General features: G+C 62.2%; 103 protein-coding genes, 4 tRNA genes and 1 pseudogene (2 of these 108 running past the window's edge). 20 read left to right on the top strand and 88 right to left on the bottom strand.

All coding sequences use genetic code 11. The annotated features are described in order from the left end of the window. The 3 genes from maiA to ACP7DE_RS02840 form a co-directional block, all read right to left on the bottom strand. A protein-coding gene (maiA, locus tag ACP7DE_RS02830) for a maleylacetoacetate isomerase (RefSeq protein ID WP_426070642.1) crosses the window boundary here: on the bottom strand, positions 1–650 show its 5' portion. Its footprint begins 7 nt before the window's first position; the window shows 650 of its 657 coding nt (coding positions 1–650); the start codon lies at positions 648–650; its stop codon lies beyond the left edge, outside the window. A 14-nt stretch (positions 651–664) separates the two neighbouring features. After that, on the bottom strand, positions 665–1693 hold the full coding sequence (locus ACP7DE_RS02835; RefSeq protein WP_426070643.1) for a fumarylacetoacetate hydrolase family protein: 1029 nt from the start codon (positions 1691–1693) through the stop codon (positions 665–667). 62 nt (positions 1694–1755) lie between these two features. Then, positions 1756–2289, bottom strand: a complete 534-nt coding sequence (locus ACP7DE_RS02840) for a VOC family protein (protein ID WP_426070644.1) — start codon at positions 2287–2289, stop codon at positions 1756–1758. Positions 2290–2427: 138 nt separating this feature from the next. Here ACP7DE_RS02840 and ACP7DE_RS02845 point away from each other — a divergent pair, with 138 nt between their 5' ends. Together ACP7DE_RS02845 and ACP7DE_RS02850 are read left to right on the top strand one after the other, a co-directional pair. Further along, entirely contained in the window at positions 2428–3393 is a 966-nt protein-coding gene (locus tag ACP7DE_RS02845; protein ID WP_426070645.1) for a LysR substrate-binding domain-containing protein, read from the top strand. A 61-nt stretch (positions 3394–3454) separates the two neighbouring features. Next, on the top strand, positions 3455–4057 hold the full coding sequence (locus ACP7DE_RS02850) for a gamma-glutamylcyclotransferase (RefSeq protein ID WP_426070872.1): 603 nt from the start codon (positions 3455–3457) through the stop codon (positions 4055–4057). A 142-nt stretch (positions 4058–4199) separates the two neighbouring features. On the opposite strand, the gene ACP7DE_RS02855 is transcribed toward ACP7DE_RS02850, so the two are convergent. The 12 genes from ACP7DE_RS02855 to ACP7DE_RS02910 form a co-directional block, all read right to left on the bottom strand. Beyond that, complete coding sequence (locus tag ACP7DE_RS02855) at positions 4200–5390, bottom strand: PA0069 family radical SAM protein (protein ID WP_426070646.1); 1191 nt, start codon at positions 5388–5390, stop codon at positions 4200–4202. An 80-nt stretch (positions 5391–5470) separates the two neighbouring features. Then, positions 5471–6160 carry a tRNA-uridine aminocarboxypropyltransferase gene (locus ACP7DE_RS02860; protein ID WP_426070647.1) on the bottom strand — a complete coding sequence of 230 codons (690 nt, stop codon included), beginning with the start codon at positions 6158–6160 and terminating at the stop codon, positions 5471–5473. 95 nt (positions 6161–6255) lie between these two features. After that, entirely contained in the window at positions 6256–8010 is a 1755-nt protein-coding gene (locus tag ACP7DE_RS02865) for a methyl-accepting chemotaxis protein (protein ID WP_426070648.1), read from the bottom strand. 264 nt (positions 8011–8274) lie between these two features. Next, positions 8275–8787 carry a lipocalin family protein gene (locus ACP7DE_RS02870; RefSeq protein ID WP_426070649.1) on the bottom strand — a complete coding sequence of 171 codons (513 nt, stop codon included), beginning with the start codon at positions 8785–8787 and terminating at the stop codon, positions 8275–8277. Positions 8788–8821: 34 nt separating this feature from the next. Continuing rightward, entirely contained in the window at positions 8822–9616 is a 795-nt protein-coding gene (locus ACP7DE_RS02875) for a substrate-binding periplasmic protein (protein WP_426070650.1), read from the bottom strand. Between the two features lie 48 nt (positions 9617–9664). Continuing rightward, a complete protein-coding gene (tssA, locus tag ACP7DE_RS02880; RefSeq protein WP_426070651.1) occupies positions 9665–10696 on the bottom strand; it encodes a type VI secretion system protein TssA in 1032 nt (343 codons plus the stop codon). A 47-nt stretch (positions 10697–10743) separates the two neighbouring features. After that, positions 10744–13398: a type VI secretion system ATPase TssH gene (gene tssH / locus ACP7DE_RS02885; protein WP_426070652.1), complete on the bottom strand. Its 2655-nt coding sequence runs from the start codon at positions 13396–13398 to the stop codon at positions 10744–10746. Continuing rightward, positions 13395–13871 carry a type VI secretion system baseplate subunit TssE gene (gene tssE / locus ACP7DE_RS02890; protein ID WP_426070653.1) on the bottom strand — a complete coding sequence of 159 codons (477 nt, stop codon included), beginning with the start codon at positions 13869–13871 and terminating at the stop codon, positions 13395–13397. Before tssE ends, tssH begins: the two co-directional genes overlap by 4 nt. A 66-nt stretch (positions 13872–13937) precedes the next feature. Continuing rightward, a complete protein-coding gene (locus tag ACP7DE_RS02895; protein ID WP_034750126.1) occupies positions 13938–14429 on the bottom strand; it encodes an Hcp family type VI secretion system effector in 492 nt (163 codons plus the stop codon). Between the two features lie 35 nt (positions 14430–14464). Further along, positions 14465–15955 carry a type VI secretion system contractile sheath large subunit gene (tssC, locus tag ACP7DE_RS02900; RefSeq protein ID WP_426070654.1) on the bottom strand — a complete coding sequence of 497 codons (1491 nt, stop codon included), beginning with the start codon at positions 15953–15955 and terminating at the stop codon, positions 14465–14467. A gap of 1 nt (position 15956) precedes the next feature. Next, complete coding sequence (gene tssB, locus ACP7DE_RS02905) at positions 15957–16466, bottom strand: type VI secretion system contractile sheath small subunit (protein ID WP_426070655.1); 510 nt, start codon at positions 16464–16466, stop codon at positions 15957–15959. A 37-nt stretch (positions 16467–16503) separates the two neighbouring features. Continuing rightward, positions 16504–17100: a hypothetical protein gene (locus tag ACP7DE_RS02910; protein WP_426070656.1), complete on the bottom strand. Its 597-nt coding sequence runs from the start codon at positions 17098–17100 to the stop codon at positions 16504–16506. A gap of 278 nt (positions 17101–17378) precedes the next feature. On the opposite strand from ACP7DE_RS02910, the gene tssJ reads away from it, so the two are divergent. Genes tssJ through icmH form a run of 3 tightly spaced genes read left to right on the top strand, consistent with a single transcriptional unit; the run spans position 17379 to position 20174 of the window. Then, positions 17379–17978: a type VI secretion system lipoprotein TssJ gene (gene tssJ / locus ACP7DE_RS02915; protein WP_426070657.1), complete on the top strand. Its 600-nt coding sequence runs from the start codon at positions 17379–17381 to the stop codon at positions 17976–17978. 43 nt (positions 17979–18021) lie between these two features. Continuing rightward, positions 18022–19392, top strand: coding sequence for a type VI secretion system baseplate subunit TssK (gene tssK, locus ACP7DE_RS02920; protein ID WP_426070658.1), 1371 nt, complete (start codon positions 18022–18024; stop codon positions 19390–19392). After that, positions 19389–20174 (top strand): type IVB secretion system protein IcmH/DotU, encoded by a 786-nt coding sequence (icmH, locus tag ACP7DE_RS02925; RefSeq protein WP_426070659.1) that lies wholly within the window; start codon positions 19389–19391, stop codon positions 20172–20174. The genes tssK and icmH overlap by 4 nt, the downstream gene beginning before the upstream one ends. Before the next feature lie 14 nt (positions 20175–20188). Here the strand turns inward: icmH and ACP7DE_RS02930 are convergent, their stop codons facing one another. From ACP7DE_RS02930 to ACP7DE_RS02945, 4 genes are all read right to left on the bottom strand, one after another. Then, entirely contained in the window at positions 20189–20977 is a 789-nt protein-coding gene (locus tag ACP7DE_RS02930) for an OmpA family protein (protein WP_426070660.1), read from the bottom strand. A 9-nt stretch (positions 20978–20986) separates the two neighbouring features. Further along, the gene (tagF, locus tag ACP7DE_RS02935; RefSeq protein ID WP_426070661.1) at positions 20987–21967 is read right to left on the bottom strand and encodes a type VI secretion system-associated protein TagF; all 981 of its coding nucleotides are present in this window, start codon (positions 21965–21967) and stop codon (positions 20987–20989) included. Then, complete coding sequence (gene tssM / locus ACP7DE_RS02940; protein WP_426070662.1) at positions 21964–25797, bottom strand: type VI secretion system membrane subunit TssM; 3834 nt, start codon at positions 25795–25797, stop codon at positions 21964–21966. The genes tagF and tssM overlap by 4 nt, the downstream gene beginning before the upstream one ends. 216 nt (positions 25798–26013) lie before the next feature. Beyond that, positions 26014–26853, bottom strand: coding sequence for a M15 family metallopeptidase (locus tag ACP7DE_RS02945; protein WP_426070663.1), 840 nt, complete (start codon positions 26851–26853; stop codon positions 26014–26016). Between the two features lie 137 nt (positions 26854–26990). On the opposite strand from ACP7DE_RS02945, the gene ACP7DE_RS02950 reads away from it, so the two are divergent. Beyond that, positions 26991–27707 (top strand): hypothetical protein, encoded by a 717-nt coding sequence (locus ACP7DE_RS02950; protein ID WP_426070664.1) that lies wholly within the window; start codon positions 26991–26993, stop codon positions 27705–27707. A 30-nt stretch (positions 27708–27737) separates the two neighbouring features. Here ACP7DE_RS02950 and ACP7DE_RS02955 read toward each other — a convergent pair. Continuing rightward, positions 27738–27841, bottom strand: a pseudogene (locus ACP7DE_RS02955) (VOC family protein); the annotation flags it as partial. Positions 27842–27871: 30 nt separating this feature from the next. After that, on the bottom strand, positions 27872–28663 hold the full coding sequence (locus tag ACP7DE_RS02960) for an alpha/beta fold hydrolase (RefSeq protein ID WP_426070665.1): 792 nt from the start codon (positions 28661–28663) through the stop codon (positions 27872–27874). 337 nt (positions 28664–29000) lie between these two features. Between ACP7DE_RS02960 and ACP7DE_RS02965 the strand changes: the two genes are divergently transcribed. Further along, a complete protein-coding gene (locus ACP7DE_RS02965; protein WP_426070666.1) occupies positions 29001–29384 on the top strand; it encodes a hypothetical protein in 384 nt (127 codons plus the stop codon). A 153-nt stretch (positions 29385–29537) separates the two neighbouring features. Here ACP7DE_RS02965 and ACP7DE_RS02970 read toward each other — a convergent pair. Continuing rightward, positions 29538–29613 (bottom strand) — tRNA-Asn (locus tag ACP7DE_RS02970). 415 nt (positions 29614–30028) lie between these two features. On the opposite strand from ACP7DE_RS02970, the gene ACP7DE_RS02975 reads away from it, so the two are divergent. Further along, positions 30029–30736 carry a GntR family transcriptional regulator gene (locus ACP7DE_RS02975; RefSeq protein ID WP_426070667.1) on the top strand — a complete coding sequence of 236 codons (708 nt, stop codon included), beginning with the start codon at positions 30029–30031 and terminating at the stop codon, positions 30734–30736. Between the two features lie 82 nt (positions 30737–30818). Here ACP7DE_RS02975 and ACP7DE_RS02980 read toward each other — a convergent pair whose 3' ends face one another. The 5 genes from ACP7DE_RS02980 to ACP7DE_RS03000 all read right to left on the bottom strand — a co-directional run bounded on the left by ACP7DE_RS02980 (position 30819) and on the right by ACP7DE_RS03000 (position 36532). After that, positions 30819–32117 (bottom strand): NCS2 family permease, encoded by a 1299-nt coding sequence (locus ACP7DE_RS02980; RefSeq protein WP_426070668.1) that lies wholly within the window; start codon positions 32115–32117, stop codon positions 30819–30821. Positions 32118–32192: 75 nt separating this feature from the next. Beyond that, a complete protein-coding gene (locus ACP7DE_RS02985; RefSeq protein ID WP_426070669.1) occupies positions 32193–32600 on the bottom strand; it encodes a GtrA family protein in 408 nt (135 codons plus the stop codon). A gap of 151 nt (positions 32601–32751) precedes the next feature. After that, entirely contained in the window at positions 32752–34221 is a 1470-nt protein-coding gene (locus ACP7DE_RS02990) for a c-type cytochrome (RefSeq protein WP_426070670.1), read from the bottom strand. Then, positions 34218–35876 carry a GMC family oxidoreductase gene (locus ACP7DE_RS02995; protein WP_426070671.1) on the bottom strand — a complete coding sequence of 553 codons (1659 nt, stop codon included), beginning with the start codon at positions 35874–35876 and terminating at the stop codon, positions 34218–34220. Before ACP7DE_RS02995 ends, ACP7DE_RS02990 begins: the two co-directional genes overlap by 4 nt. Next, positions 35873–36532 (bottom strand): sugar dehydrogenase complex small subunit, encoded by a 660-nt coding sequence (locus tag ACP7DE_RS03000; protein ID WP_426070672.1) that lies wholly within the window; start codon positions 36530–36532, stop codon positions 35873–35875. Before ACP7DE_RS03000 ends, ACP7DE_RS02995 begins: the two co-directional genes overlap by 4 nt. 356 nt (positions 36533–36888) lie before the next feature. Between ACP7DE_RS03000 and ACP7DE_RS03005 the strand changes: the two genes are divergently transcribed. Both ACP7DE_RS03005 and ACP7DE_RS03010 read left to right on the top strand, forming a co-directional pair. After that, positions 36889–37143 (top strand): hypothetical protein, encoded by a 255-nt coding sequence (locus ACP7DE_RS03005; protein WP_426070673.1) that lies wholly within the window; start codon positions 36889–36891, stop codon positions 37141–37143. A gap of 87 nt (positions 37144–37230) precedes the next feature. After that, positions 37231–38202 (top strand): alpha/beta fold hydrolase, encoded by a 972-nt coding sequence (locus ACP7DE_RS03010; RefSeq protein WP_426070674.1) that lies wholly within the window; start codon positions 37231–37233, stop codon positions 38200–38202. A 113-nt stretch (positions 38203–38315) separates the two neighbouring features. Here ACP7DE_RS03010 and ACP7DE_RS03015 read toward each other — a convergent pair. The 5 genes from ACP7DE_RS03015 to ACP7DE_RS03035 form a co-directional block, all read right to left on the bottom strand. Further along, a tRNA-Asn gene (locus tag ACP7DE_RS03015) sits at positions 38316–38391 on the bottom strand. 90 nt (positions 38392–38481) lie between these two features. Next, positions 38482–38808, bottom strand: a complete 327-nt coding sequence (locus ACP7DE_RS03020) for a Dabb family protein (protein WP_426070675.1) — start codon at positions 38806–38808, stop codon at positions 38482–38484. A 123-nt stretch (positions 38809–38931) separates the two neighbouring features. Beyond that, positions 38932–39007, bottom strand: a tRNA-Asn gene (locus ACP7DE_RS03025). A gap of 132 nt (positions 39008–39139) precedes the next feature. After that, positions 39140–39215: transfer RNA gene (locus tag ACP7DE_RS03030), tRNA-Asn, on the bottom strand. Between the two features lie 131 nt (positions 39216–39346). Continuing rightward, positions 39347–40561, bottom strand: coding sequence for an aromatic amino acid transaminase (locus tag ACP7DE_RS03035; protein ID WP_426070676.1), 1215 nt, complete (start codon positions 40559–40561; stop codon positions 39347–39349). Positions 40562–40672: 111 nt separating this feature from the next. On the opposite strand from ACP7DE_RS03035, the gene uvrB reads away from it, so the two are divergent. Further along, positions 40673–42760 (top strand): excinuclease ABC subunit UvrB, encoded by a 2088-nt coding sequence (gene uvrB / locus ACP7DE_RS03040; protein WP_426070677.1) that lies wholly within the window; start codon positions 40673–40675, stop codon positions 42758–42760. 35 nt (positions 42761–42795) lie between these two features. On the opposite strand, the gene ACP7DE_RS03045 is transcribed toward uvrB, so the two are convergent. After that, positions 42796–43293: a DUF3224 domain-containing protein gene (locus ACP7DE_RS03045; RefSeq protein ID WP_426070678.1), complete on the bottom strand. Its 498-nt coding sequence runs from the start codon at positions 43291–43293 to the stop codon at positions 42796–42798. Positions 43294–43349: 56 nt separating this feature from the next. On the opposite strand from ACP7DE_RS03045, the gene ACP7DE_RS03050 reads away from it, so the two are divergent. After that, a complete protein-coding gene (locus ACP7DE_RS03050) occupies positions 43350–44192 on the top strand; it encodes an AraC family transcriptional regulator (protein WP_426070679.1) in 843 nt (280 codons plus the stop codon). Here ACP7DE_RS03050 and denD read toward each other — a convergent pair. From denD to ACP7DE_RS03080, 6 genes are read right to left on the bottom strand one after another with little or no spacing between them, the layout of a single operon-like run. Beyond that, positions 44189–45166, bottom strand: coding sequence for a D-erythronate dehydrogenase (gene denD, locus ACP7DE_RS03055; protein WP_426070680.1), 978 nt, complete (start codon positions 45164–45166; stop codon positions 44189–44191). The genes ACP7DE_RS03050 and denD overlap by 4 nt on opposite strands. Further along, positions 45163–45960, bottom strand: a complete 798-nt coding sequence (gene otnI, locus ACP7DE_RS03060) for a 2-oxo-tetronate isomerase (protein ID WP_426070681.1) — start codon at positions 45958–45960, stop codon at positions 45163–45165. Before otnI ends, denD begins: the two co-directional genes overlap by 4 nt. A gap of 18 nt (positions 45961–45978) precedes the next feature. Continuing rightward, entirely contained in the window at positions 45979–46644 is a 666-nt protein-coding gene (gene otnC / locus ACP7DE_RS03065; RefSeq protein WP_426070682.1) for a 3-oxo-tetronate 4-phosphate decarboxylase, read from the bottom strand. After that, complete coding sequence (gene otnK, locus ACP7DE_RS03070) at positions 46641–47942, bottom strand: 3-oxo-tetronate kinase (RefSeq protein ID WP_426070683.1); 1302 nt, start codon at positions 47940–47942, stop codon at positions 46641–46643. Before otnK ends, otnC begins: the two co-directional genes overlap by 4 nt. A 21-nt stretch (positions 47943–47963) precedes the next feature. Then, positions 47964–48863: an L-threonate dehydrogenase gene (gene ltnD / locus ACP7DE_RS03075; protein ID WP_426070684.1), complete on the bottom strand. Its 900-nt coding sequence runs from the start codon at positions 48861–48863 to the stop codon at positions 47964–47966. 12 nt (positions 48864–48875) lie between these two features. Further along, positions 48876–50204 carry an MFS transporter gene (locus ACP7DE_RS03080; RefSeq protein ID WP_426070685.1) on the bottom strand — a complete coding sequence of 443 codons (1329 nt, stop codon included), beginning with the start codon at positions 50202–50204 and terminating at the stop codon, positions 48876–48878. Between the two features lie 158 nt (positions 50205–50362). Between ACP7DE_RS03080 and ACP7DE_RS03085 the strand changes: the two genes are divergently transcribed. After that, the gene (locus ACP7DE_RS03085; RefSeq protein WP_426070686.1) at positions 50363–51205 is read left to right on the top strand and encodes a FadR/GntR family transcriptional regulator; all 843 of its coding nucleotides are present in this window, start codon (positions 50363–50365) and stop codon (positions 51203–51205) included. A gap of 11 nt (positions 51206–51216) precedes the next feature. Here ACP7DE_RS03085 and ACP7DE_RS03090 read toward each other — a convergent pair whose 3' ends face one another. Then, positions 51217–51843 carry a flavin reductase family protein gene (locus ACP7DE_RS03090; protein WP_426070687.1) on the bottom strand — a complete coding sequence of 209 codons (627 nt, stop codon included), beginning with the start codon at positions 51841–51843 and terminating at the stop codon, positions 51217–51219. Between the two features lie 217 nt (positions 51844–52060). On the opposite strand from ACP7DE_RS03090, the gene ACP7DE_RS03095 reads away from it, so the two are divergent. Then, entirely contained in the window at positions 52061–53122 is a 1062-nt protein-coding gene (locus ACP7DE_RS03095; protein WP_426070688.1) for an AI-2E family transporter, read from the top strand. Positions 53123–53139: 17 nt separating this feature from the next. On the opposite strand, the gene ACP7DE_RS03100 is transcribed toward ACP7DE_RS03095, so the two are convergent. From ACP7DE_RS03100 to ndk, 19 genes are all read right to left on the bottom strand, one after another. Then, positions 53140–53445 (bottom strand): NIPSNAP family protein, encoded by a 306-nt coding sequence (locus ACP7DE_RS03100; protein WP_426070689.1) that lies wholly within the window; start codon positions 53443–53445, stop codon positions 53140–53142. Beyond that, positions 53442–54368, bottom strand: a complete 927-nt coding sequence (locus ACP7DE_RS03105) for a WD40 repeat domain-containing protein (protein WP_426070690.1) — start codon at positions 54366–54368, stop codon at positions 53442–53444. The genes ACP7DE_RS03100 and ACP7DE_RS03105 overlap by 4 nt, the downstream gene beginning before the upstream one ends. Next, positions 54365–54874 (bottom strand): GNAT family N-acetyltransferase, encoded by a 510-nt coding sequence (locus ACP7DE_RS03110; protein WP_426070691.1) that lies wholly within the window; start codon positions 54872–54874, stop codon positions 54365–54367. The genes ACP7DE_RS03105 and ACP7DE_RS03110 overlap by 4 nt, the downstream gene beginning before the upstream one ends. A gap of 67 nt (positions 54875–54941) precedes the next feature. After that, a complete protein-coding gene (locus ACP7DE_RS03115; protein WP_034752020.1) occupies positions 54942–55487 on the bottom strand; it encodes a phosphoribosyltransferase in 546 nt (181 codons plus the stop codon). 66 nt (positions 55488–55553) lie between these two features. Beyond that, positions 55554–56867 carry an adenylosuccinate synthase gene (locus ACP7DE_RS03120; RefSeq protein ID WP_426070692.1) on the bottom strand — a complete coding sequence of 438 codons (1314 nt, stop codon included), beginning with the start codon at positions 56865–56867 and terminating at the stop codon, positions 55554–55556. 3 nt (positions 56868–56870) lie between these two features. Further along, positions 56871–58043, bottom strand: a complete 1173-nt coding sequence (locus tag ACP7DE_RS03125; RefSeq protein WP_282406441.1) for an ATP phosphoribosyltransferase regulatory subunit — start codon at positions 58041–58043, stop codon at positions 56871–56873. 271 nt (positions 58044–58314) lie between these two features. After that, positions 58315–59202, bottom strand: coding sequence for a protease modulator HflC (hflC, locus tag ACP7DE_RS03130; protein ID WP_426070693.1), 888 nt, complete (start codon positions 59200–59202; stop codon positions 58315–58317). Continuing rightward, positions 59202–60479 carry an FtsH protease activity modulator HflK gene (hflK, locus tag ACP7DE_RS03135; protein WP_426070694.1) on the bottom strand — a complete coding sequence of 426 codons (1278 nt, stop codon included), beginning with the start codon at positions 60477–60479 and terminating at the stop codon, positions 59202–59204. Before hflK ends, hflC begins: the two co-directional genes overlap by 1 nt. A 2-nt stretch (positions 60480–60481) precedes the next feature. Further along, on the bottom strand, positions 60482–61705 hold the full coding sequence (hflX, locus tag ACP7DE_RS03140) for a GTPase HflX (RefSeq protein ID WP_426070695.1): 1224 nt from the start codon (positions 61703–61705) through the stop codon (positions 60482–60484). 114 nt (positions 61706–61819) lie between these two features. Then, entirely contained in the window at positions 61820–62056 is a 237-nt protein-coding gene (gene hfq / locus ACP7DE_RS03145) for an RNA chaperone Hfq (protein ID WP_008450615.1), read from the bottom strand. Positions 62057–62294: 238 nt separating this feature from the next. Beyond that, positions 62295–63641 (bottom strand): ribosome biogenesis GTPase Der, encoded by a 1347-nt coding sequence (gene der, locus ACP7DE_RS03150; RefSeq protein ID WP_010399874.1) that lies wholly within the window; start codon positions 63639–63641, stop codon positions 62295–62297. Positions 63642–63645: 4 nt separating this feature from the next. Beyond that, positions 63646–64791 carry an outer membrane protein assembly factor BamB gene (gene bamB, locus ACP7DE_RS03155; protein WP_426070696.1) on the bottom strand — a complete coding sequence of 382 codons (1146 nt, stop codon included), beginning with the start codon at positions 64789–64791 and terminating at the stop codon, positions 63646–63648. An 85-nt stretch (positions 64792–64876) separates the two neighbouring features. Then, positions 64877–65545, bottom strand: coding sequence for a YfgM family protein (locus ACP7DE_RS03160; protein WP_426070697.1), 669 nt, complete (start codon positions 65543–65545; stop codon positions 64877–64879). Positions 65546–65599: 54 nt separating this feature from the next. After that, positions 65600–66961: a histidine--tRNA ligase gene (gene hisS / locus ACP7DE_RS03165; protein ID WP_426070698.1), complete on the bottom strand. Its 1362-nt coding sequence runs from the start codon at positions 66959–66961 to the stop codon at positions 65600–65602. Between the two features lie 32 nt (positions 66962–66993). Beyond that, entirely contained in the window at positions 66994–68262 is a 1269-nt protein-coding gene (ispG, locus tag ACP7DE_RS03170; RefSeq protein WP_426070699.1) for a flavodoxin-dependent (E)-4-hydroxy-3-methylbut-2-enyl-diphosphate synthase, read from the bottom strand. Between the two features lie 38 nt (positions 68263–68300). Next, positions 68301–69242 carry a helix-turn-helix domain-containing protein gene (locus ACP7DE_RS03175; protein ID WP_426070700.1) on the bottom strand — a complete coding sequence of 314 codons (942 nt, stop codon included), beginning with the start codon at positions 69240–69242 and terminating at the stop codon, positions 68301–68303. 13 nt (positions 69243–69255) lie between these two features. Then, the gene (gene pilW / locus ACP7DE_RS03180; protein WP_426070701.1) at positions 69256–70056 is read right to left on the bottom strand and encodes a type IV pilus biogenesis/stability protein PilW; all 801 of its coding nucleotides are present in this window, start codon (positions 70054–70056) and stop codon (positions 69256–69258) included. A gap of 11 nt (positions 70057–70067) precedes the next feature. Then, positions 70068–71243, bottom strand: a complete 1176-nt coding sequence (gene rlmN / locus ACP7DE_RS03185; RefSeq protein ID WP_034752035.1) for a 23S rRNA (adenine(2503)-C(2))-methyltransferase RlmN — start codon at positions 71241–71243, stop codon at positions 70068–70070. A gap of 127 nt (positions 71244–71370) precedes the next feature. Then, complete coding sequence (gene ndk / locus ACP7DE_RS03190; RefSeq protein ID WP_070223377.1) at positions 71371–71787, bottom strand: nucleoside-diphosphate kinase; 417 nt, start codon at positions 71785–71787, stop codon at positions 71371–71373. A gap of 221 nt (positions 71788–72008) precedes the next feature. Here ndk and ACP7DE_RS03195 point away from each other — a divergent pair, with 221 nt between their 5' ends. Further along, on the top strand, positions 72009–72695 hold the full coding sequence (locus ACP7DE_RS03195) for a Bax inhibitor-1/YccA family protein (protein WP_116745129.1): 687 nt from the start codon (positions 72009–72011) through the stop codon (positions 72693–72695). 113 nt (positions 72696–72808) lie between these two features. Here ACP7DE_RS03195 and ACP7DE_RS03200 read toward each other — a convergent pair whose 3' ends face one another. The 27 genes from ACP7DE_RS03200 to ACP7DE_RS03330 all read right to left on the bottom strand — a co-directional run bounded on the left by ACP7DE_RS03200 (position 72809) and on the right by ACP7DE_RS03330 (position 104367). Beyond that, positions 72809–73843 (bottom strand): cupin-like domain-containing protein, encoded by a 1035-nt coding sequence (locus ACP7DE_RS03200; protein ID WP_426070702.1) that lies wholly within the window; start codon positions 73841–73843, stop codon positions 72809–72811. 75 nt (positions 73844–73918) lie between these two features. After that, the gene (locus tag ACP7DE_RS03205; protein WP_426070703.1) at positions 73919–75859 is read right to left on the bottom strand and encodes a glycosyl hydrolase family 18 protein; all 1941 of its coding nucleotides are present in this window, start codon (positions 75857–75859) and stop codon (positions 73919–73921) included. Positions 75860–76258: 399 nt separating this feature from the next. Further along, a complete protein-coding gene (gene rlmD / locus ACP7DE_RS03210) occupies positions 76259–77602 on the bottom strand; it encodes a 23S rRNA (uracil(1939)-C(5))-methyltransferase RlmD (protein WP_426070704.1) in 1344 nt (447 codons plus the stop codon). A 130-nt stretch (positions 77603–77732) separates the two neighbouring features. Continuing rightward, on the bottom strand, positions 77733–78764 hold the full coding sequence (gene rpoS, locus ACP7DE_RS03215) for an RNA polymerase sigma factor RpoS (RefSeq protein WP_426070705.1): 1032 nt from the start codon (positions 78762–78764) through the stop codon (positions 77733–77735). Between the two features lie 8 nt (positions 78765–78772). Then, on the bottom strand, positions 78773–79690 hold the full coding sequence (locus ACP7DE_RS03220; RefSeq protein WP_426070873.1) for a peptidoglycan DD-metalloendopeptidase family protein: 918 nt from the start codon (positions 79688–79690) through the stop codon (positions 78773–78775). A 42-nt stretch (positions 79691–79732) separates the two neighbouring features. Then, positions 79733–80623 (bottom strand): protein-L-isoaspartate(D-aspartate) O-methyltransferase, encoded by an 891-nt coding sequence (locus ACP7DE_RS03225; protein WP_426070706.1) that lies wholly within the window; start codon positions 80621–80623, stop codon positions 79733–79735. A 9-nt stretch (positions 80624–80632) separates the two neighbouring features. Beyond that, positions 80633–81370: a 5'/3'-nucleotidase SurE gene (surE, locus tag ACP7DE_RS03230; RefSeq protein ID WP_426070707.1), complete on the bottom strand. Its 738-nt coding sequence runs from the start codon at positions 81368–81370 to the stop codon at positions 80633–80635. Between the two features lie 94 nt (positions 81371–81464). Further along, a complete protein-coding gene (locus ACP7DE_RS03235) occupies positions 81465–83945 on the bottom strand; it encodes a tetratricopeptide repeat protein (protein ID WP_426070708.1) in 2481 nt (826 codons plus the stop codon). A gap of 19 nt (positions 83946–83964) precedes the next feature. Further along, positions 83965–84570: a toll/interleukin-1 receptor domain-containing protein gene (locus ACP7DE_RS03240; protein WP_102121582.1), complete on the bottom strand. Its 606-nt coding sequence runs from the start codon at positions 84568–84570 to the stop codon at positions 83965–83967. Positions 84571–84844: 274 nt separating this feature from the next. After that, positions 84845–86899, bottom strand: a complete 2055-nt coding sequence (locus ACP7DE_RS03245) for an ATP-dependent DNA helicase (RefSeq protein ID WP_426070709.1) — start codon at positions 86897–86899, stop codon at positions 84845–84847. Positions 86900–86942: 43 nt separating this feature from the next. Next, positions 86943–87143 carry a YdcH family protein gene (locus ACP7DE_RS03250; RefSeq protein WP_010399897.1) on the bottom strand — a complete coding sequence of 67 codons (201 nt, stop codon included), beginning with the start codon at positions 87141–87143 and terminating at the stop codon, positions 86943–86945. A gap of 159 nt (positions 87144–87302) precedes the next feature. Beyond that, positions 87303–88013 (bottom strand): hypothetical protein, encoded by a 711-nt coding sequence (locus ACP7DE_RS03255; RefSeq protein ID WP_426070710.1) that lies wholly within the window; start codon positions 88011–88013, stop codon positions 87303–87305. A gap of 19 nt (positions 88014–88032) precedes the next feature. Then, the gene (gene zapE, locus ACP7DE_RS03260; protein WP_426070711.1) at positions 88033–89130 is read right to left on the bottom strand and encodes a cell division protein ZapE; all 1098 of its coding nucleotides are present in this window, start codon (positions 89128–89130) and stop codon (positions 88033–88035) included. A gap of 92 nt (positions 89131–89222) precedes the next feature. Then, positions 89223–90653 (bottom strand): dihydrolipoyl dehydrogenase, encoded by a 1431-nt coding sequence (gene lpdA / locus ACP7DE_RS03265; RefSeq protein ID WP_426070712.1) that lies wholly within the window; start codon positions 90651–90653, stop codon positions 89223–89225. Beyond that, complete coding sequence (locus ACP7DE_RS03270) at positions 90643–91026, bottom strand: PspC domain-containing protein (protein ID WP_426070713.1); 384 nt, start codon at positions 91024–91026, stop codon at positions 90643–90645. Before ACP7DE_RS03270 ends, lpdA begins: the two co-directional genes overlap by 11 nt. A gap of 94 nt (positions 91027–91120) precedes the next feature. Next, positions 91121–92377, bottom strand: coding sequence for a 2-oxoglutarate dehydrogenase complex dihydrolipoyllysine-residue succinyltransferase (gene odhB, locus ACP7DE_RS03275; RefSeq protein ID WP_426070714.1), 1257 nt, complete (start codon positions 92375–92377; stop codon positions 91121–91123). A 117-nt stretch (positions 92378–92494) separates the two neighbouring features. Next, entirely contained in the window at positions 92495–95347 is a 2853-nt protein-coding gene (locus ACP7DE_RS03280) for a 2-oxoglutarate dehydrogenase E1 component (protein ID WP_426070715.1), read from the bottom strand. Between the two features lie 257 nt (positions 95348–95604). Next, positions 95605–96579, bottom strand: a complete 975-nt coding sequence (locus tag ACP7DE_RS03285; RefSeq protein WP_426070716.1) for a LysR family transcriptional regulator — start codon at positions 96577–96579, stop codon at positions 95605–95607. 232 nt (positions 96580–96811) lie between these two features. Next, a complete protein-coding gene (locus tag ACP7DE_RS03290) occupies positions 96812–97351 on the bottom strand; it encodes an NAD(P)H-dependent oxidoreductase (protein WP_426070717.1) in 540 nt (179 codons plus the stop codon). Between the two features lie 228 nt (positions 97352–97579). Further along, positions 97580–97921, bottom strand: coding sequence for a winged helix-turn-helix transcriptional regulator (locus ACP7DE_RS03295; protein ID WP_426070718.1), 342 nt, complete (start codon positions 97919–97921; stop codon positions 97580–97582). A gap of 129 nt (positions 97922–98050) precedes the next feature. Beyond that, positions 98051–99352, bottom strand: coding sequence for a citrate synthase (gltA, locus tag ACP7DE_RS03300; RefSeq protein WP_099400296.1), 1302 nt, complete (start codon positions 99350–99352; stop codon positions 98051–98053). Positions 99353–99474: 122 nt separating this feature from the next. Then, complete coding sequence (locus ACP7DE_RS03305; RefSeq protein WP_034752073.1) at positions 99475–99756, bottom strand: succinate dehydrogenase assembly factor 2; 282 nt, start codon at positions 99754–99756, stop codon at positions 99475–99477. A 117-nt stretch (positions 99757–99873) separates the two neighbouring features. After that, positions 99874–100584: a succinate dehydrogenase iron-sulfur subunit gene (locus ACP7DE_RS03310; RefSeq protein ID WP_034752075.1), complete on the bottom strand. Its 711-nt coding sequence runs from the start codon at positions 100582–100584 to the stop codon at positions 99874–99876. Between the two features lie 9 nt (positions 100585–100593). Then, positions 100594–102375 carry a succinate dehydrogenase flavoprotein subunit gene (gene sdhA, locus ACP7DE_RS03315; RefSeq protein ID WP_426070719.1) on the bottom strand — a complete coding sequence of 594 codons (1782 nt, stop codon included), beginning with the start codon at positions 102373–102375 and terminating at the stop codon, positions 100594–100596. 2 nt (positions 102376–102377) lie between these two features. Then, positions 102378–102743: a succinate dehydrogenase, hydrophobic membrane anchor protein gene (gene sdhD, locus ACP7DE_RS03320; RefSeq protein WP_426070720.1), complete on the bottom strand. Its 366-nt coding sequence runs from the start codon at positions 102741–102743 to the stop codon at positions 102378–102380. Then, entirely contained in the window at positions 102743–103165 is a 423-nt protein-coding gene (gene sdhC / locus ACP7DE_RS03325; protein ID WP_101482191.1) for a succinate dehydrogenase, cytochrome b556 subunit, read from the bottom strand. The genes sdhD and sdhC overlap by 1 nt, the downstream gene beginning before the upstream one ends. A gap of 305 nt (positions 103166–103470) precedes the next feature. Continuing rightward, positions 103471–104367, bottom strand: coding sequence for a GntR family transcriptional regulator (locus tag ACP7DE_RS03330; RefSeq protein WP_426070721.1), 897 nt, complete (start codon positions 104365–104367; stop codon positions 103471–103473). A 303-nt stretch (positions 104368–104670) separates the two neighbouring features. Between ACP7DE_RS03330 and ACP7DE_RS03335 the strand changes: the two genes are divergently transcribed. From ACP7DE_RS03335 to ACP7DE_RS03355, 5 genes are all read left to right on the top strand, one after another. Next, positions 104671–105660 carry a malate dehydrogenase gene (locus tag ACP7DE_RS03335; RefSeq protein ID WP_426070722.1) on the top strand — a complete coding sequence of 330 codons (990 nt, stop codon included), beginning with the start codon at positions 104671–104673 and terminating at the stop codon, positions 105658–105660. 111 nt (positions 105661–105771) lie between these two features. Then, positions 105772–106770 (top strand): HpcH/HpaI aldolase/citrate lyase family protein, encoded by a 999-nt coding sequence (locus tag ACP7DE_RS03340; protein ID WP_426070723.1) that lies wholly within the window; start codon positions 105772–105774, stop codon positions 106768–106770. Positions 106771–106783: 13 nt separating this feature from the next. After that, positions 106784–107329: a hypothetical protein gene (locus tag ACP7DE_RS03345; protein WP_426070724.1), complete on the top strand. Its 546-nt coding sequence runs from the start codon at positions 106784–106786 to the stop codon at positions 107327–107329. Between the two features lie 88 nt (positions 107330–107417). Then, positions 107418–110138 (top strand): aconitate hydratase AcnA, encoded by a 2721-nt coding sequence (gene acnA, locus ACP7DE_RS03350; RefSeq protein WP_426070725.1) that lies wholly within the window; start codon positions 107418–107420, stop codon positions 110136–110138. Between the two features lie 213 nt (positions 110139–110351). Then, complete coding sequence (locus ACP7DE_RS03355) at positions 110352–111605, top strand: DUF2863 family protein (RefSeq protein ID WP_426070726.1); 1254 nt, start codon at positions 110352–110354, stop codon at positions 111603–111605. Between the two features lie 143 nt (positions 111606–111748). Here ACP7DE_RS03355 and ACP7DE_RS03360 read toward each other — a convergent pair whose 3' ends face one another. Next, the gene (locus tag ACP7DE_RS03360) at positions 111749–112213 is read right to left on the bottom strand and encodes a CYTH domain-containing protein (protein ID WP_426070727.1); all 465 of its coding nucleotides are present in this window, start codon (positions 112211–112213) and stop codon (positions 111749–111751) included. Between the two features lie 12 nt (positions 112214–112225). Next, positions 112226–113310 carry the 3' portion of a M14 family metallopeptidase gene (locus ACP7DE_RS03365; RefSeq protein WP_426070728.1) on the bottom strand. The gene runs 37 nt beyond the window's last position, so 1085 of the gene's 1122 nt are visible here — the last part of the coding sequence; its start codon lies off the right edge, out of view; it ends in the stop codon at positions 112226–112228.

Genomic DNA, 113310 nt, shown 5'->3' on the forward strand with positions numbered 1-113310 from the left:
TGTTCGGCGTCAGGCTGCTGCGACGGATGGGCGGCGGCAAAGGCCGGCAAGCTGGCGCAATGCGCATGGATGCGCGCCACGCGCGGATATGGCGCCAGGTCGATGGCAAAACGCTGCGCATTGAATACTTGCGGCACCAGGCAGCAGTCGGCCATGGTCGGGCTGTCGCCATGGCAGAACAGGCCCGTACCAAAAGGGTCGCCCTGCGCCAGCAGCGCTTCCACGGCAGCCAGTCCCTCGGCCATCCAGTGGCGGTACCACTCCTGCTTGGCCTCTTCCGACAGCCCCAGGGTGTTTTTCAGGTACTTCAAGACGCGCAGATTCGTCAGCGGATGGGCATCGCAGGCGATCGCCAGCGCCAGCGCGCGCACCTTGGCGCGTCCCAGCGCGTCCGGCGGCAGCAGCGGCACGTCTGGGCGCGTCTCGTCGAGGTATTCGAGCATCGCCAGTGACTGCGTCAGGATGGCGCCATCGTCGTCAAGCGCCGGCACCAGCGCCGCCGGGTTGACGGCGCGGTAGGCGGGCAGCAGTTGCTGGCCGCCATCCTGCAGCAAATGCACGGGAATGCTGTCGTAATCGATGCCCTTTACATTGAGGGCAATGCGCACGCGGTAAGCGGCCGAACTGCGAAAATAGGTGTACAGCTTCATGGGACGCCCTCCCCTCAGGCGCGTGTGGCGCCAGCGTACAGGGCCACGGTCTGCTCGATGCTGCCGAAGATGCTGGCGCCCGCCGCGTCGCGCATCTCGATGCGCACCGTGTCGCCGAACTGCAGGTAGGCCGTTTTTGGCGCGCCGTGCTCGATGGTTTCATACATGCGCACTTCCGCCAGGCAGCAGTAGCCAACGCCACCGTTCCCGATGCTGGAACCGAACAGGTTGCCCTGCTTGTTCGACACGGTGCCCGAGCCGACGATGCTGCCGGCGCCCAGTTCGCGCGTCTTCGCCGCATGGGCGACGAGTTGCGCAAAATTGAAGGTCATGTCTTCACCCGCGTTCGGCTTGCCAAACGGCTTGTCGTTCAGGTCGACCAGCAGCGGCAAATGCAGCTTGCTGTCAGCCCAGTCGGCACCCAGTTCATCGGGCGTGACGGCGACGGGCGAGAACGCGCTGGCCGCCTTCGACTGGAAGAAACCGAAGCCCTTGGCCAGTTCGCCCGGGATCAGGTTGCGCAGCGAAACATCGTTGACCAGCATCACCAGGCGGATGGATGCTGCCGCATCCGCCACGCTGGCGCCCATGGCCACGTCGCCCGTGATGACGGCCACCTCGGCCTCCAGGTCGATGCCCCACTCTTCGGACAGGGCGAAGATCGGGTCGCGCGGGCCGATGAAACTGTCCGAGCCACCCTGGTACATCAGCGGGTCCGTGTAGAACGAGGCCGGCACTTCCGCGTTGCGCGCCTTGCGCACCAGTTCCACGTGGTTGATGTAGGCAGAACCGTCGGCCCACTGGTAGGCGCGCGGCAGCGGCGAATGACACAGCGCCGCGTCAAACGGCTGCCCGTCCGGCGCCTGGCCCGCATTCAGATTTGCGTACGCCTGTTCCAGTTTCGGCGCGACGGCGTCCCAGTTGTCGAGTGCCGCCTGCAGGGTGGGCGCGATGGCGGCCACGCGCTGATATTGGCGCAGGTCGCGGCTGACGAGGATCAGGGCGCCGTCGCGGCTGCCGTTTTTCAGGGTTGCGAGTTTCATGGTGTTCCTTGTGTGGCGTAGTGGTCAGATGGGGTCAGTCTGCAGTGTTCAATCTGCGGCGGTCAGGCTTCGGCCGGCGCGTGCATCCAGGCGGCGTGCTTCGGTGCGCGGCGCGTCTGCGACCATTCTTCCAGCATTTCCCATTTGACGGCGTCCAGTTTGGCCATCATCTCGGGCGTGCCCACGTTGGCCGCCAGTTCCAGGCGATGGCCGTTCGGGTCGAAGAAGTAAATCGACTGGAAGATGGCGTGATTGACGGGGCCCAGCACCTCGATGCCGGCGGCCACCAGGCGCTCCTTGGCGGCCAGCAGTTCCTCCATGCTGCCCACTTCCAGCGCCAGGTGCTGCACCCAGGCCGGGGTATTGCGGTCGCGATCCATGGGCGGCTGCGTCGGCAATTCAAAGAAGGCCAGCACATTGCCCTGGCCCGCGTCGAGGAAGACATGCATGTATGGGTCCGGCGCCTTGGTCGACGGCACCAGGTCTTCGGCGATGGCGAGGACGAAATTCATGTTCAAATGCTTGACGTACCAATCGACGGTTTTCTTCGCGTCGATGCAGCGGTAGGCGACGTGGTGGATTTGCTTGATTTTCATGTGGTCATTCATGCGAATTGTCTCCAATGGATGCGCTCGGGGCGCGATGGCTGGCGTGTTTTTCAACTTTTCACCATTAGAATCGAGTTACAGCTATCATACAAACAATTTTTAACTATTGATTTATCGGATTATCTTATGAGTCCCAGCCTGCGACAGATGCGCGCCTTCGTGGCCCTGGCCAAGACCGGCAGCTTTACCCTGGCCGCCGAATACCTGCACGTGACGCAGTCCGCCTTGAGCGGCTTGATCAAGGAGCTGGAAAGCGTGCTGGGCGTGCGCGTGGTCGAGCGCAGCACGCGCAAGACGCAGCTGTCGGAAATCGGCCGCGAACTGTATCCGCTGTTTGAAAAGATGATCGAGGACCTCGATGGCGCCATGGCCGGCATCGCCCAGCGCAAGGCCCTGAAAACAGGCATGGTGCGCATCGCCGCGCCGCAGATGATGGCTTGCACCCTGCTGCCGGAAGTGATCGCCGCCTACCGCCAGGCGCACCCGGACGTGCAGCTGCGCCTGGTCGACTGCCCCGTAGAGAACGTCTCGGCGCGCGTCTTCAGCGGCGAAGTCGATTTCGGCATCGGCCCCGAGCGCGACCCGACGGCGGAAATCGCCGCGCAAGTGCTGTTCGAGATGCCCTTCGTGCTGGTCTTCCCCGAGCAGCACCCGCTGCAGTACAAGGAAAGAGTCACCTGGGCCGACGTGGGAGACTACCCGTTCATTTCGCTGCAGGGGCAATTTACAGAACGCCTGCTGCGCGACATGCACGGCGCGTTTCGCGAGCTGTCGCTCAATCCCTACAATGAAGTGACCTTCATGACGACGGCACTGGCCATGGTCAGCGCCAATCTGGGCATCACGGTCTGCCTGCCGTACGCCGAACCGATGGTCAAGCTGTACCAGTTGCAGATGCGCGCCCTGCACGAACCAGAACTGAGGCGGCGCTTTTTCGTCTACACGAAGACGGGCCGTTCGCTGTCGCCGGCGGCCGAAAGCTTCATGGCCTTCCTGTTCCAGTTCGTCGAGACGCACAAGTGGAACGTCGGCGGAAACAACGGCGCACGCGATGCCCTCCCGACCGGCGGCGCGGCGGGCGCCGCTTTATAATGGCGCATCGTCCCTAGCCTCTTACGCCATGACCCAGCCTGTCCAGAACCACCTGTCTTGCATCGACGCCGCCACCATCGCCCTCAACCAGCGCATGAACAAATTCGACGGCCACGCACAAGTCTGGCTGTTCGGCTATGGCTCGCTGATCTACAAGGCCGACTTTCCCTACATCGAGCGGCGCCCCGCCAGCATCGCCGGCTGGACGCGACGCTTCTGGCAAGGCTCGCACGATCATCGGGGCACGCCGATGGCGCCGGGCAGGGTCGCCACCATCGTGCCACAGGCGGGCGCCGTGTGCGACGGCATGGCCTATTTGATCACCCCCGAAGTCTTCGCCCACCTCGACCACCGCGAAAAAAATGGCTATTTGCGCCTGGCCACCGAGATCACCTTCGACGATGGCGGCAAGGTCGAAGGCCTGGTGTACATCGCCAACGAGGAAAACGCCGCCTTCCTGGGCGCCGCACCGGAGTTGGACATCGCGCGCCAGATTGCCCGATCAAACGGCCCCAGCGGCCCGAACAGCGAATACCTGCTGCACCTGGCCAGCGCCCTGCGCGAACTGGGCAAGAGCGACCCACACGTCTTTGCCATCGAGCAACATCTGGCACAGCTCCAGACACCTACCCAGGACGACGCCGCAACGCCCTCGGGAACCTGAGACAAGACCCTGCCTCGGGGTTCCCGGACGACGGCGCGCCCTTCCCCACGACCGGCTGCACTCCCCCAGCCCCAGGCAACCGTCGCCCGCATTCCAGCGCGTAAGCGCCACCCTGCAGCATCAGCGCAGACGATGGTTTAACTTAAAACAAATCCAGCTGCCCCGCATTGCCCCCTTGCTCCCTGCCCCCCAACGGCGGCACCACCAGCGGCCGGCGGAACTGCGTGCAATCGAGCTGCTTGAAGCGGCCGCCCTTGCCGTGCAGCCCCAGCCGGTGCACGGCTTTCTCGAAACGCTGGCGGATGAGGTCAGCCCACACGCCTTCGCCGCGCATGCGCGTGCCGAACGCGCTATCGTAATCCTTGCCACCGCGCATTTCGCGCACCCGGTTCATCACGCGCTGAGCCCGTTCCGGGAAGTGCGCTTCCAGCCATTGCTGGAACAATGGACTCACCTCCCACGGCAGGCGCAGCACGACGTAATGGGCGTGGATGGCGCCCGCGTCGCGCACGGCTTCGAGCAGCTGCTCGATTTCCGGTTCCGTGACAAATGGAATGATGGGCGCGATGCTCACGCCCACGGGAATGCCCGCCTCCGTCAGGGTGCGGATGGTGCGCAGCCGCCGCGCAGGGGCGGCCGCGCGCGGCTCCAGCGTGCGCGCGATGGCGGGATCGAGGGTGGTGACAGTGACGGCCACGGCCGCCAGGCGCTTGGCCGCCATGGGTGCCAAAATGTCGATATCGCGCTCGATCAGCGACGATTTCGTGATCAGCGCCACGGGATGCTCGCACTCGCGCAACACTTCCAGCACGCGCCGCGTCAGTTGCCGTTCGCGTTCGCACGGCTGATACGCATCGGTATTGACGCCAAGGGCGATCGGTTCGGGCACATACGACGGCTTGGCCAATTCCTGCCGCAACAGTTCGGGCGCGTTCACCTTGGCGTAGATGCGGCTTTCGAAGTCCAGGCCCGGGGACAGGCCCAGATAGCTGTGCGTGGGACGGGCAAAGCAATAGATGCAGCCATGTTCGCAGCCCCGGTACGGGTTCAGGGACACATTGAAGGGCAAATCGGGCGAGGCATTGCGCGTAAGGATGCTGCGTGCCTGCTCGTCGCTGACCTGCGTTTTCCAGCCCGGAGCAGCCTCCTCTCCGGCGGCGTCCTCCAGGCCGCCCGTGCTCCAGCCATCATCAAATCCGGCGCGCGCATGCGCCTCGTAGCGCCCTTGCAAGTTCGACACGGCACCGCGCCCCTTGTGGGCTTTCAGCGATTGCGGCGGCAACATGGCTTGCCCGGCGAAGCTGTCATCGTGCTCTGGAATGATTGCTTTCATGAACGGCCCCATTAACTGTATATACGTACAGTATACTATGCCGCTATGCGGGCAAGATCAAGGGTTCGCGTGATGCCGTTTCACGCTTTTTCAGCATGCGGCATGACATAACTCAACTGCTGCGCGACAAAGCCGTCAAATGCCGCGATCAAGGGAACGAAACGGGGCGCGTCCTGCTCCAACTGCATCAAGGCATAACACGTCGCTTCCAAAGTCGATAACTGGTCCGGCGCATGCGCTTTGCGGATCAGGTAATGGGAAGCGGGCGTATCGCGCAGGGGCAGGCGCGGCAGTTGTTGCAACGGGGGATTCAAATATAGCATCTTGCGGCTCTTGCGCCAGGTGGCGTCCAGCACCACCAGGCGCAAGCGGGCAGGATCGAGCAAGATGGCAGGGTCGAGCGCAGGCGGCGGCGCGATGCCCAGCGAACGGTCGCCAGGCGTATCCGGGTACAGCAGCACGTTGTGCTTGTCGGCCAGCAATTCGGCAAGGATGTCGGGTGCAAAATGCTCGCCTGTCAGCAGTTGGCTGTTGGACAGGCTCAGGTGCAACAAGCGGGCACTGCCCTTGGCGTTGTGGACTTCCAGCGGATGTTGCAAGAGCACTACCTCCACCGCGTGGGAAACGGGAGCGATCCAGCGGCAGATGCAACTGGTGGCGGCGCGCAGGCAGATCGGGCAGCGCTCGCGTTTGGGCGCTTCGGCGTGGGAGGGCAATGCAGAGGTCTGGCTGGAGGTGCTGGAGGTGCTGGAGGTGCGGCTGGTGGTCATGGCGGAGCGCGGGCGCGGGATTCTTCAAGCCGCGATTGTAGCGCCCGCGCCATGCCAGCGGGAATGGCCGAGTGAGGGGCAGCTTAAAACAACGCTTAAAACTCTTCCCACTCGTCGGCGCCGGAAGCGACCGCTGTCCGCGGCTTGCTGGTATGCACCGTGTTCAGTTTCGCTGCCTTGACGGGGCCGCTGGCGGAGCGGGCGACGACAGTGGGGGCGGAGGTGCGCGCAGCAGCGGTCACGGTGCGCCTTGCGGCAGGCTGACCTGCGGCGGGTCGGGCGGACACGCTTGCCGGGACATATTGCTGCGTGGCGTCAAGCTTGAATACCCCCACCACGTCGGCCAGCTTGGCTGCCTGTTCCTGCATGGATTCGGCTGCCGCAGCCGCCTCTTCCACCAAGGCCGCGTTTTGCTGCGTCACCTGGTCCATCTGGCCGATGGCCTGGTTGACTTGCTCGATGCCGGCGCGCTGCTCATCGCTGGCATCGGTGATCTGGTTCATGATCTGCGTCACGTGGCTGATGCTTTGCACGATCTCGTCCATGGTGCGACCCGCCTTGTCCACCAGTTGCGAACCGGCCTCGACCTTTTGCACGGAATCGTCGATCAAGCCCTTGATTTCCTTGGCCGCCGCGCTGGAGCGCTGCGCCAGGTTGCGCACCTCGGAGGCCACCACGGCAAAACCGCGACCCTGTTCGCCGGCCCTGGCCGCTTCCACGGCCGCGTTCAAGGCCAGGATATTCGTCTGGAAGGCGATGGCGTCGATGACGCTGATGATGTCGACAATCTTACGCGAGGAATCGTTGATCGAGCCCATGGTGCAGACCACTTCCGACACCACCACGCCGCCCTTGCTGGCGATCTGCGAGGCGTTGATGGCCAGTTGGTTGGCGCTGCGCGCATTCTCGGCATTGAGTTTCACGGTCGAGGTCAGCTCTTCCATGGAAGACGCCGTCTCTTCCAGCGAGCTGGCCTGCTCTTCCGTGCGCGACGACAAGTCCAGGTTACCGGCAGCAATTTCGCTCGACGCCGTGCTGATCGATTCGGTGCCGGTGCGCACCTGGCCCACAATACTGACCAGTTTATCGTTCATGTTTTTCAGCGCATGCATCAGCTGCCCCGTTTCATCGCGGCTTTCCACCACGATATGGCTGGTCAGGTCGCCAGCGGAAACGGCTTCCGCCACTTCGACGGCGCGCGTGATGGGACGCGTGATCGAACGCGTGATCCAGTATGCGCAGGCGATGCCCAGCAAAATGGCGACCGCGCCCAGCGAAATCAGCAGCAAACGGCCGTTTTCGTAACGCGACCGGATTTGCACAGCCGCTTCATCGAGCAATCTGGCTTCCAGCACTTCCAACTTCTTCAGCGCCGCCAGGTAAATGTCGCGCTTGGCTACCATGTCGCCTTCGTACAGGCGCTTGCCCAGTTCCAGGTCGCCCGCATTCTTGGCCTTGAACACATTTTTGCGCACTTCCGTGTAGGCCTTGCGCGTGCTCAGCACCTCCTGGTACAGCGCCTGTTCTTCAGCGTTCAGCTCGCTCTTGCCGATATCGTTCTGGATTTCCGTGGCGCGGGCGGACGAGACCGCCATTTCCTTTTCAAACTGTTTCTGGTGTTCCGGGTCGCTGACTTTCCAGGCGGCCGCCGTGCGCGCCGCATTCACCTCGATGACCTTGGTCCACTCGGCAATCAGGCGCTCATTGCGCACCTTGACGTTGACCAGTGTATCGGTTTCCTTGCTGGCGCTTTGCATCTGCACGATGCCCACCACGGTCAGGCTCGTCAACAGCAGCAAGACGGCGGCAAAAGCGCCACCGAGACGGACGCCGATTTTGAGGTTTTTCATTGCGTGATTCCTATCTGAAAAAAACAATGCACAGACGCCACGAAACCGACCTGCTGCTACGTACCAATATAGCAGGCATCTGCCGTGCGGCAATCACGAGCGGCGACGCGACACTACCCGCGTCACCAGAATAGCAGCACGCCGCAGCGCACCACTTTGGAGCAGATTGTGAGTGAATCAGGATGGTATTGCAAGAAATAACATGCAGAGAAGCAACAATTTGAAGGCGCGATGCCGCCACGAACAGGCGGCAGCCAAGCAAGGTCAGTTTTGCTTCACATAGATCAATTTTGACGTATCGAAACCCAGCCCCCGCGCTTTCTCGACCAGGCGCTGCTGCAAGGCAGGGTCCATGGTGGGCGTGCGCGACAGCAACCACAAGTATGACTTGTCGGGGCCGCTGATCATGGAGTAGCTGTAATCTTGCGGGTCCAAATCAAACACGATGTAGGAACCATAGAAGGGGCCAAAAAACGACACTTTCAGGTAGCCCACGTCTTTCTTGTCCACGAAATACGCCTTGCCTTCGGCTTCCTTCCACTTCGCGTCCGCGTCCTTGTAGCCGCGATTGAGCACTTTCAGGCCGCCATCCTGGCGCAGGCTATAGTCGGCCGTCACATGGCTGAGGCCCCGTTCGAAGGAATGGTCGAGGCGCGCGATCTCATACCACTTCCCAAGATAGCGGGTCGTGTCGAAGTTACTGACGGGATGAATATTCTCGGGCCGGCCAACACAGCCGGCCAGCACGAGCACACACAGGAACAACAGTTTTTTCATGCTCTTCTCCATAACTGAAATCAGGGTAGCAACGTCAGGGTAGCAATGCACGGTCGACGATGCGGCGGATCGCGCCACTATGCTGCATGCGCACGATGGCGGCATTGAATTGCTCGATAAAGTCATCGCGATAAGGGTAGGTGGCCGGCCGGCGCGCCGTAAAGCCCAGGTGACCCTGCTGGCTGGCCAGTTGCGCGGTTTCCTGTATCGCCTGGATCGCCTGCATCGGCGTGCCCGCCGGCCCTACACGCCGGATGCGCTGCAATTCCCACTGCGCCGACAGGCGGTCGCTGACATAGCAATCGATGCGCCCCCGCATCAGCTTGAGCAGATTCGTGCGCGTGCCCTTGGCCGGGTCGAGCACGATTTTTTCGGCGCGCAAGGACGCCGTCAGCGCCGCATCGCCAAGCAGGAAACCCGCGTTCACGCCGATGTGCAAACCACCGTAATCGGCGGGCCACTGCCGCAGCGCACGCCTGGCCAGCACGTCCTGGTTGCACAGCACCACCAACTGCTCCATCAGCAGCGGCACGGAATAGCGCACATGCGGCCGTTCGCTGCGCCACGAATACGGCGGATACAGGGCGAACGCCTCGCCCGTCTGCAGCATCAACAGCCCCCGCTTCCATGGCACGGGACGCAGCTGCACCGCATACTGCGGCATCGATTGCACGGCGACACGCACGATCTCCGTGTAAATGCCTTTCAGCTGGCCATGCTCGACGTAGGAGTACGGCGGATAATCGTCGTCGCCATAGATCACCAGCGGCGTCGCAGGCCCGGCCTGCGCGCTGGCAGCGATAAACAGGCATAGCGTGGCAGGCAACATGAGCATTCTAAGCATGCCCAAAGATTAGCATGGAAGCGCCAACAGCGATCACCCGTTCGCGCTGTTCGTCCCCAGCATCTCGTCGAGCTGCGCCAAGGTGCCCGAGTCCTTCACGACGGCGCGCAGCCACAGGTGCAACGGCAGCTCGCCCCAACTGGCGGCCTTGTCGGCCAGATACGCGACGGGGCTGTGCGGCTCGGTGCGACGGAAAAAATCGGCCACCTGGCGCAACTGGGCCAGTGCCTGCTGGCGCTGCACGATGGCGCCCCCGCCGTTGCTGGTGCCCTGGCCAGCGGCGGGCGGCGCGCCGGCAAAGTCCACGCCAGATGGCAGCGGCGCAATAAAATGAATGACGTTTTCCAGCGCTTCGCGCGCGGCGCGAAAACTCGGGCCATCGGCGCCGAAACGCGCATCGACGCTGCGTTCGAAGGCCAGCAGCGACTGCATGCAGTATTGTGCATCGGCCAGCAATGCGTCGGAAAAGGCGCGTGTATTCCTTTGCCGCGCCGCCTCCATCTGCGCCAGGGTCGCCCCTTCGTCGTGGCGCGCATCGCCCCAGCCCTGTTCCGCTGCACCCTGTGCCAGGCTGGCCGCCGCGCGCTGGCGCGCCGCATCGAAATCCTGCAGTGAAAACAGGCCATCGGCGCCATCGGTCAGCGGGATCTCGCGCAGCAGCTGCGGCGTGCGCGACAGCAGCCAGAAGACATTGCCGATGCGCTGTTCCTGGTCGCCCTCTTCCGCCGGCGGGTACAAACCATCCCAGTAACGTTCGCACAGGCCGGCCAGCAGCGCGTAGCCATCGCCCAGGCCACGCAAGTGGCGCGTTTTCGCGTGCGCCTCGGCCAGCCACACGGCCACGCGCAAATCCTTGCTGCACGCTGCGATCAGCTGTTCGCATCGCGTCGCCACGAAAGGCCAGTCGGCCTCCTTCAGCGCCGTTACCCACTCGCCCTGGTCCAGGCTGGGATCATCGTGCTGGCGCGCACGCGCGATGGCGTCGAGCTCCTGGCTGAAAGTGATGTCTTCGCCGCAGGGACTGACGGCGCTGACGGGGTGCAGCAACTGCTCCAGATTGAACATGGCAATCTCCGCGAGGTGACGTTACTTGATGACGTTACTTGATGAGGTTATTTGATGATGTACTTGAACTGCCCCTGCTTGCTGGCGCTGACGCGTATCGAGGCGATCGGCTCGCCCTCTGCCATGCGTGCCAGCACCGCTTCGGCGATCGCCGGCAGCAAGCTGCCGTTGAGGATCTGGTCGACATTGCGCGCGCCCGAGTCGACCTCGGTGCAGCGCGCCAGCACCGCCTCGACCAGGCCCGCGTCATGGCTGAACTGCGCCTGGTGGTTGCGCACGATGCGCGCACCGATGCGCGCCAGTTTCAGGACGATGATCTCGGCCAGCACCGCGTCGTTCAAAGGATAGAATGGCAGCACCTTCAGGCGTCCCAGCAAGGCCGGCTTGAAATGCGCCACCAGTTGCGGGCGCACCAGCTCTTCCAGCGCGGCAGGCGTCGGCAAGTCCTGCGCTGCCCGGTTCAGGCAGGCGGCCATCATCGCACCCGAACCCAGGTTCGAAGTGGCGATGATGATGGTGTTGCGAAAATCGACTTCGCGCCCTTCCGCATCATCGAGCACGCCCTTGTCGAAGACCTGGAAGAACAGTTCCAGCACGTCGGGATGAGCCTTTTCCGCCTCATCGAGCAGCACCACGCTGTAGGGCTGGCGCCGCACGGCTTCCGTCAGCACCCCGCCCTCGCCATAGCCGACATAGCCGGGCGGCGAGCCTTTTAGGCCGGCCACGCTGTGCGCCTCCTGGTATTCGCTCATGTTGATGGTAATGAGCTTGCGCTCGCCACCATACAACAGGTCGGCCAGCGCCAGCGCCGTTTCCGTCTTGCCCGTGCCGGACGGTCCTGTGAACAAAAACACGGCTTGCGGCTTGTTCGGGTCGTCCAGGCTGGCACGCGCCGTGCGCACGCGCTGCGCCACCGCTTCGATGACATGGTCCTGTCCCAGCACCCGTTCGCGCAGCGCCCCCTCCAGGGACAGCACCGTGCGAATCTCGTCATTGAGCATTTTCCCCAGCGGGATGCCGGTCCAGCCGGCGACGATGCCGGCCACCACCTGTGCGTCGACTTCCAGCGGCGACAGCGCAAACTCTCCCTGCAGCGCCGCCAGCTCCTCCTTCAGCGCCAGCAGGCGTGCCGCGCCGACTTCGCCAGGCCGCTCGCCGCGCAGTTGCCCACGCAAGTCGCCGATCTGCGCCACCAGCACCTTTTCACGCTCCCAGCGCTGCGCCAGCGCCGCGATCATCGCCTGTCCTTCCTCATGTTCGCGCCGCAGCTGCGCCAGGCGCGTGGCGCCGGCTTTATCGGCTGCTTCACCATCACTGGCCTCGCGGATCAGGGCGGCGATTTCCGCGCCGATGCGTTCCTGCCGCCGGTTCACGTTTTCCAGCTGCGCCGGCGTGGCGCGCTGGCCCAGCGCCACCTTGGCGCACGCCGTATCGAGCACGCTGATGGCCTTGTCGGGCAGCTGGCGCCCGCTGATGTAGCGGTGAGACAGGCGCACCGCCTCGACGATGGCGGCGTCGCGCACGCGAATGCCGAAATGGCGCTCCATCAGCGGCGCCATGGCGCGCAGCATGGCGCAGGCAATGTCTTCGCCCGGTTCTTCCACCTTCACTACCTGGAAGCGCCGCGCCAGCGCCGCATCCTTCTCGAAATATTTTTTGTACTCACTCCAGGTGGTGGCCGCGATCGTGCGCAGGGCGCCGCGCGCCAGCGCCGGTTTCAGCAAATTGGCCGCATCATTCTGCCCCGCCTGGCCACCGGCGCCGATCATGGTGTGCGCCTCGTCGATGAAGAGGATGATGGGGTGCGGGCTTTTCGTCACCTCGTCGATGACATTCTTCAGCCGGCTTTCAAACTCGCCCTTCACGCTGGCGCCGGCCTGCAGCAAGCCCATGTCGAGCGCGTGGATGTGCGCGCCCTGCAGCACCTCGGGCACGTCGCCGGCAGCGATGCGCAAGGCCAGGCCCTCCACCACGGCCGTCTTGCCCACGCCCGCCTCGCCCGTCAAGATCGGATTATTCTGGCGCCGGCGCAGCAGGATATCGACAGCCTGACGTATCTCGGTCTCGCGCCCAATCACGGGATCGAGCTTGCCGTCGCGCGCCAGTTGCGTCAGGTCGGTGGTGAACTGCTCCAGCGCCGGGGTCTTGCTGGCCAGGGTAGCAACAGGGTCGTCGCCTGTGTCGGAAAGCCGCGGCACTGCCGCGCTTTCCTCCTCGCCGGAGCCCGCCGTCAGTTTGTCCGGATGATGCTTCAATTGTTCGACGCTGAAACGGGCAAACAGCTTCGAGCCGCGGTACGCGAGCTGCGACAGTTCCGGCTCCGTCAACAGCGCCAGCAACAGATGGCGGCTGCGGATGGCGGCCGGCCGGGTGGCATCCGCCACCGTGCCCAGCGAGGCGATCAGCCAGGCATGTTCAAACAACAGCGGCAAGTGGGGAGAAAACACGGGCGTGCGCGCACTGCCTGTCCTGAAGCTGCCGATCTCACGGCGCAGGTCCGCCTCCAGCGCCGTCAGGCTGATTTCACTGCGCCGCGCGATGGTGACGAAATCGCTGCGCTCCTGCTCCAGTAGCGCCAGGAACAGGTGTTCGATATCGACTTCATATTGGCCCAGTCCCACGCAGATGCCGGCGGCGCGGGTGGCGGCCGTGCGCGCCGTGTCATTCAGTTTGGCGATCAGGGTTTTCAAATTATTGCTCATGCGGCGGCTCCCTTGCGGTTGATCGAATAGCGCAGCGACGACGGCTGCAGCACGGCGTCGAAATTGACCGTCTCGCCGCCGGACATCACGGCCAGGGTGGCGCTGATGACGAAGCCCACGCGGTTGATGCTGCCCGCTTCGCGCTCCAGGCGGGCGCGCACATTGCGCAGGCGCGGTTCATGGCGTTCGATGGCGGCCTTCAGCGCGGCGCAGATGCGGGCGCGGTCATCGCTACTGGAAAGGCACATGCCGGCGAAATCGATCAAGCCATAGTTGACGATGGACGCAGCGCATTCCGGATACGCGTCCAGCGCGCCGGGCGGCAGGGCCACGCGCGTGTTGAGCAGTTCTTCCAGGTCGCGCGCTACCGCATCCTTCAACTGATCGAGCGACAGGCGCACCGCCACGCCGCCCGCTGCCGCACCGCCGTCGCCCATCAGGCGGTCGAACAGGCCAGGTACATAACTGTCCATGCGCTCTCCTGAAAAGTCGGCGCGGCGCGCGAGCGCAGGTGGCCGCTACGCGCCGCGCACCATGGATCAAGCCACGCGGTTCGCGGCCAGGTCCCAGCCGCCCGAGGTATTGCCGCCGGCGCCGCCCGTCACTTTTTGCTGCGTGTATTTCCACTTCACTTTCGAGAACTTGAAGCCGACGTGTTCACCGAGGATGTCGCCCTCTTCCACGTTCGGCGTGACGGCGCCGATCAGCACATTCTCGATTTCGATTTCAAAGTACTTGACGCGCTCACCCTGGCCGTCGGCGCGCATGAATTCGAAGCGCGCCTTGGGAATGGTCTTGCCGGCCGAGCAGGTTTGCAGCAGCACCGGCGAGGCCAGGTCGGCCAGCTTGGAGATGACGATGTCCTTGTGCTCGCAGCGTTCAGCCGTGTGGCCGCCGCCCGTCGAGGCGGTGGCGGACTTCGGCTGCTCGACGCTCCAGCTGACCGATTTGCACTCGATCCAGTCCTTGTGCTTGTCATCGGTGGACTCGCCCTTGATGCCGTCTATCTGCAGATATACATCGATTGCCATGGTGTGCTCCTCTGGTTGAAAGATGATCGTATGGATCAGGAATTGGTCGACTTCGGCAACTCCGCGACCAGTCGGAGCGATACGGATAATTCATCGAGCTGGAAGTGCGGCCGCAGGAACGACACGGCGCGGTAAACGCCGGGTCGGCCCGGCACTTCATGCACCTGCACGGAAGCCTCGCGCAGGGGGAACTGCGCCTTCTGTTCCTGGCTGGCGTTATCGTCGAGCAGCACGTACTGCATCAGCCAGCGGTTCAAAAAGTCTTCCACGTTGGAGGCGGCGGCAAAGCTGCCGATCTTGTCGCGCATCATGGCCTTCATGTAGTGGGCGATGTGCGAAACGGCGAAGATGTACTGCAGCTGCGACGAAAGCACCGCGTTCGCGTTGGCCGCGTCGCTGTTGTACTTGCGGCTTTTCTGCGCCGACTGGGCGCCGAAAAACGCCGCATACGCCGTGTTCTTGCAGTGCACCAGCGAGATGAAGCCGAGGTCCGACAATTCCTTTTCGCGGCGGTCGGTGATCGCCACTTCGGCCGGGCATTTCAGGGCCACGTCGCCCTCGTCCGTCTTGAAGGTGTGAGTGGGCAGGTCGTCCACCAGGCCGCCGCCCTCCACGCCGCGGATGGCGGCGCACCAGCCGTAGTCGGCAAAGGCGCGCGTCAGCTTGCAGCCGAACGCATACGCGGCGTTACACCACAGGTATTTGTGATGGTCGCTGCCGTCGACTTCCTCGACAAAGTTGAAACCTTCCACCGTGGTGCCGTCGACGGGATTGAAGGGTAGCCGGCCCAGGAAGCGGGGCAAGGTCAAGCCCACGTAGCGCGCATCCTCGGATTCGCGGAAGGCTTTCCATTTCGCGTACTCGATGGTGTCGAACACCTTGGCCAGGTCGCGCGGCTTGCCCAGGTCGCCGTAGCTTTCCAGGCCAAACAACTCGGGCGCGGCCGAAGCGATGAACGGTGCATGGGCGGCGGCGGCGATGTGCGACATCTGCTCGACGAAATACATGTCTTCCGGCTGGCGCGAGATGGCGAAGTCGCCCAGCAACGCGGCGAATGGCGCGCCGCCGAAGGTGCCGAACTCCTCTTCGTATACCTTCTTGAACATGCTGCTCTGGTCGAACTCCAGCGCCGCCTGGAAATCCTTCACCAGTTCGCGCTTGGTGGCGTTGAACATGCGGATCTGCAGGCGCGTGCCCGTGTCGGAATTGCCGACCAGGTAGCGCAGCCCCGTCCAGCTTTGCTCGAGCTGCTGGAACGACGCCGCGTGCATGATTTCGCTGAGCTGCGCAGAAATCAGGCGGTCGATTTCCGCCACGCGCGCGTCCAGCGTGGCCGACAGGCTGCTCGACATCAGCACCGTGCCGTCGAGCACCTGCGCCACCAGTTCCGAGATCAGGTCGCGCGCGCGCGCATGTTCGGCGCCGGACTTGGCGACGCGGCTTTGCTCGACGATCTGGTCCAGCAAGTCGGTCGCGGCCGGCGCACCGGGGGGGGCTACTGCAAGGGCTTCTGCCTGGGCGCTCATCTCAATCCTCCTGCGCTGGAAACTGCGGTTTCAAACTGGCCAGGCTGTCCGTGTTGTTCAGCACTTCCGTCAGCAAGTCTTCCAGCTTGTCGTTACCGGCCAGCTTGTTACGCAAGTCGGCCAGCTTGGTGCGCGCCTCGAGCAGCTTGCGCAAGGGATCGACCTGGCGCACCACCGATTCCGGGCGAAAGTCATCCATCGAGCGGAAGTGCAGATCGACGGCGAACGTGCCGCCCGCCTCGCTGATGCGGTTCGGCACGGCGAAACGCGCCACCGGCTCCACGCCGGCCAGCACTTCGTCGAAGTTGTCACGGTCGATGGCGACGAACTTGCGGTCCTTCAGGCGTTTTTTCTCGCTGTCCGGATTGCCGCCAAAGTCGCCCAGCACGCCGACCACGAAGGGCAGCTCCTTGTTTTCAATCGCGTCGCCAATCTCGACGTCGTAGGTCATTTGCACGCGCGGCGCGCGTATCTTTTGCAGGCGTTTTTGCACGCTGTCGGACTTGGGCATGTCGTTTCCTTTGCAAAGGGGGGATGGGAACGCGGACTTATTTCAGGCCGCTGAACGGGTCGGCCGTGCTGCCTGGCGACGCTGCGCCCTTCGCCGCCGGCGTGCCGGAGCCGGATGTGGGAGCGCGCTTGCCGGCCGCAGGCGGGCGCTTGGCCGGCGGCACCAGCACGTCTTCGCCGATGCTCGCGCGCAGCAGCTTGGCCAGGTCCTGCGCTTCCGACCGCAGCGAGCCATTCAAATTGTTTTGCCGCGACAGGTCGGCCAGCGCCTTGCCGGACAGGCGCAAGCCGCTGACGGCGACGATGCTGTTGGCGACCTTGTCGTCCGGGTCGCGTTCCAGCGCTTCGAGCGCATGGCCGATGGCGTCGCCGTACTGGCCGCGGTCGAACTTCATCTGCGCCATTTGCAGCAACGGCGCCTTGTCGGCCGGGTAGCTGCTGCTGCCGCCCTTGAGCAGGGTCATGGCGCGCTCGTATTGGCCGGCGCGCGCGGCCGCATCGGCGTCGCTCATCACTTGCGCCAGGGTCGGCGCCGCAGGTTTCCTGGATGCCGGCTGCTCTGGCGTGGCGCAGGCAGCCAGCAGCAAGGCGCTGGCGAGGCAGGCAATACGGGGCAACATGGTGGCTGGCTTCATCGGGCATTCCTTCACGTGGAGGACGCTACCGCTGGGAAAGATGGGCGGCGCCTTGGTGGAGGCCATTATTGATCGCCAATTTTTTGGCCAGATTGAGATTAATCAGCAAAGAAGAAGTTCCATATCACAGCCGCGTGCGGCGACATGAATCCTGATTTGGCGCAGTAATTGTCTTGATCGCAGACGGACTTTGCGTCAACGCAAGCAGGCCGCCGGTGCATGCGTTTAAATGACTGCAACACTTTTATTTCCAGCCACTATTTTTGCAAAGATCACCCATGCCATCTGACGCCCTGTTCCGCCGCCTGACGCGCGCCACCCCGCTACTGCTGCTGGCCTTGCTGCAAGCCGGCTGTGCGGGCGGCGCCATCGGCACCCTGGCCAACGCGGCGCTGCAAATGGCGGGCGTGGCCAAACCGCCGCCCGAACTGCCCGACGCGCAAAAACCGCCGCGCAACGTCAGCATCCGCCTGCACGCGGCGCAGCGCCTCAACACCGATGCCGAAGGCCGGCCACTGGCGCTGGTGGCACGCATCTACAAGCTGCGCCAGAGCGCCGCCTTCGAGCAGGCGCCATACGACAGCTTCCTCGACACGCAGCGCGAAAAGGCCGCGCTGGGCGCCGACTTGATGGAAGTGAAGGAGGTGCTGCTGGTGCCGGGCCAGCGCTACGAAGTGCAGGAAAAAGTCAGCAAGGAAGCGTATTTCATCGGCGTGGTGGCCCTGTTCCGCGCGCCTGCGGCACAGCGCTGGCGCGCCACCTTTGCCGCCGCCGACGCGGAACGCGGCGGCATCACCGTCGGCCTGCACGCGTGTGCGCTCAGCGTGGCCAGCATGGGCAGCGGCATGGCACCGCTGGCGGCCCTGCGCTGCCAATAATGTAGCCGCAGACCGGCACGCCACACATTCAAGGAGAAACGAAATGGGCATGGCAGCGAAAGTCTTGTGGGGAGAGGGCCTGTTCCTGCGGCCGCAGCATTTCCAGCGCCAGGATCAGTATCACGAAGCGCGCCTGCATCACACGGCCAGCGCGCTGCATCCCTACCTGTGGGGCGTGGCGCATATGCAGTGGGACCTGGCGGCGCTGAAAACGGGCACCTTGCACCTGCAAGCCCTGTCGGCGATCTTCCGCGACGGCGAAGTGTTCGAGGCGCTGGGCGACGGCGCACCGGGCAGCGACACCCTGCCCCCGCCGGTGGACCTGGAAGCGCTGCCGCCGGCGGTGCAGGAAGTGACATATTATGCAGCGCTGCCCATCCTCAACCGCGAAGGTATGAATTACACGGCGCAGGCGTCAAAGGCAGGTACGCCTACAGCCACGCGCTTTGCGCACGCCATGCGCGCCACGCCCGACCTGTTTACGGAGTCCGCCGTGGCCGACGTGGCGTACCTGAAGAAGACCGTGCGCCTGATTCCCGACAGCGAGGCGCGCGGTTCCTACGACTGCCTGCCGCTGATTGCCCTGCGGCGCACGGTGTCGGGCGGCTTCGAGCCCGTGCCATCGTTCATGGCGCCCAGCCTGGCGATCGCCGGCGCGCCGCGCCTGCAGGGCCTACTGGAACACCTGCTCGATGCGCTGCAGGCGAAAGTGAGCGCGCTGCACGGGCACCACCGGGAGCCGAGCCGCAACGTGATCGAATTCCGCTCGGGCGACGTGTCCTCGTTCTGGCTGCTGCACACGGTCAGCACGGCCGCCGCCGCGCTGATGCACTATGTGCGCCATCCGGCCCTGCATCCGGAGCGCCTGTACGAGGCGCTGCTGGGCCTGGCGGGCGGCCTGCTCAGCTATTCCAAGCACTACACCTTGGCCAGCCTGCCCGCCTACGACCACGCGCAGCCGGGCATCTGCTTCGACGCCATCGATGGCATCATCCGCGAACTGCTCGACACTGTCATCTCGTCGAAGTATTTTTCCATCGCTCTGCTTGAAGACAAACCGTCGTACTACCTGGGCAAGCTCGATTCGGGCAAGATCGACCAGCACACCACCTTGTACCTGGCGATTCGCGCCGCCATGCCGGCCATCGAACTGGTGGACGTGGTGCCGCTGCGCGTCAAGGTGGGTGCGCCAGACGACGTGGAAAAATGCGTGCTGACGGCCATGCCCGGCCTGAAGCTGTCGCACGCGCCACAAGTGCCGGCAGCCATTCCCGTGCGGCCCGACACCTATTATTTTGCGATTGAAAACCGCGGCGTACCGTACGAACAGATGCTCAAGGCGCAGTCGATTTCCGTGTACGTGCCGGCCGGCATACGCGACCTGCAGTTGGAACTGATCGCGGTGACGGCATGAGCCAGCTCATCGAACGGCGCGCGGCGCCCTCCCTGCTGGGACCACGCGGTGCCGCCCCGGCAGGCAGCAGCCGGCATGCCGGCAGCGCCCTGCTGGACCTGATGCACGAAGGCTTTTATATGCTGTTCATGCTGAAGCACGGTTCGGCGCCCGGCGACGAACAAAGCTTCATGGACCGCATCACGGCCTTCCTCGACGACTTCGAACGGGAAGCGAAAAAGATCCGCGCCGATGGCGACGATATCGAAGCGGCCAAGTATGCGTTTTGCGCGGCGGTCGATGAAATCATCCTGGCCTCGCCCTTTGCCCTGCGCAAGCAGTGGGAGCGACGCCCGCTGCAACTGCTGATCTTTGGCGACCAGCTGGCCGGCGAACATTTTTTCGACCGCCTCGACGCCTTGCGCGGCAAGGGCGCCATGCGCGTGCAGGCGCTGCAAGTCTTCCACATGTGCCTGTTGCTGGGATTTCAGGGCAAGTATGCGATCGACGGCGGCGAAAAACTCAGCTACCTGACGGCGCGCCTGGGCGACGAGATCGCCCACATCAAGGGCAAGAGCCGCGGCTTCGCGCCGCGCGCGGAACGCCCCGACCAGGTGGTCAACAAACGCGGCAGCGACGTGCCGCTGTGGGCGCTGTCGAGCTTTTTCGCCCTGCTGGCCATCTGCGCCTACCTGGGTTTGAAAACGCATTTGACACGCGGCACGCAAACCACCCTGGCCGCGTATGCGGACCTGGTCAAGCTGGCGCCAAGCCCGGCGCACCTGACCATTACCCTGCCTTGATTATCATTCGCTGATCATTGCGCGATTCTGAACTCGATGCGCCGGTTTCTTGCCCGGCCATCGGCCGTGGCGTTGCTGGCCACGGGACGGTCCGGTCCCTGGCCCGACACCAGCACCGAATCGGCCACGATGCCCTTGCTGGCCAGATAGGCGCGCACGGCTTCGGCGCGCGCCTGGCTCAGGGCCACATTGCTGGCGCGCAGGCCCGTGTCGTCCGTATGGCCGATCACTTCCACCTTGCGTCCCTGCAGCTTGAGCATGACGGCCGCCATCTCGTCGAGGATGGCCAGGCCGGCCGGCGTCATGGAAGCCTTGCCGCTGTCAAATTCGATGATGCGCTTGTCGAGCGCCGCATCGAGCAAGCCCTGCTCGGCCTCGGCCGCCTTGACGCGCAAGCCATTGTTGACGACATACGTGGGATTGAGGCTGGTGGCGATGTCGCTGGCGATCTGCTGGCGCTGCGACTCATTCGCCACTTCGCCGCGTACGCTGACGTTGTTGCCGGCTATGCTGATCTGGCCCCGCGAAATGAGCTTCAGGTTCGGTGCAATCAGCTTTTGCACGTAGGCGTGCCAGTTGGCCGGCACGGCCACGTTACCGATGGCGATCTGGTCGACCACGCGCTCGGCGCCGTACAATTCGCGCAAGCGGGCCAGCACGGCCGCCTTGCCCGCCTCGTCGGCCAGGGTGCCCGTGACGAGGATCTGCCCCGGCATGGGCGTCTGGGGCGCCTGCGCTTGCGCCAGGACTCGGCAGGGAGCGGCAGCGGCAAGCAGCAGCAGGAAAATGACAGGAGATTTCATCGCAGTCCTTCAGACAAAGGTATCGGCAAACATGGCGCAGGCCGAGCGCAGAGACAGCTGCTCCTGCTGCAGGCAGGCGGAAAAATGGCGCAGCGCCGCATCGTGTCCCAGCTGCTCCTCAACCCAGTCCAGCTGGTCGAACACGATCAGCCGTTCGCTGCCGGCCTGCGGATCGATCAGCGCGCGCAAGCCATGCGGGTCGGCACCGCAAAAACCGATCACCAACACGGGCGCCTCGTCGAGGTGGGAAAAAAACAGCGCCAGTTCAAAATCGGCCTGGCGCAGGAAAGGCGCGATCAGGTGCAGCCAGAAGCTGGCCACCAGGTCGCGCAGCTGCGCTTCGCGCGGCAGCGGCAGCACCAGGCTTTTCTCCAGCCGCGGCAAGCCGCTGTGGCGCACCGGCTGCAGCAGCAGGCCCAGTCCCAGCAGCAGTTCGCGCACCGTCACCGGGAACGCGGGCGAGGCCAGCATCGCCTGCAGGCCATGCACCGTCTGCGCCTGTAAAAAAGCGGCCAGGCGCGCCGCATGGCACGGTGCGGCCGGTTCGACTTCCACCATGTTGCCAGCCAGCGCCAGCAGCGCCGGCCCCGGTTCGGCGCTCGCCAAAATGCCTTGCGACAGCTGCTCCACGCGCTGCCACAGCGGCGCCAGCACCAGCGGGCTGCAGCCGACAAAGAGCTCGGCATCATCGACTTCCAGCGCGCCCATGGCCATGAAGGGAAAGCGCCGCTGCGACTGGTCATTGCTCGCTTCCAGGCGCCCGGCGATGGCGCGCCGGCTGCGCGTGCCGACAAAGGCAAAGCGCAGCGGCGGCAAGGCGTCGTAATTGAGCTTCCAGCGCGGTTCCACCGTCAAGGCATTCATGACCTGCGCCAGCCAATCGTCGAGCAGCTGCACCAGCGCGTGATTGTCGCAGGCCTTGATGAAGTCGCCGCGCGTGGGGATCTTGCCAAAGTAACCGAGGCGCACCTGTTGCGGCGCGCGCATCATGGCGCCACCCCGGGCAACGCCGCGACAGCGATAGCCGGCGCGGGCGCGGCGGGAACGCCCGGCGTGCCGACGATGGTCTCGGGCAGCTGCATGCCGCGAAAGCCCTGCTCCTGCAACGCAGTGGCGGCACCGGCGCCCGTCGTTTCGGCGCTGCTGGTGATTTTCAGGTCGACCGCCACGGCCACCTCGCCGCGCGCCCAGCGCAGTTCGAACACGCCGCCATCCTTGCGTTTCTTGGTCGCCGCATCGATCATGCGCTTCAAGCCGAATTGCCCCGGCTCGTTGAACAGTTCCACCGTGCGCCCGTCGAAGGTGACGGCGGTGATGCGCGCGCCCTGGACGCCGGACGCGCCTTGCGGGCCGGGATGGAGCATATTCGTCCACTGCGCCGGCGTGTTGCGGTAGCGCAGCTGCTGGCCGTCGATCTCCACCGTGTATTCCAGGGTGCCAGGCGCGGGCGACGGCTGGATCTGGAACACGGTTTGCGCCGCCGAAGACGTGGCCGCCACGCCGCCCGCGCCCAGCGGCGCGATCCAGCCGGGAAAGCGCGCCACCACCTGCGGCGACAGGCTGATGCCCATGTCGGCCCAGGTGCGCGGCGCCAGCACGTCGCCGCGCCGCACCACCAGGGGACCCATGGAGGTGGTGACGAATTTCGCCACCAGGCCTTCCGGGCCGAAGAACTGGCCGATCTCCAGGCTGCTCGCCTCGATGCGCGCGTTTGGGGCAAACGGATATTTGTTCGCCAGCGATTTCTGGAACGGTTCGTACACCTGCGCCGCCCAGGTCTTGTTGATCTCCAGTTCCGCCGGCGCGACGATGACGGCAAAGGTCTGCATCAATGGCCGCACGAGGATGGGACGGATGGCCTGCTTTTGCGTGTCGCTCATCCCCGTGAGCATCTGCTCATCGACTAGTTTCAGGCTGTCGGCCAGCTCGGAACCGCTGCCCTCCAGCGTCTGCTGCATGAACTGGCGCGCGCCCGGCCCCGCGTCGCCCTGGTTCTTCAACTGGTTCAGGCGACTGCGCAGTTTCGACAGCGCCTCCAGATACGCGCGCATCAGCGACGCATTGTTATCGTTGGCCGCCACCAACTTGCCCACGCCGGCAAATTCGCGTCCCACAGGACCCATGGGTTTGTCCAGGCGCGCCGGGTCGATCTGCGCATTGATGCCCGGATTGGCCGTCAACTGCGATGGCGCGCGGCGCAGCACGGTTTCCTTGAACCAGGCGATGATGCCCCGCTCGGCCTTGCGCAATTGCGCATTCTGCAGCGCCGGGTTATCCCACGAGGTTTCTGCGTAGATGGTGGTCAGCAGTTTGGCGATCGGCGACGCTTGCGGATCGCCCAGGCGATTCATCGCCTGCACGGCGCCGTCAAAGCCTTTCAGGTCGGCGACAGCGACGCCCTGCACGAATTTTTGCCACTCGCGCGCATAGTCGGCCTTGTACATGGCCACCAGGTTTTTCTCGATCTGCTCCGGGCTGCCTTCCAGGGTCAGGTCGTCGGTGGAAGCGCTTTTCAGCACCCAGTCGGCGCTTTGCAGCTCGCGGTTGGCGGCATCGCGAAACGCGCCTTCGACAAACTTTTCCCACGCCTGGCGCGTAAAGGCGCCGGAGACGGCGTAACTGCCCGCCAGCAGCGCTTGATCCTGTTCGCCGACGATGCGCGCCACCGTCATGCCGGGAAAACGCGTCGAGGCGCGCGCGCGAATGTCGGCATACACGCGCTCGCGCGCCGGCATGCCGCGCACCACGCGGCGCAGGTTTTCGCGCGCCTGGTCGACCAGCGCCAGCTTCTGTTCGATGCGCGGCCAGGACGGGTCGCCGATCTGCGCCAGGTAAAACGTCAACAGCCGTTCGGCGCTGCGTATCATCTGCTCGCGCGGCATGGCACCCCGGTTGCCTTCCAGCCAGCCGCGCCAGAAGCGCGTCATCTGGTCGTTCAGGTGGCTGCTCTCGGCATGCGTCTTATCGGCCAGCATCAGATAGGTTTTCAGCGCATTGTAGGCATCCTCCACATTCGTCGCGCTGGCCGCCTGGTACTGCACGCTGCGCGGTGCGGCTGGCGCTGCAGTGGGCGATGCGGCGGCTGGCGTCTGCGGCGTGCGCGCCGTGGGCTGCAGCTGGTCGGCGCCGGCGTTCATCTCGAACAGCAAGGCTTCCAGCGCGCCCGCCACGGGGGCCAGCATGACCTGGCGCGCGCCGGCAAAATATTCCTCGCGCAGCTTGCGTTCAAGCAGCTCCCCCTGGTACAGGCCCAGGCGCAAGGACCAGGGCCGTTGCGTGCGGTACGCTTCCAGCTGCTCGATGCGGTCCTGCAAGATCTCGAGCGCTTCCAGGCGCGACTGCAAGTCCAGGCGCCGCTCCTGCAGTTTCACCACTTTATTTAAATCGGCCTCCACGTTGGCCACCAGTTGCCGGTTGCCCAGGTAGGACCAGCTCCAGCCGCCCAGGCAGGCGCCCAGCGACACCGTCGCGGCAAAGAACACGGCATATTTGAAGCGCAGCTTGGCGCGGTTGGCATAGTTGGCTACCAGGTGCTTGTCGGCAAAAATAACCTTGCGGAACAGCTCCAGCAGGAAATAGCCATGCTGGCGCGCACCGGACGTTACTGCGGCCGGGGCCGGCGCATAGGCCAGGTCGAAGCGGCGCGCCACCTGCTGCGAGGAGGCACTGACGGGCTCGCCCTCCTGCAGCGCGCTGGTGAAATAAAAGCCGCGGAACACGGGCTGGAACTGGAACGGGTTTTCCTCGAACAGGGTGGCGATGAAGGCGCGCAGGGCCGGCTTGACGGCGGCAAATTCCAACGGAAAGGTAAACACGCCGGGCGCCATCGTCTTGCGTTGCCGGTGCGCCATGTTGGCCAGACTCAGCTCCGTCAAGCCATCGTGCAATTCATCGAAACTCTGGTCGAAAAAGGCCAGCAGGTCGGCCGTGGGCAGCTTGCGCTGGTAAGGCATGGTGGCGCCCCAGACGCGCTCGCGCTCGCTGCGCTCGGCATCCGCAAAAAACTCCGTGAAGCCGGCGACCAGGTCCGCCTTGGTAAACACGATGTACAGGGGCGCGAACACTTCCAGGCGCTCGATGACGTCCTGCACGCGCTTGCGCAGGCTGCGCGCCAGTTGCATGCCGACATCGGGATCGCCTTTCAATTCGGCGATGCTGACGGCGACGAGGATGCCGTTGACGGGCGCCTTGCGCCGGTATTTTTTCAGCAGGTCGAGAAAGCCGAACCACTCGCCGCGGTGCTCGTCGACAACGCAATAACGTCCCGCCGTGTCGAGCACGATGCCGTCCGTGGTGAAAAACCAGTCGCAGTTGCGCGTGCCGCCCACGCCTTGCACGATCTTGCCGTCGGCGAAAGGAAACTGCAAGCCCGAATGCAGGATGGCGCTGCTCTTGCCGGCGGCCGGATTGCCGATGATCATGTACCACGGCAATTCGTACAAGGCGGCGGCGCCCGATTTGAGGCCCAGCTTGGACGTCTTGATGGTCTCGATGGCGGCCAGCATACCCGTGCGCACGGCGTCGAGTTCGCCTTGCTGGGTGCTGCTGGCCGTCGAGGCGGAGGCCGCTTGCGCAGCGGCGATCTCGGCCTCGTTGAGGATGGCCTGGCCCAGCGCCTGCGCATCGCGCCGTGCGCGGCGCCGGCGCCACAGCCACAGGCCCAGCCAGGTGAGAAAGGCCAGTAGCAGCAAGGCTAGCGCCCAGATCAGCGCCACTTCCAGCACCTCGGCGCCCAGGTACAGGAAAACGGCCAGCGCCACGAAGCCGAGGATGGTCAGATTGCGGCTGTCGGTCAGGAAATGCCAGATTCGTCGCAGCATGATGAGCCCAGGGTGAGGTCGCAAAGCAGATGGACGCCGCCGCGTAGCAAGGCGGATGCGGCCCATGCTGACAGCAATGCGGCGCGCCTTTGTTGACATATGACAAGTACCAGGCGCCAACGCGCGGCAGGCGCTGGTATGCCATTGACGCTGCGCAAGCAAGCTTGCAGCGATGAAAATCAGGCCGCGACGCGGCGCTAGAATGACTGGCGCGGCTTACTTGCCCAGCACGCGCGGTTGCGGCAATTCCGTGTGGCCAAAATCCATCATGGTCCAGCGCCCGCCCCAGCGCAGGCCCACCGATTCGGCCGTCACGCCATATAAACGGTAGCCGCGCATGGCCCAGGCATTTTTTTCAGAAATGATGAGTTTTCCTTCATGCATGAATGCGCAATCGGCGGCCAGGCCATACTGGTGATAGCTTTGAAACGCCCTGGCGTTCGTCACGTTCGGGCCGACCGCCGCCAGTTGATCCTGGCGCGCGGGACTGCGGTAGCCTTCCAGCAAGACCATGTCGTAACCATGCACGTCCTTCATGATTTTGAAGACCAGCAGCAGGCGCTGCGCGTAGTCGTGGTCGAGCAATTGCCAATTGCGGCTGGCGCCGCCCAGCAGCGGGCGCAACTGCGTCACTTCCGCCGTGGAAAACAGCAGTGGCGGCAAGGTTGGCGGCGGCACCAGCTGCTCGCCTTTCAGCAAGTCGCTGACCTGGTCATTGATGACGTGTTGCCGGTCGGCATAGCCGCGCAGGGCGATGCTGTCGCTGGACAGCCAGGCCAGCAGCGGCGGCACGATGACCAGCACGCTGCCGGCCAGGCTCAGCCAACGATGCCGCAACAACATCTGCCAAGCGCGCGCCACGCCCGAGCCCGTGTGTTGCCGCACCCGCTGCCACTGCGCGCCGCTGCCGCCCTTCAAGTACTGCGCACGCCGCTGCATGCGCCAGCCCAGGTTGACGAGGGTGTGCAGCACGACGGCGCGGCCGCCGGGAAACAGCAGCAACCAGCAGGCAAAACAGGCCAGCAGGAAATACATCAGGACCAAGGCGACGAACATGGGCGCTCCGTGACAGGGATAGTCTGGGCCGGACAGCAATTTCCCGGCGGTATCGCTAGATCGTAGGCGTGCACAGCCCGCATGAGCGCGGTTTACATCAAGGTCAGTCGAGTTTGATCCACTGCGGAGGTGATATTTTGTCTTTATTGAAAAACGGAGATGGCCAGGCGCGCGGCCCGAACCTGCTGAGCAAGGCCGGCGCGGCTGGCATGCCCATCGAAAGCAAGGGCATCCTGTCGCAGCTCGAACACGGCGCCGCCGCGCCCGTAGCCAGGCCGGCCCTGCGCTGGCGCCCTGGCTGGCGGCACTGGGCCGCTGGCGCGCTGTGCCTGGCGGTGCTGGCCGTGCTCGCTTATGACACGACCATCGTGCCTCGGCCCCTGCCGCCGGTGCCCACCACGGCCGTGGCCACGGCGCCGCCCGCACTGGCAATCGCTCCCGCGCCAGCAGTGCTCGCGCACGCGGCGCAAGCGGCCACCATCGTCAATACGCCAGCGCCGCCCTTGCCTGCGGCCGCAGCGACGACGGCAAGCGCGGGCATGCCGCGCAAGGCGCCGCCGCCTGTGCGCCAGGCCGCTGCGCGCCCGCAAGAGTCGAGGCCCGCTACCGCGCCCGGCGACAGCGACGTCGCCTTGCTGACGGCGATGGTGGCCCATGCGCACCGGCAAGAAGGCACGACGGCGCCCGTGCGCGACGTGGTGCTGCGCAAGCAGGACCAGGAACAGAAACAGGAACAGGGACAGGGAACGGCGGAACTCTTGCGGCGCTGCAAGCAGTTGGGCATGATCGAAGGCATGCTGTGCCGCTCGCGCATCTGTTCGGGCCGCTGGGACAGCGATCCCTCCTGCCATTGAATGCCTGGCGCCTGCGCGCCCAATGGGACATCAGGCGCGTTCGGACACTTCGATCAGGTTGCGGTCCGGGTCGCGCAGGTAGACGGAACGGATGGGCCGGTGGCATCCGTGCGGGCCACCGGCCCATCCTCGATGGCAATTCACAGCGCCGCCAGGTGCGGCCATCATGTGTTTCTCGGGTGAGTGGCCGCATCCATGCGGCCTTGCAAAAAACCTTCCATCAGCGCCAGCAAGGCCTGCGGCTGCTCCTGGTGCGGCGTATGGCCGCATTGCTCGACCATGGCGGGCACGGCGTTGAGCGCCTGCGCCACGATGGTGTCGACCTGGGCCGCGCTGCCGTACTGGTCCTCGCTGCCCTGCAGCACCAGCGCCGGGCATTCGACGGAAGGCAGCAGGTATTCGATGTTCCAGAACTGGAATCCATAGCTGAGCCAGGTATCCGTCCAGGCCTTGAAGATGGTTTCCGTCTTGTCACCATGGTATTTCGCCAGCGCGCGCAGCTTGCCCGCGCCAAACGCCGCGTCCGCCACACGGATGCCGTCGAGCGTGATGCCCTCGACAAACACGTGCGCCGCTTCGGTGATGATGCCGCGCAAACGCGGCGGCTGCTGCGCCGCATAGATCAAGGCGATGCTGCCGCCATCCGAGTGGCCGATGAGAAAATGGTCCTGCCCCGGCAGCAATGCGGCTAGCACTTGCGGCAACTCGCACAGTGCGTAGTCGTGCAAATAATGGAGTTGGCGGCGCGCCGCCAGCGGCGACGACTGCCCATAGCCGTGGCGGTCATACAGCAAGCCGCGGCACCCCGTCGCCTGGCATAGCTGCACGGGAAAATCTTTCCACATCGCACAACAGCCGAGCCCCTCGTGCAGGAATACCAGGCAGGGCTTGGCGGGGTCGCCTTCGATCAATTCGTAATAGATATCGATTTCGGCACTCAGGTTCAGTATCGGCATGGGCTAGGCTCGCAACGGGTTGCGCATCGACAGGTCGGCTGGGTCTATTGTGCCATCGTCCTGCGCGGCATGCGTGGCGCCCCATAAAAATAGCCTGCGGGAAAAGATCTTGGCACTTGCCTGCAAGGTGTTTGCGCCAGCACAAATGAGCGCTGTTTTTCCGGCGGCCCTGCGCACTTTTTTCCCGTGCGTTTGCCTAGAATGGCTTACTCCAACAGCATGGAGCAGGCGGCTACCTTATCAGCCAGGACGTGACACTGGCCGTCACGGCAACAGATAGGGCGTCTTGCCGCACGACGTTAGGCGCGGCGTCCAAACTATCGATCAGGAGTACATCATGGAAATGAAAGTAGAACATCGCACCGGTAGCAACCTGGCCCCGGAAACCACGGATCTGCCGATGGAACAGGAAGGCAAAAGCGCAAAAGGCGCTGCTGCACAAGACTTGAACCTGAGCGCCGCCGCCTTCACTACCTTTTACACGTGGACCGCCAATGGCGTGCATCCTTCGGTCAACTTCGCCAATGCCAACGTAAAAGCCAATTCGCGCGTGCTGCTCAACATCAGCGAATTTGGCGCGAATGCCCAGGACCGCTTCATTGGCGCCGCCCGCATGGCCGTGTACAACATCGCACCGTACAACGGCGGCTTCCGTGCCTGGGTGGATATCTCCTGGGGCAGCCCGCTGAAGGTCCGTTTCGACGTGTTTGTCGATCCCTGATCCGGGAAACAGTGCGCGTGCCCCTGCCACCAGCGGGCCGGCATCGCGCACATAGCTAAGGGCACTGAAGGGATGGCAAGCGTGAATGGGAAACCGTGCGCGCATGACAAAAGGGCCGCGTGTTGCCACGTGGCCCTTTGCTAGTGCTTGTTCTGGCTCCCCGACCTGGACTCGAACCAGGGACCTGCGGATTAACAGTCCGTCGCTCTACCAACTGAGCTATCAGGGAAAGGAGGCCGAATTATATACGTCAAAATTTCTCATGTCCAGTTGTTGCTGCATGACTGTTGCTGCATGGTCAGCAAAAACAGGCTGCCTGCCGCTACTTGCCTCGTTGGGATGCCACGGGGTGCCAAGGCACGGCAGGTGCTGCGGCGCGCCTTCGCCATGTGCACAGGCGCTGAATGGGCGCTGCAGTGACATGGCACGCATCGGCCGGACGGGGCGCTGACGCCAACCGGAGCAAGCCTGCGGGCAGCAGCCGCGTCCGTCTGCGCGGCGCCACGCAAGATAGTAGAATAGCCAAGCTTTCCCGATACGGAAGGCACACAACGGCATGCCGGCAGCGGGGCGTCAACCACGCCGCCGCGCGGGCATGCGCTTGCAAGGTTCGCCTTGCCCCTGGCTTACTGCTCTCGCCCGACATGACAGAATCAAGCGCACCCCTGGTGGACAAGCACGGCAGCGGCGACAGCTCGGCAGAAATTGCCGAGCATATGGCGGCAGCCATCGTGGCACGCCAATTGCCGCCCGGTACACGGCTGCGCGAAGAAGCGCTGTGCCGGCTGTATGGCGTCAGCCGCACCAAGATCCGCGCCGCCCTGCTGATCCTGTCCAAAGACAAACTCATACGCATGGTGCCCGACAAGGGCGCCTTCGTCAGCCAGCCGACCGAAGCGGAAGCGCGCGACATCTTCGCCGCGCGGCGCATCATCGAAGCGGCCCTGGCGCACGAATTCGTCGCGCGGGCCAAGCCCGCCGACTACAGGATGCTGGAGCGGCACCTGAAAGCGGAACGCCTGGCGCTGGCGCAAGCGACGCCGCTACGCTCGCAACTGCTGGGCGACTTCCACGTCTTACTGGCCGACATCGCCGGCAACGCCGTGCTGCGCGACATTGTGCGTGAACTGGTGGGCCGCAGCTCGCTGATCACCATGCTGTATCAGTCCGGCCATGCTGCCGCCTGCTCGTGCGACGAACACGGCCGCTTTCTTGAGGCGGCGCGCAGCGGCGACGCGAACCTGGCGGCGCGCCTGATGGTCGAGCACCTGGCGCATGTGGAAGCGGCCTTGCGCTTCGATGGCAGCGCCAGCGACGACAAGAAAGACCTGGTGGCGGCGCTGCTGATGTAAGCCGCGTCATCAAAAAAGGCCGCCCCTGCTGATGCCCGGGCGGCCTTGTCATTGCGACGGCAACTACTCGCCGCCGAATCGGCTATTCGCCCAGGTAGATAAACTTGAACAGGAAGATGGCGGCGATGATGTAGGCTACCACCGACACTTGCTTGCCCTTGCCCGTCAACAGTTTCAAGACCGCGTAAGTGATGAAGCCGAAAGCCACGCCGCTGGCCACCGAATACGTGAATGGCATCATCAGCGCCGTGATGGCGGCCGGAATGCTTTCCGTGCTGTCATCCCAGTCGATGTAGGTCAGTTCGCGCAGCATCAAACACGCCACGTACAGCAGCGCGGGCGCCGTCGCGTACGGCGGCACCGTGTGCGCCAGCGGGGCGAAGAACAGGCTGCCCAGGAACAGCAGCGCGACGGCCACGGCCGTCAAGCCCGTGCGGCCACCCGCTTGCACGCCGGCCGCGCTTTCGACGAAGGCCGTGGTGCTGGAGGTGCCCAGGCAAGCGCCGGCGGCAATCGCCGTGCTGTCGGCCAGCAAAGCCTTGTTCATGCGTTCCATCTTGCCGTCTTTCAACAAGCCGGCACGGTTAGCCACGCCCATCAGGGTGCCCGTCGCATCGAACAGCTCGACCAGGAAAAATACCAGCACCACATTGACGATGCCGATCGACAACGCGCCCATGATGTCGAGCTTGAACAGCGTCGGCTCGATGGCGGGCGGCGCCGAAACGATGCCGTTGAACTGGTTGCCGCCGAAGAAGAAGCTGGCAATGGTGATGGCGAGGATGCCGATCAGGATGGCGCCCGGCACTTTCAGGCGGTCCAGCGCGACGATGATGAAGAAACCGAGGATGGCCAGGATGGGCGCCGCCTGGTGCAAGTCGCCCAGCGCGATGATGGTAGCCGGATTCGACACCACTACGCCGGCGCTTTTCAAGGAAATGATCGCCAGGAACAGGCCGATACCAACAGTAATCGCCGTGCGCAGCGCGGGCGGGATGCTGTTGATGATCATCTCGCGCACCTTGAACAGGCTGACCAGGATGAACAGGCAGCCGGAAATGAAGACGGCGCCCAGCGCCACTTCCCAGCTCATGCCCATGCCCTTGACCACCGTGTACGAGAAATACGCATTCAAGCCCATGCCCGGCGCCAGCGCAATCGGGTAGTTCGCATACAAGCCCATGATCAAGGTGCCGATGGCGGCCGCCAGGCAGGTAGCAACAAAGACGGCGTCTTTCGGCATGCCCGCGTCGCCAAGGATGGAGGGGTTGACGAAGATGATGTAGGCCATCGTCAGGAATGTGGTCAGGCCGGCCAGCAGCTCCGTGCGCACATTGGTCCCGTTGTCCTTCAGTTTGAAATAGCGTTCCAGGAACTGCATGATTAACCCCTTGTTTTGGTAAAACCGCGCGCCTGGTCTTGGACTATGCGCATCTTTTTTTCTTGCAACAACTATTTACTTGCTTACTTGGTCCGCGCTGGCCGGCTTGAAGGCCCACCAGCGGCTGCCCGCGAAATTCCAGACCAACCCGATGCCGGTGGCCAACACCTGCGCCAGCCAGTAATACCAGCCCAGTTGGTGTACCAGCAGCCACATCAGGCCCGTATTGATGCACCAGCCTATACCCAGCAAGGTGAAATACTTGGAAGCCGCCTCGCCATGCCCCTTGTCGCTCTTAAACGTGAAAAAGTAATTGAGGAGGTAGTTGACGACGGAACCCAGGATGTAGCCGATGCCGGAAGCGGCGGCGGCACTGATGCCGGCCCATTCCACGCCGCCCCACAGCACGCTGTATTGCACGGCCGTACCGGAAGCGCCGACGGCGGCGAAACGTAAAAATTGGTGATGCAGGGAATGGGACATTGTCAATTTTCAAATGAGGCGAAAGCAATCGGCAGGATAGTGCCAGAATAAAAAATGGCTACGATTGCTCGTAACCATTTTTCAGCCTGCATTTTACTGCAAGTTGCGCCCAACGTTCATATTCTCCGCCGTTTCTCCACCGCTACGGCGCTCAGGTGTTGGATTGACGGCACCGGCGCCGGCGCAGCCACACGAACAACGCGATCAGCAGCAAGATGCCCACGATGCCGCCGGGCAGCATGAAGGGCTGCATGCGCGCCAGCACGGGCTTCTCGCCGCCGCTGCGCGCCTGCGCCACGTCGGCGGGGGTGACGGACACGTCCGGGTTGCCGTACTGCTTCAGCACGTAGTTGGCGATCGAGGCGATCTGCTCGTCCGTCAATGGCTGCACGTAGGAACGCTGGTCGAAACGGGGCATGAAGGCTTCGTGCTCCTCGCCTTCGATCTTGCGCTCGACGCCGAACAGGATGGCCGAGACCAGATTGGCCGGCGTGGCGCCGCCCGTCGCCGTATTGCGGAACAGGGCCGGATACGCCTGGCCTGTACTGCCGGCGCCGCTGGCCGAATGGCAGCTGGCGCAATAGCCGGAAAACAAGACGGCGCCGCTATTCAGAGAATGGTGCTCGGTGGAGCTGGCCATGCCGCGCAGCACCGGTTCTTCGCTGCCGGCACTGCCATGGCTGAACGCGGCCTTGGTCTGCCCCGGCGCGCGCACGGCCGGCACCGTGCGCAAGTATGCCACGATGGCGGCCACGTCGTCGTCGCGCAGGAATTGCAGGCTGTTCTGGATGGCTTCGGCCATGCCGCCCGCCGCCTGCCCCTTGCCTTCCACGTGACCGGTCTGCAGGTAGGCAGTGAGTTCCGCGTCCGTCCACGCGCCGATGCCGCTGACCTTGTCGGACGTGATGTTCGGCGCGTGCCAGGAACCGAGCGACGCGCCCGCCAGGGTCTGGCTGCCGATTTCCGCCATCAGCACATTGCGCGGCGTGTGACAGGCGCTGCAGTGCGCCAGGCCTTCGGCCAGGTAGGCACCGCGGTTGATCTGCGCGCTCTTTGCCGGGTCCGGCACGAAGCGTTTATTGTCGAGGAACAAGGTGTTCCAGCCCAGCATCGACAGGCGCATATTGAATGGGAATGGCAGGACCGTCTGGCGCGCCGGCTCATCGACAGGTTTGACGGCCTGCATGAAGTAATAATACAGGTCGCCCATGTCCGCATCCGTCAGCTGCGCATAGCTGGTGTAGGGCATGGCCGGGTACAGATGGCTGCCATCGGCACGCACACCTTCGCGCAGCGCGCGCGCAAAGTCGCTTTCCGTGTAGTGGCCGATGCCGCCTTTTTTCGATGGTGTGATATTCGTCGCGTAAATCGTACCCAGCGGCGAGTCGATGGCGTAGCCGCCCGCATACGGCTTGCCGCCGGCCGCCGTATGGCATGCCATGCAGTCGGCGGCGATGGCCAGGTAGCGGCCCCGCTCCAGGCGCGCATCAGGGCGGGCAGCCGCAGGCGCGGCCGGGCGGTCCGGTGTGAGGGTGACGGGCGGCGCAGAGGCGGGCACGGCTGCAACAGCGCTGCCAGTCAGCAACGCCAGGCTGAGAGCGAAGCACAGGCGGCGCATCATGCGGCCTCCCTTGCCAGGGTGCGGGCAATGTCGTCGGCAGCGCGCAAACCAAGCGCGGCCATGCTGAGGGTCGTGTTGACCACGCTGGCCGACGGCATGGCGCCGCCGCCCGGCAGCCACAAATTGGCATGGTCGTGGGCACGGCAATTGCCATCGACCACGGAATCGGCGCGGTTCGATCCCATGATGACGCCGCCCATGATGTGGTTATTCGCGTTCAGGCTGCTGGTGATATTGAATTCCACGGCGCCGAACAGCTTGCCGATGTGCTCGAGCTGTACATGCGCGGCCTTCGCGCCATTGCGCACGTAATCGCCCACGTCATAATAAATGTCGGGGCAGGCCAGACCCAGCGGGTCCTTGCGCGTCTTGCTCAAGGTCAAGCGGTTGTGCGCCTCGGGCAGCGGTTCCAGGCTGATCGACAGGTCCACGCCAAACGCGGCGCGGCGGCGGATTTCATCGTCCAGGTCCTTGCCCACCAGGCCCAGCTTGAGCGACTGCTGGGTAGCCGGTCCCACGCGGGTGATGTTGTTCAGGATCATCTTGTTGGCCGAATACTGCGCACGGAAGGCGCCGTCGCGCGGCCCCACCAGGCAGCTGCTCTGCGCCGGGCCACGGCCCGTCCAGATCGGCTCATTGGCGAGGAAAGTACAGTGAAAACCCGAGTGGTCCATCATATTGCGGCCCACCTGGTCGGAACTATTGGCGATGCCGTTCGGATTGTTCTGGTTCGCCGCCAGCAACAACAAACGGGGCGTCTCGATGCCGTTGCAGGCAATCACGAAGGCCTTGCCCGTCGCCATATGCGACTGTTTCTTGGCGTCATACCAATGCACGGCCGTCACGCGGTTGTTCTGGTCCGTGTCGATGCGGTAGACGACGGCCTCGGCCAGCACGCCCGCGCCTTTCAGCTCGGCCCGTTCCACATGGTGGATGCCGTTGTACATGGCGCCGATAGGGCAGATGGGCTGGCAATTATTATTGCCGCAGCAGGTGGGACGTCCCTGCCATGGACGCGTCGAGCGCCCTTGCGGAATAGGCACGGAGCGGTAGCCGTGCGGGTTGACGACTTCGGCGAAGCGCTGGTCGCCATAACCCCAGGGCACCATGTCCATCGGATACGGCGCGCTGCGCTCGCTGGGCGACTGCAAGGCGGGATCGTTGGGGCCGGCCACGCCCATTTCCTGCTCGGCGCGGCAATAGTACGGTTCCAGTTCATCGTAGGAAATGGCCCAGTCGCGCCCTACCCCGTAATTGCTTTTCATGCGCATGTCGGTCGGCAAATGACGCCAGCACGACGCGGCCCAGTGCCAGGTGGTGCCGCCCACCGTGCGCAGATAACCCTGCTGGAAACTGCTGCCGCTGGGGCCGGACAATTCCACATAGTTGTTTTTTGGAAAATACAGCGGTGCGGGCGCATTGTCCGCCTGCGGATACAGGCCCTGGAAGTCCGAGCCGACACGGTTCTCGAACGGCATGTTGCGCCAGTTTTCCACGGCTTGCCCCCGCTCGATGCGCAAGCCCGCTTCCAGCATGATCACGGCATGGCCTTGGGCAGCCAGCTGGTCGGCCATCATGGCGCCGACCACGCCGGTGCCAACGATGACAACATCGGCGACGACGTCGCCATTACTCTTGAATTGGGGTGATTTCATTTTGCTTGCTTGCCTTTCGGTTCGGGAGTGCCAGTGGTGGCCGGGGCCGGTACGGGTTTCGGCGCCACGGGCGCGGAAACGCGCACGACCGGCGGCGCCTTCAGCCACCACAGGGGGCCATAGTTGCAATACGTGGGCACGACCTGGCCATCGGCCACCGTGCGGTACATCAAGGCTTCCGCATAGGCGACGACGACGGACTCCGTGCCCTGCGCCGCGTTGCCGGCCACTGTGCCCGTGTACCAGGCGCCCACGATGGCCAGCGCCAGCTCGCGCAAGCTGGCGTCCGCGGCGGTAGCGGCCGCCAGCAGCGCCTTGGCTTCCTGGCCCGTGACGAGCAGCGCGCCCAGCCGTGACGACTGCTCGGCAAAGCCGGGCACATTCGTGCGCATGGCTTGCTCGATGCGCGCCGCCGTCGCGGCAGACAGATCGCGGTGGCCGGTGATGGTTTGCGACAAGGTGTAGAACAGCATGCTGGCCGGTGCCAGGCCGGTCGCCGGAGCGCTGGCCGGAGACTGCATGGCGGCCGAGAGCGGATTACTCCAGAAACCGGCCTGCGCCAGCAAGGCGGCAAGGCCGATCAGGGCGTGGCGGCGGCTGATGCGGGGAAGGGATGAAATGGATGTTGCAGATGGTTCGCTGCCTGGATGATTCATAAGACTCCCGCAAGACTTGTTATTTTGTTGATTTCGATGATTGCGCCACATCGCATTTGCGCATAAATGGAACCGGTTCCATCATTATCCTACAGAAATAAATTGTTTGCTAATGGTGTATTAATACGGGGGAATGAGTCTTAGATGGCTGCCTTGATTCTGCATCGATCCCGGCGTTTCGCGCAGGCTTCCTGGCGTAGCGGCATAAAGACTGAATGCCTGCGGCTTGCTTGAAATGATTGCAAGTACGCGGAAAACTTGGCAGCATGGCAAACACGTCTGCTTATTTGCAACCAACCGCCACCAACCTCCGCCATCCGCACAACTTACCGGAGCACCGATGCACGCCTTGCCGCTTGCCCGTCCCCTATCGCTTGCGCGTCCAGCGCGACGATGACGATGGCTTCGCCGCAGCGCTGTACAGCGCCACGCGCGGCGACTTGCGCCAGGTGCCGGCCGCCCACGCCGTCATCGGCTGGCGCTGCGTGCCGTCGTGCTCGCTGGCGCTGGAAGGGCTGCGGCTGCATGCCGGGCAAGGCCAATTTCTACGACACCAACTTTCTGACAAGGAGGCATATCGACGTACCCGCTGGAGGCCATGCGATAGATAGCTGTTCAACTGCGCCGCTCAATGCACGCGTGCAATGCGGCGCCCTTGCAAGCAACCTGAAACTGATCCTCAAACCATGATAAAAAAAATGACCTTGGCAGTACTCTTTACAGCCCTGTTTCCCTTCTATGGATGCCAAGCGCAAACCATGCCGGAAAAACAACCCGTCTCGACTGAAGTCACCACCACCCTGACGCCCGACATTGGCGGCATACAGCAGCTTGTGGAAATCAAGACAGACGACGCGAGCAAACCCGTCCTGCTGTTTTTATCCGGCGGCCCGGGAAGCTCCATGATCAAGGGCGCGGATGCCTTTACGAATAGCCTGAAAAGCAAATTTACGATTGTGCAATGGGACCAGCGGGACGCCGGAAAAACATTGAAACTAAATCCCTCCCCCACCCAGCCGTCCGTTGGGCAGATGGAGAAGGATACGTATGAAGTTATACAATTTGTGCGCAAAGAGTTAAAGCAGGAAAAAATATACTTGCTGGGCAGTTCCTGGGGCAACGTCCTGGGCTTTTATATCGTCAAGAATCACCCGGAACTACTGCATGCGTATTTCGCGTCCAATCCTGTCGTGAGCCAGCTGGACAGCGAAAAAGAATTGCTGAAAACCTTGAAAGTGCATTTCAAGGACAATGCCCTCGCCAGCCAGGAACTGGACAGCATCAGCTTCCCGTTTACTAGTGACGAAAGCATGTTTTATTTAAGGAAATGGCTTTTTTACAAGGATGGCAAGGAATTTGCAACGAGTGCGGATTTCAAGACGGGCTTTCTTCAATGGTCAAAGACCTGGTCGCCCGTATGGAACGAGGTCATGAAGATTGATCTGCCCAAGACCTTGCAAAGCGTTGACTGCCCGGTGTATTTCTTCGTCGGCAAAAACGATATCCAGACCTCGACCAGGATCACGCAAGCGTATTTTGAGACCTTGAAGGCGCCAAAGAAAGGGTCGTTCTTATTTGAGCATTCCGGGCATCAAATACACCAGGATGAACCGCTGAAATTTCAAGAAGCCATCATCAAGACGCTGGAGACAATTCAAGCGAGCAAATAAGCGCGCCTGACGCCGACAGACTGCCGTTTTGCGCACAACTAGACACGGAATTAGCTCGGAAACGCAAAAAGCCCAACCGCTAAAGGCTGGGCTTTTCGATACTGCTGATGTTCTGGCTCCCCGACCTGGACTCGAACCAGGGACCTGCGGATTAACAGTCCGTCGCTCTACCAACTGAGCTATCAGGGAAAAGAGGCCGCATTCTATAGGGTAAATTTTGCGATGTCCATATTTCCGCCTGAAAAAGGTGTATTTTTCCTGCCTCACCTTGCCCGACGGTCAGCCAGGCTGCTCTTGCGGATAGTAATCAAATACCAGCACGCGGCCCAGCCATGGTTTGAGTTGCTCGACAAAGGCCAGGTGGGCCGGGTGGGTCAGATACACGTCGCGCGCGACGGCATCGTCGAAGGTCAGGGTAAAGCAATCGGTAAAGCCATCATCGAGGCCTTCCGGACTGACATTCGGCCCCCATTCAAATTGCCGCACGCCGGGAATGTGGCGCTTGAGCTGGGAAAACTCATACACGAGTTCGGCATGCTTGGAGGAGGTGATGCCATCGAGAAAGTCGCACAGGACGATGTGGCGCAAGGCGGAGGTACAAGTCATGGGAAGGTGCTCCTGAAGTGATGCATTCAGGATAGCGCAAAACGCGATCACGCACAGGCAAGCCCTGCTGGCGGCGGCGTAAAACAAAAAAGGCCATGTTTTTCAACATGGCCTTCCGAATTCTGGCTCCCCGACCTGGACTCGAACCAGGGACCTGCGGATTAACAGTCCGTCGCTCTACCAACTGAGCTATCAGGGAAAAGAGGCCGTATTATATAGGGCAACTATTCAGATGTCCAGATTCCCATAGGGAAATTCTACTTTTGCCACCACTCGCGCCTGTGGTGAAAAACAAAAAAGGCCACGTTTTTCAACGTGGCCTTTCGAATTCTGGCTCCCCGACCTGGACTCGAACCAGGGACCTGCGGATTAACAGTCCGTCGCTCTACCAACTGAGCTATCAGGGAAAAGAGGCAATATTATATGTCGCTTGTTTCGTATTTGCAAGACGCATACTGCATCTCGACAAACACGACCATCGCCGACTTTCCACTGCCATCAGCGCCACACTTGCATGCAGCGCCGAAGAAGCAATATCTTAAAGCACTTTGGCGATCGCGTCAATAACGATGTCGATATTGCGCGAATTCAACGCTGCCACGCAGATACGACCCGTGTCGACGGCGTAGATCGATTGCTCGCGCAGGGTCGCCACTTGTTCCTTGCTCAGGCCCGAGTACGAGAACATGCCGATTTGCTGACGCACGAATTCGAAGTCGTGGCCTGGTGCCTTGGCCTTCAGTTTTTCCACGAAGGCATTGCGCATTTCACGGATGCGCACGCGCATGCCGGCCAGTTCCTCTTCCCACAACTGGCGCAGTTCCGGCGTGGCCAGCACGGTAGCGACCACTTTGCCGCCATGCGTAGGCGGGTTCGAGTAGTTGGTGCGCACGACGCGCTTTAGCTGCGACAGCAGACGGGCCGCCTCATCGGCGCTGGCAGCGACGACGCTCAGGGCGCCTACGCGCTCGCCGTACAGCGAGAACGATTTCGAGAACGAGTTCGATACCAGCAGCGGGCCGCCCGCGTCGGCAAAGCGGCGCACCACAGCGCCATCTTCGGTAATGCCGTTGGCAAAGCCCTGGTAAGCCATGTCCAGGAACGGCACCAGGCCGCGCGACGTGACCACGCTGATGATCTGATCCCACTGGGCCACGCTCAAGTCGGCGCCGGTCGGGTTGTGGCAGCAGGCGTGCAGCACGACGATGGAGCCGGCTGGCATGGCATTCAGGCTGGCCAGCATGCCGTCGAAGTTCACGCCATGGGTGGCAGCATCGTAGTACGTGTAGTTATTCACGACGAAACCGGCGTTCTCGAACAGCGCACGGTGGTTTTCCCAGCTCGGGTCGCTGATGTAGACTTGTGCGCCCGGCGCGAAGCGCTGCAGGAAGTCGGCACCGATCTTCAATGCGCCCGTGCCGCCGATGGCTTGCACGGTGATGGCGCGGCGCTCTTGAATAACGGCGCTATCGGCGCCAAATACGAGTTCTTGCACCGCCTTGTCGTAGGCAGCCAGGCCTTCGATCGGCAGATAGGTGCGTGGCGTGCCCTGTTCGATCAGGATGGCTTCTGCCTTGCGTACGCAAGCTAACAGAGGCACTTTACCGTTGTCGTCATAATAGACGCCAACGCCCAGATTGATTTTGGCGGGATTCTGGTCCGCGTTAAATGCTTCGGTGATGCCCAGGATCGGGTCGCGTGGGGCCATCTCGATGGCGCTAAACAGACTGGCAGAAACAGTTGGGTTCGTCATGATAAGATTGGATTCGATTGGAAGCAGGTTCACAGCGGAGTTGTAGACAGCGCCCCGAATACAACGCCAGGGCCGCCAGCAGAGCACTATTCTAACAAAGGTCTGATTCACATGCCCGAATTATCTACCGCCAGCGAGGCGGAAAGCGCAATTATCTCTTTCCCGGATTCCCCCTTCAAGCTGCACCAGCCCTTCTCTCCGGCCGGCGATCAGCCGGCGGCGATCGCCCAGTTGTCCGAGGGGATTGCCGACGGCCTGGCCTTCCAGACCCTGCTGGGCGTGACCGGTTCCGGCAAGACCTACACCATGGCCAACGTCATCGCGCGCATGGGCCGGCCGGCCATCGTCTTCGCGCCGAACAAGACCTTGGCGGCGCAGCTGTACAGCGAGTTCCGCGACTTTTTCCCGCAGAATGCCGTCGAATACTTCGTCAGCTACTACGATTACTACCAGCCCGAAGCCTACGTGCCGCAGCGCGACCTGTTCATCGAAAAGGACTCGTCGATCAATGAGCACATCGAGCAGATGCGTTTGTCGTGCACCAAGTCGCTGATGGAACGGCGCGATGTCATCATCGTCGCCACCGTCTCGGCCATCTACGGTATCGGTAACCCGAACGAATACCACCAGATGATTTTGACGTTGCGCGTAAAAGACAGGGTCAGCCAGCGCGACGTCATCGCGCGTCTGATCCAGATGCAGTACACGCGCAACGAGGTCGACTTCGGCCGCGGCACCTTCCGCGTGCGCGGCGATACCATCGACATCTTCCCCGCCGAGCATGCGGAACTGGCCGTGCGCCTGGAAATGTTCGACGACGAGATCGAATCGATCCAACTGTTCGACCCGCTGACGGGCCGCGTGCGGCAAAAAATCCCCCGCTTCACCGTGTACCCGGGTTCGCATTACGTGACGCCCCGCTCCACCGTGCTGCGCGCCGTGGAAACCATCAAGGACGAGCTGCGCGAGCGTCTGGAGTTCTTCCGCAAGGAAAACAAGCTGATCGAAGAGCAGCGTCTGGAACAGCGCACGCGCTTCGACCTGGAAATGATGGCGGAAATCGGTTTTACCAAGGGCATCGAGAACTATTCGCGCCACCTGTCCGGCGCGCTGCCGGGTGAACCGCCGCCGACCCTGGTCGACTATCTGCCGCCCGACGCCTTGATGTTCCTCGACGAGTCGCACGTGCTGACGGGCCAGTTGAGCGCCATGTACAACGGCGACCGCTCGCGCAAGACGAACCTGGTCGACTATGGCTTCCGCCTGCCGTCGGCGCTGGATAACCGGCCTTTGAAATTCGAGGAATTCGAGCAGAAGATGCGCCAGACCGTGTTCGTCTCGGCTACCCCGGGCGACTACGAAAAGACCCATTCGGACCAGGTGGTCGAACAGGTGGTCCGCCCCACGGGCCTGGTCGACCCGCAGATCATCGTGCGTCCCGCAAGCACGCAGGTGGACGACCTGATGTCGGAAATCGTCGAGCGCATCAAGAAGGACGAGCGCGTGCTCGTGACGACCCTGACCAAGCGCATGTCGGAGCAATTGACGGAATACCTGGGCGACCATGGCATCAAGGTGCGCTACCTGCACAGCGATATCGAAACGGTCGAACGCGTGGAAATCCTGCGCGACCTGCGCCTGGGCACCTTCGACGTGCTGGTGGGGATCAACCTGCTGCGCGAGGGCCTGGACTTGCCGGAAGTGTCGCTGGTCGCCATCCTCGACGCGGACAAGGAAGGCTTCTTGCGCTCCGAGCGCAGCCTGATCCAGACCATCGGTCGCGCCGCGCGTAACCTGAACGGCACGGCGATCCTGTACGGCGACCGCATCACGGATTCCATGCGCCGCGCCATCGACGAGACGGAACGCCGCCGCGCCAAGCAGATCGCCTTCAACACGGCCAATAACATCATTCCGGTCGGCGTGAAAAAATCGATCCGCGAAATGATCGACGGCGTCTACAGCCCGCAGGAAGCGCGCGAAACCTTGCAAGTGGCGCAGGATGCGGCAAAGTTCGAAGCCATGAGCGAAAAGCAGGTCAGCAAAGAAATCAAGCGCCTGGAAAAACTGATGGTCGACCACGCCAAGAACCTGGAGTTCGAAAAAGCGGCGCAAGTGCGCGACCAGCTGCACATCCTCAAGCAGCAGCTGTTCGGCGCGCCGGGCACGGACAATGTGGCGTCGATGCTGGGTAAATAAGCTGCCATCGGTGCCTGGGCCGTGCCTTGGCCCGCTTACGGCTCCGGCAGCGAATAGTCGATGTCGTAGAAATGCTGGCCATTTTCAATGCGTATGGTCAGGGTCCCGCTGATGCCCGTCAGTTGCCCCGTGCCGGAATGCGGCACGATGACGATGCTCAGCTCCTGCCTGCCGTCGGCCATCGTGCCCGCATGCTGCGCCACGAAGCTGCCCTCTTTTCCCTGCAGGACGCCCGTGATGGCTTCCATGGCGACATAGCCGGCCGCGCCTTGGGTGTCGGTGACGCCGTTGAGCATCTGCCCCGTGGCAGTGGCGACAAGGTCGCCCGCATACACCTTCTCGAGCAGCGCCCTTCCCAAGGTTGTGCGCCCCGCGCGTTGCGGCGCCGTGGCCGGCGTCATGGTGATGCTAAAACTTCCCGTAGCGTGCGCGTGCATGCGATGATCTCCCTCTGCAGACGAGGTGGCGCCGGCTGGCGCCACCGATAGACAACATGCGGCCAGCATCAGGCCAGACAAACTGTGTGATTTCATGATTCACTTTCGATCAATGCGAGAGAGCCAGCTTAAAGCCGCGCAGGAGACAAGTATTGGATAAAACCGACAACGCGGCCAATCTGCTCGACGCGCGCGGGCAAGCACCGAAAGGCATCGTCGATCCACAGGCGGCGGCGCGCCGGATACGCCTGGCGACCTATCCACCGGCTGCCGCGCTGGCACCGTTCATCGAGTATTACTGGGTGGTCGAATGGGACAGGCGGGGCTGCGCGCCGGAGACGCAACGCGTGCTGCCGTACCCGAACGCCCACCTGGTTTTCGACGCTGGCCGCACCGCCATCCATGGCGTGGTACGCGGCGCCTTTGACAGGCCTTTGAGAGGTGCGGGCAAAGTATTGGGCGTGCGTTTCGCGCCGGGCGGCCTGCGCCCGTTCATCGCGCAGCCACTGTCAACCTTCACCGACACGACCATCGCGGCAGATGCGCCGCTGGGCATGCCGGCAGCCCAAGCCGAGGCGCGGGTGTTAGGCGAGTCCGACGATCTGGCCATGGTGGCGCAGGCACAGGCACTGCTGCTGGCAAGGCTGCCGCAGATCGATGATGCTGCCCTGCTGGCCGCGCGCTTGACTGCCGCGGCAGCGGCCCACAACGGTCCGGCAAGTGTGGCGCAACTGTGCGAAAAAATGGCCATAGGCGAACGCAGGCTGCAGCGCCTGTTCGCCAACTACGTGGGCGTGCCGCCGAAATGGGTGATCCAGCGCTACCGTCTGCAGGAGGCGATCTGGCGCCTGGCGCAGCCCGATGCGCCCGACCTGGCCAGCCTGGCGCATGCACTGGGCTTTTTTGACCAGGCCCATTTCAGCCGCAGTTTTACGGAACTGGTGGGCAGCACGCCGCTCGACTATCGCCGCTCGCAGCTGCCCAAGTCAGTCTAAGCAGGCGCATTGACGTCGTCCATGTACGCACGGATGATGCTGGCGAAATCCGCATCGGCCGTCAAGCCCAGGGCTTCGGCGCGGGCCGTGTCCCAGGCACCGGGCCAGCTCTGGACGATGCGCTCGACAGCAGGATCGGGCGCATAGCTGATGCGGGCCACGACGTCCGCGCCAGCGACTTGCTCCAGCGCGGCGATCATCTCGCCGACGCTGACCGACAGGCCAGGCAAGTTCACCGTGCGGCTGGCACCAAACATCTCGCCCGCCAGTTCGTGGCCGGCGATCAGGGAGGCGATGGCGCCGCGCGGCGACAGCAGCCACAGACGCAAATCGGTGGCCACGGGGCAGACAGCCGCTTCGCCATTCAAGGGTTCGCGGATGATGCCGCTGGCGAAAGACGATGCCGCCTTGTTCGGCTTGCCCGGGCGCACGCTGATGGTCGGCAGGCGCAGCACGCGCCCGTCGACAAAGCCGCGGCGGCTGTAATCGTTGAGCAACAATTCGCCGATGGCCTTTTGCGCGCCGTACGATGACTGGGGATTCAAGGCCGTCGTATCTTGCACCACGTCCGGCAACTGGCCACCATACACGGCCACGGAGCTGGTAAACACAACCTTCGGCTTGTGCCCCAGTTCGCGGCAGATGTCGAGCAGCAGGCGCGAAGCGTCGAGGTTGATGCGCATGCCCAGCTCGAAATCGGCTTCCGCCTGGCCGCTGACGATGGCGGCAAGATGGAATATGGATGCCGTCTGCGCATCGATGGTGGCGCGCATCAGGATGCCGTCGGCGATGTCGCCGGTGACCACCTTGACGCGCGCATCATTGAAGTCATGCGCAGCCACCACGTCGACCAGTACCAGCTCGCTGATAGCCTGCAACTGCCCCTGGCTGTCCGTCAACCGACCTTGCGCCAGCAGCTGGCGCGCCAGGCGCTGTCCCAGGAAACCGGCGCCGCCGGTGATCAGTACTTTCATTTCAATTCTCCTTGCTTGTTGTTGTAGGCGGCGAGCCAGCCCAGGCCATCCTCGGTGCGTCCGCGCGGACGGTATTCGCAGCCGATCCAGCCCTGGTAGCCCAGCTCATCGAGCAGCCTAAATAAATACGGGTAATTGACTTCGCCATCGTCCGGTTCATGGCGCGTCGGGACGCTGGCGATCTGCACGTGGCCGATGCCATCGAAGTTGTTCCTGAACGTCATGGCGATATCGCCTTCGACGATCTGCGTGTGATAAAAATCCATCTGCACCTTGACGTTGGAAGCGCCAGACTCAAGGCGCAACGCATGGCCCTGCGCCTGCGTGACGAGGAAGTAGCCAGGCATGTCGCGTCCGTTGATCGGTTCGATCAAGAGTTCAATGCCATGCTCGCCCACGGCCTGCGCCGCGTACTTCAAATTGACCAGGTAGGTGGCGCGGTGCAATTCGATATCGGCGCCCACGGGCAGCAGGCCCGCCATCATGTGCACGCGCGGCGTGCCCAGCGCCAGCGCATACTCGATGCCACGCGCCACGCCCGCGCGGAACTCCGCTTCGCGGCCCGGCAGCGAGGCGATGCCCCGCTCACCTGCAGCCCAGTCGCCCGGCGGCAGGTTGAACAGCACATTCTGCAAGCCGTGCTCGCGCAGCCAGCCGGCTACCTCCTGCGGCGCGTGGTCATACGGAAAAAGGAATTCGACGCCCTGGAAGCCCGCTTGCGCGGCGGCGGCAAAGCGCTGCGGGAAAGGCACTTCGTTAAACATCATGGTCAGATTGGCGGCAAAACGGGGCATGCGTATCTCCTGGATTTCTTATATGTCAAGTTTGAATGTGTGCTTCAAGTCCGCGATCTGCGCCGCGTCGAGCGGGCGCGTGGGTACGTCGCGCAGCAGCAGGAACAGCTTGGCCGTCTCTTCCAGTTCCTCGGCCGCATACACGGCCGCTTCCAGGCTGGTGCCAGAGACCACGGGACCGTGGTTGGCCAGCAGCACGGCCGAATGCTTGCGCGCCATGGCGCCAATCGCCCCCGCCAGCGCCGGGTCGCCCGGACGGTGATATGGCACCAGCGGCAAACGCCCCACCTTCATCACAAAGTATGGCGTGAGCGGCGGGATGCAATCGTCATGATTCAGGCCGCACATGCACGACACGGCCGCCGAATGTGTCGAGTGCAAATGCACGATGGCACCGGCGCTGCCCCGTTCCTGGTACATGGCGCGGTGCAGAAATGCCTCTTTTGACGGCGGCGCACCGCTGAGCAAGTTGCCGTCCCAGTCCAGCTTAGACAATTGCGCGGGATCGAGCCGCCCCAGGCTGGCATTCGTCGGCGTCAGCAGCCAGCCATCGAACAGGCGCACGCTCAAGTTGCCGCTGCTGCCGGCAGTCAAGCCCCGTTGGAACAGCGATTTGCCGAAGTCGACGATCTGCTCGCGCTGGCGCATCTCTTCTGAAGAAGTGTGAATCGCAGCGGTATTCATGCCAGCACCTGCCAGGCCTTGCTGAAGAAATCCACCGTGCCGAAATTGCCGGACTTGAGGGCCAGCACCAAAGGCGCCCTGCCATCGTCGCCCGGCGCAGGCAAGGCTTGCGTCCAGGGTACGCCAGGATCGATCTCGGGACCAATGCGCAAGCCAGCCACACCCAACGCCTTGACGACAGCGCCCGAAGTTTCGCCGCCAGCGACGATCAGCTGGCCCACGCCCAGGCGCACCAACCCTTGTGCGATGGAGGCCAGGGTTTCCTCGACGAGGGCGCCGGCCCGCTCCACGCCCAGCTGCGCCTGCACGGCACGCACGGCGTCCGGCGTGGCCGTGGCATAAATCAGGACAGGGCCTTGCGCCAGGTGCGCGCCAGCCCATTCCAGTGCCTGCTCCACCACGGCGTCCACCACCTCGCCGCCCGCGGCAAGTTGTAGTGGATCGACGTGGAATGACGGCGCCAGTTCGCGCAGGTGCGCCACCTGCTGCTGCGTGGCCACCGAGCAGCTACCCGAGATCACGGCACGGAAACCGGACGCCGGCGGCAAGCGCCCGGCCTGCCCTGCAGGCGACGGCGCCAGCTGGCCCCGCTGGCGGAAATTGTGCGGCAGTCCCAGTGCGATGCCGGAGCCTCCCGTAATCAGTTTCAAGTCGGCGCAGGCCGCGCCGATGGCTTCCAGGTCGCGGTTCGAGACGGCATCGACGACGGCGAAATGGCAGCCCTGCCCGCGCAGGTCGGTGAAGCGCTGGGCGATGGCGGTGGCGCCCTTCTCCACCACGGAAAAATCGGCCAGGCCCACCTTGGCTTGCACCTGCTGCTGCAGCACGCGCACCAGGTTGGAATCCGTCATCGGTGTCAAAGGGTGATCGCGCATGCTTGATTCGGCCAGCGGCACGTCGCCGACGAACAGGTTGCCCTTGTAGACGGTGCGTCCGTTGGCGGGGAACGCGGGGCAGACAATCGTGAAGTCCGTGTCGAGCGCCCGCATCAACGCCTCCGCCACGGGACCGATATTACCGCGCGGCGTGGAGTCGAACGTGGAGCAGTACTTGAAGTAGAACTGGCGGCATCCCGCCTGCTGCAGCCAGGCCAGCGCGGCCAGCGACTCGGCCACCGCGTCCTCAGGTGCATTCGTGCGCGACTTGAGGGCGATGACGACGGCATCGACGTCGCCAGGTGGCGGCCCTTGCGGCACACCGATCAATTGCACCGTGCGCATGCCGGCCTTGACCAGCATGCCGGCCAGGTCGGTGCCACCCGTGAAATCGTCGGCGATACATCCCAGTAATACAGTCATGATGGTTCCTTCTTGATTCAGTTACGCTTTCGCCGGCAATGTAATTCCAGGGAAAAGCTTGATGACGGCGGAGTCGTCCTCGCCGCCAAAACCGGCGGCCGACGCCTGCATGAACATCTGGTGCGCCGTGGCCGACAGAGGTAATGGGAACACGCTTTTCTTCGCGTAATCGAGCACGATGCCCAAATCCTTGACGAAGATATTCACGGCCGACAACGGCGTATAGTCGCCCTTCAGGATATGCGGCACGCGATTCTGGAACATCCAGGAACTGCCGGCGCTGTTCGAAATGACTTCGTACAGGGCGTCCGGATCGCAGCCGGCACGCAAGCCCAGCGCCATCGCTTCGGCGGCGGCGGCGATGTGCACGCCGGCCAGCAGCTGGTTGATCATCTTGACCTTGGAGCCTTGCCCCGGCTGTTTGCCCAGCCGGTACAGCCTGGCGCAGATGGCATCGAAAATGCCGGCACAGGCGTCAAAAGCATCGGGCGCGCCGGCCGCCATCACCGACATCTCGCCGGCAGCCGCCTTGGCCGCGCCACCGGAAATGGGCGCGTCGATGAAGCGCAGCCCCATGGCTGCCAAGCGTGTGCCTAGGGCCTCGGCAAACTCGGGCGCCACGGTGGCGCAGGCGATCACCACGCTGCCCGGCGCCAGAGCGCTGGCGGCGCCCTGCTCGCCAAACAGCACGCTCTCCGTCTGCTGCGCATTGACGACGACGATCAGCAAGGCTTGCACCTGCGCCGCCAGCGCGGCAGGCGACGCGGCAGCCCGGGCGCCCAGCTCCACCAGCTTTTGCACGGTGTCAGGGCGCACGTCGCAGGCATGCACTTCGAAGCCAGCGCGCAGCAACGATTGCGCGATGCCCATGCCCATGGCGCCCAGGCCGATCACGCCCACTTTTTCGATTGTTGCGGTCATTTTTTGCTCCACTTATTTGTTTACCAGCTTGGCCGGCACGCGCATGATGATGAAGGCGCCAAACACTAGGATGCCGGCCAGCAGGTAGATGGCGATGTCGGTCGATTGCGTCAGGTCCTTGATGGAACCGATCATGTACGGCGCCGCAAAGCCGGCCAGATTGCCCACCGAGTTGATGGCGGCGATGCCGGCAGCCGCCGAGACACCACCGAGGAAAGCCGTCGGCAGGCTCCAGAACATGGGCGAAGCGGCGAGGATGCCGCCGGCGGCGATCGTCAGGAAGAAGATGGCCCAGCCCGTGTTGTGGGCGCCGGCCAGCGCGCTGCAGACGATGGCGGCGGCGCCGACCACCAGCGGGATGGCCATGTGCCAGCGGCGTTCGCGGTATTTGTCCGAGCTGCGGCCCAGCAGGATCATCGACGCCACGGCAAACGAATACGGAATGGCCGTGAACAGACCGATATTCAGCACGCCCGTCACGCCAGCCGCCTTGATCAGGCTGGGCAGCCAGAAGGTCAGCGAATACTGCCCCATCACGCAGCAGAAATAGATCAGGGCCATGACCCAGATGCGCGGGTCGGCGAACATGGCGCGGATAGACGGATGCGACACCTTGCCCTGCGCTTCCGTGGCGATGCGCTGCTCAAGGATGACTTTTTCATCTTCCGTCAGCCACTTCGCGGCGCGGATGCTGTTATCGAGGTACAGCAGCACGGCCACGCCCATCAGGGCGGCGGGAATCGCTTCGAGCACGAACATCCACTGCCAGCCCGCATAACCGTGCCAGCCGGCGAAGGTTTCCATGATCCAGCCAGACAGGGGACCGCCGATCAGGCCTGCCACGGGAATGGCGGCCATGAAGGTGCACACCATGCGCGCGCGGCGCTCGGACGGATACCAGTAGGTCAGATAAAGAATGATGCCGGGGAAGAAACCCGCCTCGGCGATGCCGAGCAGGAAACGCATGACGTAGAACTGGGTCGGCGTGGTGACGAACATGAAGGCGCCCGAGATGATGGCCCAGGTGATCATGATGCGGGCGATCCACACACGCGCGCCGATCTTGTGCAGCATGACATTGCTGGGTACTTCGAACAGGAAGTAGCCGAGGAAGAACACACCGGCTCCCAGGCCGTACACGGTTTCGGAAAACTGCAGGTCGGCCAGCATTTGCAGCTTGGCGAAGCCCACATTCACACGGTCGAGATAAGCGACGATGTAGCACAGCATGAGGAAGGGAATGATGCGCCAGGTCACCTTGCGGTAGACGGCGTCGTCGATGGTTTTCTGGCTTGCGGCCGCGCCTGCCGACTGGCCCGGCATTGCTTGTGACACTTCCATGCTTGTCTCCTGATCGCTGGGGGATCGACCGTGCCGGGTTTTTATAGTCCACCGGTGGTGGCTGGCAACTTGTCTAAAATTTGTATGGATGTATATTATGTGTGTGTTTTGTGTGTGTCAAGCTGTATATTCCATATAATGGCAAGCAGGCAAGCCCCATGAGAACCGCTAGCACAAGGATGCACCCGATGGACCGCACGTTCAGCTTTACCCTTCCCGCGCCGGAGCCCGCCGCGGGCAGTTTCACCACCGGCACCCTGGGCGCGCGGGTGGCGGCGCGGCTGCGCCAGCAGCTCCACCACGATGGCCTGGCCGGCGGCACGCGCCTGCCCTCGGAGCAAGCCATGGCCAGTCACTTCGGCGTCAGCCGCACAGTGCTGCGCGAAGCCATCGCCCTGCTGCAGGCAGACGGCATCGTCGCCACACGCAAGGGCAGTGGCACCTTCGTGTGCGCGCAAGATGGCGCGAAGAGCGGTGAACGGGGCGACGCGCTGACGGAGCAGTCGGTGCAATCGCTATTGAACCTGATCGAGGTGCGGCAGGGACTGGAAGCGGAAATCGCCGCGCTGGCAGCCGTGCGGCGCACGCCGGGCCAGCTGGCCGATATCGAACATGCGCTACGGCGCATCGAGGAAGCGGTGGCGGCCGGTGTCGATGGCGTGGAAGAAGACGTGCGCCTGCACCTGTGCATCGCCGAGGCGACGGGCAATCCTTACTGGCCGAAGTTCGTCGCCATGTTCGCCGACCCGATCCGCTCGGCCGTCAAGGTGACGCGCGCGAATGAAGCGCGGCGCACGGACTTTTCCATCGAAGTGCGACGCGAACATGAAAAGATCGTGCAGGCGATCGCCGACGGCGACCCGCAGCGGGCGCGCCAGGCGGCCATGGAACACATGCAGCACGCGGCCGAGCGCGTACGCCTGGCCGACCGCGAATTCTGGCGCGGCGACGGCGGCGCACTGGCACGCACCCTCGGGCGCGACCCCATCATGCAGAAATAGCCTGCTCCCGTTCAGGGGTAGCTTGGGCGGCGCATCTGGAACAGGCTGTCCGGACCGATTTCAAAATAATCGGCCGGTCCGCCGCCGCGCAGGATGGCGGCGGCGGCGGCCGTGTCGTACACACCATCCACGAGCAGATGGCGCGCGATATGCACGCCCACCACTTCGCCCAGCACCAGCCAGCTGCCGACGCCTTCACCGTTGAGCCCTTGCAGCTCGATGATCTGGGTGCGCCGGCATTCGAAGGACACGGGGCTTTCGGCCACGCGCGGCACCTTGACGATGCGCGAGGCGTCCGGCGTCAGGCCGGCCAGCGCGAATTCGTCGACCTCGGGCGGCGCCGGCGCGCAGCTGGCATTCATGGCCTCGGCCAGCGGACGCGTCGCCAGGTTCCACACGAATTCGCCCGTCTGCTCGATATTGCGCAAGGTATCCTTGCGGCCGATGCTGGAAAAACCGATCAGCGGCGGCGTGTAATTGAAGGCATTGAAAAAACTGTAGGGGGCCAGATTGAGCACGCCATCGCCGCTGCGCGTGGCGATCCAGCCGATCGGACGCGGCCCCACGATGGCGTTGAAGGGATCGTGCGGCAAGCCGTGGCCCTGCGCAGGTTCATAAAAGTGAATGTGATCGGTCACGCGCGTTCCTGAAGTCAAAAGAAGTCAAAAGAAGTCAAAGGCGCCCAGGATGGAGCGCCTGGAACGACAGCTTACTGGAATTGCCGCCACCACGTAGCCGGCCCGCCGGCGCCAGGTGCGCTCGCGCACAGACTACCAAGGCGACAATTGTATGGCGCGCCGCACCACGCCTCGCTTATGATGGCACAACTCAACCTTTATCATTGTGCTACCCCCCATGCATACACTCACGCTGCACCAGAAAGTGTTCTTGCTCCTCTTGAGCATCGTCACCATCGGCTTCGGCTGGATACTGGCGCCGTATGCGGGCGCCATCTTCTGGGGCGTCGTCCTGGCGATCCTGTTCGCGCCCGTGTACCGCTGGCTGCTGCTAAAAACCAGGGGCCGCGCCGGCCTGGCGTCGCTGCTGACCTTGCTGCTCATCGTCGTCATCGTGATCCTGCCGCTGTCGCTCATTTCCGTGTCGCTGGTGAACCAGGCGGCCAGCGTAGTGGAGATGGTACGTTCGGGCGAAATCACGGTCGCCATGTTCTTCAATAAAATCATGGCGGTACTGCCGCAATGGTTGATCAATTTGCTCGAGCGCTTCAACCTGACCAGCCTGGCCAGCCTGCAAGACAAGCTGGCCGAGGGCGCCACGCAGGTGAGCCAGGTGGTGGCGGTGAAAGCCATCAATGTGGGCCTGTACACCTTCGAATTCCTCACCAGCCTGTGCATCATGCTGTACCTGCTGTTTTTCCTCATGCGCGATGGCTCCACCCTGTCGGCCCGCATCAAGGGCGCCGTGCCGCTGAGCCGCAAGTACAAGCAGCGCCTGTTCACCAATTTCACCACGGTGATCCGCGCCACCGTGAAGGGCAACATCCTCGTGGCGATCGCCCAGGGCGCCCTCGGCGGCCTGGCGTTCTGGTTTCTGGATGTGCCCGCACCCTTGCTGTGGGCAGTGTTGATGGCTTTCCTGTCGCTGCTGCCGGCCGTCGGCGCCGCCCTCGTATGGGCGCCCGTGGCCGTCTACTTCCTGGCCACGGGCGCGATCTGGCAAGGCGCCGGCCTGGCCGCCTTCGGCGTCTTCGTCATCGGCCTGGTCGACAACGTGCTGCGTCCCATCCTGGTGGGCAAGGATACCAAGATGCCCGACTACGTGGTGCTGCTGTCGACCGTCGGCGGCATGGCCCTGTTTGGCCTGAACGGCTTCGTCATCGGCCCCGTGGTGGCGGCCCTGTTCATCGCGTCGTGGGATTTGTTCGTCTCGGCCAGCGAATTCCAGGCCGAGGATTGAGGCGTGGCGAAGCGCCGTCAGGCAAACACGGGACGGAAAAAACTGCGCTCATAGCTGACGATGCAGCGCGTCTCTTCGGCGTAGCGGAAGGCGGCCTGGCACTCGGCATCCAGCATCGAGTCCCTGCGGTACTGCTCGTACAGGGCCAGGCTGGGAAACGAGAACATGGCCAGCGCGACGTTGCTGGCGCCTTCGGACGGCAGGAAGTAGCCGTGGTGCTGGCCGCCGAAGCGTTCCACCAGCGGTATCCACAGCTTGCCGTAGGCTTCGAATTCCCGCAGTTTGTACGGGTCGATGATGTAGCGCAAATAACAGGTGATCATGCGATTTCCTTGTATATGTTCAAATCCATCAACATGCCAGATTCCCAGGAGCCGATGGCGGCCAGTGGCGAACCAGGCAAAAAGTCCAGCGCGCAGGGATACGTAAAATCTTCTTGTGCCAGGACATCGAGCCCCGGCCAGCCATAAAACAGCAGTTTGCCCTTGCCAAGGCGTCCCAGCACGCTGCCGTCGGGCAGCCAGCGCAAGGCGTTGCCCGTGCCGCCGCCCGCTTCCACGGGCACCGTGGCCAGACAGCTGCCATCGGCCAGCGCATGCACGGACAAATACTCTTTGCCACCGGCATGGTGCAGCGCGGCCAGACGCTCGCCGTCCGGCGATGGCGCGCACGACATCAGGCCAGGCAGCGACAGCACCACGCGCCCGCCTCCCGCCTGCAAGGGCCAGTCCCACACGCTGCAGTAGTCGGGCGGCTGCAGCAGCCCCTCGTCCACCGATTTGACGCCATGCTGGACCAGCAAACGCCGCCCGCCATCGATGGCGTAGACACCGCGCAGCATCTCGCCAGGATGCACCTGCGTGAAGAGCACCTCACCCGTCTGCGCCTCGCGCATCCGCAGACGGCCATCCCAGCCGCCGTCGGCCAGATACCGGCCGCACGGCGACCACGCGGGACCGCAGCCTTCGCCATCCCTTTTGTTCTGGAAGTTCAGCAGCAACTGACCCGCCTGGGCATCCACCACGGCCATCTGGCCCGTCGTGCTCTTGATGGCCAGCCGGCCGCCGTCAGGCGAGAACGCCATGCCCGACATGTGCGCGATGAATTTGCCGCGCCACAGCTTGGTCCGCGCCGCCACGTCCCACAGGATCAGATCGCGCCCCAGCACGGCCAGGCGCATGCCATCGGGCGAAAACCGCACGCCATAGCTGCAGCCCAGCTTCAGAGGCTTCGACACTGCCGTCATGGGCGCGCCAGGCGGTACACCACGCTATCGAGGTCGTAATGGCGTTCCATGCCCACGTATTGCATGCCCAGGCGCGTCATGACCTTGATCGAGGCGGCGTTGTCGGGATGGGCCACGGCCACCACCTCGGGCGCGCCGACGACGTCGAAGGCATGCGCGACGATGGCTTGCGCCGCTTCGCTGGCATAGCCCATCCCCCAGCCAGCCCGCGCCAGGCGCCAGCCGATTTCGTGCGGCTTCGCCTTGTCGCCGCCGATATGCTGCAAGCAGGCCAGCCCCACCAGCACCGCATCTTCGGTACGGATCAAGGCCCACCACGAATAGCCCCATTCCACCCAGCGCCCCATGATGCGGGCAACGGCGGCGCGCGTGTGCTCTTCCGTCTCCGGCTGGCCCGCATTCAGGTAGGTCATCACTTCGGTATCCGAGTTCATGGCATGCATGGCGTGGTAATGCCTGTCGGTGACGGGTTCGAGGCGCAGCCGCGCCGTGTGCAGAATGGTCATGCCAGATTCCTTCAGATGAAAAAAAAGACGATACATGATCGTCTTTTTTTTGCAAGAGCGCACGCAATTACTTGCCTGCTTCGCCCTTCTTGATCCACGCCGCCAACTGGTGCGGACGCAGGCCGTCGTAGTCTTCGAACGGCTGATGGATCCACGGGTTGTGCGGCAGCTCGTCGAGGAAGTAGTCAGGACGCACGACGGAGCAGCCTTTCAGCCAGATCACGGCCGATTTGACTTCGGTCACGTCAGGGAAATTTTCTTTCAGGTGACGCGTGACCTTGTCCAGGGTGACGCCCGAATCGGCCAAGTCGTCAACCAGCAGGATGCGGCCAGCCAGCGGGCCCTTGGTCATGGTCATGTACTTGGCGATATCGAGGTCGCCGCGCACCGTGCCCGCGTCTTCGCGGTAGGAGCTGGTCGACAGGATGGCCAACGGCAAATCAAAAATGCGCGAGAACACGTCGCCAGGACGCACGCCGCCGCGCGCCAGGCACAATACCTGGTCAAATTTCCAGCCCGATTCGTAGACCTTGAGCGCCAGGCGCTCGATCAGGCGGTGGTACTCTTCCCAGTTGACCCAGAGATGTTGATCGTTCGATTGTGGGGTAGTCATGATAGTGAAATCTTATTATTAGCGTGATTAAAAAAATCCGCCTTGCGGCGGATTGTGTCCAGCAGCTTACTCGAATGGGTGGCGCAGCACGATCGTTTCTTCACGATCCGGACCGGTCGAAACCATGTCCACCGGCACGCCGACCAGTTCTTCAATGCGCTTGATGTAAGCGCGCGCTGTTGCTGGCAGGGCAGCCAGCGATTTCGCGCCGACCGTGCTTTCCGACCAGCCTGGCATCTCTTCGTACACAGGTACGCAACGGGCGGCTTCTTCAGCGCCCGATGGGAAGATGTCCGTGGCCACGCCGTCGATGGTGTAGCCGGTGCACAGTTTCAGCGTTTCGATACCGTCCAGCACGTCCAGCTTGGTCAGGCACATGCCCGTCACGCCGTTGATCTGCACGGAACGGCGCAACAAGGCGGCGTCAAACCAGCCGCAGCGGCGGGCACGGCCCGTCACGGTGCCGAATTCATGGCCGACTTGCGCCAGGTGGTGGCCGACGCCTGCATCCGTTGGCAGTTCCGAAGGGAACGGGCCGGAACCGACGCGCGTCGTATAAGCCTTGGTGATGCCCAGGATGTAGTGCAGCATGCCGGGACCGACGCCCGAACCGGCAGCGGCATTGCCGGCCACGCAGTTCGACGAGGTGACGAACGGATAGGTGCCGTGATCGACGTCGAGCAGGGAACCCTGCGCGCCTTCGAACAACAGGTTGGCGCCGGCCTTGTGCGCCTTGTACAGCGCGCTCGACACGTCGGTGACCATCGGACGCAGACGCGGCACATAAGCCAGCGCGTCGTCGAGGGTCTTCTGGTAATCGATGCGCGGAGCTTTCAGGTAGTGCTCCAGCACGAAGTTGTGGTAGTCGAGGTTTTCCGCCAGTTTTTCAGCGAAACGGCTCTCGTTCAGCAGGTCGGCGACGCGGATGGCGCGGCGCGCTACCTTGTCTTCGTAGGCCGGGCCGATGCCCTTGCCGGTGGTGCCGATCTTGGCCGCGCCGCGCGCAGCTTCACGGGCCAGGTCGAGTGCCGAGTGGTAAGGCAGGATCACCGGTGCGGCGTCCGACACTTTCAGGCGCGAGGCGACTTCGACGCCGACGGCTTCGAGCTTGTCGATTTCGCGCAGCACGTCCGGCACGGAAACGACCACGCCGTTACCGATGTAGCAGGCGACGCCTGGACGCATGATGCCCGACGGGATCAGCTGCAGCGCAGTCTTGACGCCGCCGATGACCAGCGTGTGGCCTGCATTGTGGCCGCCCTGGAAGCGCACCACACCTTGAGCGTGATCGGTCAACCAATCGACGATCTTGCCTTTACCTTCATCGCCCCATTGGGTGCCGATGACAACAACGTTCTTTGCCATAATTTTCTTTGACATCACTCAACCTAAGTTTTTAAGAATCCAGCTACTACCATTATCGGCAAGTACCAGCACGCGATCGCACTCGAACTCGTCTTGTTCATTACTGTGACCCGGCATACTCTGGATCACGACCTCGCCCGCCTTGCGCAACTCGGCGATTTTTTCCTTCAATTCTGGCGCGCTGCCCCACGGCGCGCGGATCGAATGCTTCCGTTCCGCGGTCGGCAACAAGCGCGCCAGTTCGCGCAAATCGAGCGAGAAGCCGGTCGCGGGACGTGCCCGGCCGAACGCTTCGCCGACGTGGTCATAACGGCCGCCGCGCGCAACCGCGTTCGGCAAGCCAGGTACATACAGCGCAAACATCGCGCCACTTTCATATTGGTAGCCGCGCAGGTCGGCCAGGTCGATCGCCACTTCGGCGCGGCCCAAAGCCTTAGTTTCCACAGTCGCGGCCAGCGCGGCCAGTTCGGCCAGCGCTTTCAGCACGCCCGGCAGCGGCGGCAGCACTTCGCGCGCACGCGCCAGCACGTCGATGTCGCCGTACAGGTTCGGCAAGGCCAGCAGCGCATCGCGCGTGACGGGATCGTAGGCAGCGGTCAGCGCACGCAGGCCAGGCGCATCTTTCGCGCGCAGCAAGGTGTACAGCGCAGCCTCGTCGCGCACGGCAGCGGCATCTTGCGCAATGATAGCGCGCAACAGGCCAACGTGCGACAAATCCAGGCGCACACTATCGAAACCGGCCAGTGCCAGCGAAGCGAGCGCCAGTTCCTGGATCTCGGCGTCCGCTTCCAGGCCCGCGTGGCCATAGATTTCGGCGCCGATCTGCAGCGGTTCGCGGGTGGCGTGCAGACCCGAAGGACGGGTATGCAGCACGCTGCCGGCGTAGCACAGACGGGTTACGGTGGCACGGTTGAGCAGGTGCGCGTCGATGCGCGCCACTTGCGTCGTCATGTCGGCACGCAGGCCGAGCATGCGGCCCGACAGCTGGTCGACCAGTTTGAACGTGCGCAGGTCGGTATCCTTGCCAGCGCCAGTCATCAGCGATTCCAGATACTCGAGCAGCGGCGGCATGACCAATTCATATCCGTACAGACGGAAATTATCCAGCATGAGGCGGCGCAGCTCTTCGATCTTGCGCGCTTCCGACGGCAGAACATCGGCAATATTTTCGGGCAAAAGCCAATTCGGCATGAGGGAGCGAGATACGGAAGAAAGTTGAAAAAATGCATCATGCGAGGCAGCGGCGGGCGCGCCAGGCAAGAGGCCGAACCTGATATTTTACGCGAAAACACGGGCCTTTAGGGATAAGTTGTCCGAATCGCTGCCGCACAGTCCTAAAAACACCGCATTTTACGCCTTCCCGCCACAGCCTGGGCACACCAAAAAAACGGGGCCGGCATTGACGCCGGCCCCGCTGCTGCTGCCACCCGCCCTTGCGGCCAGGTGCAGTCTGGATGCTGCCTTACTTCTTGGCCGAACCGGCTGCACCGCCGCCCTTGAAGTACTTGAAGAATTCCGAACTCGGATCGACCACCATCACGTCGCCCTTGTCCCTGAAGGTGGCGCGGTAGGCTTCCAGGCTACGGTAGAACTTGTAGAACTCCGGATTCCGGCCAAACGCTTCCGCATAGATCTGCGATGCCTTGGCATCGCCCTCGCCGCGGATCTTCTCGGCTTCACGATATGCTTCGGCCAGGATCACCGTGCGCTGCTTGTCGGCGTCGGCGCGGATTTTCTCGGAGTCGGCCGAACCGGTCGACCGCAGCTCATTGGCCACGCGCACGCGCTCGGACTTCATGCGCTCGTACACGGAGTTGTTGATCTGCTCGACGTAGTCGACACGCTTCAGGCGCACGTCGACGATTTCCACGCCGATGGCCTTGGCTTCCGCCGACACCTTGGCCAGAATCGCTTCCATCACCTTGCCGCGCTGGCCCGAGATCACTTCGCGCACGGTGCGCTTGGTGATTTCATCGTTCAGCGCTGCCTTGACGATTTGCGACATGCGGTTGCGGGCCGGCTTTTCATCGCCGCCAAAGCTGCGGAAATACAGCCGTGGGTCGGCGATGCGCCATTTCACATAAGCGTCGACGAGGATGTTCTTCTTCTCGGCCGTGATGAAGCGTTCCGGTTCCGGCGTATCCAGGGTCAGGATGCGCTTGTCCAGGTACAGCACGTTCTGGAACGGCGGCGGCAGTTTGAAATACAGGCCCGGCGTGCTGATGACTTCCTTGACTTCACCGAGGGCGAAGACGACCGCATACTTACGCTGGTCGACCACGAACACGGTCGAGGACAAGAGCATGATCGCGATAAAGCCCGCGATCAGGGCGGCTACGATACGGTTCATTAGCGACTCTCCCGTTCACGCGAAGAGCGGCGCGTATTGACTTCTACTGTCGGCATGGCTTCCTGTGGCAAAACGGTGTTGGCTGCGGGTGTCGCGCCAGCACGGGCGGCAGCGGCATCGGTGGCAGCCGTCTGGGCGATCAGCTTGTCGAGCGGCAGATACAGCAGATTGCTGCCCGTCTTCGCGTCAACCATAACCTTGCTGGCACTGCTGAACACTTGCTGCATCGTTTCCAGGTACATGCGGTCGCGCGTGACGACCGGTGCCTTCTGGTACTCGACCAGCACCTGCTTGAAGCGCGAAGCATTACCTGCGGCGTTCTCGGTCACCATCGCGCTGTACGCGGCGGCTTCCTCCATCAGGCGGAAAGCGGCGCCGCGGGCTTTTGGAATGACGTCGTTGGCGTAAGCCTGGCCTTCATTCTTCTGGCGTTCGCGGTCCTGGCCGGCCTTGACGGCATCGTCGAAGGCGGCTTGCACCTGCTCCGGCGGCTGCACGGCCTGCATCGTCACGTTGGTGATAGCGACACCTACCTTGTAGCGGTCGAGAATTTGCTGCATCAGTTGCTGCGTATCGTAAGCGACCTTTTCGCGGCCTTCATACAGCACGAAGTCCATCTTGCTGCGGCCCACCACTTCGCGGATCGCCGTTTCGGCGACCTGGCGCAGGGTATCTTCCTGGTCGCGCGTGTTGAACAGCCACGCCACAGGGTCTTTCAGCGTGTATTGCACCGCGAACTGGATGTCGATGATGTTTTCATCGTCCGTCAGCATCAGCGACTCGCTGGCCTGCTTGTTGCGCAGCGACTGGCGGTAACCGACTTCCACCGTGCGCACCTGCGACACGTTGACGGTTTCGTCAGTCTGGAACGGGTACGGCCAGCGCCAGTTGAAACCGGCCGGCGTGGTGTGGCTGTACTTGCCGAACGTGAGCACGACGCCGCTCTGGCCCTCTTGCACGATGAAGGCGCCGCTGGCGAGCCAGATGAAGACGGCGATCACGCCGACCACGCCAGCGGTGATGCCGGCGCCCTTCATGTCGGGACGCGGACCACCGCCACCGCCGTTGTTATTGCCGCCGTTGTCGGGACGGTTCTTCTGTCCGAAAAAGGCGTTCAGGCGCTGATTGAAATCGCGCCATAACTGATCGAGGTCCGGCGGACCTTCGCCGGGCTTTTTGCCTTCTTGGGCTTTCTTGCCGTCGTCCTTGCGATTGCCCCAGCGGGGATCGTTCAGGGACAACTTCAAGCCTGTTTTTTTGAGTAGGGAGACAAGCATAACTATCGTGTTCCGACTTGGGAGTGGGTGGAAATCCTATCGTCCTCGCCAGGCTCTTCGTCCTGGTCCGGGGCGGCGCCATCGTGCTGGTCGTACTGACCGTCCAACTGATCTTCCTGCGGTGCTGCGTCGTTCTGATACAGGTGCGCCGAACCGGGCGCCTTCCTGGCCATCTCGACAATCGCATCGCGCAGCAGGTCGAGACCGCTACCCTTCTGCGCACTGACGAAGACGCGACTGATCGTAGCATATTCATCGCGCTCCACCGATGGCTCCAGCCCGGCCGCATCGATCTTGTTCCACACGAGGATTTGCGGAATATGATCGGCGCCGATCTCTTTCAAGACCAGGTTGACCTGCTCGATCTGCTCCATGCGCACCGGCGACGCAGCGTCGACGACGTGCAGCAGCAAATCGGCATGGATGGTTTCTTCGAGCGTGGCGCGGAAAGCGGCCACCAGTTGATGCGGCAATTCGCGCACGAAACCGACCGTGTCGGAGATCACCACATTGCCCACTTCCTGGCCCAGGTAAACCCGGCGCGAGGTGGTGTCCAGGGTGGCGAACAACTGGTCGGCAACATACACGCCAGCCTTGGTCACGGCATTGAACAGGGTCGACTTGCCGGCATTGGTATAGCCGACCAGGGACACCGAAAATGTGTGATTGCGGCCGCGCGCGCGGCGCTGCGTTTCGCGCTGCTTGTGCAGCTTTTCCAAGCGGGCGCGCAAGGCCTTGACACGGTCGCCGATCAGCCGACGGTCGGTCTCGAGCTGCGTCTCGCCGGGACCGCGTAAGCCGATCCCGCCCTTTTGCCGCTCAAGGTGGGTCCAGCCGCGGATCAGGCGCGTGGCCAGATGCTGCAACTGGGCCAGCTCGACTTGCAACTTGCCCTCGTGGCTCTTGGCGCGCTGCGCGAAGATGTCGAGGATCAAGCTGGTGCGGTCGAGCACCCGCACATTCAGGCGCTTTTCCAGATTGCGCTGTTGGGCAGGTGACAGGGCATGGTTAAAAATGACGATTTCCAGGCCGTCATTGACGACGACGTCGCCAATTTCATCGGCCTTGCCACTGCCGACGAAATAGGCGGAATCGGGACTGGAACGTTTGGCCGTGATGGTGGAAATCGGGTCTACGCCAGCCGAGCGCGACAACAGCATGAGTTCCTCCATGCTGGCGGCGAAGTCGCTGTGACCGAAGTCAACCCCGACTAGTGCCGCGCGCATGATGGCATCAGATAAGTGGCGGCGCACGCCGACGCCGATGCAAACGCATCAGCGCCGCTGGCGCGGACGGGGGCGACGGAGGGTGAAAGGCGCTGGGCCGTCAAGCTCAACGCTTTACTCCGCTTCAGATTCAATATTGAGATTGACGGCACGGGCCGGCACCACTGTCGAGATGGCATGCTTGTACACCATCTGTGTCACCGTATTGCGCAGCAATACGACATATTGATCGAACGATTCGATATGGCCCTGCAATTTAATGCCATTGACCAGGTAGATCGAGACAGGAACATGCTCTTTGCGTAATGCATTGAGGAATGGGTCTTGTAACAGTTGCCCTTTGTTGCTCATAACAGCTCCGTTGTTTATGTTGTTGTGTAAGAATTGGAGGCGACTCGCTTGATTTCAAGTGCTCTCACACCTTTCAAAGAAAGAAAGATGCGTCATAGCTACTGTAACCTGTTTTCACGATCGCTGTCGCGCATGGCGCATTAACACTTTCATTTCGTGCAAGAGCCATTGAATTGGCTGTCGGCGCCGCATTATCTCTGCGGCGCCTTAATATGCACTTAATCCAGCGGTTAAATCATTACTTGCTCGGCGTGCGCGCAAACGGGTTTTTACCCGTGCGCAGTTCGATGCGCAGTGGCGTACCGACCAGGGCAAACGTATCGCGGAAATGTTTTTCCAGATAGCGCTTGTAGGGATCGCCAACGGCGTCGAGCGCATTGCCGTGAATAACGATCACAGGCGGGTTCATGCCACCCTGGTGAGCATAGCGCAGCTTCGGACGGATCGAGCCCTTGCGGCGTGGCTCCTGCTTCTCCACCGCCTCGATCAGGGCGCGCGTCAGTTTCGGCGTCGACAGATCGCACATGGCGGCCGCATACGCGGCGTTGAGCGACTTCATCAGTGGAGCGATGTTGGTGCCCTTCAGCGCCGAAATGAAATGCATCTGCGCGAACGACAGGAAATCGAGCTTGCGGTCGATATCGATCTTGATCTCGTCGCGTTCGTGCGATTGCAAACCATCCCATTTATTCACGGCCACCACCAGCGCGCGGCCCGATTCAAGGATGAAGCCGGCGATATGCGCGTCTTGCTCTGAAATATCCTGCTGCGCGTCGAGCATCAGCACCACCACGTTGGCTTCGGAAATCGATTGCAGGGTTTTCACCACCGAGAATTTCTCGATCGCTTCAAATACCTTGCCGCGGCGGCGGATACCGGCCGTGTCGATCAGCGTGTATTGCTGGCCATCGCGCTCGAACGGAATCTCGATCGAGTCGCGCGTCGTGCCCGGCATGTCGAAGGCGATCACGCGCTCTTCGCCCAGCAGGGTGTTGATGAGGGTCGACTTGCCCACGTTTGGACGACCGACGAGGGCAATCTTGATGCCGCGGTCGGTCTTTTCCAGCTCTTCAGGCTCATCCGGACGCTGCGCGAAGGCCAGGTCCAGCATCACTTCGACGAGGTCGTTGACGCCGTCGCCGTGCGCCGACGAGATCGCATACGGATCGCCCATGCCCAATTCATAGAATTCGGACACGACGGCCGTATAGCGCATGCCCTCGCTTTTGTTGACCACCAGCAAGACCGGGCGGCCGCTCTTGCGCAGGAAGTCAACGATCGTCTTGTCATGCGGGGTCAGGCCTTGGCGGCCGTCCACGATGAACACCACCACGTCGGCCTCGGCCACGGCCTGCTTGGTCTGCAGTGCCATCTGGTGCATGATGCCTTCCTTGGCGACGGGTTCGAAACCACCCGTATCGATGACCAGGAAGGGACGTTCGCCGACACGGCCTTCGCCATAGTGACGATCGCGCGTCAACCCAGGCAAATCCGCCACCAGCGCATCGCGCGAGCGGGTCAGACGATTGAATAAAGTCGATTTCCCAACATTGGGTCGACCTACTAGTGCAATTACCGGCTTCATTGTATTACTCGACCGCGAGAGCGGTCACTGTCCCTGATTGGGTTTGAAAAATCAAATTCGAACCTGCCACAACGGGAGCCGAAACAATCGGACTACCGTCGGTGCTGACACGACCTATTAATGCGCCATCTTCCCGTGACAGGAAGTGGATGTAACCTTGATAGTCACCGACGGCGACGCTGCGGCCAAAAGAAGCCGGCGTCGACAAGCGGCGGCGCGCCAGCGCCTCATTCTTCCAGGCGCCCTGGCCGCCTTCGCGGCTGAACGCCACCACGGCGCCCTGGGCGTCGGCGGCAAACACGAAACGCTGGTCGACGGCCACGCCCACATCGGACGAGATCGGCTTGGTCCAGCGCGGCACGCCCGTGGCGGCATCGAAGCAGCCCGCCTTGCCCTGGTACGTGACGGCGCACACTTCGCCTTCGAACACCACCGGCGTGCCGGCGATATCGGAGACGCGCTCCAGTTCGGTGGCGCCGCGCGGTTCGCTGACGACGATCTCCCAGCGTACCACACCGGTGGCGGCCGTCAGTGCCAGCAACTTGCCGCCCGGCTGGGCCACATAGACATTCGCGCCACCCAGTACCATGCCAGGCGCATTGCGCAGGGTCAGTGCCGGCGTGGCGCGCTGCACCGTCCACTTGCGCTCGCCCGTCTTGGCATCGAAGCCGACGATGCGGTTGTCCACGCTGCGCACCACGACCACGCCCTGTCCCACGACAGGCGGGGTCAGCACTTCGCTGGACGCCTGTGCCTTCCACAGCTGCTTGCCATCGGCATCGAAGGCCAGCACGGCGCCCTTGGCGGCGCCCACGGCCACCAGCGTGCCATCGCTACCGGCACTGGAGGTGATGTCGCTGCCGGCCTTGATGCGCCACGTTTCCCGGCCGCTGGCCGCATCCAGGCGCGCCAGCGCGCCATCGGCATTGACCACGTACAGGCTGTTGCCGGCCAGCGCAGGCGTAAACGCGTACACGCCGGCCTTGCCGATCGAATACTTCCAGGCGTCGCGTACGGCAATGCTCGATTTTAACTCGACCAGCTTGGCCGGTTCGACTTTCGGGTCTTTCGAGGCAAACGGGTTCCAGGACGAGCAACCGGCCATCAGGGCCAACAGACTTGCAGCTACCAGCTTTTCAGTGACACGCATAAGTGTTATCCAACCTTTTTCTTGTACTTGTAAGGGCATGGCAGGCGGCGCAAAGCGCCGCATGGCCGAACCATCAGTGTTCCTGTCAGGCGGCGGCCTTGTCAGCCTTGGCCTTGTCTTCCGGTACCGTACCGCCAATCGCCTCCAGTTTGACCTGAATCAATTGACGACCTGGATTATTCTTGTCCGTTGCTGCCAGCGCGGCCAGGTAGGCCGTGCGTGCATCGGCCAGCTTGTTTTGCGCCACCAGGATATCGCCCTTGCGGTCGGCCACGGCACCGGCAAATTGCGCCACGCTGGCCGTCGCCAGCACTTTCAATGCTTCATCGTAGGCTTTTTCGTCCAGCAGGACACCCGCCAGGCGCAGCTTGGCGATGACCTTGTACTCTTCCGTGCCGTGCTCGGCCACCCATTGCAGCTGGGTCTTGGCCATTTTCAAGTCATTCGCGTCAAACGCCACCTTGGCCGCGGCCAGGGCGCTCATCTGCGCATACGCCGTGCCGCTGAAACGCGATTGCATGTCGCCGGCCGCGCGCATCACCTTGGCGGTGTCCTTGGCGGCGATGGCGTTTTGCAGTTCGTCATACAGCTGGCCCGCTTGCGCAGCTTGCGTGCGCTGGTAGTACTGCCAGCCAGCCCAGCCGCTGTAGCCCGCCAGCGCCACGATCAAGACCCAGGAGGTCAGATTGCCATTGCGCTGCCACCAGGCCTTGAGGGTTGCCAGTTGTTCTTGTTCTTCGTGATCGTATGCCATGGGTCGTCAGTTTTAATGAGTAGTTGATCGAGGGTAGTACGGTCTTGCTTCAAATCAATGGTGGTGATGCACGTGCCCGCCAGGACCGTGGTCGTGGCCGCAATCGTGGTCGCCGATGATCTGGTCCACCACGTAATCGACGACATCGTCGAACGGCACCGTGTTTTGCTGCGCGCCAGCATCGGCTTCGCGCATGGCTTTCACCGTGGCCACATTGTTGGCGATTTCATCGTCGCCCATGATCACGGCAAACGCCGCGCCGCTGGCATCGGCCTTTTTCATTTGCGTCTTGAAGCTGCCGCCACCGTTGCTCGCTGCGCAATGTAGCACAACGTCGAGGCCCGCATCGCGAATCCGTTCGGCCAGCACGAATGCCTGCAGGCCCGCCTGCTCACCCTGGTGCACCAGGTACACGTCGCACTGGGCCGGCGCTTCCGGCTCAGCCGCGTCCTTCATCAGCAGCACCAGACGTTCAACGCCCATGCCGAAACCGACGGCTGGCGTCGATTTGCCACCGAACATTTCCACCATGCCGTCATAGCGGCCACCGGCGCACACCGTGCCTTGCGCGCCCAGCTTGTCGCTGACCCACTCGAACACCGTGCGATTGTAGTAATCGAGGCCGCGCACCAGGCGTGGATTGATGGTGAATGGAATATTGTTGTGGTTCAAGATCTTCTGCACGCCGTGGAAGTGCGCCAGCGATTCCTCTCCCAGGTAGTCCAGCAGCTTCGGCGCGCCATTGACCAGGTCTTGCATGGCAGGGTTCTTGGTATCGAGGATGCGCAGCGGATTGCTGTGCAGACGGCGCTTGGCTTCTTCGTCGAGCAGCTCGCTGTGGCTTTCCAGGTAGGCGATCAGGTCGGCGCGGTGGCGCAGGCGCTCGTCCGCGTCGCCGATCGAGTTCAGCTCCAGGCGGATGCCTTCCAGGCCCAGGTCATCCCACAGGCGACGCGACAGCATGATGATCTCGGCGTCGATATCCGGGCCCGTGAAACCGATGGCTTCCACGCCGAACTGATGGAACTGGCGATAGCGGCCTTTTTGCGGGCGCTCATGGCGGAACATCTGGCCCTTGTACCACAGGCGTTTCGGGCCTTCGTAGACGAGGTTGTGCTCGACCACGGCGCGCACCACGCCAGCCGTGCCTTCAGGGCGCAAGGTCAGGTTGTCGCCGTTCATCGAATCGGTGAACGAATACATTTCCTTTTCCACGATATCGGTCACGGCGCCGATGGCGCGCGCGAACAATTTCGTTTCTTCCACGATCGGCGTGCGGATTTGCTGGAAGCCGTAGCTTTGCAGCACGGATTGCGCCGTATTCTCAAACAATTCCCACAGCGGGGCGTCGGCGGGCAGCACGTCGTTCATGCCTTTCACGCCTGTAATTTTCTCTGCTTTTTTATTTTCGGACATAGTGTTCTTCTTTGCTTTTTATCGGGTCAGGCTCAGACGGCAACCGTATTTCCGTAGTGACTCTGTACATACTTCAAGACGATGTCCTGGAATTCCTCGACGATACGCTCGCCGCGCAGCGTGACGACTTTTTCACCGTCGACAAACACGGGCGCGGCCGGCGATTCACCCGTGCCGGGCAGGCTGATGCCGATGTTCGCATGCTTCGATTCGCCGGGACCATTGACGATGCAGCCCATGACGGCCACGTTCATCGCTTCCACGCCCGGATATGCTTTCTTCCATTCCGGCATCTGCTCGCGCAGATACGTCTGGATGTTGTCGGCCAGTTCCTGGAAGGTGGTCGACGTCGTGCGGCCGCAGCCCGGGCAGGCGATCACCATGGGCGCGAACTTGCGCAAGCCCATGGTTTGCAAAATTTCCTGGCCGACGATGACTTCGCGCGTGCGGTCGCCGCCCGGCTCGGGCGTAAGCGAGATGCGGATGGTGTCGCCGATGCCCTCTTGCAGCAGCACGGACAGGGCCGCGGTGGACGCCACGATGCCCTTGCTGCCCATGCCCGCTTCCGTCAAGCCCAGGTGCAGCGGATAGTCGCAGCGCTGGGCCAGTTCGCGGTACACGGCGATCAGGTCCTGCACGCCAGACACCTTGCACGACAGGATGATCTTGTCGCGCCCCAGGCCCAGCTCTTCGGCACGCACGGCGTTTTCAATCGCCGACGTCACCAGCGCTTCATACATGACGGCTTGCGCCGGCCACGGGTTGCTGCGGCCCGCGTTTTCATCCATGATGCGCGCCAGCAAGGCTTGATCCAGGCTGCCCCAGTTCACGCCGATGCGCACCGGCTTGTCGTACTTGCACGCCGCTTCGATCATTTGCGCAAATTGCGTGTCGCGCTTGGCGCCCTTGCCCACGTTGCCAGGATTGATCCGGTACTTCGACAGCGCGCGCGCGCAATCGGGGTAATCGTTGAGCAGGGTATGGCCGTTGTAATGGAAGTCGCCCACCAGCGGCACGTCGATCTCCATCTTGTCGAGCTGTTCGCGGATGTAGGGCACGGCCGCAGCCGCCTCGGGACGGTCCACCGTCAGGCGCACCAGTTCCGAACCGGCACGCGCCAGTTCCTTGATCTGGATCGCCGTGCCGATGGCATCGGCCGTGTCCGTGTTCGTCATCGACTGCACCACCACGGGGGCGTCGCCGCCCACCCAGATCTGGCGCTGGCCGTGCGCGATCAGCACCTTGCGGCTGTCGCGCCGGCCGGAAGGACCGGAGCCGATCGCTGTTTTCGAGGTAGCCATAATAGTGTCTTGTGAGTTATAGAATACTTGCTTGATACTTATTTGATACTGATGCGCGAGATCGTGCCGCCCGCCACAGTCGGCAAGTCCAGCTTGGCGCCGCGCAAGGTTGCCTGCACGGCAGCCGGCTTGCCCACCACCAGGGTGGCCGGGCCGGCGATATCAAATGTTTCCGTGCTGCCAGCCTTGACCATGCGCGAAATCAGCGGCGCGGCGCCAGGACGGCGAATCTCGACCCAGGAATCCTGCTCCACCTTCAACACCAGCGTGTTCGAGACCACGGCCGCTACCGGCGGCGTAACGACCGCCGCCGCTGGCGCCGCGACTGGCGCGGCTGCCGGCACGGACGCGGCTGGCGCTCCCGTCTGCGTGTCGTTGCCCGCAGGCGGCGGCACGGAGATCAGCGGCACGGACGGCGTCTGCACGGGCGACAAATCCTGCCCCGACTTGACCAGGGTCGTTTCCACGGGGCCCACCACGTTCGGATGCACGGCTTCCTTGTCGGCTTGCGCCAGCAGGCTGGCCGGCACATAGCCCAGCTTGTACGCACCAAAAGCGGCAGCCACGACCACGGCAACGGCACCGGCGATCCAGAGCGGAGTCTGGTTCGACGAACGCTGCGTCATCGACGGGAAGCGCGATTCGGAAAACGTGGCGGAAATCTCGCGCCGCACGGGCGCGACAGCCGGGTCTTGCGCCGGCGCCGGGTGGACTTCGATCATGGCGACCAGCGGCGCCGCGTCGAGCTTGACCACCTTGGCATAGGCGCGCACGAAACCGCGCACCACGGCCACGTTCGGCAAGGCCGCCATATCACCCGCTTCCAGCGCGATCACCTGGCGCGTCGCCAGCTTGAGCTGGTCGGCCACCTGTTCCACCGGCCAGCCCAGCGCTTCGCGCTGTGCCTTCAACTGTGCGCCTGCCAACGCCAGATTGCCCTGGGGCTGCTGCTGAGGCGTTTCTGCCCACTCTGAATTCATTGGTATCCCTGTCTCACTCATCAAACGCCCCATTCTGATAAGCAGCATATTCGGAGGAGCCGGAATGGTGGTTGCGCAAATGCGCCCCCAGGCCAGCTTCCGCACCCGCATCCCCGAGCTTATGCTGCACCTTGATCCCGAGCCACAGCACATCGGCCGCCTGGCTCTCCATTGTTGCTACCTTACCGAGCCGCTGCAAATAATGAGCCGCTTGCCGGTAGTCTTGCTGTTGGTAATACACGCGCACCAGGCCGGCATTCGTTACTGCCACATCCGGTGCGATCCGTACCGCGCGCATCAAATACGCGCCGGCACGCGGGTAATCATTTAGGGCCAGGCTGCAAGCACCCCCATTGTTGAGCGCTTTTTCCGGCGACACATACGCCGCGTCCGCCAGAGCCGCATCGAAATACGCCAGCGCTTGCGCGGCGCGTCCCGTCTGACACAAAAACAGGCCGTAATTATTGCTCAACTCAGGATTGTGGGGCGCAAGGCGCAAAGCGTAAAGGAAATCTTTCTCGGCAGGCACAGTTTGCCGCCGTGCCGACAGGATCAGGGCACGCACACCATAGGCTTGCGCATCGTTTGGCGCCAGCTGCACGGCTTGCTCCGCTTCCGCCAGGGCCACGTCGAGCTGGCCTTGCGCATAATACGCGCTGGCCAGCTGCAGGCGCAGCGCGGCGCGCTCATCGGCGCTCGCCTGTTTGTCCTGGCCAGCGGCCGTGGCGCGGCTTGCGGAAGGAGCAGAAGCACAGCCGACCAGCAGCACAGCCAGGCAGACAGCGGCCACAGCGAGCGAGCGTTGGTAAGCCATGCCTTCCCTCATCAGGAGCGGATCTCCACGATCTTGCCGAAATTGGCGCCAAATTTTTGTTGATACTCAGTCATCTTCTCCATGCGCTCCTGTACCCGCGTACGGTCCTTGACTTCGCCCGCCAACTGGCCGCAAGCCGCATCGATATCGTCGCCGCGCGTCTTGCGCACGGTGGTGATGATGCCGCCGTCCATGAGTACCTGGGCAAATGCCTTGATGCGCGGGTTTTTCGAGCGGAACAGACCCGACTCGGGGAAGGGGTTGAATGGAATCAGGTTGAACTTGCAGTTCACGCCGAACTCGCGGTCTTGCACCAGCGCCAGCAGTTCGCGCGCGTGCTCGTCGCTGTCATTGACGCCATCGAGCATGCAGTACTCGAAGGTAATGAAATCGCGGGGCGCAAATTCCAGATAGCGCTTGCAGGCGGCCATCAATTCCTTCAACGGGTATTTCTTGTTCAGAGGAATCAAACCGTCGCGCAGCGCATCGTTCGAAGCATGCAGCGAGACGGCCAGGGCCACCGGCACTTCCTGCGACAACTTGTCCATCATCGGAACGACGCCCGAGGTCGACAGGGTCACGCGGCGGCGCGACAGGCCGTAGGCATTGTCGTCGAGCATCAACTTCAGGGCCGTGACGGTCGGCTCAAAGTTCAGCAGGGGCTCGCCCATGCCCATCATCACCACGTTGGTGATCTGGCGCTCGCCTTTCGGACCCGGCTCGATGCCTTTGGTGCGGCGCAATTCAAATTCAGCCATCCACAGCTGACCGATGATCTCGCCCACGGACAAATTGCGGTTGAAGCCTTGCTTGCCCGTCGAGCAGAAACGGCAGTTCACGGCGCAACCGGCCTGGGTCGAGATGCACAGCGTACCGCGGTTTTCTTCCGGAATGAACACGGTTTCCACGGCATTACCATTGCCGACGTCGACCAGCCACTTGCGCGTGCCATCCGTCGACGTGTGGTCGCTGATGATGGCCGGGGCGCGCACTTCGGCGCGCGTGGCCAGCTTGTCGCGCAGCGACTTGGCCAAGTCCGTCATGGCGTCGAAGTCGGAAGCGCCGAACTGATGTATCCAACGTTGCAATTGTTTCGCACGAAACGGTTTCTCTCCCAACTCGGCGCAATAGGCGATGAGTTGCGCGGGATCAAGGTCCAGCAAGTTGGTGAGGGTCGTCGTATTCATGATCATGTCTATTCTAAAAATCCGTCCCCGCGCGCATCAGGAGGTCAAAGCCACCACAGCGCAGCGGGAACAGGGGGTGATAAGTTATTTCACAGATAACGCCAGGAAATAACGTTATCTAAGGCAATTAAGCCTTCAGTTCTGGGAAAAAGTAAGCGATTTCCACTTTAGCAGCTTCGACAGCGTCGGAACCGTGTACGGCATTAGCGTCGATCGAATCGGCGAAATCGGCGCGGATCGTGCCTTTTTCTGCTTTCTTCGGATCGGTCGCGCCCATCAGGTCACGGTGGGCCAGAACGGCGTTTTCGCCTTCCAGGGCTTGGATCATGACTGGACCGGAAACCATGAAGTCGACCAGATCCTTGAAGAAGCCGCGTTCTTTGTGCGCTGCGTAGAAGCCTTCAGCTTGTTCGCGCGACAGTTGGGTCATGCGTGCTGCAACGATTTTCAGGCCAGCGTTTTCAAAACGGGTGTAGATTTGACCGATTACGTTTTTTGCAACTGCGTCTGGTTTGATGATCGACAGGGTGCGTTCGATTGCCATGTGTGAAAACTCCAATAAAAAGAAAGGTTTAAAACGATAAATTGATAGCTCAATCAACCTTTGATTTTACCATACTCCACCCCATATCACCCAGACAGGCAGACCCCTTCTTACTGACTCATCTGCGTTTAATGGAATCTTAAGCTGGTTTTTTTGTAAAAACCGGGGTCCATGCTATGCTTGAACAAAGTAGTAATTTGAATTGTCAACACGGAGGCACTATGAATCAGAACATGCAACGCACTTTTGACCTGTCGGGGGGCATGCAGCAAGTACGCCACCAGGTCTTGCGCAACACTTACTGGCTGCTGGCGCTGTCCATGATACCGACCGTGCTGGGCGCTTTCATCGGCGTGCAAATGCACTTGCCGATGCTGACCGGCGGCATGGGCTTCATCATCTTCATGGTCGTCGCTTTCGGTTTCATGTACGCGATTGAAAAAACCAAGAACTCGGGCCTGGGCGTCGCCGTCCTGCTGGGCTTTACCTTCTTCATGGGCCTGATGCTCACGCCACTCCTGACGCGCACGCTCGGCTACTCGAACGGCGGCATGCTGATCATGACGGCGTTCGGCGGCACGGCCACCATCCTGGCCGTGATGGCGACGATAGCCACGGTGTCGAAGCGCGACTTCTCGGCCATGGGCAAATGGCTGTTCGCCGGCGTGATCGTGCTGATCCTGGCATCGGTGGCGAACATTTTCCTGGGCCTGTCGGCACTGTCGATCGTGATTTCCATGGTCGCCATCGCCATCTTTTCGGCCTACATCCTGTATGACGTGCAGCAAATCATCAACGGCGGCGAGACCAACTACATCTCGGCCACCCTGCGCATCTACCTGGACGTGTACAACATCTTCACCAGCCTGCTTTCCCTGTTGGGTTTCGCCGGCGGCAGCCGCGACTAAGCGCTGCGCTAGAAATTAGAAAGCCGACCCTCGGGTCGGCTTTTTTACGTCTGTGAAAAAAGCCGCCTGTACGGCGGCTGTTCGCGGCAGGTTCGCAGCATTCGGTAATGCGATCAAAAGTCGTGATTCGACGGATACTTACTGTAAAAATCGTTATCCCATTTGAAATTGGTAAAGGCCACGGTAAGGGAAATATCCAGCGCCTCGACAAAATGCCAGCAACCGACGGGTAAAAACAGGATTTCGCCCGGTGACAGCACGCATTCGCGCACTTGCACGTCGGCCATCAGCGGATAGCGCTGCAAGTCGATGTCGCGCCCGTCGACGGGCGTAAAACAGTGACGCTGGTTGTACACGCGCGCCACCTCGCAGGCAGCCATGATGCGCAGCCGCTTGCGCCCCTTCACCTGCGCCATGAAGTTGTTCGTCAGGTCGTGGTGGAATGGCGTCACCGTGCCGGCCGGGCCAAACCATAAAAAGCCCGTGGGGCCGCCATCCTGCTCCAGGTATTCGGGCAGTTGCCCGATATCGTCCCACAGCTCGCGCAAGGCTTGCCGGTTCTGCGAATTGTTGTTCGCCGTCATGTAGAAATCGTTGGTCGTGCCGCTGCTCTCGACCAGGCTGGCATAGTCGCCAAACGCCATCTTGCGCTTGTGCGCCACGCTGTTCATTTCGTACTGCGCATCCGCTTCGCGGCCGAATTGCACTTCCACCTCGCGCTGCGCGTAGTGCTCGCGGAAGTAGGCCGGACTCCATTTCCGGATCGCCGGCCAGTCATCCAGCATGCCGGTGATAATCACGGGCTGATTGGTGGAATAGAACTCCGTTAAAAACTCGTGCGCCGTCAGTTTCTCGCGGCGGGGAATCTCGGTCTGACGCAGATGGTTCAGCCTGCGCTGGATATCGATCACCCAGTCGCGCTTGGCCAGCCGGTTCGACAGGCGCACGGCGCCCGCCAGGTAGGGACTGTGCAGCGCCAGCTCCACCTCGCGGCGCGCCAGGCTTTCCGCGATGCCGGCCTGTTGCAGCACCGGCATCAGCGCCGACGGGTGACTGCCCAGCATGAGGTTTTCCGCGATCCAGCTGCGCCACTCGCGGCTCAGCTCCTGTACCCCCTGATTGAGTCCCAATGTCGATACGGCCGCCATTACCTGTCTCCTTTTTATATGCATAAGCGGCCGGACAGTATGCACTGTCCGGCCGCACCCTACCCTAACGACGCATTACCGCACTTTCCACACCTCCGTCGCCAGGACGCCGTTGGCGTCGCCATCGAGTTCCCATGAAAACGCGCCGCGCAAGCCTTGGTCCTTGACATACTTCACCTTGGTACCGATGACGGTCGGGTCGTCATAGCTCCACCACTGGCCGCCCGCGCCCGTGTACAGGTACAGCTGCTTGGTCACGGGATGGTAGTAGCGCGTGCCGGCCTTGGCGACGAGGATTTTATAGTCCTCGATGCCCGACTCGTACGTGCCTGGCGCCGTACCCGTGGCCGCCTGGTACAGGCCATCGCCGTTCGGTCCCGGCGCCACGCCCGTCCAGCCGCGGCCATAGAACGGTATGCCCAGCAGCAACTTGTTACGCGGCACGCCGGCGGCAATCATGTATTGCACCGCCTTGTCGCCCACGTATTCGCGTGCCATGCCCGTCGACGGATCGGCGGGGTCGGCATACAGCTGGGCGTTGAAGTTGGTGCTGGTTTCCCAGCCGCCGTGGAAGTCGTAGGTCATCAGGTTGATCCAATCCATGTACTGCGAGTACAGGGCCGGTTCCGTGTTGTCGATCTTGTCCTTGCCGGCACCGACAGCCGCCGTCAACAGGTAGCGCTTGCCGTTGGCGGCACCGAGCGCATCGAGCTGGCTGCGGAATTCCGCCATCAGCAAGGTAAAGTTGCGCTTGTCGTTGGGGCTGACCGTGTTGTACGGCTGGCCGCCGCCCACCGGGTATTCCCAGTCGATGTCGATGCCGTCAAAGATGTTGGCCGCCGCGCCCACGCCGCCGCGCCCGCCCTGCACCGGCAAATTGCCCTTGATGTAGATATCGATGCAGGAACGCACCATCTGCTTGCGCAGTGCATCGGTGGCCGAACCGACGGAGAAATTCTTCGACCAGCTCCAGCCGCCCAGCGAGATAAACAATTTGAGGTTCGGGTGCGCCGCCTTGAGCTTTCTCAGCTGCAGGAAGTTGCCCGACAAGGGAGCGTCCCACGGGATGGCCTGGCCATCGACGGTGCGCTTCGGCGTACGGATGTAGTCGGCCTCGGCATCGCCGCCCGTGCCCGCGTCCGGTGAATTCGGATTCGTCGCGCCCGGTTCCGTCTTGGTGATCATGGCGCATTCATAGCCGCCATTTTTCGAATAGATGTTGCCGAAGGCATAGTTAATGAAGGTCAACTTGTCGGCCACGCCGCTGGAATGCACGTTCGCTACTTCATAGTCTCGGCCATACACGCCCCACTGCGCGAAGTACGAGCCCACTTCGCGGCCCGCGGGCGTTGGCGTTGGCGTTGGTGTCGGGGTCGGGGTCGGCGTTGGCGTTGGAGTCGGGGTCGGGGTCGGGGTCGGCGTTGGAGTTGGCGTTGGAGTTGGCGTTGGAGTTGGCGTTGGCGTTGGCGTGATGCTGCAGATCTCCTGGCTGGTCCATGGCTTGCCCGTGCCCGCGGCGCCGCTGCTGGTCGACGGGTTGTCGCCCTGCGTCCAGTAGTTGGCGCGGTAATTCGTGCCCGCATAGCTGACGGTGGCGCCCGCGCTGTAGGCCGTACCGGCCACCCACGCCAGTGCGCAGGTGCCGCCGGTCGGGGTCGGCGTTGGCGTCGGAGTGGGTGTCGGGGTTGGATTCGGCGTTGGCGTTGGCGTTGGTGTCGGGGTGGGAGTGGGTGTCGGCGTGGTGCCACCATCGCAGGTGCCGCCGGCGCTCCACAGGCTCGGTGTGGAAACGGGATTCCAGCCGGAGCCCACGTGATCGGTCTGTGTCACCAGGGCCGTGTAGTTGGCGCCCAGGTAAGTGACCACCGTGCCGGCATTGTAGGTGCCGCCCTCTTGCCATGGCACGCAGGCGACTACCGTGCTGGCCGCCAGCAATTGTGAGCCACCCGGCGCGCCGGCGTCGCCGCCGCCACCGCATGCCGCCAGCACGCCACCGCTGGCCAGACATACCATCATGTTCCTGATTGTTTTTTTGAGTATTAAATTTTCCACGCTGTCTCCTGTTCAGGTTTGCGGAAATACCACTCTGCTTCAATAAAAAGCTACCCTGTGATTTTGTTTTTTTGCAGCTGCAAGAACAGCATGCTGCTGAAAAAATAGGCGGTCAAGTGGTTTTAAAGTGGCCTCAAAGTGGGCAATACCACTTCGCGCAAAAGCCGCAGCGACAGTGGCGTATGGCGTGTTGTCCTACTGGACAATCAAAAAAACGGCAGAGGGAGGGTGAAGCAAGACGCTGTATCGGGAAAAGACAGACCAGTTTTATAACACGCTGTAAGTGGTATTGGGGTAGCGTGCCGTGCCGTTGAATACGGCAGCGGCGGGTGCCTGCCTGGCCACCCGCCGCGCCAGGTAGACTTATTGAGGCAAATCAAATACCGCCATCGACTCCACGTGCGAGGTGTGCGGGAACATATTCACCACGCCCGCCTTGCTCAGCACATAACCCGCTTCCAGCGCCAGGATGCCGGCGTCGCGCGCCAGGGTTGACGGGCTGCACGAAACGTACACGATGCGTTTCGGCAGCAGGTCCGGACGCACTTGCGACAAGCCGACCAGCGCCTGGCACAGGGCCATGGCACCATCGCGGGGCGGGTCGACCAGAATGCGGTCGAACTTGCCCAGCGCGATCAGGTCGTCCGTCGTCACTTCGAACAGGTTGCGCGTCGAGAACGAGGTTTTTTCCGCCAGGCCGTTGGCCAGGGCGTTTTCCAGCGCCCGCTCCGTCAGGGTGGTGCTGCCTTCGATGCCCACCACGGCGCTGCCTTGCGTGGCCAGCGGCAGGGTGAAATTGCCCAGGCCGCAGAACAGGTCGGCCACGCGGTCGGTCGGCTGCACTTCCAGCAAACGCAGGGCTTTCGACACCAGCACGCGGTTGATGTGGTGGTTCACTTGCGTAAAATCGACAGGCTTGAACGGCATCTTGACGCCGAATTCCGGTAGCAGATAGTGCAGTTGCTTGTCGAGCGGATAGAACGGCACGGCCGTTTCCGGGCCTTTCACCTGCAACCACCATTGCACGCCGTACTCGTCGGCAAACGCCTTCAATATCGTTTCGTCGTCCGCCGTCAACGGCGCCATGATGCGCAAGACCATGGCGGTGACGTCTTCACCCACGGCCAGCTCGATCTGTGGCATCTGGTCGAAAATGGACAGCGAACCGATCAGTGCACGCAGGGGCAACAGCATGGCCGAGATGTGCGGCGGCAAGATTTCGCAGCTATCCATGTCGGCAACGAAAGCCGATTTCTTTTCGTGGAAACCCACCAGCACGGCGTCTTTCTTCTTGACGTGGCGCACCGACAGGCGCGCGCGGTAGCGGTAGCCCCAGGTCGGGCCATACATGGGGCGCATGATGCTTTGCGGACGCACCTTGCCGATATGCCACAAGTTATCTTCCAACACGCGCTGCTTGATCGCCACTTGCGCCGACGGCTCCAGATGCTGCATCGAGCAGCCGCCGCAGTTATCGAAATGCTTGCACTTGGGTGTCACGCGCATGGACGATTCGCGGTGCAGCACCGTCATGCGGGCCATTTCCCAGTTCTTCTTTTTCTTGAACGTCACAAAGCTGACGCGCTCGCCCGGCAACGCGCCTTCGACAAACACGACCTTGCCCGGCGAGCCGTCTTCGTTCTCAATATGGCCAACGCCACGGGCGTCCATGTCGAGCGATTTGATTTCGATGATATTTTCTTGCATAGCGATCAATAGGTAAGAGTGGGCCAGGACGCAGGGCCGCGCTGGAACTTGAAAGAATGGGGAAAGGTCAGGCGCCGCGAGCGGGGCGTATGATAGCAGATGCAGGCCCGCAACAGCCGGACCGGGAGGCTTACAAAAGGGAATCTCTCACGACGCCGCGCGCCGCCATGGCCCGTTTGAGCTTGATCAAGGCTTCTTGCTGGATCTGGCGCACGCGCTCGCGCGTCACGCCCATTTCTTCGGCCAGGGTTTCCAGCGTGGCCGGATCGTCGTTGTCGAGGCCGAAACGGCGCATGATGACCACGCGCTGCTTGTCGGGCAGCTTGGTCAGCCAGTCGCGCACCAGCACCGTCATTTCATGGTGCTCGGCGCGCGCGTCGGGGCTGTCTTCGCTGGCGCCGGGCAGCATGTCCATCAGCGACGACTGCGGATCGTTGTCGAGCGGCGCGTCGAGCGAGGTGGCGTGCTCGGACAGGGCCAGGATATCCTGCACCTCTTCCACGGGACGGCCCACCAGGTGGGCGATGTCTTCCGCAGTGGCATCCTTGCCATCGTGATGCTGGGCTTCCAGGTGGTATTTGCCGCGCAGGATCTGGTTCAGTTCGCGCACCATGTGCACGGGCAGGCGCACCGTGCGCGCCTGGTTCATGATGGCGCGCTCGATGCTCTGGCGTATCCACCAGGTGGCGTACGTGGAAAAACGGAAACCGCGCTCGGGCTCGAACTTGTCGATGGCCCGCATCAGGCCGATGTTGCCCTCCTCGATCATGTCGAGCAAGACCACGCCGCGGTTGATGTAATGCTTGGCGATCGACACGACCAGGCGCAGGTTGTGCTCGATCATGGTTTGCCGGGCTGCGAAATTGCCCTGTTTGGCCAGGGTGGCGTAATGCACCTCTTGCGCCGCCGTCAGCAGGGGCCGTGTGCCGATCTGGTTCAGATAGTGCTGCGTGGTATCGGTCGACAGTTCGGCCGCCAGCACTTTTTTCAGCTCATCGACACTTTCGACCAGCACGCTGACGCTGGCCACTTCGCGGCCCTCGCCCGCGTCGACGGCATCAATACCGTCGAGCTCGCCGGCCTCGTCCGTCACGACTTCGTCTGCCCCGTCTTCCGGCAGTTCCGGCTCATCGTCCAGCTGATCGTGCGGCGCGTGTGTCATTGCTTTACCTAACGGTTAGGCAGGAATTTCGAAGGGTCGACAGGCTTGCCCTGCTGGCGGATTTCAAAGTGCAGCTTCACGCGGTCGGCATCGGAATCGCCCATTTCGGCGATGGCCTGGCCTTTGTTGACGTTCTGCCCTTCCTTCACCAGGATGCTGCGATTATGCGCATACGCCGACAACAAGCTATTACTGTGCTTCACGATGACAAGATTACCATAACCACGGATTCCGCTCCCGGCATACATGACTTTTCCCGCGCCGGCCGCCACCACTTGCTGGCCCGCCTTGCCGGCGATATCGACACCCTTGTTCTTGCCTTCATCAAAAGTGCCGATGACCTTGCCTTCGGAAGGCCACATCCAGCTGATCTTGTCATCGCCAGCCGCTTGTGCGGCAGGCGCGGCCGCAGCGGCTGCCGGTGCGGCGGCGACAGCTGCTGCTGGCGCAGGTGCAGGCTTGACGTCGCTGCTGCCGCCATCGGCGCGCAATTCGGCCAGGGTGGCGTCGGAATACGCGCGCTTCTCGCCGCGCGGGCCCGTTTTCTTTGGCACGACAGGCGCGGCCGGTTTGATTTCCGTGACGGGCGGCATGACGACGGCCGACGTCTGCGCGCCGCCCGTGTCGCCATTTGGTGGCAGCACGCGCAGCACTTGGTCGACCTTGATGTCGTTCGGGTTGCTCAAATCATTCCAGGCCACCAGGTCGCGGTAATTCTGGCCGTGTTCCAGGGCGATGCGCAGCAGGGTGTCGCCGCGCTTGACCGTGTAAAAAGCCGGGTCGCGGTCGCGCGGATCGCTGGCTGCGGCGCTGCTGCTCGATGGATGGCGCTCCACGACAGGTGCCTGGACGCCCGTGGTGCCGCAACCGCTCAACAGCGCGGCCAAGGTGATGCTACATAGAAGTATGTTACTTTTCTTAATCATTCGCATGTAATTGTATGTCCTGCTTGCTAGCTGATCCGGGGATCATATGGTGCCCGGGCGCAAAGGCACGAAATGGCAATCTTCCAGGGTTTGGCTAGTCCATTCCATTTTCCCCACCCGGGTAATGAGTTGTAAGTGTTGCAATTTAGCGCCCACCGGCGCAACCAGACGCCCGCCGGGCGCCAGCTGTTCCAGCAAGGCTTGCGGGACTTCCAGGCCGGCAGCGGCAAGGATGATGCCGTCGAAGGGCGCCGCCTGCGGCAGGCCAAGCATACCATCTCCGTACTGCAAGCGCAGATTTGACACGCGCAGCGGGCGCAGATTGACCTTCGCCAGCTCGTGTAAAGGTCGGATGCGCTCGATCGAAAACACCTCTTTTGCCACCAGCGACAGCACTGCCGCCTGGTAGCCGCAGCCGGTGCCGATTTCCAGCACGCGCTGCAAACTGCCGCCCTGGCGCATCACTTCGATCATGCGCGCCACGATATACGGCTGCGAAATGGTCTGATGGTGGCCGATGGGCAAGGAGGCATCGATATACGCCTGCGATGCCAGCGCCTCGTCCATGAACAGGTGGCGCGGCACGGCTTGCATGGCGTCGAGCACCACCTGGTCCTTGACGCCCTGTTTCGAGATGCGCGCCACCATGGCCCGGCGCACGGCGTCCGAGACAAGCGGGTTTTGCCGTGGCGGCGACACCACGGCCGGCTGCGCCCGCTCGTTGGCAATGGCCTGCGCGCGCGACAGCGCGATGGGCAGCGTGGCAACGTGGTACGGCGCGCCTCCCCTGGCTGCAGTTTGCGCCGCATTTTGCATCGCCGTCTGCGGCGTGGCGATGCGCGACTGCGCCAGCGACTGCCCCCCGCCCTGCCTGGCAGGCTTGCCGGCCAGCGAATCGAGGGAAAGGGGGAAGGTACGCGGCTTGTCAGTCATAGTGAGCGTTCATGCCAGGCCTTTTGCCAGTGCGTCGAGTTGGGTGGTATGCGTCAGGTCGATCTGCAGCGGCGTGATCGATACTTGTCCATGTTCAACGGCATGGAAGTCCGTGCCCGGACCGCCTTCCTTGGCGGCACCGGCCGGGCCGATCCAGAAGATTTCACGGCCACGGGGATCGAGAGCGCGGATCACAGGCTCGGCCGAATGGCGCTTGCCCAGGCGCGTGGCTACCACGCCTTGCATTTGCGCGTAAGGAATGGCGGGTATATTCACATTCAATAAATACGGTTTCTGCAGGGCGTCAAACTGGCGCTCGACGATTTCTCTCGCCACGCGGGCGGCCGCATCCAGGTTGGCCCAGCCAAACTGCGACTGGGAAAAGGCAATGGCGGGAATGCCGAACAGATAGCCTTCCGTGGCGGCGGCCACGGTGCCCGAATACAAAGTGTCATCGCCCATGTTGGGGCCATTGTTAATGCCCGAGACCACCAGGTCGGGGCGTTCGATGAGCATACCCGTCAGCGCCACGTGCACGCAGTCGGTGGGCGTGCCGTTGACAAAATAGAAGCCGTTGGCAGCCTTGTGCACGGACAAGGGCCGGTCCAGGGACAGCGAATTGGATGCGCCCGAGCGGTTGCTGTCGGGCGCCACCACGACGATGTCCGCAATGGGCGCGAGCGCGTCGGCCAAGGCTGCCAAGCCTGGCGCCAGGTAACCGTCGTCGTTACTGATAAGAATTCTCATAACGAGATTTTACCTGAAGCAATGCCAACACTGCGCGTGCCACGCACCGATAGATTGCATTATTTATGCCGCCGCGCGGACATGGCGCGCAGCGTCAGCGCTGCTCGATGCGCGCCTCCGACAACGCCCCTTCCAGCGCCTGCACTTCATCTTCCTGCAAGGCCAGCAAAGCATTCAGATCACCTTGCAATTTATACATTCTTTTCAGCTGCGCCATGCCGCGCCTGCGCAGCTTGCCTGGCACCCCCGGGCGCAGCAGGCAAGACTTCAAATGTTCGGCCAGTTCGCCCGCCTGCGGATACTGCTCGCGCTCTATCATGCCTTGCAACATCAAGACCATGCTGGCTAGGGTGTCCGGTTCGGCCCCTTCGTACCCGTTGGCGCGGCCAGCCAGGATGGTTTGCTGCAAATGCCGGGCGCCGTCCAGCACGCTGTCCGCATGCCCCGTGACGGGCGCATTCAACAGCCGGTCACTGCCGCTGAGCACAGCGTCTTCCAGCAGGCGCGCCGCCTCGCTCTCGCCCTGCTGCTGCAGGGTGCCAGCCAATTGCTTCTTGCTGTGCAAGGTATCGAGGTGATCTTCGCCCAGCAGGCGCGCATGCACTTCCAGCACCTGCTCCTGCACGCTGCGCGCCGCATCAAGCTCGCCACGCCGCAGCAGCGCTTCGGCCAGTTTGCGCTGGCTCATCAGGGTTTCAGGATGGTCGAGCCCGTGCATGCGCTCGCGCGCCGCCACCTGGTCTTCGTGCAACTGGCGCGCGCCGGCCCAGTCGCCCTGCCCGGCCACGATATCGGCCAGCAAGTCGCGCGTGGCCAGGGTGGCCGCATGGTCGCTGCCCAGGCGCCGCTCCTGCGCCTGCAGCACGGCAACAAACATGCGCCGCGCGCCTTTCAGGTCGCCTTCGTGTCCCAGCGCCTGCGCCAGAGCCAGCTTGCTGCGCAAGGTGTCGCCATGCTCGGCGCCAAACAGGCGCTCGCGCGCCGCTACCACCGTGCCCAGCACTTGCTGCGCCTGCGCCAGCCGGCCCATGCGCAGCAAGGTGGCGGCGCGGCCATCCATCGCCTCCAGAGTCAGCGGATGCTCGCCACCGAGCTGGCGCGCGTAAATGGCCAGCACGGTATCTTGCAGCAGCAGCGCCGCCGCCAGCTCTCCTTGCAGCAAGAGGGTTTGCGCCAGGCAGGCCCGGGCGACCAGGGTATCGGGATGTTCGCTGCCCAGCACGCGCTCGCGCACGTCGAGCACGTCCTCTTCCAGGAAGCGGGCTTCATCGAGCTTGCCCAGCTGGCGCAGCAGGCGCGCCATGCCGCTCTTGCACGCCAGGCTGTCGGGATGTTCCTCGCCCAGCAGGCGCACGCGGATTTCAACGCTCTGGCGGAAGGCATCGAGCGCCTGCGCGCTGCGCCCGTCCTTGCGGTATAGCTCGCCCAGGCGGGCCAAGTCGCGCGCCAGCGGCAGCGCCACGGCGCGGCCCGGTTCGAGCAGCAAGGCCTGGCGCGCTTCGCTGATGGCGCCCAGCAAGGCGATTTCACGGCTCGATTGCCATGCAAAGTAGCCGCCCGTCAGCCAGTGCAGAAACGCTTCGAAGGTACGCGTGAGGGAAAAGCGGTCGCCGCCCTGATCGATGCGCACGGCCAGCTGCTCGCCATAGGCAAAGGTTTTCGTCTGCTGCAACTGGACTTCGTCGAAATAGCTGTCGAGGGAAATCTGCGGCAAACCGTAGGAGGTACGCAGCAAGCGCTCGAACAGGGGCTGGAAGCCGGCGATACCCTTGTGCGCGTCGCCGCGGCGCCACTCGGCGCGCTGCGCGCCATCGCCCATTTCTATACGCGAGGGCAAGGGATACACGAGCAGCGGACGCTGTTCGTCTTCATGGCTGCGGCGGTACTCGATGGCCCGCGTGACGAGCGCATCGACGCCTTCCAGGCTTTGCCGGTTCGGCGTGAAGACCACCACCAGCTTTTTCGGCAGCAAGGTAGTGCAGATGCCGGCACTGTCCGTGCGGCCCGTGCGGGAATCGACCAGGACATAGCGGAAATGCTGGGCCAGGGTATCGGCGAAGCAGCGAAACAGGGCCGGGCAGGTGTCGAACAGCTGGTCCCAGCGCATCTGCGCCAGGCGCTCGCTATAGCTGGCATCGAAACGCCCCGCGCGCATCAGGTACAGCGGGCTGCCCTGGTCGACGCGCACCACATATTGCTGCCAGTCGATGGCGTCGAGCACGCGCTGCGCCAGCGCCGCATCCTCGCGTCCCCCACCTTCGCGCCCCCTAGCCTGCCCGCCGGCGCGCGCGCCCGCCTTTTGCAAGCTGATGCGCTCGAGCTGCTGGCGGCACGCCTCGAAGAACTCGAGCACGCCAGGTCGCTCTTCGTGCTGCTCGAAATAATGGTGCAGGCCCGGCGCTTCCATGTCCCAGTCCAGCATCAGCACGGGCACGCTGGCGTTTTCGCGCCGCGCCAGCAGGACGGCAATGTTCGACAGGGCCATGGTGCGGCCGGTACCGCCCTTGTAGGAATAGAAGGTGACGACTTCGCCAGGGGCGCTCAAAGGTGGCAGGGAGAGGCGTTGGCATTCCATGACGGGACCTTTTACGTGATTAACGTGGAAAGTGGGGAGGCGGAATGGCGCGCCATTCCGGCGGGATAGCGGGCAACACGAAACGGCTGCAATCGTGGCCGGGCGGTGTCGACCGTTTGAGCAAGTGGTAATGCGTGGCAATGCGCTGCACGATGCGTTCGATATCGGGCAGGTATTGCGGATTCGACTTCAGGTCGCCGCTGGCCAGCGTATAGCCGGAGAAATCGACGTACAGGCCCGACTCCGTGATTTGCGGCGGCAAGCCGTCCGGATGGCGCGTCATGATGATGGGGATGATCAGGTGGCTGGGCAGTTCATACCAGGCGCGCCGCTCCTGTTCGATTAGTTGCATGGCAGCAAATTCACGCCGCGTATAGCCGTGCGCCTCATATTTGGGCGTGTACAGCACGATCATGCAGACGCTCTGGCACATGGCGCGCGCCACGCGCAGGTCGATATCGTCGCCGCCACCCAGTTGCTCGCTGTCGATGAACAGCACTTCCTCGCGGTCGAGGTGCGGCTCCAGATAGCAAGCCAGCGCCTCGATGAGATCATTCTTGAACTTGTTCATGAACGCATATTGGCCGTGTGCATAGCTCAAGAAACAGCCGTAGCGGATCTCCATGGCATCCCCCCCCCCTGTTCCCCGTGCGGCCCTGCCATCGCCGCGCCTTGATCCTGCAAGGCATGAGTTCACTGTAGACCGCCCGGCAACGGCCCTGTTTGCGCTGGCGCAAAGATGTGTCTGGCGTCCTGGACATGCGGAAAGAAGCCAGAAACTGGCGCGATCACGCCCATTTTTAGCATGCCAGGCACGCAGGCAGGCGCCGCACAGAAAGCGCTAGTGGCTTGATAACAAAGGGAAATAAGCCGGCGCGCTGATGGCGCCGGCAAGACGACTAGGCGCCCTTGGCAGGCAGGTTGCGGAAGAACTCCACCACTTCGGCGGTATCGCGCGTGCGCTTGAAGGGTGGCAGGCTTTGCCAGATGCGCTTGCCGTACGGCTTGGAAATGAGGCGCGGATCGCAGATCATCAGCACGCCGCGGTCACCCTCGTCACGAATCAGCCGGCCCGCGCCCTGCTTCAGGTTGATAATGGCTTCCGGCAGGGAATGGTGCATGAAACCATTCTTGCCCTGCTTTTCCATCACTTCGATGCGCGCGGCCAGCACGGGATCGTCAGGCGGCGCGAACGGCAGCTTGTCGATGATCACCAGAGAGAGCGCATCGCCGCGCACGTCGACGCCTTCCCAGAAGCTCTGGCTGCCGATCAGCACGCCGTTCCCGGCGGCGCGGAACTGATCGAGCAATTCCGTGCGGCCCTTGTCGCCCTGCACGAACAGCGGAAAGTTCAGGCCCCGCTGCTTGAATTCATCGGCCAGGCGCTCGGCCGCGCGCTTCACGGCGCGCAAGGTGGTGCACAGGAAGAAGGTGCGCCCGCCCGCCGCCTCGATGATGGGCAAGGCGCAGTCGATGACGGCATCCGTGTAGCCCAGCGAATTCGGCTGCGGCAGGTTTTGCGGCACGAACAGCAAGCCCTGCTGGACATAGTCGAAGGGACTCGGCCAGGTGTGCGACGGTTCGCCCGTCAAGCCCATCTGTTCGGAAAAATGCTTGAAATCGTTCTTCACGGCCAGAGTGGCGGAAGTAAAAATCCAGCTGCGCGGCGTGCCTTCGCGCTGGTTATTAAAAATCGGCGCGATCGACAATGGCGTTTTATGCAACTGCAAGGAGCTGGAAAACGCTTCCACCCAGAACACGGCTTCTTCGCCGGCCGCCACCTTGGCCTTCGGATCGAACTTCCAGCCGCTCAGCTGCTGCGCCAGCTCGACGCCGCGCACGCGGCACTGCTCCAAGGTTTCCGCCCGTTCCGCCTGGGTTTCCAGCACCGCCACCATACCGTCAAGCTCATCTTTGAGGGTGTCCAGCGCGGGAAAGAAGTCGCTCGACGGGGCGATTTGGGGCAGGGACAGACGCACGATATCCTGCGGGAACGTCAGGCGCAGGTCGCGCGCCGCCTTTTCCACCACCGTGACGGTTTTTGCCCAGTCGATGCCGCGCGCATGCGCCAGCCCTTCGGCCAGCACGTCGCGGCACAGCTCCAGGATTTGCGAGGTGGACACCGTATTGCCAAAGAATAAAGTGGCCGTGTCGGGCAACTGGTGCGCCTCATCGAAGATGATGGTGTTAGCCGATGGCAGCAATTCCGCCACGCCCGTGTCCTTCAGGGCCACGTCGGCAAAGAACAAATGGTGGTTGACCACCACCACGTCGGCCTGCTGCGCTTCCTTGCGGGCCTTCATGACGAAACAATCCTGGTAATACTGGCACTCGGCGCCCATGCAGGTGTCGCGCGTGGACGTCACCAGGTTCCAGATCATGGCGTTTTCCGGCACCTTGGCCAGCTCCGCCTTGTCGCCGGAACTGGTCATCTTGATGAAGCGCGAAATTTCGCGCAAATGCCCCACGTCGTCGCGCGAGGTCATGCGCCCGTTCTGCAGGGTGCGTTCCAGGTGATAGTGACAAACGTAGTTTGAGCGGCCCTTCAGCAAGGCCACGGAGACGGGCGCCTGCAACGCGGCGCGCACGGTAGGGATATCGCGCAGGAATAGCTGGTCCTGCAAGTTCTTCGTGCCGGTGGAAACAATAGTCTTGCCACCCCACATCAAGGCCGGCACCAGATAGGCGAAGGTTTTACCCGTGCCCGTGCCCGCCTCGGCGATCAGGGTTGTCTGGCTGTCGATGGCATGGGCGATGGCCTTGGCCATTTCCGTTTGCGAACGGCGCGGCTTGTAGCTGCCCACGGCGGGACCGAGCGGGCCGCCGGCGCCAAACAGGCGCTCGATGTCGGCATCGTGCTTGCCAGGTGGGGCCTGCGGTTCGGCTGGCAGACTGGCTGGCAGAACGGCAGGCTGGCCATCTGGGCTTGCGGGCAATAAATTGTGATCGGTCAAAATATACTTAGGTGAAGGCTGGACTGGACGCTACTGGCGCCCCTCAGGCGGGAACATCGGGCACCAACTGCATTTTCAGCAAGGTGATGTGATCCTTCAATTGCAATTTGCGCTTTTTCAGGCGGCGCAGTTGCAGCTCGTCATGGTGACCATCGAGTATCAGCAACTCGATGACGGCATCGAGGTCACGGTGTTCCACGTTGAGTTCAATCAGGCGCCGCTCTATATGCTGTGCATCGCTCATGTGTTGCGTTCCAGGCAGTGTTGGTAACAGTGTTGTTAAACCGGTGCGCGCAGCGTACGCAGGCAGCCATCGGCGCCAGCATCACCGGCGAGTGCGTAGTTTAACCTGCCGCGCGCGTTAGGGCACGCCATTTCCGGCATGGCCCCTTACACGGCGGTTTTACTTGGCAGGCGGCACGGGTATAGCAACGGCCGGCGTGCTGGCAGCGGCGGCTGCCGCCTTGGCCTGCGCTTCGGCCTGGCGCTGGGCCAGGCGTTGCGCCACGCGTTTCTGGCGCGCCACGGCGTCAGCCTGCTTGCGCGCATAGTCTGCCTCGCGGGCCGCGCGGCGCGGCGCGTCGGCAGCGTCGGCGGCAGCCTGTCTCGCCACCTTCGCCGCTTGCTCAGTCTCGCGCTCGGCAACGCTCTTGCCTTCCGGCTTGGGCGGCGCCGGCTCGGGCGCGACGACCTTCACGGGCTTGGGCATGGCCGCAGCCCGCTGCTCGGCATCGAGGCGCGCACTTTCCTGCGTCCTGGCCATGTCCATATCGCGCAGGCGCACGGACTCGGCCCGTTTGAAATAGTTCGCTTCCGCTTCGACGGCGCGCAGGCGCAGCAGGATCAGGCGGCGCTTTTCCTTGGCCTTGTCCAGGCAGTTATTCACGAAAAATTTGTCGTAGCACTCCAGTTCGCGCGCCACAAACTCATTTTCCGCCGCCTCGCGCTCGCTGGCTGACTGCTTCAACTTGGCGTCCGCCTCTTCCACCGACAAGGTGGCGGACACCTGCGGGGCGCCGACCTCATCCAACGCCGCACCACCCTGGTGCGCGCAGGCGGACAATGCCAGGGTCAGACCCAGCGCCGCTCCCAGCTTGTATAGTGTATTTGCCATTATCTTCATAATCCCTGCCTCAAACGATCGCGTCGGCCGCGCCGCGCTGTTCTTTTTCCATGTATTCGCGCGATTGCATCTCGATGATACGCGAAACGGTACGGTGAAACTCGTTGGCCAGCATGCCGTTCGTGTACAGCTGCTCGGGCGCCACTTCGGCCGACATGATCAGCTTAACCTTTTGATCATAAAACACGTCGATCAGCCAGGTAAAGCGGCGCGCTTCGGACGACTGCGCCGCCGACATGGCCGGTATGCCGGACAATATCACCGTATGGAAGCGGCTGGCGATTTCCAGGTAATCATTTTGCGAACGGGGGCCGCCGCACAGGGTGGCGAAGTCGAACCAGATGATGCCGCCCGCGCGGCGCAGGCAATGGATTTCGCGGCTCTCGATGCGGATGCGCGCGTCTTCGTCGGCCGTCTCGGCGATGCGCGTGTAGGCGTCGCGCAGGGCCTTGTCGGTCGCTGCGCACAGTGGCGTATAGTAACTTTCCACCTGCTCCAGCGCGCGGCCGCGGTAATCGACGCCCGCATCGACGTTCATCACGTCGAGCTTGTCCTTCAGCAGGGCGATGGTCGGCAGCATGCGATCGCGGTGCAGGCCGTCCGGATACAGCAGGTCCGGATCGTAATTCGAGGTCATGATGAAGGACACGCCATTGGCGAACAGGGCCGACAGCAGGTTATACAGGATCATCGCGTCGGCGATGTCGGAGACGTGAAATTCATCGAAGCAGATCAAGCGGTATTTCTTGGCGATGCGCTTGGCCACCTCATCTAACGGGTCGGCCACGCCTTTCAATTCATCGAGCTGCTGGTGCACGCCGCGCATGAATTCGTGGAAGTGCAGGCGCGTCTTGCGCACCAGGGGCACGACCGAATAAAAACTGTCCATCAGGAACGATTTGCCGCGCCCCACGCCACCCCACATGTACACGCCTTTCGGTACGGCGGGACGGTTGAGCAGGCGCTTGAAGGTACTCGAGCGCTGGCCTTTGTAAGCCACCCACTCGTCATAGCACAGCTGCAGGCGGTCGACCGCGCGCCGCTGGGCGGCATCGGCCTTGAAATCGCGCTTCTGCAACGCGTGCTGGTAAAACTCTTCAACGTTCATGGGATTCGATTCAACAGGGATTCTTGACATAGCGCAAACGGGCCGGCAAGGCAGAAACTGCTTTGCCGGCCCGCTGCGAAGTACCGTACCGCTTAGAAGTTCAGCGTACGCTTATCGACGGCCAGTGCCGCTTCCTTGGTCGCTTCCGACAAGGATGGGTGCGCGTGGCAGATGCGCGCGATGTCTTCGGCCGAGGCCTTGAATTCCATCGCCACGACGGCTTCGGAAATCAGTTCGGAGGCCATCGGGCCGACGATGTGCACGCCAAGGATTTCATCGGTGGTCGCATCGGCCAGGAATTTCACCATGCCCGAGGTGTCGCCCAGCGCGCGCGCACGGCCGTTGGCCATGAACGGGAAGGTGCCAGCCTTGTAGGCGATGCCTTCGGCCTTCAGGGTTTGCTCGGTCTTGCCGACCCACGCGATTTCCGGCGAGGTGTAGATCACCCACGGAATCGTGTTGAAGTTGGTGTGGCCATGCTGGCCAGCGATACGCTCGGCCACGGCAACGCCTTCTTCTTCCGCCTTGTGCGCCAGCATCGGGCCGCGCACGACGTCGCCCACTGCCCATACGTTCGGCAGGTTGGTCTTGCAGTCGCCGTCGACGGCGATGAAGCCGCGCTCGTCGAGCTGCAGGCCGACTTTGTCAAAACCCAGGCCATTCGTGTTCGGCGTACGGCCGATCGAAATGATCAGTTTGTCGAACACGGCTTTTTGCGCTTCGCCCTTGGCGTCCACGAATTCCACGGTGACGTCTTTCTTGCCTGGCGTGATCGCGCCGATCTTGCAACCGAGGTTGATCTTTAAGCCTTGCTTGATGAACAATTTCGACGCTTCCTTGGCGATCTGCTCGTCAACGGCGCCCAGGAAGACCGGCAGGCCTTCGAGCACGGTGACGTCGGAACCCAGGCGGCGCCAGACGCTGCCCATTTCCAGACCGATCACGCCGGCACCGATGACGCCCAGCTTGGCTGGAACGGCGTCGATGGCCAGTGCGCCCGTGTTCGACAAGATCAGTTTCTCGTCGAATGGTGCGCCCGGCAGTTCGCGTGCGTTCGAACCCGTGGCGATGACCACGTGCTTGGCACTCAATGTTTCGTTGGCTTCGCCCGTCACGCTGATCTCATACGCGCCAGCGGCGGCGGCAGCGAAAGCGGCGCGGCCGTGGAAGAAGGCGATCTTGTTCTTCTTGAACAGGTACAGGATGCCGTCGTTGTTTTGCTTGACGACCGTGTCTTTGCGCTTGAGCATCTGGCCCAGGTTCAGTTTCAGGCCGGCGACATCGATGCCGTGCTCGGCGAAGCTGTGGCCCGCGTGTTCAAAATGCTCGGACGATTGCAGCAGCGCTTTCGACGGGATGCAGCCGACGTTGGTGCAGGTACCGCCAGGCGCGGCGCCGCCCTTGGCGTTCGACCACTCGTCGACGCAGGCGACGGAAAAGCCCAGCTGGGCTGCGCGGATGGCGGCGATGTAGCCGCCAGGGCCCGCACCGATGACAACTACGTCAAATTGTTTAGTACTCATGTTTTGTTATTCCAATCTCTTCGTCTGGTACGAAAATCCACAATAAAAGGTAAATCACCACGCCGAAGCCGAAGGTCAATGTAAATAGGACGAAGACGAGGCGCCAGATCCACGCTTCCATGCCGGAAGCGCGGCCCAGGCCACCGCAGACGCCACCGAGCCAGCGGTCGTTGCGCGAGCGGCGCAGGCGGTTGAATTCCTGCACCAGGTCGTTCGACGGGCCGGAGGCGGCATCGGCGCCGGACGTGCTGTCCGGTTTGTCCAGGTTGATATTGCTCAGGAGCTTGGCTTTCGCTTGCGCGAATTCCGCGTCGCTCAGGGCGCCCGCCAGGTGCAACTCGTGCAGACGCTTGATTTCTTCAGAGACGTTCATAGGAATCCTCTTTCATTGAGATCAGCCAGCTGCGTCTTCTGGCAAGGGGTATCAGCTACATTGCCCCGGCGGCGACGCCGGGGGTCTACAGTGCTTACAGGTCCAGCAACAGGCGTGCAGGATCTTCCAGCGCTTCTTTCATCGCCACCAGGCCCAGGACGGCTTCGCGGCCGTCGATGATGCGGTGGTCGTAAGACATGGCCAGGTAGTTCATCGGACGCACCACGATCTGGCCGTTTTCGACAACGGCGCGGTCCTTGGTCGCATGCACGCCCAGGATGGCCGATTGTGGCGGGTTGATGATCGGGGTCGACAGCATGGAGCCGAAGGTGCCGCCGTTCGAGATCGAGAACGTGCCGCCCGTCAGGTCGTCCAGCGTCAGCTTGCCTTCCTTGGCTTTCGCGCCGAATTCACCGATTTTTTTCTCGATGTCGGCGATCGACAGCTGGTCCGCGTTACGGATGATAGGCACGACCAGGCCGCGTGGCGAACCGACAGCGATGCCGATGTCGAAGTAACCGTGGTAGACGATGTCGTTGCCGTCAACGGAGGCATTGATGATCGGGTATTTTTTCAGGGCAGCGACAGCGGCCTTGACGAAGAAGGACATAAAGCCCAGCTTGACGCCGTGCTCTTTCTCGAACTTGTCTTTGTACTTGTTGCGCAGGTCGATGACCGGCTGCATGTTCACTTCATTGAACGTGGTCAGGATGGCGTTCGTCGATTGCGATTGCAGCAGGCGCTCGGCGATACGCGCGCGCAGGCGGCTCATCGGCACGCGCTCTTCCGGACGGTCGCCCAGGCTGGCAGCCGACGGCGTGGCAACTTGCTGCAGCGCTGGCTTGGCAGTGGCTGGCGCCAATGGCGCAACAGCTGGCTTGGCGGAAGCGGCCAGGGCATCGCCCTTGGTCACGCGGCCATCTTTGCCGGAACCGGCGACGTCGCCAGCGGAAAGGCCTTTTTCGGACAGGATCTTGGCAGCGGCAGGCATGGCGACATCGCCTTTGGTCGCGGCAGCTGGTGCGGAGGCGGTCGCGGCGTCTTGCGCGGCGGCAGCCAGGGCTGGCGCAGGCACAGCCGACACTTCCATCGGGCTGACCTTGGCCGAGCCGTCGGTATCGATGATGGCGATGACTTCGCCGGCGACGACGGTGGCGCCGTCGGCCTTGATGATTTGCACGATCACGCCAGCGGCAGGTGCCGGCAGTTCCAGCACCACTTTATCGGTTTCGATATCGATCATGTTTTCGTCGCGCGCGACTGGCTCGCCGACTTTCTTGTGCCATGCGAGCAGGGTTGCTTCTGCAACTGATTCCGACAACTGGGGAACTTTGACTTCGATTTGTGCCATGTAAAACTCCGTTTATTTTGTTATTGCGGCGCCGCCCCTGCGTAGCAAAGGCAGCGCTCCGTCATGATGTATGCGAGCAGGCGCCATGCATAGACATGGCGCCCCTTATCCTGCCACTTACTTGGTCAGGATAAAACCCTTCAGCTTCGAGAATGCCGTTTCCAGCAGATCTTTTTGCTGGGCGTAGTGCTTGTCATAGTAACCGACAGCAGGCGACGCCGAAGCAGGACGACCGGCGTAGGCCAGGCGCTGACCCGATTCCAGGCCTTCGAAGATGTTGTGCTGGATCTGGAACCAGGCGCCCTGGTTTTGCGGCTCGTCCTGGGCCCATACAACTTCGACCAGATTCGGGAACTTCTTCAGTTCAGCAGCGAACGACTTGTGCGGGAACGGATACAGCTGTTCCAGGCGCACGATGGCCGTGTCGGTCTGGCCACGGGTCTTGCGTGCGTTGACCAGGTCGTAGTAGACCTTGCCCGAGCAAGCGACCACGCGCTTGACTTTCTTGGCATCGATTTTGTCGTCGACTTCGCCGATGACTGTCTGGAAACCGCCCTTGGCCAGGTCGGTCAGCGGCGAACCGGCATCCTTGTTGCGCAACAGCGACTTCGGCGTCAGGATGACCAGCGGCTTGCGGAACTGGCGCACCATCTGGCGGCGCAGCAAATGGAAGATCTGCGAAGCCGTCGTCGGCTGCACCACTTGCATGTTGTTGTCTGCGCACAGCTGCAGGAAACGCTCAGGACGCGCGGACGAGTGCTCAGGACCCTGGCCTTCGTAACCGTGCGGCAGCATCATGACCAGGCCCGAAGCGCGGCCCCACTTCACTTCGCCGGAGCTGATGAATTGGTCGATTACCACTTGCGCGCCGTTGGCGAAGTCGCCGAACTGGGCTTCCCAGATCGTCAGCGTGTTCGGTTCAGCGGTCGAGTAGCCGTATTCGAAGGCCAGTACGGCTTCTTCGGACAGCACCGAGTCGATGACGGTGAACGGCGCCTGGTTGTCCGACACGTTTTGCAGCGGAATGTAGGTACCTGCATCCCAACGCTCGCGGTTTTGATCATGCAAGACGGCGTGGCGGTGCACGAAGGTACCACGGCCGGCGTCCTGGCCCGTCAAACGGATGGCGTAGCCGGACGATACCAGCGATGCGTAGGCCAGGTGTTCGCCCATGCCCCAGTCCAGGTTCATTTCACCACGGCCCATGGTGCCACGGTCGCCCAGCACTTTTTCAACCAGCGAGTGGACCTTGAAGTCTTCCGGCACGGTGGTGATGCGGGTCGCCAGGCGTTTCAGTTCCGTCATCGGCACGGCGGTGTCGGCCGAATCGGTCCATTTCTTGTTCAGGAACGGCAGCCAGTCGACGGCGTACTTGTTCTTGAAGTTCGAGATGACCGGATCGACGGTATGCTTGCCGGCGTCCATGGCGTCGCGGAAAGCGGCCACCATCTTGTCGCCGCCATCGGCAGGGATTACGCCTTGCGCTACCAGCTTGTCCGCGTACAGCTTGCGGGTGCCTGGATGCTGGGCGATCTTCTTGTACATCAGTGGCTGCGTCAGTGCCGGCGTATCTTGCTCGTTGTGGCCAAGTTTACGGTAGCAGATGATGTCGAGGACGATGTCCTTCTTGAATTCCATGCGGTAGTCGAGCGCGATTTGCGTCGCCAGTACCACGGCTTCCGGATCATCGGCGTTGATGTGCAGGACCGGTGCTTCGATCATCTTGACGACGTCCGAGCAGTACAGGGTCGAGCGGGCATCGCGCGGATCCGAAGTAGTGAAACCGATCTGGTTGTTGATCACGATATGCACCGTGCCGCCGGTATGGTAGCCACGGGTTTGCGCCAGATTCAGCGTTTCCATGACCACGCCCTGGCCGGCGAACGCGGCATCGCCGTGCACCAGGATAGGCAGCACTTGCGCGCCCTGCGCATCGCCGCGGCGATCCATGCGGGCCTTGACGGAACCTTCGACCACAGGGTTGACGATTTCCAGGTGCGACGGGTTGAACGCCAGCGACAGGTGGACCGGGCCGCCCGCAGTGGAGATGTCCGACGAGAAGCCTTGATGGTACTTCACGTCGCCGGCAGGCAGGTCGTCGCCATGCTTGCCTTCGAATTCTTCGAACAGTTCCTGCGGCGCCTTGCCCAGGGTGTTCACCAGCACGTTCAGGCGGCCGCGGTGGGCCATGCCGATAACGATTTCCTGCACGCCTTTTTCGCCGGCGCGCTGGATGGTTTCATCCATCGAGGCGATGAAGGTTTCGCCGCCTTCCAGGGAGAAGCGCTTCTGGCCCACGTAGCGGGTGTGCAGATAGCGTTCCAGGCCTTCGGCCGCGGTCAGGCGGTCGAGGATGTGGATTTTTTTCTCTGGGGTGAAATTCGGGGTGGAGCGGATCGCTTCCAGTTTCTCTTGCAACCAGCGCTTTTCGGCCGGATCGGAGATGTACATGAATTCGGCACCGATCGAACGCGTGTAGGTGTCGCGCAGATAGTTCAGCAGATCGCGCAGGGTGGCGGTCTCGGGGCCAAAATAGGTATTGCTGATGTTGAACACGGTGTCCATGTCCGCGTCGGTGAAACCGTAGAAGCTCGGCTCGAGCTCAGGGATCATCGGACGTTCCTGGCGTTGCAGCGGATCCAGATTGGCCCAGTGCGAACCGAGGTAGCGGTAAGCGGCGATCAGTTGCGTAGCAGCAACACGCTTGCGGCCCATTTCAGCATCGAAGGAAGCGGTCACTGTGCGGATCGGACCTGCTTTTGCGCGCTCGGCGAACGAGGCGACGACGGAGGCATGCGCCACGTCAGGCTTGTTGGTGCCATCGACGGCAGGCACATGCTGCATCGCGTCGAAGTAGGAACGCCAGTTATCGGGTACCGAGCCTGGATTGTTCAGATACGCCTCGTACAGGTCTTCCACGTACGGAGCATTCCCACCGAACAGGTAGGAGTTGGTCGTTAATTGCTGCATATATTGCTCACCTTTCTTCGCGCTTCGCGAGGAATTAGCGGGTTAATCTAACCTTCCGCGACACGGCCTGACCGGTTAGCGGATTGCACATCAAGTTGTGGGGAAGGGCTTTTTTATTGCACCAGCATTCTGCATACCGTCATTTAGAATAGCACGCGGTATTGTAACGCAACAATCACTAGTTGAATTTTATTTGGCAAGCAAATGTAAGCTGGGTCCTTGATTTCCCCGGGCTTGCAAGCCTGTTACTGTTGTGCTTACAGCACTTCCTTGCCCGCGCTGGCATGCCGCTTGCGCCCAACTGGTCTGCCCGACAACGACGGCGCCGCGATGGCCGCCAGCCAATCGGGATCGCCCGCAAACCACTCAACCAGGAAGTCGAGCATGGTGCGCAGCAGGGGCGACATGTGCTGGCGCGACGTATAGATGCCGTAGATGCCCATGTCTTGCGGCTGATACGCGGGCAGGAGTTCTACCAGTTGCCCGCTGGCGATCAGCGGCGCGGCCGAATAGCGCGGCTGCATGGCGATGCCCGCCCCCGCCACCGTGGCCACCAGCAGGACCAGCGATTCATTCGCCGACAGGCGGCCGCTGACGGGGACAGTGAGCGCTTCCCCATCGTGCGTGAACTGCCACAGGCTCTTGCCGAAATACGTATAAGTCAGGCAGTTATGCAGGGCCAGATCTTCCGCCCGGCGCGGCGTGCCATGCGCTGCCAGGTACGATGGTGCAGCACACACCACCGACGCACAACTGGCCAGCTGGCGCGCGATCAGGTTCGGCTCGAGCGCGTTCGTGATGCGGATCGCCAGGTCGATGCGCTGCTCCACCAGATTGACGGCGCGGTTCTCCATCTGCAGATCGACGGCGGCGCGCGGGTAGCGCCGCAGGTAAGCGGTTACTGCGCCGGCGAGCGCCGTCTGCGCCAGCGATTGCGAGCAGCTAATGCGCAGCAAGCCGTGCGGCGTGTCGATTCCCTCGGGCCAGGCGACGGCCATGGCGCCGGCCACTTCCAGCATCTGGCGGCAGCGCGCCAGCGTGGCCTCGCCCGCATCCGTCAGGCTCAAACGGCGCGTGGTGCGATGCAACAGGCGCGCCCCCGCCCACTGTTCCATTTCGGCCAGGTAACGCGTCACCATGGCACGCGACATATCGAGCGCCTCGCTGGCGGCCACCATGCTGCCGCGTTCGGCGATGGCGACAAATACTTGTGCTGCGGTGATGCGGTCCATGCAGGTACTCCCTTGATTCATCCGATCCATGCAACTAAGTATTGCAATCTACCTTATTTGTCGCGCCTGGTCGAAAAGAGAATATGCTGGCACGCGCCGCCCGCCCCTCCACCTTATTACTGTTGAGCGCGGTGGCGGACGCCATCCTGATCAACGCCCAGTTCCTGCACGACGATGCAGCGCAGTTAGCGCACACCATCGCCGCCAGCGGCAAGCGCCGGCACACCCCGCCTTACAAGGCAGCCAAAAAGCGCTCATACTCTTGCGCGCTGCGCGCCAGCCGCTCGGCATAGCCCGTTTCCTTCGGCCCGTCTTCCGCCCCATAGAAAGCAAAGAAACGGCGGTTGTCGGCGCCGACATAGGCGAGGGTGACATCAAACGGTGCCAGCAGCTGCGCCAAGGTGACGTTCCACTTGCCTTGCGGCGTGAAGTCCTCCTGCCGGATGCCGGCCGTGACGGCCAACGCAACCTTGCGGCCCTGGAAGGCATCGCCGCCCGTGCCGTAAGCCCATCCATACGCCAGCACGTCATCGAGCCACTGCTTCATCAAGGGCGGACAGTTAAACCAGTACACAGGGAACTGCAAGACCACATTGGCGTGCGCCTCCACCAGCGCCTGTTCGCGCGCCACATCGATTTTCCCGTCCGGATAAGCCTGGTACACATTATGAATGGTGTAACGCTCAGGATACTGCGCCAGCTCCTGCAGCCAGCGCTTGTTGGCCACCGAAGTGGCGATGGAGGGATGGAAAACGATAACGAGGGTTTTCATCTTGCTGCTTTCATGACAATGGAATGGATGCACCGGCCCCACACTCTCAGGAAAGCAGGCAAGCCGATACCCTGCCCCGTGGCGCGCAGCACTTGGCGGCGCGCCCGAAGAGGCAAAAACAGCATAGCCATAGTGAGTGCTTTTCACAAGTACCCACATTTACTACTTATACCATATGAAAAGTAAGCTACTAAACCATAGAAAGCTACTTAGCCATGTCCGTCCGGATCAGACTGACTGGTGCCGTTCGCCCCACTCACACAAGGTATGCAGCACGGGAATCAGCGAGGCACCCTTGCTTGAGAGGGAATATTCAACCTTGGGCGGGACTTGCGGATATTCCTTGCGGACGATCAGCGCATCGGCTTCCAGCTCCTTCAGGACGACGCTGAGGGTCTTGAAGGCGATGCCTCCGAGATGGCGCTTGAGCTCGTTGTGCCGCAGCACCTTGTTTTGCGCGAGCGCATACAGGATCAGCATCTTGTATTTGCCGCCGATCAGCGACAAAGTATAGCCAAATGCCGTATCGCCCAGGGCCACGCCGCTGGGGGCGCATGTTACTTCGTTCATCGCGTTGTGCTTCCTGTTGAGCCAGGGTCCGAGCATAACAGCCTGGCAGCCCTGGTTTGCATCGAGCGCAAGATGCGCATAAAAAAACGGGCCGAAGCCCGTTTTTTGTTTGCTCGATACCGCCGTGGATTAACGCTTGTCCAGTGGCAGTACTTCGCGTGTGGTCGAACCGACGAACAGCTGGCGCGGACGGCCGATTTTCTGTTCCGGATCAGCGATCATTTCGTTCCACTGGGCGATCCAGCCGATGGTGCGGGCCATGGCGAAGATACCGGTGAACAGCGATACCGGGATGCCCAGCGCCGATTGCACGATGCCCGAGTAGAAGTCGACGTTCGGGTACAGCTTGCGCGAAACGAAGTAGTCGTCGTTCAGTGCAATCTTTTCCAGTTCCATCGCCAGCTTGAACAGCGGGTCGTCTTGCAGACCCAGTTCTTGCAGCACTTCGTAGCAGGTTTCACGCATCAGCTTGGCGCGTGGATCGAAGTTCTTGTACACGCGGTGGCCAAAGCCCATCAGCTTGACGCCGGAGTTCTTGTCCTTGACTTGCTCGATGAAGGCAGGGATGTTTTCGACGGTGCCGATTTCCTTCAGCATGTTGAGTGCCGCTTCGTTGGCGCCGCCGTGGGCAGGGCCCCACAGGCAGGCGATACCGGCAGCGATACAGGCGAACGGGTTGGCGCCCGACGAACCGGCCAGACGGACGGTCGATGTCGATGCGTTTTGCTCGTGGTCTGCGTGCAGGATCAGGATGCGGTCCAGGGCGCGCACCAGCACGTCGTTGACCTTGTACTCTTCGCACGGATTGGCGAACATCATGTGCATGAAGTTGGCGCTGTACGACAGGTCGTTGCGTGGGTACACGAACGGCTGGCCGACCGAATACTTGTAGGTCATGGCGACCAGGGTTGGCATCTTGGCGATCAGGCGGATGGCCGACACTTCGCGGTGACGCGGGTCGTTGATGTCCAGCGAGTCATGGTAGAACGATGCCAGCGCGCCGACGGTGCCCACCAGGACCGACATCGGATGCGCGTCGCGGCGGAAGCCACGGAAGAAGAATTGCATCTGTTCGTGCACCATCGTGTGCTTGGTGACGGTGTCGACGAACTTGGCTTTCTGCGCCGCGTTCGGCAATTCGCCGTTCAGCAGCAGGTAGCACGATTCCATAAAGTCGGCGTTGACGGCCAACTGTTCGATCGGGTAACCACGGTACAGCAGCTCGCCCTTGTCGCCGTCGATGTAGGTGATCGACGAGTTGCAGGCAGCCGTCGACATAAAGCCTGGGTCGTAGGTGAACTTGCCGCTACCGGCGTACAGTTTGCGGATGTCGATGACGTCCGGACCAACCGTGCCTTTGTAGATTGGAAATTCAAGCGATGGGCTGCCATCGGAGAACGACAGGGTAGCTTTTGTGTCAGAGATATTCATGGGCTCTTCCTTCTCGGGAGTGAGTCGAAATTAAAATCAAAAATTCTGGCTGCAATTCGCACCGCAATTCGGCAGTGCTACAGCGCGCCACTCGCACCGTTTGCAATATATCGCCCAGGCGTCTAGGCAATGCGCAGTCGTTGCAGCAGTGCGCGCACATGCGGCAGATCGACTTCGCCTTCCGGCTCTTTACGGGCCAGTACCAGATCCATTAACGCATTGTCCGATAAATCCAGCAAACGCGTCAGCGCGTCAACTTCTTCATCGGTCAATTCGGTTTCATACGCATCGAGAAAACGGGTCAGGATAATGTCGTTTTCCAGCAGGCCACGGCGTGAACGCCAGCGCAGGCGGGCGCGGTTGGCCGGGTCGGCCTGATGCGAGGACAAAATTGATTCTGTCATTTGGTTTACCACTTTACGCGTGCCTTGCGGCACGCTGCTGCTTTGCAGGCGCCGCCTGCAGGCAAGAGAGGATACCCTCTTCCCGCAAACGGCGCCCGGCGGACGCGATCAGACGACTCAGATCGCGCGGCGGACCATCAATTCCTTGATCTTGCCGATCGCCTTGTTCGGGTTCAACCCTTTCGGGCAGACGTCGACGCAGTTCATGATCGAATGGCAGCGGAACAGGCGGTACGGGTCTTCCAGGTTGTCCAGACGCGCACCGGTGGCTTCGTCGCGCGAATCGGCGATGAAGCGGTAGGCTTGCAGCAGGCCGGCCGGGCCGACAAATTTATCCGGATTCCACCAGAACGACGGGCACGACGTGGAGCAGCATGCGCACAGGATGCACTCGTACAGGCCATCGAGTTCTTCGCGTTGTTCCGGCGACTGCAGGCGTTCTTTTTCTGGCGGGATCGAATCGTTGATCAGGAACGGCTTGATCGAATCGTACTGCTTGAAAAATTGCGTCATGTCGACGATCAGGTCGCGGATGACCGGTAAACCTGGCAACGGACGCAGCACGATAGGCTCCGACAGTTCATTCAGGTTGGTGGTGCATGCCAGGCCGTTCTTGCCGTTGATGTTCATCGCGTCCGAACCGCACACGCCTTCGCGGCACGAGCGGCGCAGGGCCAGCGAGTCATCGACGTCCGCCTTGATGCGCTGCAGTGCGTCGAGCAGCATCTTGTCGGTGTCTTTCAGTTCGACCGTCAGGTCTTGCATGTACGGCTTGGCATCCTGGTCAGGATCGTAGCGGTAGATTTTGAATTTAAGAGTGCGTGCCATGGTATAGCCTTAGAAAGTACGTGGTTTCGGTTTGAAGGTATCAACCGTCAGCGGCTTGGTCACGACTGGCTTGTATTCCAGTCGGTTGCCTTCCGAATACCACAGAGTGTGCTTCATCCAGTTGTCGTCGTCACGTTGCGGATAGTCGTCCTGGGCGTGCGCGCCGCGCGATTCCTTGCGGGCGGCTGCCGAAACGATGGTCGCTTTCGCCGTTTCGATCAGGTTGTCCAGTTCCAGCGCTTCCACGCGGGCCGTGTTGAAGACCATCGATTTATCCTTGAAGGAGACGTGCTTGCGGCGCTCGTCGAGCTTCATGATTTCTTCGACGCCCTTGTTCAGCATCTCGTCGGTACGGAACACGCCACAGTACTTCTGCATCGTTGCGCGAATATCGTTTGCCACGCCCTGCACGGTTTCCGAGCCGGTCGAATTTTCCAGACGCGCCAGGCGGCCCATGGCAAATTCGGCAGCATCGGCTGGCAAAGGCTTGTTTTCCTTGGCTTTCAGGCCGCTGTTGACGATGTGGTTGCCGGCCGCGCGGCCGAAGACCACCAGGTCGAGCAGCGAGTTCGTGCCCAGGCGGTTGGCGCCGTGCACGGAAACGCAGGCGCATTCGCCGATCGCGTACAGACCGTTGACGACTTTCGCCGAATTATCCGGACCGGTCGGGGTGACGACCTGGCCGTGGATGTTCGTTGGAATGCCGCCCATCTGGTAGTGAATCGTCGGCACGACAGGAATCGGTTCCTTGGTGGCGTCGACGTTGGCGAACTTGTGGCCGATTTCCAGGATCGACGGCAGACGCTTGGCGATGGTGTCGGCGCCGATATGGCGCAGGTCCAGCATCACGTGGTCCTTGTTCGGACCGCAGCCGCGGCCTTCCTTGATTTCCTGGTCCATCGAACGCGAGACGAAGTCGCGCGGCGCCAGATCCTTCAGGGTCGGCGCATAGCGCTCCATGAAGCGTTCGCCTTCGCTATTGATCAGGATGCCGCCTTCGCCGCGCACGCCTTCGGTGATCAAGACGCCCGCGCCGGCCACGCCGGTCGGGTGGAACTGCCAGAATTCCATGTCCTGCAGGGGCAGGCCGGCGCGTGCCGCCATGCCCATGCCGTCGCCGGTATTAATAAAGGCGTTGGTCGATGCGGCGAAGATGCGGCCTGCGCCGCCCGTTGCCATCACCGTCGTCTTTGCTTCCAGGATCATGCATTCGCCGGTTTCCATTTCCAGCGCGACAACACCAATCACGTCGCCTTCGGCGTCACGGATCAGGTCGATTGCCATCCATTCGACGAAGAAGTGCGTACGCGCGCGCACGTTGCGCTGATACAGCGTGTGCAACAGGGCGTGACCGGTACGGTCGGCTGCCGCGCAGGCGCGCTGCACCGGCTTTTCGCCGAAGTGGGCCGTGTGGCCGCCGAAGGGGCGCTGATAGATGGTGCCGTCAGGGTTACGGTCGAACGGCATGCCGAAGTGTTCCAGTTCGTACACGACCTTCGGTGCTTCACGACACATGAATTCGATGGCATCCTGGTCGCCCAGATAGTCGCCACCCTTGACGGTGTCGAACATGTGCCAGAACCAGTTATCTTCAGCCATGTTGCCGAGCGACGCGCCGATACCGCCCTGCGCCGCAACGGTGTGCGAGCGGGTCGGGAAAACTTTCGACAGGACAGCGACGTTCAGACCGGCTTCAGCCAGCTGCAACGACGCGCGCATGCCGGAACCGCCGGCGCCAACGATAACCGCATCAAAGCGGCGGGTAGGAATTGCAGATTTATATGCTGCCACGATTACACACTCCAGAGTATCTGCACCGTCCAAGCGGCACAAGCGATCAACCACAGCATGGTGGCAATTTGCAGCGTCAAACGGAGGCCAGCGCTTTTCACGTAGTCCATCCAGATATCGCGTACGCCAACCCATGCGTGGTAAAACAGGGCGACGAAAGTCACCAGGCTGAACAATTTAAACCACTGCTGCGCAAACAAACCGGCCCAGCCTTCATAGCTGAAATTATTGCCGGTGAGGAAGGAAATCAGCAGGATGGCGACGTAGGCCACCATGACGATGGCGGTGACGCGTTGCGCGAGCCAGTCGCGCAAGCCGTAATGGGCACCGACGACGAGGCGTTTCGGTCCGATGTTATTGTCTGCCATTAAAATACTCCAAACAGTTTCAAAGCGACCAATGCCGTCAGCACCAGGCTGACAACCAGCACGGAGGTAGCGGTCTTGCGTGCCGAATCTTTTTCGATAGCAACGTGCACATCCATGAACAGGTGGCGGATACCGGCGCAGAAGTGGTGCAGGAAAGCCCAGACCAAAGCCAGGGTGATCAGCTTGACGAACCAGTGCGATGCGATGCCCTGGAAGTAAGCGTAGGACATTTCGGAACGCAAGCTCTGTTCCAGCATGTACAGGATGCAGGGCAGCAGGGCGAAAATGATAAAGCCGCTGATACGATGCAGGATCGAGACGATGGCGCCGACGGCCATGCGATAGTTCGACAATTCGGTAACATGAATGTTACGGAATTCCGGCCGTTCTTTTTTTGGTACTTCTCTTACGGCTTCAGACATAACAAAAACCTCCCCTTGATAACTAAATATTGAAGCGAAGCCGCGATTTTCGCCTATTTTCGCAACCCGCACCAATATCTATTGTTGCATATAACCAAAATGGTTTTTTACTACAAAATATCGCGCTACTTTCCGTAGTTCACGTAATTTAATTACAGAATCGCCGGCAAAACACAGTCCACTCCGGGTGAGCCACGCTTTGCCTGCGCATGCTGTTGTCTCCATGCCCGCCTTGCGACCGGCACTTTTAAGCGATGCACGCCAACCTTGCCGCTTGTCCGGACGCCCGCGGGCGCCCCGCCGCTTCAGCTGAGTTCATTCTGATAATGATGGCGACTGGTCAGGTACAAGCCCCGGCGCAGTTCGACCGGCTTGTCGCCGTAGGTAAACGACACGCGCTCCGAGCTGAGCAATGGCGTGCCGAGATCGATATTGAGCAGTTGCGCGGCGCCTGCGTCGGCGCACACGGCGCGGATTTGCTCGGACGCGCGTATCATGCGCGTGCCAAATTCCGTTTCAAACAGGCCATACATGGGGCCCTTGTATTCCACCAGGCGCTCGGCCGTCAGGCCCTTGAAAATCAGGCCGGGCAGCCACAGCTCTTCGACGATGGTCGGCACGCCGTCGAAATACTGCACGCGCTTGATGAAGATGACGGCATCACCGGACTTCAGGTCCATCAGGCGCGCCACGTCGGCCGGCGCGCGCACGCGCTTGACTTCGATGAACTTGCTTTCTGGATAATGTGGCACGCCTTCGTCCGGCACCAGGCGCAGGAAGCGGAAATGCGCGCGCGCCTCATGGTGGGTGGAAACAAAAGTGCCCTTGCCCTGGCGGCGCATGACAAGATTCTCGGCGGCCAATTCATCGATGGCCTTGCGCACCGTACCCTGGCTGACCTTGAAGCGCCCTGCCAGCTCGACTTCACTGGGAATCAGCTCGCCCGGCTTCCACTCGCCCGATTGCAGGCTCTGCGTGATGAGCGCCTTGATCTGCTGATACAGGGGACTGAAGGTGGGCGATGCATTGACTACAGGCGTGGCGACGGGCATCGCCCCCGCAGTGGTATTCGTGCCGGCCAGCACAGTGACTGGCGTGCTGGCCGCTGCGACAGCAGGCGTGGCCGGGGCGCTCGCGGTCGGACTGACCGCCCCGCTTGCAGCAGTGGCATTGTTGGTCAGATTGGACGAGGCGGAATTCATAGTCCGACATTTCAACACAAATCACTGCCCGCGTCCAGTAAACACTCGCAGTTATCTGTCTTATATAAGACATAAGATATGATTGACAGATACAGATCAGAGGCCTAAACTGCCCTCGATAAAACTTGTGAGCCAGCGTTTTATGTTGTCGGCCAGCCACTCTGGCCTCGTGCAGCATGAGCGTGACGGCAGCGTACACCAGCAATTCGGTGGCGCCGGCCGGTTTTGGTATCATTATAGTTTTTCCGGATAAGCGTAAGCCCAGCTTCAAGCCCGTTTTCTTTCCCACTTTGGAGATTCATCATGGCTAAAACCCCAATGCGTGTTGCAGTGACCGGCGCCGCCGGCCAGATCGGCTACGCCCTGTTGTTCCGCATCGCCAATGGCGACATGCTCGGCAAAGACCAGCCTGTCATCTTGCAACTGCTTGAAATCCCGGACGAAAAAGCCCAGAAGGCGCTCAAGGGCGTGATGATGGAAATCGACGACTGCGCCTTCCCGCTGCTGACGGAAATGACCGCCCACGCCGATCCGCTGACCGCATTCAAGGATGTCGACGTGGCCGTGCTGGTTGGCGCGCGCCCTCGCGGCCCGGGCATGGAACGCAAGGACCTGCTGGAAGCGAACGCGCAGATCTTCACGGTACAAGGCAAGGCGCTCGACGCTGTCGCTTCGCGCAATGTCAAAGTCCTGGTGGTCGGCAACCCTGCCAACACCAACGCTTACATCGCCATGAAATCGGCGCCGTCGCTGCCAGCGAAAAACTTTACCGCCATGCTGCGCCTGGACCACAACCGCGCGCTGTCGCAAGTCGCTGCCAAGACCGGCACCGCCGTCAAGGATATCGAGAAGCTGACCGTCTGGGGCAACCACTCGCCAACCATGTACGCCGACTACCGTTACGCCACCGTGAACGGCAAGGCCGTCAAAGACTTGATCAACGACCAGGAATGGAACGCCAACACCTTCCTGCCGACCGTCGGCAAGCGCGGCGCGGCCATCATCGAAGCGCGCGGCCTGTCGTCGGCAGCGTCGGCAGCGAACGCCGCCATCGACCACATCCATGACTGGATGCTGGGCACGAACGGCAAATGGACCACCATGGGCGTTCCTTCGGATGGCTCGTATGGCATTCCTGAAGGCACCGTCTTCGGCTTCCCGGTCACCACCGACAACGGTGAGTACACCATCGTTCAAGGTCTGGAAATCGATGCATTCTCGCAAGAGCGCATCAACCTGACCCTGAAAGAGCTGACCGAAGAGCGCGAAGGCGTGAAACACCTGCTGGCATAAATCCAGTATTGGCGGCGCGGCCTGAGCGCCGCCCGCCAAGAAGGCCGCCCCGCGAGATTCGCGGCGCGGCTGTTTTATCAAGTAGTCTTTACCTGCAGAAATGCCTTAAGCATGCACCCTTCCGAGGTTTTATTCCAAGGCAAACGCCAGCCGCTGTTGCTCGCCGCTTGCGACCACTACGCCGGCTCTGAAAAGCTGATGCGTAAATCGATTGCTTTGCAACAAGAGCTTGGCCCCCTGTTCGACATCACGTTCGACTGCGAAGACGGCGCCAGCGCCGGCAATGAAGAAACCCACGCCCACATGATCGCCGGCCTGCTGGCCAGCGACGAGAACCAATTCAACCGCATCGGCGTGCGCGTGCACGACGTCGACAGCCCGTTTTTCGCGCGCGACGTGGAAATCATTTGCTCAGCCGCGTCCCGCCTGGCCTACATCGCCGTGCCCAAGGTGGGCGGCGTGCAGGATGCCATGCTGGCCATCGACCTGATCAACCTGCACGCGCGCCGCGCCGGCCGCGACAACCTGCCCGTGCATATCCTGATCGAGACACATGGCGCGCTGCGCGACGCCTACGCGATCGCCGCCCTGCCCCAGGTCGAATGCCTGTCCTTCGGCATCATGGATTTCGTCTCGGCCCACTACGGCGCCATTCCCGCCGCCGCCATGCGCACGCCGGGCCAGTTCACGCACCCGCTGGTGGTGCGCGCCAAGCTGGAAGTGGCGGCCGCCTGCCACGCGCACGGCAAGGTGCCGTCGCACAATGTGACGACCGACGTGCGCGATTCAGCCGTGGTGGCGAATGACGCCCAGCGCGCGACGGCCGAGTTCGGCTACACGCGCATGTGGAGCATCCACCCGGACCAGATCAAGCCCATCATCAAGGCCTTCACGCCGCGCCTGTCCGAAGTCAACGAGGCCAGCAACATCCTGAATGAAGCGCTGCGCGCCAACTGGGGACCGATTGCGCAAAATGGCCGCTTGCATGACCGCGCCAGCTACCGATATTATTGGACCGTTTTGCAACGCGCCAAACTGGCGGGCCTGGGCCTGCCCGAGGCGGCCGCTGCATTACTCAACGCCCCCTCTTCCAGCACCACTGAAAACTGACAGGAATTACACGATGTCCCTCTCCAAATTAGCCATTGCCTGCAGCGTCGCGCTGGGCGCCATGACCCTCACGCTGGCGCCAGCCAGCTTCGCCGCCACGGCAGAGGCAAATCCCAAGGCAGTCAAGGCCAAGCCAAAGGCCAAGACCACCAAGGCCAAGGCGGCCGTCAAGGAAGCCCATCCGCTCGCCATGTCGGTCGCCGACAAGGAAGAAGCCGATGAACCGAACACCACAGGCTCGGCCTCGACCGATTTCAATTGCGAACTTGGTAATAAAATTACCATCTACACCAATGCTACTGACGACAAACACATCGCCCTGCGCTGGAAGAAGCGCCTGCACCGTCTAAGCCGCGTTGGCACCACCACCGGCGCCAACCGCTTCGAGAACCGCTTGTACGGCCTGGTCTGGATCGGCATCCCGGCCAAAGGCATGCTGCTCGATTCCAAGCAGGGCCGCCAGTTGGCCAATGAATGCAAGGATGCGGAGCAAGCCAAGCCGGCGGCAGTGCTGGAAGCGGCGCCATCGCTGGGCGTCTTGCCAGTCACTGGCGGCTGATGTGCGTAGCAAGGGCCTCTTCGGGGGCTCAGTCATGTTTTGTAATTTGAATAATCAATAAATAGACGATACCCAACAAGGAGAGGTCATGTCCCGCAACACTCTGAACACGCTCAAGGACTTTAATATTTCGGATAGCAAGAAGGGCAAGCTGTACTCCCTGCCTGCGCTGGAAAAAAGCCTGGGCATCAATGTCTCCCGCCTGCCAGTGTCGATTCGCATCGTGCTCGAATCGGTATTGCGCAACTGCGACGGCAAAAAAGTCACCGAAGAACACGTCAAGCAATTGGCGAGCTGGAGCCCGACCGCCGAGCGCACCGACGAGATCCCGTTCGTCGTGGCGCGCGTTGTGCTGCAAGACTTCACCGGCGTTCCCCTGCTGGCCGACCTGGCAGCGATGCGCAACGTGGCCGCCAAGATGGGCATCAACGCCAAGAAAATCGAACCGCTGGTGCCGGTCGACCTGGTAGTCGACCACTCGGTGACCATCGATCACTACCGCGAAAAGAAAGCGCTGGACCTGAACATGAAACTGGAATTCTCGCGCAACAACGAGCGTTACCAGTTCATGAAATGGGGCATGCAGGCATTCGACACCTTCGGCGTCGTGCCACCAGGCTTCGGCATCGTCCACCAGGTCAACCTGGAATACCTGGCGCGCGGCGTGCACCACGCAGGCAAGAAAGCCGGCGACGTGTACTACCCCGACACCCTGGTCGGCACCGACTCGCACACCACCATGATCAACGGCATCGGCGTGGTCGGCTGGGGCGTGGGCGGCATCGAGGCGGAAGCCGGCATGCTGGGCCAGCCGGTCTACTTCCTGACGCCTGACGTCATCGGCGTGAACCTGTCCGGCGCGCTGCGCGAAGGCTGCACCGCCACCGATCTGGTACTGACCATCACCGAACTGCTGCGCAAAGAAAAAGTCGTCGGCAAGTTCGTCGAATTCTTCGGCGAAGGTACGGAGTCCTTGACCCTGACCGACCGCGCGACGATCGCCAACATGGCACCGGAATACGGCGCGACCATGGGCTTCTTCCCGGTCGACGACGCGACCATCGATTACTTCAAGGGCACCGGCCGCAGCAAGGCTGAAATCGCCGCGTTCGAAAGCTACTTCAAGGCGCAAAACCTGTACGGCGTGCCAAAAGCCGGCGACATCGACTATACACGCGTGGTGGAACTGAACCTGGCTACGGTCGCTCCGTCGCTGGCCGGCCCGAAACGCCCGCAAGACCGTATCGAAATCGGCAACGTCAAGGCGAACTTCGCCGAACTGTTCGCCAAGCCAACCACGGAAAACGGCTTCAACAAGAATCCGGCCGACCTGAACGCCGTGTACGAAACGACGAATGGCGTGAAAGTCTCGAACGGCGACGTGCTGATCGCCGCGATCACCTCGTGCACCAATACCTCGAACCCGAGCGTGATGCTGGCTGCCGGCCTGCTGGCCAAGAAAGCCGTCGAAGCCGGCCTGAAAGTCGCGCCGCACATCAAGACCTCGCTGGCTCCCGGCTCGCGCGTCGTGACCGAGTACCTGACCGCTGCCGGCCTGCTGCCGTACCTGGAAAAACTGGGCTTTGGCGTAACCGCCTACGGCTGCACCACCTGTATCGGCAATGCGGGAGACCTGACGCCTGAGCTGAACGCAGCGATTGCCACGCACGACATCGTCGCCTCGGCCGTGCTGTCGGGCAACCGCAACTTCGAAGCGCGTATTCACCCGAACATCCGCTCGAACTTCCTGGCTTCGCCACCGCTGGTCGTCGCCTACGCCATCGCCGGCAACATGACGCGCGACCTGATGACGGAACCTGTCGGCAAGGGCAAGGGCGGCAAGGACGTCTACCTGGGCGACATCTGGCCGACCTCGGCTGAAGTGTCGGCCATGATGAAGTTCGCCATGAACGCCAAGGTGTTCAAGGACAACTACGCCGACGTCAAGGGCGCGCCAGGCAAGCTGTGGGAAAAAGTCACCACCGTGTCCGGTCAAGTCTACAACTGGCCGAAATCGACCTACATCGCGGAACCGCCGTTCTTCGACAACTTCTCGATGACGCCAGCGGCCGTCGCCACCGGCATCGAAGGCGCGCGCGCACTGGGCGTGTTCGGCGATTCCATCACCACCGACCACATCTCGCCAGCCGGCTCGATCCAGGAAAATGGTCCTGCAGGCAAATGGCTGAAGGAAAACGGCGTCCTGAAAGCGGACTTCAACTCCTACGGCTCGCGTCGCGGCAACCATGAAATCATGATGCGCGGCACGTTTGCCAACGTGCGTATCAAGAACCGCATGATCCCTGCCAAGGCAGACGGTTCGGCAGTCGAAGGCGGCATCACGGTTCACCAGCCTTCTGGCGAACAGATGTCGATCTACGATGCAGCGATGAAATATGTTGCTGAAGGCACGCCAACCATGGTCTTCGGCGGCGAAGAGTACGGTACGGGCTCGTCGCGCGACTGGGCAGCCAAGGGCACCCAGCTGCTGGGCGTGAAAGCCGTGATCACCCGTTCGTTCGAGCGTATCCACCGCTCGAACCTGGTGGGCATGGGCGTACTGCCGCTGCAATTCATCGGCGACGACAGCGTGCAAACCCTGGGCATCACCGGCAATGAAACCTTCGACCTGAAAGGCCTCGAAGGCGAAATCAAGCCACAGCAACTGGCCACCCTGGTAATCCACCGCGCCGACGGCACCAGCGTCGACGTGAAAGTGCTGCTGCGCATCGATACGCCTATCGAAGTTGATTACTACAAGCATGGCGGCATCCTGCCATTCGTGTTGCGTCAACTGCTGGCCGAGTAATCAGCCCAGCTGTGAGGCAAGACAAGAGCGCCGGTTTCGACCGGCGCTTTTTTTTGTCCCTACGCCCCGTTTTTCCTTGAAATTTCGACTATTGGCATGATCTGAGGATAGCTTACGTATTGCGTGCGGCCGAATCCTCTACAATACGGTTATAAGGGTTTATCATTGTTTGACTGATCCATTTTTTTCACTTTCCGAGACTCTTATCCCGCTATGCGTCGTCCTTCCAAAGATTCATCCCATAAACTGACTGCCGACAGCCAGCGCCTGGTCACCTTTGCCCAGGCGATCGTACAAGCAGCCAGCCGTCTCGAAGAGCGGTCCTGGGAACACAGCCTGGATACGCAGCTCCAGAAATTACTCAAAACCGGCCACCAGGACACCATCGACAACACCCTGGGGAGCCTGTTCAAGGAAGACTTGAACGCCTACGACGTGCTGATGGACTGCGTTGAAGCCGTCAGCGAATCGACCGTCATCACGCATGAAGAGGTGCGCTACGACGCCCTGCTGGTGGCCGTGCCCATCCTCGCGTGGACGCGCTTCTCCATCGCTTCCGGCCCCATAGCCGGCGATGCGCACGGCGTATTGTCCGCGCATTTTGCCGCCCACCTGCTGGCCGATGGCACGAAGATGGCCATGGCGCCGACCCTGTATTCGATCGACCAGCTGCCGCGCAGCCACGTCGAGACATTTGCCAAGACGCAGAAGCTGGCACTGGCCGCCCTGAAAGGCACGGCCGTCAAGCCCTCAAGCAAAGAGGCCGAAACGGCGCCCTTCCTGGCCGACACGCGCTACCTGCTGGTGGCCGTGGTGGCGCCAGCTGGTGCACCGCTGTTCCGCTGGCAGACGCCGGCTAGCCAGCTCGACTTCATCGCCGAGCGCAGCGCCGCCCTGGAACAATGGCGCGCGCAGGCGACGCCAACCATCGCCCGCCTGCTGCCCGGCTGCGGCCTGGAGTTGCTGTTGCCGGAAGCGTACTACGTGGCCTGCCGCGAAGCGGACAAGTTGATACGCCCCGTCTCCGTGCGCGCCGCCGTGCACTACCTGACGCACACGCTGGCCATCGAAGCGTCCGAACTGCGCGCCGTCATCGCCGGCTTCGGCGAAGAAGCGGCCGATGGTCAGGTCGACGAGTACCGCATCGCCTTCACCCTGCGCCAGACGCCGGATGTCATCTACGGCATCGTCTGGCCCCTGTATGGCCAGGAAGACGAGGATGGCACGCCAATCGAAGGCCTGATCCAGGTCGGCATTGCCGCGCTGGACAAGCAAAAGACGCCCGTCGATGAAATCATCGAGCACCTGAACGCGGCCGGCGTGACGCAGATCAAGCGCCATGCGGAACGTTTTGTCGGTGAATACTGCGACGATTGCGGCGCGCCTTTGTTTGCCGATCCCGTGGGTGAGCTGGCGCATGCGGAAATGCCGGAAGATACGCCGCAAGGCACCGAACACTTCCATTGATCTGATGACACACTCTTCAAACCTACTGCGCAGCCCGCTACGGTTTGAAGAGGTGTCGATACCTTGATTAAACGACGTTTAAAAACAAAAAGGCGGAACCTCGGTTCCGCCTTTTTGCATGTCAAGCCGCGCTTATCGCGCCATCACCACTGTGAAAACGGGTGACGGATCAAATTCGCGTTGTAGTAGCGCGCATCGCCCGACACTTCCGCGCCGACCCAGCCAGGTTTCTCGAAGGGCTGGGCTTCCGAGGCCAGTTCAATCTCAGCCACGATCAAGCCCGCGTTGGCGCCCAGGAACTCGTCGACTTCCCATACCATGCCCGCGTGTTCAATGCGATGGCGGTACTTTTCGATCAGCGGCTGTTCGCACAGGCCGTCGAGCAGTTCGACAGCATCGGCCAGCGGAATCGGATACTCCCACTCGCCGCGCGTCGCGCCCACGTTCGCGCCCTTGATGGTCAGCATCGCCTGCTGCCCCTCGATGCGCACGCGCACCACGCGCTCGCGCGCGGACGACAAATAGCCCTGGCGCAGCAGCACCGCCTGCCCCAGGCCGCGCCAGGCATCGCCTTGCAACAGGAATTTACGCTCGATCTCGACGCCCATGATCAACGCCGCTCAATCCAGCGACAGCAAGATAGGCTGCAGCATGGCCGCACCCAGTGCCGCGCTGCGCGCGCCATTCCAGCCCACGGCAGGATCCGGCAAGTCAGCGTTTTCCTTGAATGGCATTTCCAGGGTCAGCGCCAGGCAGCCGAAGTGGTGACCGATGTATTTCGACGCCAGAGTCAGCATGTCCGACTTGTACTTGCTGGCCGCGTAGCCAAACTTGTCCTGGAAATCAGGGCTGGCCTGCTTGTAGCGCTCGATGAAAGCTTTCTGGTGCGCCGCTTGCGCCGGCGTGAAGTTTTCCAGCATTTCGTTACCGGCCACAAAGTTGTACGGCAGCGCTTCATCGCCGTGGATGTCGAAGAACATGTCGACGCCCGTTTCGTGGATCTTGTTTTTCACGCACAGCACTTCCGGGCTGGACTCCAGCGATGGCGTCATCCATTCGCGGTTCAGGTTGGCGCCGGCCGCATTCGTGCGCAGGTTGCCGCGGATGGAACCGTCCGGATTCATGTTCGGCACGATGTGGAACACGGCGCGCTGCAACAGCTTGCGCGCGATCGGGTTGGCGTCGTCCAGCAGCGAGTCAATGAGGCCTTCGACAAACCATTCAGCCATCGATTCGCCCGGATGCTGGCGCGCGATGACCCAGATTTTCTTTTCCGCCTGTGGGTTGCCGATGGTGACCATATTCATGTCGCGGCCGTCGACCGTGCTACCCAGGTCGGACACGCGCGCCAGCGGATGCTCGGCCACTTCGCCCAGCAGACGCAAATGACGCTCCCACGAATACGGTTCGAAATAGGCGTAGTACACGCTGTCGAGTTCCGGCGTATGCGAAATCGTCATGACTTGGCCATCGAACGAGGTCGGCACGCGGAACCAGTTTTCGCTGTCGTAGCTGGCCACGGCCTGGTAGCCTTCATAGCCGGCCGGATAGGTGGCCTGGCCCGCGTTCAGGATGCGCAGCGTGCATGCCTGGTCACGCGCGCCCTGCAAGCGGAAATGGAACCACTGGTGGATATCGGCGTGGCTATCCTTGCGCAAATTCAGGTCGATGGCAGCAAAGCTGGTGGCGCTCACCACGTCGATGG

The sequence above is a fragment of the Janthinobacterium sp. DSP2-3-3 genome, assembly GCF_049897325.1.
Taxonomy (GTDB): domain Bacteria; phylum Pseudomonadota; class Gammaproteobacteria; order Burkholderiales; family Burkholderiaceae_D; genus Janthinobacterium.

What these genes read in the sequence shown, in the direction of transcription:
- ACP7DE_RS02835 (WP_426070643.1), bottom strand. Translation starts at nt 1,693, where the DNA reads ATGAAACTCGCAACCCTGAAAAACGGCAGCCGCGACGGCGCCCTGATC.
- ACP7DE_RS02840 (WP_426070644.1), bottom strand. Translation starts at nt 2,289, where the DNA reads ATGAAAATCAAGCAAATCCACCACGTCGCCTACCGCTGCATCGACGCG.
- ACP7DE_RS02845 (WP_426070645.1), top strand. Translation starts at nt 2,428, where the DNA reads ATGAGTCCCAGCCTGCGACAGATGCGCGCCTTCGTGGCCCTGGCCAAG.
- ACP7DE_RS02855 (WP_426070646.1), bottom strand. Translation starts at nt 5,390, where the DNA reads ATGAAAGCAATCATTCCAGAGCACGATGACAGCTTCGCCGGGCAAGCC.
- ACP7DE_RS02860 (WP_426070647.1), bottom strand. Translation starts at nt 6,160, where the DNA reads ATGACCACCAGCCGCACCTCCAGCACCTCCAGCACCTCCAGCCAGACC.
- ACP7DE_RS02865 (WP_426070648.1), bottom strand. Translation starts at nt 8,010, where the DNA reads ATGAAAAACCTCAAAATCGGCGTCCGTCTCGGTGGCGCTTTTGCCGCC.
- ACP7DE_RS02870 (WP_426070649.1), bottom strand. Translation starts at nt 8,787, where the DNA reads ATGAAAAAACTGTTGTTCCTGTGTGTGCTCGTGCTGGCCGGCTGTGTT.
- ACP7DE_RS02875 (WP_426070650.1), bottom strand. Translation starts at nt 9,616, where the DNA reads ATGTTGCCTGCCACGCTATGCCTGTTTATCGCTGCCAGCGCGCAGGCC.
- tssA (WP_426070651.1), bottom strand. Translation starts at nt 10,696, where the DNA reads ATGTTCAATCTGGAGCAGTTGCTGCACCCCGTCAGCGCCGTCAGTCCC.
- tssH (WP_426070652.1), bottom strand. Translation starts at nt 13,398, where the DNA reads ATGAGCAATAATTTGAAAACCCTGATCGCCAAACTGAATGACACGGCG.
- tssE (WP_426070653.1), bottom strand. Translation starts at nt 13,871, where the DNA reads ATGGACAGTTATGTACCTGGCCTGTTCGACCGCCTGATGGGCGACGGC.
- ACP7DE_RS02895 (WP_034750126.1), bottom strand. Translation starts at nt 14,429, where the DNA reads ATGGCAATCGATGTATATCTGCAGATAGACGGCATCAAGGGCGAGTCC.
- tssC (WP_426070654.1), bottom strand. Translation starts at nt 15,955, where the DNA reads ATGAGCGCCCAGGCAGAAGCCCTTGCAGTAGCCCCCCCCGGTGCGCCG.
- tssB (WP_426070655.1), bottom strand. Translation starts at nt 16,466, where the DNA reads ATGCCCAAGTCCGACAGCGTGCAAAAACGCCTGCAAAAGATACGCGCG.
- ACP7DE_RS02910 (WP_426070656.1), bottom strand. Translation starts at nt 17,100, where the DNA reads ATGAAGCCAGCCACCATGTTGCCCCGTATTGCCTGCCTCGCCAGCGCC.
- tssJ (WP_426070657.1), top strand. Translation starts at nt 17,379, where the DNA reads ATGCCATCTGACGCCCTGTTCCGCCGCCTGACGCGCGCCACCCCGCTA.
- tssK (WP_426070658.1), top strand. Translation starts at nt 18,022, where the DNA reads ATGGGCATGGCAGCGAAAGTCTTGTGGGGAGAGGGCCTGTTCCTGCGG.
- icmH (WP_426070659.1), top strand. Translation starts at nt 19,389, where the DNA reads ATGAGCCAGCTCATCGAACGGCGCGCGGCGCCCTCCCTGCTGGGACCA.
- ACP7DE_RS02930 (WP_426070660.1), bottom strand. Translation starts at nt 20,977, where the DNA reads ATGAAATCTCCTGTCATTTTCCTGCTGCTGCTTGCCGCTGCCGCTCCC.
- tagF (WP_426070661.1), bottom strand. Translation starts at nt 21,967, where the DNA reads ATGATGCGCGCGCCGCAACAGGTGCGCCTCGGTTACTTTGGCAAGATC.
- tssM (WP_426070662.1), bottom strand. Translation starts at nt 25,797, where the DNA reads ATGCTGCGACGAATCTGGCATTTCCTGACCGACAGCCGCAATCTGACC.
- ACP7DE_RS02945 (WP_426070663.1), bottom strand. Translation starts at nt 26,853, where the DNA reads ATGTTCGTCGCCTTGGTCCTGATGTATTTCCTGCTGGCCTGTTTTGCC.
- ACP7DE_RS02960 (WP_426070665.1), bottom strand. Translation starts at nt 28,663, where the DNA reads ATGCCGATACTGAACCTGAGTGCCGAAATCGATATCTATTACGAATTG.
- ACP7DE_RS02965 (WP_426070666.1), top strand. Translation starts at nt 29,001, where the DNA reads ATGGAAATGAAAGTAGAACATCGCACCGGTAGCAACCTGGCCCCGGAA.
- ACP7DE_RS02975 (WP_426070667.1), top strand. Translation starts at nt 30,029, where the DNA reads ATGACAGAATCAAGCGCACCCCTGGTGGACAAGCACGGCAGCGGCGAC.
- ACP7DE_RS02980 (WP_426070668.1), bottom strand. Translation starts at nt 32,117, where the DNA reads ATGCAGTTCCTGGAACGCTATTTCAAACTGAAGGACAACGGGACCAAT.
- ACP7DE_RS02985 (WP_426070669.1), bottom strand. Translation starts at nt 32,600, where the DNA reads ATGTCCCATTCCCTGCATCACCAATTTTTACGTTTCGCCGCCGTCGGC.
- ACP7DE_RS02990 (WP_426070670.1), bottom strand. Translation starts at nt 34,221, where the DNA reads ATGATGCGCCGCCTGTGCTTCGCTCTCAGCCTGGCGTTGCTGACTGGC.
- ACP7DE_RS02995 (WP_426070671.1), bottom strand. Translation starts at nt 35,876, where the DNA reads ATGAAATCACCCCAATTCAAGAGTAATGGCGACGTCGTCGCCGATGTT.
- ACP7DE_RS03000 (WP_426070672.1), bottom strand. Translation starts at nt 36,532, where the DNA reads ATGAATCATCCAGGCAGCGAACCATCTGCAACATCCATTTCATCCCTT.
- ACP7DE_RS03010 (WP_426070674.1), top strand. Translation starts at nt 37,231, where the DNA reads ATGACCTTGGCAGTACTCTTTACAGCCCTGTTTCCCTTCTATGGATGC.
- ACP7DE_RS03020 (WP_426070675.1), bottom strand. Translation starts at nt 38,808, where the DNA reads ATGACTTGTACCTCCGCCTTGCGCCACATCGTCCTGTGCGACTTTCTC.
- ACP7DE_RS03035 (WP_426070676.1), bottom strand. Translation starts at nt 40,561, where the DNA reads ATGACGAACCCAACTGTTTCTGCCAGTCTGTTTAGCGCCATCGAGATG.
- uvrB (WP_426070677.1), top strand. Translation starts at nt 40,673, where the DNA reads ATGCCCGAATTATCTACCGCCAGCGAGGCGGAAAGCGCAATTATCTCT.
- ACP7DE_RS03045 (WP_426070678.1), bottom strand. Translation starts at nt 43,293, where the DNA reads ATGAAATCACACAGTTTGTCTGGCCTGATGCTGGCCGCATGTTGTCTA.
- denD (WP_426070680.1), bottom strand. Translation starts at nt 45,166, where the DNA reads ATGAAAGTACTGATCACCGGCGGCGCCGGTTTCCTGGGACAGCGCCTG.
- otnI (WP_426070681.1), bottom strand. Translation starts at nt 45,960, where the DNA reads ATGCCCCGTTTTGCCGCCAATCTGACCATGATGTTTAACGAAGTGCCT.
- otnC (WP_426070682.1), bottom strand. Translation starts at nt 46,644, where the DNA reads ATGAATACCGCTGCGATTCACACTTCTTCAGAAGAGATGCGCCAGCGC.
- otnK (WP_426070683.1), bottom strand. Translation starts at nt 47,942, where the DNA reads ATGACTGTATTACTGGGATGTATCGCCGACGATTTCACGGGTGGCACC.
- ltnD (WP_426070684.1), bottom strand. Translation starts at nt 48,863, where the DNA reads ATGACCGCAACAATCGAAAAAGTGGGCGTGATCGGCCTGGGCGCCATG.
- ACP7DE_RS03080 (WP_426070685.1), bottom strand. Translation starts at nt 50,204, where the DNA reads ATGGAAGTGTCACAAGCAATGCCGGGCCAGTCGGCAGGCGCGGCCGCA.
- ACP7DE_RS03085 (WP_426070686.1), top strand. Translation starts at nt 50,363, where the DNA reads ATGAGAACCGCTAGCACAAGGATGCACCCGATGGACCGCACGTTCAGC.
- ACP7DE_RS03095 (WP_426070688.1), top strand. Translation starts at nt 52,061, where the DNA reads ATGCATACACTCACGCTGCACCAGAAAGTGTTCTTGCTCCTCTTGAGC.
- ACP7DE_RS03100 (WP_426070689.1), bottom strand. Translation starts at nt 53,445, where the DNA reads ATGATCACCTGTTATTTGCGCTACATCATCGACCCGTACAAACTGCGG.
- ACP7DE_RS03105 (WP_426070690.1), bottom strand. Translation starts at nt 54,368, where the DNA reads ATGACGGCAGTGTCGAAGCCTCTGAAGCTGGGCTGCAGCTATGGCGTG.
- ACP7DE_RS03110 (WP_426070691.1), bottom strand. Translation starts at nt 54,874, where the DNA reads ATGACCATTCTGCACACGGCGCGGCTGCGCCTCGAACCCGTCACCGAC.
- ACP7DE_RS03115 (WP_034752020.1), bottom strand. Translation starts at nt 55,487, where the DNA reads ATGACTACCCCACAATCGAACGATCAACATCTCTGGGTCAACTGGGAA.
- ACP7DE_RS03120 (WP_426070692.1), bottom strand. Translation starts at nt 56,867, where the DNA reads ATGTCAAAGAAAATTATGGCAAAGAACGTTGTTGTCATCGGCACCCAA.
- ACP7DE_RS03125 (WP_282406441.1), bottom strand. Translation starts at nt 58,043, where the DNA reads ATGCCGAATTGGCTTTTGCCCGAAAATATTGCCGATGTTCTGCCGTCG.
- hflC (WP_426070693.1), bottom strand. Translation starts at nt 59,202, where the DNA reads ATGAACCGTATCGTAGCCGCCCTGATCGCGGGCTTTATCGCGATCATG.
- hflK (WP_426070694.1), bottom strand. Translation starts at nt 60,479, where the DNA reads ATGCTTGTCTCCCTACTCAAAAAAACAGGCTTGAAGTTGTCCCTGAAC.
- hflX (WP_426070695.1), bottom strand. Translation starts at nt 61,705, where the DNA reads ATGCGCGCGGCACTAGTCGGGGTTGACTTCGGTCACAGCGACTTCGCC.
- hfq (WP_008450615.1), bottom strand. Translation starts at nt 62,056, where the DNA reads ATGAGCAACAAAGGGCAACTGTTACAAGACCCATTCCTCAATGCATTA.
- der (WP_010399874.1), bottom strand. Translation starts at nt 63,641, where the DNA reads ATGAAGCCGGTAATTGCACTAGTAGGTCGACCCAATGTTGGGAAATCG.
- bamB (WP_426070696.1), bottom strand. Translation starts at nt 64,791, where the DNA reads ATGCGTGTCACTGAAAAGCTGGTAGCTGCAAGTCTGTTGGCCCTGATG.
- ACP7DE_RS03160 (WP_426070697.1), bottom strand. Translation starts at nt 65,545, where the DNA reads ATGGCATACGATCACGAAGAACAAGAACAACTGGCAACCCTCAAGGCC.
- hisS (WP_426070698.1), bottom strand. Translation starts at nt 66,961, where the DNA reads ATGTCCGAAAATAAAAAAGCAGAGAAAATTACAGGCGTGAAAGGCATG.
- ispG (WP_426070699.1), bottom strand. Translation starts at nt 68,262, where the DNA reads ATGGCTACCTCGAAAACAGCGATCGGCTCCGGTCCTTCCGGCCGGCGC.
- ACP7DE_RS03175 (WP_426070700.1), bottom strand. Translation starts at nt 69,242, where the DNA reads ATGAATTCAGAGTGGGCAGAAACGCCTCAGCAGCAGCCCCAGGGCAAT.
- pilW (WP_426070701.1), bottom strand. Translation starts at nt 70,056, where the DNA reads ATGGCTTACCAACGCTCGCTCGCTGTGGCCGCTGTCTGCCTGGCTGTG.
- rlmN (WP_034752035.1), bottom strand. Translation starts at nt 71,243, where the DNA reads ATGAATACGACGACCCTCACCAACTTGCTGGACCTTGATCCCGCGCAA.
- ndk (WP_070223377.1), bottom strand. Translation starts at nt 71,787, where the DNA reads ATGGCAATCGAACGCACCCTGTCGATCATCAAACCAGACGCAGTTGCA.
- ACP7DE_RS03195 (WP_116745129.1), top strand. Translation starts at nt 72,009, where the DNA reads ATGAATCAGAACATGCAACGCACTTTTGACCTGTCGGGGGGCATGCAG.
- ACP7DE_RS03200 (WP_426070702.1), bottom strand. Translation starts at nt 73,843, where the DNA reads ATGGCGGCCGTATCGACATTGGGACTCAATCAGGGGGTACAGGAGCTG.
- ACP7DE_RS03205 (WP_426070703.1), bottom strand. Translation starts at nt 75,859, where the DNA reads ATGATGGTATGTCTGGCCAGCGGTGGCGTGCTGGCGGCATGCGGTGGC.
- rlmD (WP_426070704.1), bottom strand. Translation starts at nt 77,602, where the DNA reads ATGCAAGAAAATATCATCGAAATCAAATCGCTCGACATGGACGCCCGT.
- rpoS (WP_426070705.1), bottom strand. Translation starts at nt 78,764, where the DNA reads ATGACACACGCGCCGCACGATCAGCTGGACGATGAGCCGGAACTGCCG.
- ACP7DE_RS03220 (WP_426070873.1), bottom strand. Translation starts at nt 79,690, where the DNA reads ATGATTAAGAAAAGTAACATACTTCTATGTAGCATCACCTTGGCCGCG.
- ACP7DE_RS03225 (WP_426070706.1), bottom strand. Translation starts at nt 80,623, where the DNA reads ATGACTGACAAGCCGCGTACCTTCCCCCTTTCCCTCGATTCGCTGGCC.
- surE (WP_426070707.1), bottom strand. Translation starts at nt 81,370, where the DNA reads ATGAGAATTCTTATCAGTAACGACGACGGTTACCTGGCGCCAGGCTTG.
- ACP7DE_RS03235 (WP_426070708.1), bottom strand. Translation starts at nt 83,945, where the DNA reads ATGGAATGCCAACGCCTCTCCCTGCCACCTTTGAGCGCCCCTGGCGAA.
- ACP7DE_RS03240 (WP_102121582.1), bottom strand. Translation starts at nt 84,570, where the DNA reads ATGGAGATCCGCTACGGCTGTTTCTTGAGCTATGCACACGGCCAATAT.
- ACP7DE_RS03250 (WP_010399897.1), bottom strand. Translation starts at nt 87,143, where the DNA reads ATGAGCGATGCACAGCATATAGAGCGGCGCCTGATTGAACTCAACGTG.
- ACP7DE_RS03255 (WP_426070710.1), bottom strand. Translation starts at nt 88,013, where the DNA reads ATGGCAAATACACTATACAAGCTGGGAGCGGCGCTGGGTCTGACCCTG.
- zapE (WP_426070711.1), bottom strand. Translation starts at nt 89,130, where the DNA reads ATGAACGTTGAAGAGTTTTACCAGCACGCGTTGCAGAAGCGCGATTTC.
- lpdA (WP_426070712.1), bottom strand. Translation starts at nt 90,653, where the DNA reads ATGAGTACTAAACAATTTGACGTAGTTGTCATCGGTGCGGGCCCTGGC.
- ACP7DE_RS03270 (WP_426070713.1), bottom strand. Translation starts at nt 91,026, where the DNA reads ATGAACGTCTCTGAAGAAATCAAGCGTCTGCACGAGTTGCACCTGGCG.
- odhB (WP_426070714.1), bottom strand. Translation starts at nt 92,377, where the DNA reads ATGGCACAAATCGAAGTCAAAGTTCCCCAGTTGTCGGAATCAGTTGCA.
- ACP7DE_RS03280 (WP_426070715.1), bottom strand. Translation starts at nt 95,347, where the DNA reads ATGCAGCAATTAACGACCAACTCCTACCTGTTCGGTGGGAATGCTCCG.
- ACP7DE_RS03285 (WP_426070716.1), bottom strand. Translation starts at nt 96,579, where the DNA reads ATGGACCGCATCACCGCAGCACAAGTATTTGTCGCCATCGCCGAACGC.
- ACP7DE_RS03290 (WP_426070717.1), bottom strand. Translation starts at nt 97,351, where the DNA reads ATGAAAACCCTCGTTATCGTTTTCCATCCCTCCATCGCCACTTCGGTG.
- ACP7DE_RS03295 (WP_426070718.1), bottom strand. Translation starts at nt 97,921, where the DNA reads ATGAACGAAGTAACATGCGCCCCCAGCGGCGTGGCCCTGGGCGATACG.
- gltA (WP_099400296.1), bottom strand. Translation starts at nt 99,352, where the DNA reads ATGAATATCTCTGACACAAAAGCTACCCTGTCGTTCTCCGATGGCAGC.
- ACP7DE_RS03305 (WP_034752073.1), bottom strand. Translation starts at nt 99,756, where the DNA reads ATGACAGAATCAATTTTGTCCTCGCATCAGGCCGACCCGGCCAACCGC.
- ACP7DE_RS03310 (WP_034752075.1), bottom strand. Translation starts at nt 100,584, where the DNA reads ATGGCACGCACTCTTAAATTCAAAATCTACCGCTACGATCCTGACCAG.
- sdhD (WP_426070720.1), bottom strand. Translation starts at nt 102,743, where the DNA reads ATGGCAGACAATAACATCGGACCGAAACGCCTCGTCGTCGGTGCCCAT.
- sdhC (WP_101482191.1), bottom strand. Translation starts at nt 103,165, where the DNA reads ATGTCTGAAGCCGTAAGAGAAGTACCAAAAAAAGAACGGCCGGAATTC.
- ACP7DE_RS03330 (WP_426070721.1), bottom strand. Translation starts at nt 104,367, where the DNA reads ATGAATTCCGCCTCGTCCAATCTGACCAACAATGCCACTGCTGCAAGC.
- ACP7DE_RS03335 (WP_426070722.1), top strand. Translation starts at nt 104,671, where the DNA reads ATGGCTAAAACCCCAATGCGTGTTGCAGTGACCGGCGCCGCCGGCCAG.
- ACP7DE_RS03340 (WP_426070723.1), top strand. Translation starts at nt 105,772, where the DNA reads ATGCACCCTTCCGAGGTTTTATTCCAAGGCAAACGCCAGCCGCTGTTG.
- ACP7DE_RS03345 (WP_426070724.1), top strand. Translation starts at nt 106,784, where the DNA reads ATGTCCCTCTCCAAATTAGCCATTGCCTGCAGCGTCGCGCTGGGCGCC.
- acnA (WP_426070725.1), top strand. Translation starts at nt 107,418, where the DNA reads ATGTCCCGCAACACTCTGAACACGCTCAAGGACTTTAATATTTCGGAT.
- ACP7DE_RS03355 (WP_426070726.1), top strand. Translation starts at nt 110,352, where the DNA reads ATGCGTCGTCCTTCCAAAGATTCATCCCATAAACTGACTGCCGACAGC.
- ACP7DE_RS03360 (WP_426070727.1), bottom strand. Translation starts at nt 112,213, where the DNA reads ATGGGCGTCGAGATCGAGCGTAAATTCCTGTTGCAAGGCGATGCCTGG.